Below are 114,110 nucleotides of genomic sequence, written 5' to 3'. Positions count from 1 at the left end.
TGTCCGGCGAATATTGCCCGCGTTTGGTGGCGTCCAGGCGAAGGAATTGGCCCAGTGGCAGCAGGTTGAAGTCCCCACCGATCAGCCAGGGCGTGCCACGGCCTTCAAATTTATCCAGCAATTTGACCGTGGTCTGGACCTGCTCCATCACCGCGCTGCGGCCAGGGGCATCACCGTCCATGCGAGTGTTGAGCACCGCGAGTTGTCCGCCGTCGCTCAGGGGCAGGTAGGTCAACAGCAAGGCAGGCTTGGGTTGAAACTGGCGACTCAGGATGTTGGCCTCGGGCGCCGGCAGCTGCAGGCGTTCGGCGTGTTCGATCTGGTAACGGCTGAGGGTCGCCAGTTTGCGGCCCACGCTGCCGAAGATGTGCAGGTTTGGCACGAAGTCGGCTTTCCAGTCGAAGGCCTGGGCGCTGCACGGGTAGAGATCGACCAGGCGCTCTTGCAGCAGGGCCAGTTGGTCCTGGTAGTGGGACGGCTTGGCGTTTTCGTCGAGCTCCTGCAGCAGCAGGATGTCGGGCTGTTCGTCGCGGATGACCCGCGCCACTTCGTCGAGGCTGGCGGCCATGTCTTCTACGGTGGGGCGGTCGTCGGGGCCGCTGCCGTCGAAGGTGTCGTACCAGAACACATAATTTTTGCCGGCCAGGTATTGCACGTTCCAGGTCATGACCTTGAGCGCTTGCCCCGGCAACAGCGTGGGCGCACGCGGCGCGACGCAGCTCACCGGCAGGGTTTCCTTCGCCTCGGGGCGCCAGGTCAGGCTGTAGATCAGGGCGGTCAGCAGGCCTGCGATGATCAGCAGGCCCAGCAAGGTGATGCGCAATAAACGGGTCATTGGCTCGGCTTATAGCGTTTCAGAGGTGGCACGGAGCATATCACCGCGCGTCGGCATCGCCACCGATCAACATGAATAAACGGAACAGCACCACGCTGGTAAACAGCTGCAGAAAGCTGTGGGCGCTGTCCAGTAGCAGCCCCAGCAGCGGCGCAGGCGTTGGATAGGCCGCAACGCTGGCGCCTTTGAGCAACCACAGTGGCGTCATCACGCACAGCAGGCACACCAGGATCAGCCAGAAATGCCCACGGCTCAGACGGAAACTTTCCTTCATCGCCTCCAACGCCGGCATGCCACGCAGCACCAGCAGGTATTCGGCAAATGCCAGCACCACCATCAGCCACAGCCCCGGCAGGAAATACAGCGACAGCCCCAGCAGAATCAGCAGCGTGCTCATCGCGGTCAGCAGGGCAAAGCGCGGCCACAGAGTAAGGGCCATGGCCCAGACATCTTTAGTGCCCGGCGACTCGCCACGGGTGCGAGCATCCAGAAACAGGATCAATGCGCCGGTGTACAGCGGGTACACCAGCAACCCCACCACCACGCTGTAGCCGGGAAACGCATCCGGGCCGACGACATGGTTGAGCACCTGTTGCAGCAGGGCTTCGAAAATCACCAATGGCAGACACAGCTGGACGATGGCGCCCAGGTTGCGTTGGGTGAAACGGAAGGAGTCGCGCAGCACGTCTAACGGATTCATCAAGTTCATCGCAGGCCTGAAAGCAAGGGCAACACTTTAACCGATCATTACCGGAGGTAAGCAAACGTAAACCTTGAGTAAAGACCATTGAAACAACTCGTAACATCCCCATAACTAGGTCGGCGCCTGAATAAAGGCGAGACCACGATTTTTACCGGCAATCTAACGAGGTCGCCATGAACAGCGAAGAGCAAACCCTGATCGATGGACTGTTTTCACGGTTGCAACAAGCCGAAACGGACTCAGCCCCCCGCGACGCCCAGGCCGAAGCGCGGATCAAGGAACACATGACGCGCCAACCGGCGGCCGGGTACTACATGACCCAGTCGATCCTGGTGCAGGAACATGCGCTCAAGAGCCTCGACGCGCAGAATAAGCAGCAAGCGCAACAGATCCAGCAATTGCAGGACGAGCTGCAACGGGCCAAGTCCGCGCAGCCAGCCCCGGCGAGCAGCGGCGGATTCCTGTCGAGCATCTTTGGTGGTGGCGGTTCCCGTGAGCCGCAACCGGCCCAAAGCGCGCCGGCGTCTTCCGGTGGCGGCTGGCGCGAACCGGCGCGGCCAGGGTTCAGCCAGCCTGCGCCGCAGCAGAACTATCAACAACCTGCTCCAGCCGCTCCGGTGGGCAGCGGTTTTCTTGGCGGCGCGATGAAGACCGCCGCCGGCGTGGCCGGTGGTGTGTTGCTGGCCGAAGGCATCAGCAGCCTGTTCCATCACAACCAGCAACCGCAGGTGGTGGAGGAAATCATCGAGCAACCGGCACCGGCCAGTGATCAAGGCGGCTGGGGCAATGACGACCAGAAGTACGCCGGCAATGACAGCTGGGGTGGCAACAATTCGGACAGCTTTGCCGACAGCGATTATTCCGACGACTCTTCCTCCTTTGGCGACGATGATTCCTTCGTCTGACTCACCTTGGCCCGGGGCGAGCGTCGCCCCGGTCTGATTTTTCCCGGAAACCTTCTCGCGGCTGGCATACTGGCACCCTTTCCGGGCCCTGGCGCCTGGCTGTCATGAGGAAGTACGGTGAAAAAAATTGCAGTGTTCGCCGATGTGCAAAACCTCTATTACACCGTCCGCCAGGCCTATGGTTGTCACTTCAACTACGCCGCGCTGTGGGCTGACATCAGCTCGCGCGGGCAGATCGTCGAGGCATACGCTTATGCCATCGACCGTGGTGACAGCAAACAGCAACAGTTCCAGCAGATCCTGCGCAACCTGGGTTTCACGGTGAAACTCAAACCCTACATCCAGCGCAGCGACGGCTCGGCCAAGGGCGACTGGGACGTGGGCATCACCCTCGACATCATGGACGCCGCCGACCACGTCGACGAAATCGTCCTGGCCTCCGGTGACGGTGATTTCGACATGCTGCTTGACCGGGTTATCCACAAGCATGGCGTCGAAGCCGTGGCCTACGGCGTGCCGGGGCTGACGGCCAACTCATTGATCCGCGCCGCCAGCCGTTATGTGCCGATCGAAGGCGCGTTGCTGCTTAAATAGATTCTTTCACGGAGTTGGAACAGGTTTGGAACGTATAGCGGTCATCGACTTTGAAACCACCGGCATCACCCCGAGCAGCCACTGCCGGGCCACGGAAATCGCGGTGGTCATCCTTGAGCGTGGCCAGATCGTGGACCGCTATCAGAGCCTGATGAAAACCGGCGTGCATGTGCCCGCTTTCATCGAACAACTCACCGGCATCAGCAACGCCATGCTGCGCAGCGCGCCGCCGGCCGAGCGGGTAATGAACGAGGTCAACGAGTTCGTCGGCACCACGCCGCTGATGGCGCACAACGCCGCGTTCGACCAGAAGTTCTGGGACTACGAGCTGAGCCTGATCCGCCGCACCCGCCTGCAGAAATTCGCCTGCTCCCTGCTGCTTGCCCGCCGCCTCATGCCGGCTGCGCCCAACCACAAGCTCGGCACCCTCAACGCCTACGCCCAACTGCCCCACACCGGCCAGGCTCACCGAGCGCTGGCGGATGCGGAAATGGCGGCCAACCTCACGGCCCACCTGGCCCAGGAACTGCGGCGTACCCACGGCTTGCGTGAACTGTCCCACGACCTGCTGTGCACCTTGCAGAAAGTGCCAGCGGCGAAGATCAATGAGCATCTGAAGAAACATCGCGGGTTCTAAACCCGCCGCAATCCCAAAACAACCGAAGATCCAATGGTGGGAGCGGGCTTGCTCGCGAAAGCGGAGTGTCAGTCAGCACCTGTATTGACTGATCCACCGCTTTCACGAGCAAGCCCGCTCCCTCATTAGCTAGGCGGCGGTCATCGAGGGGCAGTCTTTGCGCAGATCAGCGAAAAGGTCATTCAGCTATTCGTCGACATCATCGGCTTCATCGACCGCAGCCAAGTGACAGAGCAAACGGATTTCATCCATGACTTCAAGATCATTGATGACGATTTGACCTGCTTCGTCATGCAGATCAAGTGGCAGTTCAAGCTGCAAGCCACTCAGGCAGATTGGGATGACATCACCACGATCAGGCAGATTATCGATTGGATTGTTGAACGCTCAAATGTGCATTGATGCAACTTACGTCATCGCAGGCAAGCCTGCTCCCACAGTTGGAATGCATTTCAAAGGTGGGAGCCGGGCTTGCCCGCGATGGCGGTGGGTCAGCCACCACTCTTCCCGATCCCCTCCAACTGCCCCAACGGCACCCGCCGCTCTATCGCGCTCGACAAAATGATCGAGGTCTTGCTAAAGCCGAATTTCGCTACGCGATTGATCAAGTTCTCCAACTCCGGCATAGACCCCACTGCCGCCTGCATGATCACGCACGGATCACCTGTCACCCGATGGCATTCGGTCAACTCGGGGATCTGCGCCAGGGCGTCGTAGGTCTTTTGGCTGCCATGGTTAGTCAGCCGCAGTTCCATCACGCATTGAATCGGCAAACCGACTTTGGACAGGTCCACCTTGGCCTGATACCCGGTGATCACGCCACTGGCCTCCAGCTTCGCCACGCGTTCGGCCACGGCAGGGGCAGAGAGGTTCACCGTGCGGGCCAATTGCGCGTAGGAAGCGCGGCCGTCTTCGAGCAGGGCGCTGAGGAGCAGGCGGTCGTATTTGTCCATGATAAGGCTCCGGTTGCGCGTGACTTTCGAAAGCACGGTTTATAGCCTTCACAACCATGCTTTGAAAAGTGTATTGGCGTTTTAAACAGGTTTTGTAACTTATGTTTAGCGACCTGCCTTTTTAGAATAAGCCTCCCATCTCCTGCCATAGAGCCGCCCAATGCCTGGCCCACGTCGCTTTCCCTTACCGTTGATCGCCGCCTTTTTTGCGTTGTATGTGATTTGGGGGTCTACCTACCTGGTGATTCGCATCGGTGTGGAGTACTGGCCGCCGTTGTTGCTGGCGGGGATTCGGTTCTGCACGGCGGGGGCATTGATGTACGGCTTCCTGCGCTGGCGAGGGGTGCCGGCACCGACTTGGCCGCAGTGGAAGGCGGCCGGGATGATCGGTCTTTTGTTGCTCACCGTGGGCAATGGTGGGGTCAGTGTGGCGGAACACATGGGGGTGTCGTCCGGCGTGGCGGCGTTGGCCGTGGCGACCGTGCCGTTGTTCACCTTGCTATGTGGGTATTTCTGGGGCGCGCGTAACACCCGTCTGGAATGGGCTGGGGTGATCCTGGGGATCATCGGCATTGCCATGCTCAACATGGGCAGTACGTTGCAATCGAGTCCGATGGGGGCTGTGTTGCTGTTGGTGGCGGCGGCATCCTGGGCGTTTGGTTCGGTGTGGAGCCGACAGTTGCCGTTGCCCCAAGGCGCCATGGCCAGTGCTGCGGAAATGCTGGTCGCCGGTGTGGCGTTGCTGATGGTCAGCGCGCTGTCCGGTGAACGCCTGCAGGCTGTGCCACCGCTGGAAGGTTGGCTGGCCCTGGCGTATCTGACCGTGTTCGGCTCGATCATCGCCTTCAATGCCTACATGTACCTGCTCAAGCATGTCCGCCCGGCGGCCGCGACCAGCTATGCCTATGTGAACCCGGCGGTGGCGGTGTTGCTGGGGATTGTGTTCGTGGGCGAGACCATTGGTCTGGAAGAAGCCCTGGCCATGTTGGTGATTATCAGCGCGGTGCTGTTGATCAGCCTGCCCCAGTGGCGCAAGCCGAAGCCGGAAATAAGGTAAACTGCCGCGCATTACGCCCTTGCGCTGAATTTTTCCTACGGTATCTACATGACTTTCGCCACCCTTGGCCTGATCGAACCCTTGCTGCGCGCCCTTGAGACGCTTGGCTACCAGACCCCGACGCCGGTGCAGGCGCAAGCCATTCCGGCGGTGCTGGCCGGTCGCGACCTGATGGCCGCGGCCCAGACCGGCACCGGCAAGACCGCCGGTTTCGCCGTGCCGTTGTTGCAACTGTTGACGATGGAAGGGCCGAAAGTCGCCGCCAACTCGGCCCGTGCGCTGATCCTGTGCCCGACCCGCGAGCTCGCCGAACAGGTGCACGCCAGCGTCGCCGAATACGCGCAAAACCTGCCGCTGACCACTTACGCGGTGTACGGCGGCGTGAGCATCAACCCGCAGATGATGAAGTTGCGCAAAGGTGTCGACATCCTGGTCGCCACCCCTGGCCGCCTGATTGACCTGTTCCGCCAAAACGCGCTGAAACTCAACCAGCTGCAAACCCTGGTGCTGGACGAAGCCGACCGCATGCTCGACCTGGGCTTCTCCGAAGAGCTGGCGAACATCTACCGCATGCTGCCGAAAAAGCGCCAGACGCTTCTGTTCTCCGCGACCTTCTCCGATGACATCCGCCTGCTGGCCGGGCAGATGCTCAACGATCCGCTGAGCATCGAAGTCAGCCCGCGCAACGTCGCTGCCAACACGGTCAAGCAGTGGGTCGTGCCGGTGGACAAGAAGCGCAAGCCGGAGCTGTTTGTGCACCTGATGCGCAAAGGTCGCTGGAAGCAGGTGCTGGTGTTCGCCAAGACCCGTAACGGTGTGGATGCGCTGGTGGATAAGTTGCAGGGCCTGGGCATCAATGCCGACGGCATCCATGGCGACAAGCCTCAGGCTACCCGCCAACGCGCACTGGACCGCTTCAAGTCCAGTGAAGTGCAGATCCTGGTAGCCACCGATGTGGCGGCCCGTGGCCTGGATATCGAAGACCTGCCGCTGGTGGTCAACTTCGACCTGCCGATCGTGGCCGAGGACTACATCCACCGTATCGGCCGTACCGGCCGTGCGGGCAACACCGGTGAGGCGATTTCCCTGGTGTGTGCCGATGAAGTGAACATGCTGTCGGCCATCGAGATGCTGACCCGTCAGACCCTGACCCGTCACATGGAACAGGATTTCGAACCGGAGCACCGCGTGCCGGACACCGATGCCAGCGGGCAGGTGGTGAAGAAGCCGAAAAAACCGAAGAAACCTAAAAGCTCTGGTGGCGGCGGTAAGCGCAACCTGGGCAAGTGGGTGGACAGCGGGGAAGTGGCGCCGGCAGAGCCGTCGATCAAACCGGTGCGCAAGGTGCCTGTTTTTAACACTGGGCCGCGCAAGAAGAAGTGATTTTTCGGCGTTGCTGATGGCCCCATCGCGAGCAAGCCCGCTCCCACATTTTGAATGTATTCACAGATCAAAAATGTGGGAGCGGGCTTGCTTGCGAAAGCGACTTTGAATTCACCACCAGTCTCAGCGCTTAAGCCACTCCAACATGCCGCGCCCAGCCGCCCGTCCGCTGGCAAAGCATCCTGTGAGTAGATAGCCCCCCGTCGGCGCTTCCCAGTCGAGCATCTCCCCTGCACAAAACACCCCCGGCAACGGCTTGAGCATCAACCGCTCATCCAACGCCTCAAACGGCATGCCGCCGGCTGTGCTGATCGCCTCATCCATTGGCCGGGTCTTCACCAGGGTCAACGGCAGCGCCTTGATATCCACCGCCAATTGCGCCGGATCGTTGAAGTGGTCAGCCGGTGCCAACTCGCGCAGCAGTGCCGCTTTCACCCCGTCCAGCCCCAACTGACTGTGCAAATGCTTGCTCATCGAGCGTGAGCCACGTGGTTTGGCCAGCGCGGCCTGAACCTTGTCCAGCGGCTTGCTCGGCAACAGGTCGATATGCACGGTGGCCGAGCCGTCGCGGTTGATCACTTCCCGGATCGGTGCCGACAACGCGTAGATCAAGCTGCCTTCGATACCCATCGCCGTGACCACACATTCGCCCAGGCGAGGCTTGTCATCTCCCAGCCCGATGGCGACGTTTTTCAACGGCGCGCCAGCGAATTTACTGACCATCAGTTCGCTCCAGGCCGACACCTCGAAACCGCAATTGCTGGGTTGCAGCGGGGCGTAGGGTACGCCTTTGTCCTCCAGCAACTTGAGCCAGGCACCGTCAGAGCCCAGCCGCGACCAGCTGCCGCCGCCAAGGGCCAGCAGCACGGCGTCGCTGTGGACAGTTTTTTCGCCGTCAGGGCTGTGGATAAGTAAGTCGCCCTCGGCATTCCAGCCCACCCAGCGATGGCGGGTGTGGATAACCACGCCCTGGTCGCGCAGGCGCTTGAGCCAGGCACGCAGCAGCGGTGCAGCTTTCATGTCGGTAGGAAACACCCGGCCCGAGGTGCCGACAAAGGTCTCGATCCCCAAGCCGTGGATCCATTCGCACAACGCCTCGGCCCCAAATGCGCGCAGCAAGGGCGCCATGTGTGGCGCACGTTCGGCGTAGCGCGACAGAAACGCCGGGTACGCCTCGGAATGCGTGATGTTCATGCCGCCCACGCCGGCCAGCAGGAACTTGCGCCCCACGGACGGCATGCCGTCGTACAGGTCCACCCGCACGCCCGCCTGGCTCAGGACTTCGGCGGCCATCAGCCCGGCAGGGCCGCCGCCGATAATGGCAACATGAGGAGGAGGGGTCTGAGGCATGGGTCGGGCTACGGTCGCTGAATAGGCCGAGCATTCTACCCGAGGACGGCACAACTGCCTGATCAAAAAATGTACAACTTCCTACAGGCCAGACTGCTTCTGGCTTTCAGGTGCTTACGCTCAAGTTATCCACAGGTGGTTCCACAGGCATTGTGGGTAACGCCCACGGTTCAATGACAACCTGATGACGTCCACACCCGTTGCGCACTGTGGTGCAGGATGCCGTGGCGGCGGGCGAGGGCCGGGCGGTCCTTGCTGTAGCCGCCACCGATCACGCCCATGACCGGAATGTCGCGGCCCAGGCAGTGGCGCATCACGCTTTCATCGCGGGCGGCGACGCCTTCGTCTGTCAGCTTGAGGTAACCGAGGGCGTCGTCCTTGTGTACATCAACGCCGGCGTCGTACAGCACCAGATCGGGTTGGTAGAGCGGCAGCAGGTAGTTGAGGGCGTCATCCACCACCTTGAGGTAGTCGGCGTCGCCCATGCCCATGGGCAGTGGAATGTCCCAGTCACTCTGGGCTTTGCGCGCCGGGAAGTTCTTTTCACAGTGCAGCGACACGGTGATGGCGTCCGGCGTGTCGTGGAGGATGCGCGCGGTGCCGTCGCCCTGGTGCACGTCGCAATCGAAGATCAGCACACGATTGACCCGGCCGCTGGCCAGCAGGTAATGGCTGATCACCGCCAGGTCATTGAAGATGCAGAAACCTGCCGGGTAATCGTAGTGGGCGTGGTGGGTGCCGCCGGCCAGGTGGCAGGCCAGGCCGTGGTCAAGGGCTTGCTCCGCCGCGAGAATCGAGCCGCCGACTGCACGTACGGTACGGCGGGCGAGGGCTTCGTTCCAAGGCAAGCCGAGGCGGCGCTGGTCTTCGCGTGACAGCTCGCCGCCCATGTAGCGTTCGATATACCCAGCGTCATGGGCCAGGGCCAGAATCTCCGGTGGGCACAACTGCGGGCGCAGCAGTTGGCTGTCCTCGGTCAGGCCGCTGTCCACCAGGTGGTCGCGCAGCAGGCGGAACTTGTCCATGGGGAACCGGTGGTCCGCCGGGAACTCGGGACTGTAGTCATCGTGGTAGATCAATGGCAAAGGCATGGGATTTTCTGACGGGAACCTGCGACGGATCTTAACAGCGCTGTACACTCACGCACATGGCAAGGGAGGGGACCCATGGAGCCGATACTGGAATTGGAAAGTGCACGCCTGGTGCTGCGCCAATGGCGCGACGCTGACTTGCCGGAGTTTGCGCGCATGTGCGCCGACCCGCAGGTGATGCGTTATTTCCCGGCCACACTGAGCCACCTGGAAAGCGCCGCGTTGATCGGCCGCATTCGTGGGCACTTCGCCGAATACGGCTTTGGCCTGTGGGCGTTGCAGCGCAAGGACACCGGTGAGTTCATCGGTCTCACCGGGTTGCTGAATGTCAGCTTTGAGGCGGACTTTGCCCCGGCGGTGGAGATCGGCTGGCGCCTGGCTCGCGAACACTGGGGCCTGGGGTACGCCAGCGAGGCTGCGTGGACCGCGTTGCGCTGTGGATTTGATCGCTTGAGCCTGGACGAGATTGTCGCCTTCACCACGCAAGCCAATCTGCCATCACAAAAAGTCATGCAGGCCATCGGTATGCATTACGATCCGCAGGCAGATTTTGAACACCCCAAGGTCGCAGCCGATGACCCGCTGCGCCATCATGTTTTGTATCGCATCACCCGCGCCCAATGGTTGGACACGCTGCATGGATAGGCAGCCCGGAATGCCCCATAGATTTTAGGAGTTGCTCTATGAGCCAAGTATTGGAAGATCTGGTGGACTTGCTGACCCTGGAACCGATCGAGGAAAACCTCTTTCGCGGCCGCAGCCAGGACCTGGGTTTTCGCCAACTGTTCGGCGGCCAGGTGCTCGGCCAGTCGCTGTCGGCCGCCAGCCAGACCGTAGAAGAAGCGCGGCACGTGCATTCCCTGCATGGTTATTTCCTGCGTCCCGGCGATGCAGCGTTGCCGGTGGTGTATTCGGTGGACCGTGTGCGTGATGGCGGCAGTTTCAGCACGCGCCGCGTGACCGCGATCCAGAAGGGCCACCCGATCTTCACCTGCACCACCTCGTTCCAGTACGACGAACAAGGCTTCGATCACCAGACCACCATGCCGGTGGTGGTGGGGCCGGAAAACCTGCCGTCGGAGCTGGAACTGACCCAGCAACGTGCGCACCTGATCCCCGAGCACATGCGCGACAAGCTGCTGTGCCCCAAGCCTATTGAAGTGCGCCCGGTCACCGAAAAAGACCCGTTCAACCCGCAGCCGTCCGACCCGGTCAAATACGTGTGGTTCCGCGCCGACGGCGCCCTGGCTGATGCGCCGGCGCTGCACAAATACCTGCTGGCCTATGCCTCGGACTTTGGCCTGCTGACCACCTCCTTGCTGCCCCATGGCAAGACGGTGTGGCAGAAAGATATGCAGGTCGCCAGCCTCGACCACGCGCTGTGGTTCCACGCCGACCTGCGCGCCGACGACTGGTTGCTGTACGCCATGGACAGCCCATGGGCCGGCAATTCCCGTGGGTTCTCCCGTGGCAGCGTGTACAACCGCGCAGGGCAACTGGTGGCCTCGGTGACCCAGGAAGGCCTGATCCGCCATCGCAAGGATTGGGCATGAGCCTGTCGGACGTAAAGCACTGGGTGTTCGATATGGACGGCACCCTCACGGTGGCCGTGCATGACTTTGCGGCCATTCGCGTGGCCCTGGAGATCCCACCCGAGGACGACATCCTCACACACTTGGCGGCATTGCCCGCGGATGTCGCGGCGGCCAAGCATGCCTGGTTGCTGGCGCATGAGCGTGAGTTGGCATTGGGTTCAGTCGCGGCCGAAGGCGCGGTTGAGTTGGTGCGCGAGCTGGCTGGACGCGGTTACCGTTTGGGCATCCTGACCCGTAATGCGCGGGAGTTGGCGCATGTCACGCTGGAGGCGATTGGCCTGGCGGACTGCTTTGCCATTGAGGACGTGCTGGGGCGTGACGATGCGCAACCGAAGCCCGATCCGGATGGCTTGCTGAAACTGGCAGCTGCTTGGGAGGTGGCGCCGAGCAAAATGGTGATGGTCGGTGATTACCGCTTCGACCTGGATTGTGGCCGGGCGGCGGGAACGCGGACGGTGTTGGTTAACCTGCCGGAAAACCCCTGGCCGGAGTTGGCGGATTGGCATGCCGAGGATTGCGCGGTGCTGCGCCGGATGATCTAGCCCAGACAATAGCGCTCCCACATGTTGATTGGGTTTCTTCAGGGGGGGTTATTGGAAAAGTACTTTCTGGCCCTCTGGTGACGTAAACATCCCATCGCCGTTATGCCCCACCCCCGGCACTTCCACCAACGTGTGGCTCAACTGCGGATGCCGTTGCTTGAGGTAGTCAAAATAGTTGTGCCCACGAATCAGGCGATACGCGCCCTGGGTTTCAGCGGCGCAGCTTTTGTCCAGTGCCGGGTGGTTCGGGTCGGTGTCTTGCTGGCCCAGCAGGTAGGTGATGTTGCGTGACACATAGGCTTGCTCAAGCTGCTCGGCGCTCTGGCCCTTGGCGTAGGCCGGCAGGTGTTGCAGGCCATATTTCCAGTCGTTGAAGCCTGGGCAACTGGCCGTGTCGAACTGCACCGGGCGCTGTGCGGTGAAGTAGGCGTAGGACGACGGGTTGGCCACCACATAACGCAGGCGGATGCCTTCGGTTCGCAAGGTTGGGTGATCGTGGCCGGTGAGGGCGAAACGCTGCACCACCTGGCCGCCGCCGGAGTGACCGGCCACCACGATTTCCTTGAGCGCCGGGAATAGCGTGCGGTTGCCCAGGTGCTTGATGATCTGATCGAGGGCACCGTAGGCGCTGATTTGCCCTGGCGCGGTGGAGGGGGCGCCGGCCATCCAGTCATTGCCCTTCCAACGCAGCACCTGGTTGTCCAGGTGGTTGCGCTTTACGTCGGACGCATTGAGAAACTGCGGCGCAATCACCAGTGTGTTGGCGGCTTGGCCCGCATGCGCAGCGGCGTCTTCAGCGCTTTGAAGGTAAGTCTGCGCATTGCGCAGGCGGCCATGCACGATGACCAAGGCGCGGGTGACCTGGGGCAGCGGTTTGCGCCAGTCCTGGCTTAATCCGAGACTGAGGTCGCCGGCCTCCAGGTGAAAACGATCGGGACTGACTTCTTTTACGCCATGTTCGGCGGCCAAGGCGGAACAGGTGACTAACAAACCCAGCAGCAATCCCAATCGTTTATTCATCTAGAGACTCTTGGCGGTAAACGTGTCGCATTGAGTGATCTGGCCCTGGGCGAAGCCGGTCTTGAACCAGCGAACCCGCTGTGCCGAGGTGCCATGGGTAAACGAGTCCGGCACGACGCGCCCTTGACCCTGTTGCTGCAAACGGTCATCGCCGATGGCGTTGGCTGCATTCAGTGCTTCTTCAATATCGCCAGGCTCCAGCCAGTTCAGACGCTTTTGCGCACGGTTGGCCCACACGCCGGCGAAGCAATCGGCTTGCAGTTCCTGGCGGACCAGCAACCCGCCGTCGCCCTGCATCTGCCGGCCCTGCTGGCGCGCCGCCTGGATCTTCGACGAGATACCCAGCAGCGTCTGCACGTGGTGCCCGACTTCGTGGGCGATCACGTAGGCTTGGGCAAAGTCGCCGGCGGCCTGGAAGCGCTGCGACATTTCCCGGAAGAAATCCAGGTCCAGGTACACCTGCTGGTCAGCCGGGCAATAAAACGGACCGCTGGCCGAGGTGGCGCCACCGCAGGCGGAATTCACCCGGCCGCGGAACAGAATCAGTTTCGGGTTCTTATAGGCCAACCCGTTTTCCTTGAACACCTGGCCCCAGGTGTCTTCGGTATCGCCCAGTACCGCACGGACAAAATCCGCTTGCTCATCGTTGGCCGGCGGCGCCTGGCGTGACTGCGTGCTTACCGACGGCGCCTGTTCCATCTGGCCAGTCAGTTGGCCGAGGATCTGCAACGGGTCCTGGCCGGTCATCCAGCCGATGCCGACGATCAGCACAATGGCCGTGAGGCTCAGGCCTTTGCCGCCACCAAAGCGCATGCCACCACCACCGCCGCCACTGTCATCGCGGGCATCCACCACGTTGTCACTGCGTCGGCCTTTTTTCCATAGCATTGGGGCAATCCTCTCGATGAACCCTGTGTAGGCGCGAGCAAGCTCGCGCCTACAGTAATAGTGATAGTGACTGAGTATGGACCTTAATTTCGGCAGTAACCTTCGCCGGTATCCACCACCAGGCAATCCTTTTTATCCGCCAGCCATTTCATCCCGGTGGCAGCACCGTCGCCGGCGCGCAGCAGTTGCGGGCCATCCGGACGGGTGAAGGCGATGCCGCCTTCGGCCGCTTCCCCCTTGAACGTGCCCGAGTCATCGGCGTCGAGGCCGTATTGCATGGTCAGGATGTAATGACCGCGACCGATACTCTCGTCCTTGGCGATGGTCAGGTGGAGGCCTTCGACGCCGATCCATTTGCCGACCCATTTATCGGTGGGTGGGGTTTGCGGTACCAGGGTGGCTTGCACGGAAGCGGGCGCAGGTTTGGGCGCTTCCTGGGTTTCCTGCTTGCAGGCGGTGAGCAGGGCAAGGGCGGAAAGAGCAAAGAGGATTTTCTTCATAGCAGCAAGGCCTTGGTTAAAAAATGTGCAACTGGAAGGACGATGTGCAGCGTTGGACTCGAAACCCGTGATTTAGTGCGCTGTTCGCACGGTGTTTGGTTATGCTCTTGGGGCAGGCTCCAGCCCGGCTGCTAGATTACTGGGTTGAGCCCGATCGCGCGCCACACAAGAGAATCCGATGACCGTCAGTACCCCTTTATCCGGCGTCAACCATCCCTTCAAGGGCATTTTGCTGATCGTCCTGGCGACGTTTCTGTTTTCCAGCCACGACGCCCTGTCCAAATACCTGGCCGGGTTCTACCCGATCGTGATGGTGGTGTGGGCGCGTTACCTGGTGCACACCTTGTTGATGGCCGGGATTTTCCTGCCGCAATCGGGCTTGCGCGTGCTGCGCAGCAAGCGTCCGGGGATGCAGGTAGTACGGGCGCTCTGCCTGTTGGGCACCAGCCTGTTTTTCACGACGGCGCTGCACTACATCCCACTGGCGGAAGCCACGGCGGTGAACTTTCTCGCGCCGATCCTGGTGACGGCGCTCTCGGTGCCGTTGCTTGGTGAACACGTGACCCGAGGGCAATGGCTGGCGGTGATCTGTGGGTTTGTCGGCGTGCTGATCATCATCCACCCCGGCGGTGAATTGTTCACCCCCGCGGTGTTGCTGCCGCTGTGTTCGGCGCTGTTCTTCTGCTTCTACCAACTGCTCACGCGCATCCTCAGCCAGTACGACACACCCACCACCAGCAACTTCTTTGCCGGCCTGTGCAATACCCTGGTGATGAGTGCAATGGTGCCGTTTTTCTGGCAGGTTCCGACGCTGTGGCATGGCGCGTTGATGCTGGCGCTGGGCACTTGCGGCATGACCGCGCACTTGATGCTGACCCAGGCGTTCCGCTTTGCGGCGCCGGCCTTGCTGGCGCCGTTCGGCTATTGCCAGATCGTGTTCGCGGGGTTGTTGGGCTGGCTGGTGTTCAACCATACCCCCGATGTGACCACAGTGGTCGGCATCGGGGTGATCTGCATGAGCGGGCTGGCCGCTGCCTGGCAGCAGCGGCGCCGATAGCTCAGACGTCGACGGTAGGAATCTTGCGCGGCGCCATGAAGTACATCCAGGTCAGCGCAATGAAGTACATCGCCGGGATCAACGTGAACAACACCGTGTAGTTGTTGTTGGTCACGGTGAGGATATGGCCGACGATCTGGGTCATGAACATGCCGCCGATGGCCGCGCACATGCCGCCGAAACCGAACACCGTGCTCATCATGTGCTTGGGCGTGTAGTCCATCACCAGGCTCCAGATGTTCGCGGTCCAGGCCTGATGCGCGCCGATCGCCAGGGAGATGGCAAACACCGCGACCCACAGTTGGCTGGAACCGGCCGCCATGATCACGCCGACGATGCAGCACGCAAACAGCAGCATCGACAGCAGCCGCGCCTTGATCGAGTTCATGCCGCGACCGATCAGGAACGATGACAGAATCCCTCCGCCCACGCTGCCGAAATCCGCAGTCAGGTAGATGATGATCAGCGGGATACCCATCTGGGTCACGTTGATGCCCAGGTTGTATTGCTGATTCAGGAACGGCGGCAGCCAGTACAGGTAGAACCAGAACACGGGGGCGGTCATCGAGTAGGCGAGGGCGAAGGCCCAGGTGCCGCGCATGCGCAGGATGCGGGTGAACGGCACGCGCGGTTGTTCCGGTTCGGCTTCCTGCAGCACGTAGTCCAATTCGGATTGTTTGATGCTGGGATGGTCTTCCGGGTTGAAGTACTTCAGGCCCCAGAACACCAACCAGATCCCGCCGAGTGCCGACATGCACAGGAACGCAGCCTGCCAGCCCCATACATGCAGGATCAACGGCAGCAGCATTGGCGTCATCATCGCGCCGACGTTGGTGCCGGCGTTGAAGATACCGGTAGCCACCGCACGCTCACCAGCCGGGAACCACAAGCGCGTGGTCTTGACGCACGCCGGGTAGTTGGCGGCCTCGGTCAACCCGAGGATAAAGCGGCACACCATGAAGCCAACGGCTGAGGTGGCCAGGCCGTGGGCGCCGGTGGCCAGGCTCCACAACAGCACGGCGCAGAAGAACACACGTTTGACGCCCACCCGATCGATCAGGCGGCCCTGCAGCACAAAACCGATGGCGTAGCCGACCTGGAACCAGAAGTTGATGTTGGCGTAATCCATCGCCGTCCAGCTCATCTCTTTGGCGAGGATCGGCTGCATGACGCCCAGCGCGGCGCGGTCGATGTAGTTGAGGGTGGTGGCGAAAAACACCAGGGCCAACATGCCCCAGCGCGTTTTACCCACAGCCAGGGCGCCGCGGATCTTGTCGCCGATGCCGGCGTGCGGGGTGCCGTGGCGCGCGGCCAGGGCGGAGTTTTGCAGAGGCATGAGGTCGTACCCGTTTTTTTGAAATTTTTATGGTGTGTTCTGGGTCTTGTTACTGAATCGATGGTGCGCAGCGGCTAAAAAATCGTCAATTCGCCAAAGGGGCATAGTGTTCGATAATCGCACCAAAAACTAACCGGTTCGTACATTTTAATTGCTGTGAACAGTTTAGCGGCCAATAATTTGCCGTAAATAAGACCAGCCTCAAACGCCGGGAGTCGCCCATGCAACGCTCTATTGCCACCGTTTCCTTGAGCGGAACCCTGCCGGAAAAACTCGAAGCCATCGCGGCCGCCGGGTTCGACGGTGTAGAAATCTTCGAAAACGATCTGTTGTATTACGACGGCAGCCCCCGCGAAGTTAGGCAGATGTGCGCCGATCTGGGCATCGCCATCACCTTGTTCCAGCCGTTCCGCGACTTTGAAGGCTGCCGCCGTGACCGCCTGGCACGCAACCTGGAACGCGCCGAACGCAAATTCGACTTGATGCAGGAACTGGGCACCGACCTGGTGCTGGTGTGCAGCAATGCCTCGGCCGACTGCGTGGGTGACGAGCGTATCTTGCTCGATGACCTGAGCCTGCTCGCCGAACACGCTGGCCGTCGTGGCCTGCGCATTGGCTATGAAGCGTTGGCCTGGGGCAAGCATGTGAATACCTGGCAACAGGTGTGGAACCTGGTGCGTCAGGTTGATCACCCCAACCTCGGCGTATTGCTCGACAGCTTCCACACCCTCTCCCTTAAAGGCGACCCAAGTGCTATCGCCGAGATTCCCGGCGACAAGATTTTCTTCGTGCAAATGGCCGACGCGCCAATCCTGGCCATGGACGTGCTGGAGTGGAGCCGACATTTCCGCTGCTTCCCCGGCCAAGGTGAGTTCGACCTGGCAGGGTTCCTCGCGCCGATCATCAAGAGCGGTTACACCGGGCCGCTGTCCCTGGAAATTTTCAACGACGGCTTCCGCGCTGCGCCGACCCGTGCGAATGCGGCGGATGGCTTGCGCTCCTTGCTGTACCTGGAAGAGAAAACCCGCGAGCGCCTGCAGCAGGAGGCTCCTGCGCAACCGCTCGATATCCTGTTCGACACCCCGGCGGCCAGTGAATACGACGGCATCGAGTTCCTCGAATTTGCCGTGGACGAAAGCCTCGGCGCCAAGCTCACCTACTGGCTGGAACGCCTGGGTTTCGTCAAGGCCGGGCAGCATCGCTCCAAGAGCGTGAGCCTGTTGCGCCAGGGCGATATCAACCTGATCCTCAACTGCGAGCCCTATTCGTTTGCCCACAACTTTTTTGAGGCCCACGGGCCGTCGTTGTGCGCCACCGCGATTCGGGTCAAGGACAGCGCCAAGGCCCTGGAGCGCGCGATGGCGTACAAAGGCCAGCCGTATCGCGGCCTGGTCGGGCCTAACGAGCTGGAGCTGGCGGCGGTGCGCGCGCCGGATGGCAGCCTGATTTACCTGGTGGATCCGAGCGAACGCGGGTTGTACGACACCGACTTCAACCTGCAGCCCGCCGCATCATCCAGCGGCGGCTTGCTGCGCATCGACCACATGGCCATGGCCTTGCCGGCCGACAGCCTCGACAGTTGGGTGCTGTTCTACAAGAGCCTGCTGGACTTTGAAGCCGACGACGAAGTGGTGCTGCCCGACCCGTATGGTTTGGTGAAAAGCCGTGCGCTGCGTAGCCGTTGCAGCTCGATCCGCCTGCCGCTGAACATCTCCGAAAACCGCAACACCGCGATTTCCCATGCGCTGTCGAGCTATCGTGGCTCGGGCGTGCACCACATTGCCTTCGACTGCGCGGATATTTTCGCCGAAGTGCGCCGCGCCAAAGAGGCGGGTGTGCCGCTGCTGGATATCCCGCTCAACTACTATGACGACCTGGCGGCGCGTTTCGATTTCGACGACGAGTTCCTCAGCGAGTTGGCGTACTACAACGTGTTGTACGACCGCGACGCTCAGGGGGGCGAGTTGTTTCATGTGTACACCGAACCCTTTGAAGGGCGGTTTTTCTTCGAGATCATCCAGCGCAAGAACGGCTATGCCGGCTATGGCGCGGCCAATGTGGCGGTGCGCCTGGCCGCGATGGCCAAATCCCGCAGCGGCGCGGTACGCCAGGCGCGTTTATAACGCTGGGTCAGGTGCTTTCTTTCAGGCAGCATCGCGGCCCATAATCACGGCCTGCATAACACTGGCCGTGAGCGCACCATGACCACCGAGGCACCCCGCAAGAGTCGTAAGAACAATCCGGAAAAGACCCGCGAAAACATACTCCAGGAAGCCATCGTCGAGTTTGTCCAGCAGGGCCTTTCCGGCGCTCGGGTGGACGCGATCGCCGAGCGCATCCACACCTCCAAGCGCATGATCTATTACTACTTCGGCAGCAAGGAGCAGCTGTACGTCGAGGTGCTGGAGAAGCTCTACGGCGACATTCGCACGACCGAAACCCGCATGAACCTCACCGCGCTGGAACCCCGTGAGGCGATCCGGCGGCTGGTGGAATTCACGTTTGATCACCACGACCAGAACGTGGATTTCGTGCGCATTGTCAGCATCGAAAATATCCACAATGCCGAGTACGTGAAGCGTTCGGATTCGATCAAGGCGATGAACAGCAACATCCTGGAAGCGCTGGGTGCGACGTTGCGCCGTGGGGCTGAGCTGGGGTTGTTTCGCGAGGGGCTGGAGCCGCTGGACGTGCACCTGCTGATCAACTCGTTCAGCTTTTACCGCGTGTCCAACCGCCATACGTTCAGTGAGATCTTTCAGATCGAGCTGTCGGACGAGGCGGTTAAACAGCGGCATCGGGACATGATTTGTGATTCGGTGATGCGTTACTTGCAGGCCTGAGTACGCAGGGCGCAGCGCAGTCCCTGTGGGAGCGGGCTTGCTCGCGAATGCGGTGGGTCAGTCAACTGAATCGTGACTGACCCACCGCATTCGCGAGCAAGCCCGCTCCCACATTTGGGTTTGGTTTCTTCTGTCAGGTATTCATGCTTTGGAAGTGCGCCAGCATCCGCTGCGCATCCGGCACTTCCCCACTGAATAACTCAAACGCCTTCACCGCCTGAAACACCGCCATGTTGCCGCCATCCAGCGTACGGCAACCCAAGGCACGGGCATCACGCAGCAGTTCGGTTTCCAGTGGGAAATACACGATTTCCGCCACCCACAATTCTGTGCGTAGCAAGGTGGCCGGAACCGGTGTGCCCGGCAACTTGGCCATGCCCATCGGTGTGGTGTTCACCAGGCCATCGGCCTCGGCCATGGCATTTTCCAGTTGGCTGCCCACTTGAGCGCGACCCGTGCCGAAACGCTGCGCGAGGTTATCCACAAGGTCGCGGGCGCGGCTGATGTCCACGTCGAAAATACTCAACTGCTGCACACCTTCGCCCAGCAGCGCATGCGCCACCGCCGCGCCCGCACCGCCGGCGCCCATCTGCACCACGCGCTGGCGTGCCACATCCTTCAAGTTGCGCCGAAAGCCTTCGGCAAACCCCAGGCAGTCGGTGTTGTGACCGATGCGCTTGCCGTCCTTGAACACCACGGTGTTGACCGCGCCAATGCCGCGAGCCTCGTCAGACAGTTCATCGAGCAACGGCAGGATGGCCTGCTTGCACGGGTAGGTAATGTTCAGGCCGGTGAAGTGCATCAACTCGGCCGCGTCCAGCAGGTGGGGCAGGGCGTTGGTGTCCAGGTGCAGCGGCTCAAGGTCTATCAGGCGATACAGGTAGCGCAGGCCCCGGGCATCACCTTCCTGTTCGTGCAGGGCGGGGGTGCGGGAGGCCTGGATGCCGGCGCCGATCAGGCCGGCGAGAATGCGCGGTTTCATCGGGCCGACCCTTTTAACAGCTGGCTGAAGTGTTCAAGTGCCAGGTGGTAGCCATGGCTACCGAAGCCTGCGAGGACGGCCTTGGCGATGGGCGACACAAACGAGTGATGCCGGAACGCTTCGCGGGCATGCACGTTGGACAGATGCACTTCGATCACCGGCACTTCGCTGGCGACCAGCGCGTCACGAATCGCCACCGAGGTGTGGGTCCAGGCGGCCGGGTTGATCACGATACCGGCGCAGCGGGCGCGGGCGCCGTGGATCCAGTCGAGCAGTTCGCCTTCGTGGTTGGTCTGGCGAAATTCGATTTTCAGCCCGAGCTGTTCGGCACTGCGGCCACACAGCGCGGCGACATCGGCCAGGGTTTCATGGCCGTAGGTGGCGGGCTCGCGGGTACCGAGCAGGTTGAGGTTGGGGCCGTTGAGCACCAGCACGATAGGCGGCATTAGGGGGTCTCCACAGTTATTGTTCGTTGTGGAGGTAAAATGTACCGGATGGTTAATTTGGTCAATCGGTGGCGGTGGATGTGTTCGATTATCGAACTGTTAATCAGGCCTTTCATACGGGCGGATCAGATTAGATATCAATTGAAAATCATTCTCGACAACGCTTAAGATGCCCGCCTGTTTCCTTAACATTCCAGGGAGTCGGTTTGTCGGACGTGGATCTCAAAGGCCTGTTTCTCAAGCATGCCGATACCCTGCGCGGGTATCTGGCGCGCAAGGTACGGGACCCGCAGTTGGCCGCAGACCTGGTACAGGAGAGTTTCCTGCGCCTGGCGGAAAAGCCGGCCGGCGAGCGCATCGACAACTCCCAGGGCTATCTCTATCGGACGGCGAGCAATCTGCTGATCGACCATATTCGTCAGGAAGCGCGGCGCAAGACAGACCCCGTGCCCCATGAGGCGCTGGCCGAGATTGAAGATGAAGTGGCCGGGTTGGAGGCTCAGGCAATGGCGCAGCAACAGCGACAGGCATTGAAGCAGGCACTGGCGGAGTTGCCGGAACGCACCCAGCAGATTTTCCGCCTCAACCGTATCGAAGGCATGACCCACGCCCAGGTCGCCCGGCACTTGGACATCTCTGACAGCTCCGTACAAAAGCACCTGGCCAAGGCGTTGGCTTACGTGATGCAGCGCTTGCAGGACGGCGAGGTGGCGCCATCCGACGAATGAATTACCGAAAAACGCCAGGTCAGTCGTCACAGCGTTACATAATGAAAAATTCGAGATTCACACGTGAATAGCCAGGGTCCGCAACAGCACAGCATTACCGAGGCGGCCGCCGAGTGGGCGGTGCGCTTGCACGCCGGTGCCCTGACCGACCAGGAACAGGCCGAGCTGCAGCATTGGATCGCCTGCGACAGCCGCCATGAAGCGGCATTGCGCTTTGCCGAACAAACGTGGGCGGCGTTGGGCGACGTGTACAAGGAAGAACCGGTGCACCGTCAACGTCCGTCGGCGGCGGCCCTGCCTGCGCGGCGCTCCAAACGGCGAAGGCCGTGGCAACGTGTGGCGGCCATTGCATTGGTCGTGGTGGTGGCCGGCGTCGGCTGGGTGCGTGGGCCGGACGTGTTGCTGCGTATGCAAGCCGACTACATGACCGAAAAAGGCGAGGTGCGCACCGTCCACCTGGCCGATGGCAGCAAGGTGGAATTGGACTCCGGCAGTGCCATCCGCCTGGACTACGACGGTGTGCAGCGTCGTATCAGCCTGCTCCAGGGCTCGGCGATCTTTGATGTGGCGCCGATGGTGGGCGAAGAAACCCGGCCGTTCGTGGTGCAGAGCGCCGGGGGGCAGACCCGGGCGCTGGGCACGCGGTTTGTGGTGGAACGCGAAGGCGATAGCCAGGCGTGGGTCGGCGTACTCGAACACAGTGTCGAGGTTTCCCTGCAGGCCATCCCGAAAAAGGGCCCGGCCGACCGGGTGCTCAAGGACGGCCTGGCCGCGCGCTACAACCTCCAGGAAGGCATCGTGCCCCTGGAACAGCTCGATGTAGAACGCGCCACCAGTTGGCGACGCGGTGTGCTGATCTTTGATCGCCAGCCCTTGACCAAAGTCATCGAGCAACTCAACCGTTACCGCCCCGGACGCGTGGTGCTCACCGATTCGGCACTGGGCGATCGCGAAGTCAGTGGCGTTTTTCGACTCGACATGCTCGACACCGCCCTCGGTACCCTCACCCAGGAACTGCAAGTGCAACGCTTGGACCTGGCAGGCCTCAGCCTGATCTATTGACCCTCCTACAGGTTTGTTTGCCTGCAGAAAAAAACTTTCGAAAAAGTCTTACTGACTTCCTGCGCGTCGCACGTCTTGCTAGGTGAGAAGCATTCGCATAAACAAAAAACGCTTAGCGCAGGGAACCTCAGAAATGTCAGCACTCAACAAGGGGCGTATCACCGTTAGCCGGTTAGCCCTGGCCATCCACGTGGGGCTGTTCGCTGCGGCGGCCCCGGTGTACGCCGCGCAACCTGCGGTGAAGGCTACGCAACCTGCCGTGCTGATGCTTGATATCCCTGCGCAGTCCCTGGGCAGCGCCGTACTGGCGTTTGCCGATCAGGCGGGCCTGCAAGTGCTGTTCGACAGCCAGCGGCTCGCAGGTTTGCAGAGTACGACGGTGAACGGTCAGTACAGCGTGCAGGAAGGGTTGGCGCGGTTGCTGGGCAATGCACCGGTGGAGTATCGCTTCAACGGCGAGCGTCAAGTCACCCTGACCCGCGTCGAGCAGAGTGGCGCTGCGCTGGCGTTGGCCACCACCACGATCACCGGCCTGCACCCCAACGACTGGGTGTATTCAACGCCACGTTCGGTGAGTGTGGTCGGGCGCGAGCAACTGGATCGCAACCCACCGCGGCATGCCGCTGAAATGCTGGAGGAGGCGCCGGGCGTCTACTCGGCGGTCAGCCAGCAAGACCCTGGCTTGTCGGTGAATATTCGCGGCATCCAGGACTACGGCCGGGTCAACATGTCAGTGGACGGCATGCGTCAGAACTATCAACAAAGCGGCCACCAGCAACGCAATGGCACGTTGTATGTCGACTCGGAGTTGCTGTCTGAGGTGGTGATAGAGAAGGGCGCCACCTCCACGATGGGCGGCGCTGGGGTGATCGGCGGGGTGGCGAATTTTCGCACCGTGGAAGCTGCCGATCTGCTCAAGGACGGCAAGGAAATCGGCGGACGCATCCGCGTGACCACTGGGCTGGGCGGGCGCAGCAACGGTACGCACTTTATCGGCAGCTCGGCGTTTGCCGTGGGCACCGACGTTTGGGACATGCTGCTGGCCGCCAGTGAGCGTCACCTCGGCGATTACAACCCTGGCACCAAAGGCAGTATCGGCGATCTGCGCACCGGCACGTCCTTCCTGCCGAACAGTCAGGAACGGATCAAGAACACCACCGTCGCCTATTCGGGCTCGGTGATGCGCTCCCGCCTGCTAAAGCTCGGTATCAACTTGCCCGTGGACCAGCGTTTGCAACTGAGCTACCTGACGACCGCAGTCGGCTACGACGACGTGAACATGATGAGCGCCGAAAAAGCCCAGTTATGGGAGAAGCTCGGCAGCAGCGATGTCACGGCGCAGAACGTCGCATTGGACTACAGCTACACGCCGGACAATCCGCTGATCGATTTCAAGGCCAAGCTCTATTACGTCGATACCCGCAACGATCAATCCACGCTGACCCGTGGCAGCAGCAAGGGTTACGAGGTCACGTACCAGACCAACACCTATGGTTTCCAGGCACAGAACATGTCGACCTTTGCCTTGAGTGAACTGTCCGTGATCAAGGCCAACTATGGCCTGGAGTTTTTCTACGACAAGGTCCGCCCGGACTCGAACCAGATGGTCGCCAGCGATTCAGCGGTGACGGCCTCGGCGGCAGAGAGCGTCACGCCCAAAGGTGATCGGGCGATGGGCAGCCTGTTCACGCGCCTGGATTACGACTATGACAATTGGCTGAACCTCAACGCTGGGTTGCGCTACGACCGCTATCGGCTGCGGGGCGAGACGGGCTTGAACACCCGGACGTTTATTATTGGTACTACCCGTCAAGTCGGCTTGCCCATGACTTATGACGTGGATCGGGAAGAGGGGCATTTCTCGCCGACCTTCGGCCTGTCGATCAAGCCAGGCGTGGATTGGTTGCAACTCTTCGCCACCTACGGCAAGGGCTGGCGCCCGCCGGCCGTCACCGAAACCCTGGTGAGCGGCAGGCCCCATGGCGGGGGCTCGGAGTCGATTTTCCCCAACCCGTTTTTGAAGCCGGAGACGTCCACCGCCTGGGAGGTGGGCTTCAATGTGCTGAAGGAAGACCTGTTGTTCGCCGATGATCGCGCGGGCATGAAGGTGTCGTATTTCAACACCCGCGTGGATGACTTCTCCTATATGGCGCTGGGCGTGCAGCCGCCCGGTTATGGCATCGCCAATATCGGCAATGCGGCGTATGTGAACAACCTGGAGACCACGCGTTTTCGCGGCCTCGAGTACCAACTGGATTACGACGCCGGCTTTGCCTATGGCCAGTTCAATTACACGCGGATGCTCGGCAGCAACAGGTTCTGCAGCAAGACCGCGTGGCTGGGGGGTGTCACCAAGATCCAGAAAGGGCCGGGTAGCCGGGCGCCAGTCACGGCGATGGTGCCGGACGACGTGGCCAATGCGGGGCAGGGCTGCAGTGCAATCCTGGGCTCCTCCGAGCACATGCCGATGGACCGTGGCACCGCGACGCTGGGGGCACGCTTCTTCGAGCGAAAACTGGACGTAGGCGTTCGCGCCCGCTACAGCGGCGGTTACTACGTAAAAGGTGGCGTCGGCGTGACCACTTCGCAGACCGGCGTTTATCCGGCCGACTGGAAGCCCTACACGGTCTATGACCTTTACAGCAGCTACCGCGCCACTGACCAGTTGACCCTGCGCTTGGCCATGGAAAACGTCACCGACCGTGCCTATCTGGTGCCGCTGGGCGACGTGTTGGCCTTTACCCTGGGGCGTGGGCGCACGTTGCAGGGCACTGTCGAATATCAATTCTGACCGATTTTGCCCAGTGACGGGCAAAACCACAGCAGGCACTGGCCTGCTGTGGAGTTACCACCCCATGACTTGGAGTTTTGCATGAGCATTTCTATTTCATACAGCACGACCTACGCCGCTAGCACCGTTGCCGAGTACCTGAGCGACTGGTCGGCTTACTTTGGTGACCTGAACCACCGTGAAGGTTCGGTCAAAGAGGGTTCGAACACCGGTGGTTTCAATCCTGGCCCGTTCGACGGCACCCAATACGGTGTGTCGAGCACTGTCAGCAACGCAGCAGTGGTCGCTAACGGTGACCTGCATTACACCTTGTTCAATCCGCCGTCGCACACCTTGTGGGGTTCGATCGACTCCCTGGACCTGGGCACTGTCCTGACGGGCGGCGCTGCCGGCGGTAGCTACGCCCTCGGCGAGCAGGAAGTCAGCTTCGCCAACCTGGGCCTGTCGAGCCTGCAGTCCGAAGGCCGTGACGGCCAGGTACACAAAATCGTGTACGGCCTGATGAGCGGCGACAGCTCGGCACTGGCTTCGGCGATCGACTCCCTGCTCAAGGACATCGATCCAAACCTGTCGATCAACTCGACGTTCGACCAACTGGCTGCCGCCGGTGTGGCCCATGTGGACTCGGCTTCGGTCGCGGCTTCCGACGTGGCGCTCGTGGGCGTGCAAGACGTGCCTCAGGACTTCGCCCTGGCCGCCTGACGCGAAGAAAAAAGCGAATGGAAGATCGCTCTCCCATTCGCCGCATTACACCGCCGTCGCCCAAGCCTTCTACTTCTTCAGCGACGGCGGTGCCGAATTCTGCGCAGCGCCGTTTTACCTGTCAACGCGGCGCTGCCCGCTCAACCCCATGAGAATCTCCAGATGCGCCACGCCGGCAACGAAACCCTGGCCGCCCTCAAGGCCTATAAAAGTGGCTTCTTCAACATCGGCCTGTTCTCGGCGGTGATTAACCTGCTGATGCTCGCTCCGGCGCTGTACATGCTGCAGGTGTACGACCGGGTGCTGGCCTCGGGCAACCAGATGACCCTGTTGATGCTGACGCTGATGATCCTCGGCCTGTTCGGCCTGATGGGCGCGTTGGAATGGGTGCGCAGCCAGGTGGTGATTCGACTCGGTACGCAGATGGACATGCGCTTGAACCAGCGGGTGTACGACGCCGCGTTCGAAGCGCAACTCAAGGGCGGCACCCAGGCGGCGGGCCAGGCGCTGCATGACCTGACCACGCTGCGCCAGTTCGCCACCGGCCAGGCGTTGTTCGCGTTCTTCGATGCGCCGTGGTTTCCGGTGTACCTGCTGGTGATTTTCCTGTTCCATCCCTGGCTGGGTCTGCTGGCCCTGGTCGGGGCGGTGTTGTTGATCGTGCTGGCGTGGGTCAACCATCACGTCAGCCAGGCGCCGATGGCCCTGGCCAGCCAACTGTCCATCAACGCCAGCCAGCAAGCCACGGCCAACCTGCGCAATGCCGACACCATCGAAGCCATGGGCATGCTTGCCACCTTGCGTGCCCGATGGTTCGGTCAGCATCAGGCGTTTTTGGCGCAGCAGAACCTGGCCAGTGAAAAGACGGCGACCGTCACCGCTTGGTCCAAGGGTGTGCGCTTGGCGTTGCAATCCCTGGTGCTGGGCCTGGGCGCCTTGCTGGCAGTGCAGGGCGATATCACGCCCGGGATGATGATTGCCGGTTCGATCCTGATGGGCCGTGTGCTGAGCCCTATCGACCAATTGATCGGCGTGTGGAAACAATGGGGCTCGGCACGCCTGGCCTTCGATCGGTTGTCGCAGATGCTGGAGGCTAATCCCGCGCGCCCTGAGCGCATGACGCTGCCGGTGCCCAAAGGCCAACTGAGCGTCGAACAGATCAGCGCCTGTGCCCCTGGCAGCCGTCGGCCGGCGTTGGCTAATCTGGGCTTCAACCTGGCAGCAGGCGAAGTCCTGGGCGTGATCGGGCCGTCTGGCTGCGGCAAGTCCACCCTGGCTCGGATACTGGTGGGCGCCTGGGGCCCCCTGGCCGGCAAGGTGCGGCTGGACGGTGCCGACTTGGCGCTGTGGGACAAACAGCAGTTGGGCCCGCACATCGGTTACCTGCCGCAAGACATCCAGTTGTTCGCCGGCAGCATCGCGCAGAACATCGCGCGCTTTGCTGAAGTCGACGCCGACAAAGTCTTTGCTGCCGCGCAACTGGCCGGCGTACATGAGCTGATCCTGCAACTGCCCCAGGGCTACGACACGCACTTGGGGGAGGGCGGCGCCGGGCTGTCCGGCGGCCAGAAACAACGCGTCGCCCTGGCCCGTGCGCTGTACGGCTTGCCTGCGCTGATCGTGCTGGATGAGCCCAATGCCAACCTTGATGAAGTCGGTGAACACGCCCTGCTCCGGGCCATCGCCCAGCTCAAGCAGCAGCGTCGTACGATCATCCTGATCACCCACAAACCCAACGTGCTAAGCCTGACGGACCAGCTGCTGATCCTCAAGGACGGCCAGATGCAAGCCTTCGGGCCGACGGCGCGCGTGCTGGAGGCACGGCAGAAACCGGCAGCGGCCAAGCCGGTATCGACCATGAGCATGAGCTACCGCCTCGGTGAAGGAAAACAGGCATGAACCAGAGCAAACCCGTGTTGGTCAGCGAAGCGCCTAACAACGTCCTGGCGCTGGATGACAAACAGTACTCACGCCTGGGCTGGTTGTTGGTGCTCGGTGGTTTTGCCGGGTTCCTTGGTTGGGCCGCGCTGGCGCCGTTGGACAAGGGCGTGGCGGTGCCGGGTAAGGTCATGGTCTCGGGTCATCGCAAGACCGTGCAGCATCCTGCCGGTGGCATCGTCGAGCGTATCGACGTGCGCGACGGTGACGTGGTCAGCGCCGGCCAGGTGTTACTGCGCTTGAAGGAAACCCCGTTGCGCGCGCAGATGCAGTCCCTGCGCAGCCAGTACCTGGCGTCCCTGGCCAGCGAAGCGCGCTTGAGTGCGGAAAGTGAAGGGTTGTCGGCGATCCGTTTCGGCCCTGAGTTGCTCAACGACCCGGAGGCAGCGGGCACGCTGAGCCTGCAACGGCAGCTGTTCAATAGCCGCGCCCAGGCATTGGCCACCGAGCAACAAGGCCTGCGCGAAACCATCGCCGGGGCCGAGGCGCAACTGCGGGGCACGCGGGATTCGCAAGCGAGCAAAGTCCAGCAACGCGCCGCGTTGAATGAGCAGTTGCAGGGCCTGCGCGAGCTGGCGCGTGAGGGTTACATCCCACGCAATCGCCTGCTCGACAGCGAACGGTTGTACTCACAAATAGACGGCGCCATCGCCGAGGACTACGGCCGCATCGGCCAACTGCAACGCCAGGTGATGGAACTGCGCCTGCGCATCCGACAGCTCGGCGAAGACTTTCAGAAGGACCTGCGTGGCCAGTTGGCCGAGACCCGCACCCGCAGCGACGACCTGCGTAATCGCCTGGCGTCGGCCGAGTTCGAACTGGCTAACAGCCTGGTGCGCGCCCCCGCATCTGGCGTGGTGGTGGGATTGGATGTGTACACCGAAGGCGGCGTGATCAAGCCCGGCCAGGCGTTGATGGACATCGTGCCCCAGGGCGAACCCTTGCTGGTGGAGGCGCGGGTGCCGGTGCAGATGGTCGACAAGGTGCACCCCGGCCTGCCGGTGGAACTGATGTTTTCGGCGTTCAACCAATCCACCACACCACGGGTGGCCGGCGAGGTGACGTTGGTGTCGGCGGACCGCCAGGTCGATGAACGCTCCGACGAGCCGTATTACACGCTGCGTGCCCAAGTCAGCGCGGCCGGCATGCAGCAACTGGGCGGTGTGCAGATCCGTCCGGGCATGCCAGTGGAAACCTTCGTCAAGACTGGCGAGCGCTCGATGCTCAACTACCTGTTTAAACCTTTGATGGATCGCACCCATATGGCCCTGGTGGAAGAATGAAGGCGCTGTTGTTTACCGTGTGTTTTGGTTGTTCCTCGGCGGTGCAGGCCTTGGGTTTGCTGGATGCCTACGACTTGGCCCTACGCAATGATCCGACATTTCAGGCCGCTATCCAGGAGCGTGAAGGCGGTGAAGAAAACCGCGCGATCGGCCGTGCGGCGTTACTACCGAATTTGTCGTGGAGCTATAACAACTCGCGCAACGCATCCGAAGTGACGGCGGGTGATGTGACCAGTGAGCGTGATTACCGCAGCTATGCGTCGACCCTGACCTTGCAGCAACCGCTGCTGGATTACGAAGCCTACGCGCGTTTTCGCCAGGGCACCGCCCAGGCGCTCATGGCCGACGAGCGCTTTCGCGGCAAGAGCCAGGAGCTGGCGGTGCGGGTGCTCAACGCTTACAGCCAGGCGTTGCTGGCCCAGGAACGCATCGAGCTGAGCCGCGCTCAGAAGCGCGCGTATGCCGAGCGCTTGCAACTCAATGATCGCCTCTTAAAAGGTGGTGAAGGCACACGCACCGATGTGCTGGAAACCCAGGCGCGCTTGAGCTTGGCGCTGGCTGAAGAAATCGAATCCCAGGACGCTCAGGACAGCGCATTGCGTGAGCTGGAAGCCATCATTGGCCAACCGCTGCAGATCGAAGAGCTGGCGCCGCTGACGCGTCAATTCGAGATACCGCCCTTGGAGCCCAATCGTTTCGAAACCTGGCGCGAGATGGCCATGGCCAACAACCCGGAACTTAAATCCCAGCACCATGCCCTGGATGTGGCGTCCTATGAAGTGGAGCGCAAACGCGCAGGACACCTGCCCAAGGTCAGCCTGTATGCCACCAGCCGCCAGACCAACTCCGACTCGGAAAGCAGCTACAACCAGAAGTACGACACCAATACCGTCGGCATTCAGGTCAGCCTGCCGCTGTTTGCCGGCGGCGGCGTATCGGCGTCCACCCGCCAGGCGGCGAACCAGCTGTCCCAGGCCCAATACGAGCTTGACGCGCAAACCTCGGCCACCCTGGTGGAGTTGCGCAAACAGTTCAACCTCAACACCAGCGGCGCGGCGAAAGTGCGTGCCTATGAGATGGCGGTCAGCTCCGCCACAGCGTTGGTCGCTGCGACGAAAAAGAGTGTGGCCGGCGGTGAACGAGTCAACCTCGACGTGCTCGACGCCGAGCAACAACTCTTCACCGCCCGTCGCGATTTGGCGAACGCGCGGCATGCCTATTTGTTGGCGAGGATTCAGTTGAAGTATTACGCGGGGTTGCTGAGCGAGCAGGACTTGCGGGCATTGGCGGGGTATTTCCAGCCCTCGGCGTAAGTGGTTATAACCCGGCATTCGCCGGGCTTTAGCCGCCGCCCGCGCCAATGGCAAGAAGGGCGGACGGCCGAGCAAGAAGGCACCGGAGGCGTTTGAGTTACCGCCGAGTCAATAACACCCCGGACTCCATATGGTGCGTCCACGGGAACTGGTCAAACATCGCGCATTGGGTAATCTTGTGCGTGTCATGCAGTTGCGCAATGTTCGCCGCCAGCGTCTCCGGGTTGCAGGAGATGTACAGGATGTTATCGAAGCGCCGGGTCAGCTCGCAGGTGTCCGGGTCCATACCTGCGCGAGGCGGGTCGACGAAGACGCTGCCGAATTCGTAGCTTTTCAGGTCGATGCCGTGCAAGCGGCGGAACGGACGCACTTCATTCAGTGCCTCGGTGAGTTCTTCGGCGGAGAGGCGCACCAGGGTGACGTTATCCACCGCGTTTTCATCGAGGTTGCTCAGGGCCGCATTCACCGACGTCTTGCTGATTTCGGTGGCCAGCACTTTGCGTACACGCGTAGCCAGGGGCAGGGTGAAGTTGCCGTTGCCGCAATACAGCTCCAGCAAGTCATCCGGACGATCACCCAAGGCTTCATAGGCCCAGTTGAGCATCTTCTGGTTCACCGTGCCGTTGGGCTGAGTGAAGGCGCCTTCGGGTTGGCGGTAGCTGAACGTGCGGCCGCCGACGTCGAGCTTCTCCACCACGTAGTCGTGGCCGATCACATCGCGCTTGCCCTTGGAGCGGCCGATGATGCTGACATTCAAGTCGGCCGCCAGTTGGCGTGCGGCGGTGTGCCAGTGCTCATCCAGCGGGCGGTGATAACACAGGGTGATCATCGCGTCGCCGGCCAGGGTGGTCAGGAACTCCACCTGGAACAGCTTGTGGCTCAGGGCGGCGCTGGCTTGCCAGGCGGCCTTGAGTTGCGGCATCAACTGGTTGATGCGTGTGCTTGCGATGGGGAACGCTTCGATCAGGATCGGCGTGCGCTTGTCGTCCTGGGAGAACATCGCGTAGTGGCGCTCACCGCCCTCGCGCCACAGGCGGAACTCGGCGCGCAGGCGGAAGTTCTGCAGCGGCGAGTCGAAGACCTGCGGTTCTGGCGCGTCGAACGGGGCCAGCAGGTCACGCAAGCGCGTGACCTTGTCTTGCAGTTGAGCGGTGTAGCGTGCGGCGTCAAAAGTCATGCGTTGAACCAGCCCAGCTTGATCACAAACAGAATCGACAGAATCACCAGCGCTGGGTTCAGCTCACGGTAGCGGCCCGAAAGCAGCTTGATGGCGGTCCAGGCGATGAAACCGAAGGCGATGCCGTTGGCAATGGAGTAGGTGAAAGGCATCGCCAGGGCGGTGATGACCACCGGCGCTGCAACTGTGATGTCGTCCCAGTCGATTTCGGCCAGGCCCTGGGTCATCAGCACCGCCACGAACAGCAGTGCCGGCGCAGTGGCGAAGGCCGGTACGCTGGCGGCCAGTGGCGAGAAGAACAACGCCAGCAGGAACAAAATCGCGACCACTATGGCGGTCAAACCGGTACGGCCACCGGCGCTCACGCCAGCCGCTGATTCAATGTAGCTGGTGGTGGTCGATGTGCCCAGCAGCGAGCCGGCCATGGCGGCAGTACTGTCGGCAATCAACGCACGACCCATTTTCGGCATGTGGCCGTCCTTGCCCATCAGGCCGGCACGCTTGGCCACGCCGATCAGGGTGCCGGAGTTGTCGAACAGGTCGACGAACAGGAAGGCGAAGATCACGCTGACCAGGCCGATATCCAGCGCGCCTTTGATATCCAGCTGCAGGAAGGTCGGAGCCAGGGACGGTGGCATCGAGGTCACGCCGCCGAAGGCGGTGACGCCAAGCAGGATCGACACGATGGTCACCGCCAGGATACCGATCAGCACCGCGCCGCGCACGGCCAGGGCTTCCAGTGCAACGATCAGCACGAAACCGAGGGTGGCGAGGATCGGCGCGGGTTGTTTCAAGTCGCCCATGCCGACCATGGTGGCCGGGTTGCTGACCACGATGCCGGCGTTATGCAGGGCGATCAACGCCAGGAACAGACCGATACCGGCGGCAATCGCCGAGCGCAGCGGCAGGGGGATGGCGTTGATGATCCATTCACGAATACGGAAGATCGACAGCAGAAAGAACAGCACCGCCGAGATAAACACCGCACCCAGCGCAACCTGCCAGGTATGGCCCATGTGCAGGACGACGGTGTAGGTAAAGAAGGCGTTGAGGCCCATGCCCGGCGCGAGGGCGATCGGGTAGTTGGCGATCAGGCCCATCACGGTCGAACCGATGGCCGCCGCCAGGCAGGTCGCGACAAACACCGCGCCCTTGTCCATGCCGGTCTCACCGAGGATGCTCGGGTTCACGAACAGGATGTAGGCCATGGCCAGGAATGTCGTGATGCCCGCGAGAATCTCGGTGCGCACGTTGGTGTTGTGTGCCTTGAGTTGAAACAGCTTTTCCAGCATGCCTGCTCCCTGTGACGCTCTGTGGCGTCGTGATTTGTTGACCTCTAAGTCAAAGCACAAACTGCGCCAAGCGCCTGTGGTTTCAGAGAGGATCGGAAAAAGCGGCGCATCATACCAGCAGCCGAGGCCTTGAGGCATACTGCGCCGACGTTTAAACGAAGGTCACTTGCAGCATGAAAATCGCCAGCCCGTGGAGTCTAGCCCTGATCCCCTGTCTCAGCCTGTTGCTCGGCGCAGCACCGGCGTGGGGCGCGGCTGCACCGCCCTTGAGTGAGGTGCGCGTGTTCAAGGTCGAATCGGCGGCTTGCACCGAAACCATTCCCGAGCGCGCGCAGAGTACGCAGATGTGCACGCACCGCGGTCCCACCAAGGTTTCTGTGATGGAAGTCGGCTTGGGCAATAACCCCATGGGCCGCTTCGATGGTGCCGAATTGAATGGGCAGCGCACGCCGGTCTGCCAGGTCGGCAACATCAGCGAAGTGTGCAACGGCGCAGGCACGCTGATGGGCTACATCTATGTGTTTGACCTGAATGTCGACGCCCAGGGCTGGTTCCAGTACAGCAATTCCTCGATCAACCCCCCGCAAAACACCCTGACCACGCAGCTCAATATCCGCTGATCAATCAGCTTGAACGCTCAATACCCCGGGAAGTCGTACCCCTGAGACGGCGATTTTCCTGAACGCCGCGGATGTAGACCAACCCGTGAGGTGTTTATGAGCGCGACCCCTAATGGCGCGGCGGCCCAACCGTTCGCCAGCCACTCCATACGCCTGAGCCTCAACGGCCAGGAACGCCAGCTGGATGTGTTGCCCTGGACCACGCTGCTCGACCTGTTGCGCGAGCAACTCGATCTGGTCGGCAGCAAAAAAGGCTGCGACCACGGCCAATGCGGTGCCTGCACAGTGTTGCGCGACGGCAAGCGAATCAATGCCTGCCTGACCCTGGCGGTGATGTGCGATGGCGCCGAGCTGACCACCATCGAAGGTCTGGCCAACGGCGACCAGTTGCACCCGATGCAGCAGGCGTTCATCAAGCACGACGCCTTCCAGTGCGGTTACTGCACCCCCGGCCAGATCTGTTCCGCCGTGGGCCTGGCCAATGAAGGCCGTGCCCACGACACCGCGCAAATCCAAGAACTGATGAGCGGCAACCTGTGCCGCTGTGGCGCCTACAACAATATTCGCGATGCCATCGTGGACGTTGTGGGAGGTGAGCAGTGAACCCCTTCCATTACAGCAAACCCGTCGATGTACAGGAGGCCGTGCACCTGAGCACGGGCGCCTCGCGCTTTATTGCCGGTGGCACCAACCTGCTGGACCTGATGAAAGAAAACATCAGCCGCCCCGAGCACCTCATCGATATCACCGGCCTGCCGTTGCATGACATTCAGGAGACGAGCGACGGAGGGCTGTTGATCGGCGCCCTGGTGAGCAATGCCGACCTGGCCTGGCACCCGCTGATCGAACAGCGCTACCCACTGCTGTCGCAGGCCATCCTTGCCGGCGCCTCGCCGCAATTGCGCAACATGGCCAGTACCGGCGGCAACCTGTTGCAGCGCACCCGTTGCTACTACTTCTATGACGCCACCGTGCCCTGCAACAAGCGCGAGCCTGGCACCGGCTGCCCGGCGCGAACGGGCTTGAACCGCATCCACGCGATCCTCGGCGCCAGTGAGCAGTGCGTCGCCACCCATCCTTCCGATATGTGCGTTGCCTTGGCGGCGCTGGAGGCGCGGGTGCATGTCGAAGGGCGCGGCGGTGCGCGGATCATCGAGTTTGCCGATTTCCATCGCCTGCCCGGTGATGCGCCGCAACGGGACAACCAGCTGGCTGACGATGAGCTGATCACCGCCATCGAGCTGCCCGCCGACAACCTGGCGAGCCATAGCAACTATTTGAAAATCCGCGACCGCGCGTCTTATGCCTTTGCCCTGGTGTCGGTTGCCGCAGCGCTTGAACTGGACGGTGAAACTGTCGTCGATGCGCGTCTGGCCCTTGGCGGCGTGGCCCACAAGCCCTGGCGTGATCGCGCCGTGGAAGCCGCGCTGATCGGCCAGGTCGTCAGCCGCGAAACCTTCAGCCACGCCGCCGACGCTCTGCTGCAAGACGCAGAACCGCTGGAACACAACGGCTTCAAGATCAGGCTGGCACGCCGTGGGATTATTCGCGCCCTGAGTGATGCAGCAGTCGCAGGAGAACGCCCATGACCGCTATCGGCAAACCCTTGGACCGGGTTGACGGTCTGCTCAAGGTCACTGGCCAGGCGCGCTACGCCGGTGAGTTTCCCGAGGACGGCTTGCTGCATGGCAGCGTGGTGTCCAGTACCGTCGCCAAGGGCCGTGTGCTGCGCATCGATGCTTCCAAAGCGCTGGCCCTGCCGGGCGTGGTGGACGTGATCCATCACCTCAATCGCCCCAAAATCGCCAGTTACGACGATGCTTTCCAGGACGCCGACGCCGCCGACGGCTCGCCGTTTCGGCCGCTCTACAACGACCGGGTGCTGTACAGCGGCCAGCCCCTGGCCCTGGTCATCGCCGACAACCTTGAGCTGGCGCGGCATGCCGGTTCATTGGTGCAGGTCGAGTACGAGACCGAAGCCTTCGAAACCGACTTGCTGGCCATGCAGGACCAGGCCCACGCCTCGCCGCAGACCCCGCCCAAGCCGCGTGGCAACTTCCAGGCCGAATGGACCGGCGCCGTCGTCAGCCTGGACGTGCACTACAGCACGCCTATCGAACACCATAATCCGATGGAGCCCCACGCCAGCACCGTGCTGTATCAGCCGGACGGCACCCTGCATATCCATGACAAGACCCAAGGCCCGCAGAACTGCCAGGCCTATGTGCAAGAAGTCTTCGGCCTGGATAAAAGCCAGGTGCGTATCTTCGCCGCGTTTGTCGGCGGTGCGTTTGGTTCCGGCCTGCGTCCGCAGTACCAATTGCCGCTTGCAGTGATGGCCTCTTTGGCACTCAAGCGTTCGGTGCGGGTCACGCTGACGCGCCAGCAGATGTTCACGTTCGGTTACCGCCCGCGCACCTTGCAGCGCCTGCAACTGGGCGCCGCCGCCAATGGGCGCCTGCTGGCGCTGGGGCACACCGCAATCGGCCAGACCTCGCGCTTCGAAGACTTCAGCGAACACGTCGTGGAATGGAGCGGCATGCTCTACCACTGCGACAACGTGCAACTGACCTACAAACTGGTGCCCCTGGACGTGTTCACGCCGCTGGACATGCGCGCACCTGGCGCCGCCCTCGGCGTGATCGGCCTGGAATGCGCCATGGATGAACTGGCCAGCGCCTTAGGGTTGGACCCGGTGCAACTGCGGCTGATCAATTACGCCGAGCGTAACCAGAACGAAGACAAACCCTGGTCCAGCAAAGCCCTGCGCGAATGTTACAGCGAAGGCGCCGAGCGTTTTGGCTGGAACCAGCGCAACCCGGAGCCGCGCAGCATGCGCGACGGTCGCCAGTTGATCGGCTGGGGCATGGCCGGCGGGGTATGGGAAGCCATGCAGATGAAGGCCAGTGCCAAGGCGCGAATCGACGCGCAGGGCAAGCTGACCGTCAGCAGCGCCACCACTGATATCGGCACCGGGACTTACACGGTGATGACCCAGATCGCGGCGCAGGCCAGCGGTGTGGCGGTCGAAGACGTGACGTTTGTGTTGGGGGATTCATCATTGCCCACCGCGCCGTTGCAGGGCGGGTCGTTTACCGTGTCCTCCGTCGGCACCGCTGTGCAGCAAGCCTGCGAAGCGTTGACCGGCAAACTGTTGAGCATTGCCCGGCAGACGTATCCGGTGTTCAAGGATGCCGAGTCCGTGCGCTTCGAAGATGGCCATCTGCATACCGGTGACGTGAGTGTGTCGCTGGCACAGTTGGTCAAGGACAGCGGCGAAGACGCGCTGCAAGTGCAGGTCGACAGTGAGCCCGACAAGAAACGCGAGGGCTACAGCACCGCCACCCACTCGGCGGTCTTCGTCGAGGTGCAGGTGGATGAAGACCTGGGCACCATCAAGGTGCGTCGGGTGGTGAGCGCGATTGCTGCCGGGCGGGTGGTCAACCCTAAGATGGCCCGAAGTCAGATCCTGGGGGGTGTGGTGTGGGGCATTGGCATGGCGCTGCATGAAGAAACCCAGATCGACCATCAGCTGGGGCGCTACATGAACCACAGTCTGGCGGAGTACCACATTCCGGTAAACGCCGATATCGGCGACATTGACGTGGTGTTTGTCGAAGAGCACGACGAGATCGTCAATGCCCTGGGGTCCAAGGGCGTCGGGGAAATCGGTATCGTCGGGGTGGCGGCGGCGGTGGCCAATGCGATTTATCACGCCACCGGCAAGCGGGTGCGGGAGTTCCCCATTACCCTGGACAAGGTGCTCTAGCCCCAATCTTCAACCCACCGAAGATCCAAAATGTGGGAGCGGGCTTGCTCGCGAATGCGGCGGGACAGTCACCTGATGGGCTGGCTGATTCACCGCATTCGCTAGCAAGCCCGCGCCCACACTTAGTGCATTCCAGCATCAGGGGAGGTGGCGGGGCTTAAACCTTGGCGTCTTCCACTGGCACATGCATCCGATCCCGGTTGGCCAACGTCGGGAACAACTTGATCCAGACCCCGGTCACGACCAGCGTACCGATCCCGCCCATGACCACGGCGGGCACGGTGCCGAACCAGTGGGCGGTAATGCCGGACTCAAACTCGCCCAACTGATTGGACGCACCGATAAACAGGCCGTTGACGGCACTGACCCGCCCGCGCATTTCATCCGGCGTTTCCAACTGCACGAAGGAGGCGCGGATCACCATGCTGATCATGTCCGCCGCGCCCAGCACCACCAGCACCGCCAGGGAGAACCAGAACGAGGTGGACAGCCCGAACGCAATGGTCGCCACACCGAACACGCCGACGGCGGTAAACATCACACGACCCACGTGGCGGTCCACCGAAAACCGCGCCAGCCACAGTGACATCAACAACGCCCCCACTGCCGGCGCCGAACGCAGCAGGCCCAGGCCCCAGGCGCCCGTCAGCAGGATGTCTTTGGCGAACACCGGCAGCAACGCGGTGGCACCCCCCAGCAGCACGGCGAACAGGTCGAGGGAGATGGCACCGAGAATGTCCGGGCGGCTGCGAATGAAGCGGATGCCGGCGAGCAGAGAATCCAGGGTGGCCTTGCCTTTGTTGAGTGGCGTCTGGCGCGCGGGCAGGTTGAGGGTCAGCACGCAGGCGATAAGGTACAGCGCCACCGTTGGACCATAGACCCAGACGCTGCCAAACGCGTAAAGCAAACCGCCGAGGGCTGGGGCGACGATGGTTGCCAACTGCTGGGCCGACTGCGACGAGGCCACGGCTCGCGGAAACAAGGTGCTGGGGACGATGCTCGGCAGCATCGCCTGAGTGGTCGGCATTTCAAACGAACGTGCGGCGCCAAGCAGGAAGGCGAGGATAAAAATCATCTCGCGGGTCACGTTGCCGGTCAGCCCGCCGATGGCCAGGCTCAGGGCAATCAGCGCCTGCACGGTCTGGCAGATGGCGGCGACCTTGCGCCGTTCATAACGATCGGCCACATGCCCGGTGTGCAACATGAAGAGTACGCGCGGCACAAACTCCACCAGGCCGACCAACCCCAGGTCCAGCACATTGCCGGTCAGTTGGTAGAGGTTCCAGCCGATGGCCACGGTGAGCATCTGGAAACCGCTGGCGGTAAAGATGCGCGCCAGCCAGAAGGCAATGAAAGGGCGGTGATGACGCAACAGCAACGCGGGTTCACTAGGCATCGGGAGTTCAGGTCAGAGCCGGAGGGAGCGCCGAGATTATCACTAAGTTGTAACAGATAGTTGCAACAACTGAGCTGAGGCAGTCTGTCACGCGGCAAAAGACCACGCCGTCCTACATCGAAAATGGGACTACTCTTTTAGCAATGCTTGATCCAGATCAATGTCCGCCCGGGCATCGACCTGGCGGCCGCAAGGCCAGATTCCCGACGGGGTGGGTTAAAAAAAGAAACGAATTGAAATTCGCCAGACTCCATATCCGTGGGGGCAGTGGGTGCAGGCTCCCGCCAGCAGCCGGTATTACCTGACAGAGGAAGACTTATGTTCGGTTTGGAGGCGCTAGATCTCGCCCGAATTCAATTTGCGTTCACCATCTCTTTCCACATCCTGTTCCCGGCGATCACCATCGGCCTGGCCAGTTACCTTGCGGTGCTGGAAGGCTTGTGGCTCAAGACCCACAACGACACCTACCGTGACCTCTATCATTTCTGGTCGAAGATCTTTGCCGTCAACTTCGGTATGGGTGTGGTCTCCGGTTTGGTCATGGCCTACCAGTTCGGCACCAACTGGAGCCGCTTCTCGGACTTCGCGGGCGCCGTCACCGGGCCGCTCCTGACCTACGAAGTGCTCACGGCCTTCTTCCTCGAAGCCGGTTTCCTTGGCGTGATGCTGTTCGGCTGGAACAAGGTCGGGCGCAACCTGCACTTCTTCTCCACCGTAATGGTGGCCGTCGGCACGTTGATTTCCACGTTCTGGATCCTCTCGTCCAATAGCTGGATGCAGACGCCTCAGGGCTTTGAAATCATTGATGGCCGCGTGATCCCGACCGATTGGTTCGCCGTGGTCTTCAACCCGTCTTTCCCGTATCGCCTGGCGCACATGGCCACGGCAGCCTTCGTGGCCACCGCGTTCTTCGTCGGTTCCTCGGCGGCCTGGCACCTGCTGCGCGGCAAGGACAACCCGGCGATCCGCAAAATGCTCTCGATGGCCATGTGGATGGCCCTGATCGTCGCGCCTATTCAGGCGGTGATCGGCGACTTCCATGGTCTCAACACCTTGAAGCACCAGCCGGCAAAAATTGCCGCGATCGAAGGCCACTGGGAAAACATCGGCAACGAGCCGACGCCGCTGATCCTGTTTGGCTGGCCCGACATGAAGGCCGAGAAAACCAAGTACGCGGTGGAAATCCCGTACCTGGGCAGCTTGATCCTGACTCACTCACTGGATAAGCAGGTTCCGGCGCTCAAGGAATTCCCGCCCGAGGACCGCCCTAACTCGACCATCGTGTTCTGGTCGTTCCGGGTCATGGTCGGCCTGGGCTTCCTGATGATCTTCACCGGTTTGTTCAGCCTCTGGCTGCGCCGGGGCGACAAGATGTACACGTCCAAACCGTTCCTGTACCTGGCGTTGTGGATGGGCCCGTCCGGCCTGATCGCGATTCTCGCCGGCTGGTTCACCACCGAGATCGGTCGTCAGCCGTGGGTGGTCTACGGCTTGATGCGCACGGCGGATGCTTCCTCCGGGCATAGCCTGGCGCAGATGACGATCACCCTGGTGTTGTTCGTGGTGGTGTACTTCGCGCTGTTCGGCGCGGGCCTGGGCTACATGATGCGCCTGGTACGCAAAGGACCTCAGACCCACGAGGGCAGTGAACCTACCCACGGTGGCCCTGGCCAGAAACGCACACCGGCCCGTCCGTTGTCGGCTGCCGATGATGGCAGCGACGACGACCACGTCGACATCCAGCACAAGGGGAATTGAGATGGGTATTGATCTTCCGCTGATCTGGGCCGTGATCATCATCTTCGGCATCATGATGTATGTGGTCATGGACGGTTTCGACCTGGGCATCGGCATCCTGTTTCCGTTTATCCCGGGCAAGACCGACCGTGACGTCATGATGAACACCGTGGCCCCGGTCTGGGACGGCAATGAAACCTGGTTAGTCCTGGGCGGCGCAGCGTTGTTCGGCGCGTTCCCGCTGGCCTATTCGGTGGTGTTGTCGGCGCTGTACCTGCCGCTGATCCTGATGCTGATCGGGCTGATCTTCCGTGGCGTGGCGTTCGAGTTCCGCTTCAAGGCCAAGGACCACAAGCGTCACCTGTGGGACAAAGCGTTTATCGGTGGCTCATTGGCGGCGACGTTCTTCCAGGGCGTGGCGCTGGGGGCGTTTATCGACGGCATTCCAGTAGTGGATCGCCAGTTCGCCGGCGGCTCACTGGACTGGGCCACACCGTTCACGATGTTCTGCGGCGTCGCGTTGATCGTGGCCTATGCGTTGCTCGGCTGCACTTGGCTGATCATGAAGACCGAAGGCCCGCTGCAGGAAAAGATGCACAACCTGGCACGGCCATTGGCCTTTGTGGTGCTGGCGGTGATCGGCATTGTGAGCATCTGGACGCCATTGACGCACCCGGAAATCGCCTCGCGCTGGTTCACCCTGCCGAACCTGTTCTGGTTCCTGCCGGTGCCGATCCTGGTGTTGGTGACGATGTATGGACTGTTCCGCGCGGTGGCACGTCATGCGCACTACACGCCGTTCCTGCTGACCTTGGTGCTGATCTTCCTGGGGTACAGTGGTTTGGGCATCAGCCTGTGGCCGAATATCATTCCGCCCTCCGTGTCGATCTGGGATGCCGCGGCGCCGCCGCAAAGCCAGGGCTTCATGCTGGTGGGCACCTTGTTCATCATCCCGTTCATCTTGGGCTACACCTTCTGGAGCTACTACGTATTCCGCGGCAAGGTCACCCACGAAGACGGTTATCACTAGGAGGGTCGTTCCATGTCCGGCAAACCTTCGTTGCACGAGATCGAACAGGCCGAGAAACAGCCGTTGTGGCGGCGCCTGGGGTGGCTGGCGATGATCTGGACCGGCAGCGTGCTGGCCTTGTTTGTCGTGGCGAGCCTGATGCGCATGTTCATGAATGCGGCGGGCCTGACCACCCACTGACATCCCGATCCGGGCTTTGCAGCCCGGCTTTTCAACCCTGCCCCTCGCGAGATCGGCAGGGTTTTTTTATTTGCGCGCTTTGAGGATCACGAATTTTGGCGTGGTGGCGACTTGCTCGACACCTCGGAACAAGCGCGCCAGTTTGGTGTGATAACCCAGGTGGCGGTTGCCGACTATATAGAGGGCGCCACCGACCACCAGCGCTTCCCGCGCCTGTTGGAACATGCGCCAGGCGAGGAAGTCGCCCACCACCTGCTGCTGGTGAAACGGCGGATTGCACAGCACCACGTCCAGCGATTGCGGCTCTTGCCCGGCCAGACCGTCGGCGGCGCGCACGACGACATCGCGTTCGCCAAGTGCGGCGTGCCAGTTCTCGGCTGCCGACTGCACGGCCATGTAGGACTCATCTACCAAGGTGTAGTGCGCTTCGGGATTTTGCAGGGCGCTGGCAATCGCCAGCACACCGTTGCCGCACCCCAGGTCTGCCACGCGGGCACTGCCCAGGTTTTTCGGCAAGTGGGGCAGGAACGCGCGGGTGCCGATGTCCAGGCTTTCGCGGCAGAACACGTTGGCGTGGTTCAGCAGTTCGATAGCCGGCGTGTCCAGGGTGTAGCGGGTCGGGTAGGGCGAGACTGCAGCAGGACGGTCTTCGGGAGTGGCAATCAGCAAACGCGCCTTTTTCACTGCCAGCGACGCCTGCATCGGGCCGATGTAACGCTCCAGCAACTCGCCTGCCGCCCGTGGCAGATGCTTGATCATTGCCCCGGCGATGACTTGAGCTCCCGGCGCGAGTTGACCTTGCAAGCGGATCAGTTGTTCTTCCAGCAAGGCCAGGGTTTTCGGTACGCGGATCAACACACAGTCGTACGGCCCTGTCGGAACCTGGCTGGCGGGGATGAATGCCACCGCATCAAAAGCCTTGCCGTTGCGCACCAGGTTCTTTTCCAGGCCCTGGGCGGCCAGGAACGAATCACCACTGGAGGTTACCTGCACCTGGCCTTGAAGGCTGGCCGCCAGGGCGCCGAAGCTGTCATTGAGCACCAGCACGCGCGTCGTCACCGTCGGCTGTTGCTCGGCCAGGTGATTGAGCAGGTACTCGTCGGCGGCATCGAAGGCTTGCAGCGGATCGTTATGTTGCTCTGGCTGGCGGATCAGATCGAGCTGGGCGAAGGGGCTTTCGAGCAGGGGCATGGCGGGGGAGGCTCTGGGTAAACGATGGGTGTTCGGCAGTCGCCGACCAAACCGTCTGAGTGAACAACGGGCGGCCCAGGGGGCTGCTCAACACTCAGAATTGGCCGTAAATGTTACGTTTTTTTCAGCGGGAATACATGCGGTGTTTCTTTGCCGGTCAAATAATCCCGCTGCGGGCGGCGCAGAGCACGGCGGCAATCTTGTTATTGACCCCCAGCTTTTTGAAACAGCTGCAAATATGATAGCCAATCGTTCGTTCGGACAAGCACAGGATGGCGGCTATGTCCGCTGCGGTCTTGCCCATGGCGGACCACTTGAGGACCTCCCTTTCTCGCGCGGTGAGTGTGCTGGCAGCTATGACGTCGGGGGAGGCCGCATACTTCTGCGCCACGACGGCGTGCATTGCGTGACACAGCCACAATACCTGGCCGGCCTTTTCGTACAGCTCTTCCGGGCTGACTTCGTGTCTGCTACGCGCCAGGGTCAGCATGCTGAACACGCCCCGGAAGTCATGCACGGCTTGCGTCCATCCCACGTTCACACCCAGTGTCTGCGCCAGGGACCACAGGTTGGGCGAGTCCCGAAAGGTCTTCTCCTCCCAGACAACCGGCAGCACTGAGGTCTTGCAGTGTTGGACGACGGGGTCTATGTCGAAAAAGTGTGCTTGGTCATACAGCGTGGACCACTCGCTTGGATAGTTGTTGATATCGATCGGTTTTGCTTTGTTTTTGGGTATTTGAGAACTCATCTTGAAGGAACAGTATTGAAAGCCGAGCTCATACGTTTTGTTGGTAAGCATTTCAAACACACTGGTGATCTCGTCCTCGCCTTCCAGCTTGGGGAGTTTTGTATTGCGCCAGTTGATCATCGGTAAATCTCCATGGATTAAGCTATTTGGGTACGTCCTGAACCCCAAAGCTGCAGAAAAGAAGTTTAGGACAGGGACTACGCGGCGGTAGGAAAAATTTGATCTTGTAAGCACGTGTTTAATAATTTTCTGCAAGGCTGCTCATGAACTTTGCAAGGGGCACATGAGAAAATTGCGGTTTATTAGAGGGTTGTAATGATCAACTAACAGCGCGTTGTTGAATCCACTGGAAAGGCTAATAGCGAATTGATTGGCGGTGATATTACGTAGCCACTGCTCCATGAGCTCAAGAAGCCATTACCAACCGTAGGTGTTCCCACGCGCGACTTTGAGGGACACTAGGGCACCTGTAGAACGGAGCCCCCCATGACGGCCAGTGCTGAGAAATTTACCCGCCAGACCTTGCTCGATGTGCAATCGCTGACCCCCAGCCTGTTTACCCTGCGCACCACCCGCGATCCGGGCTTTCGTTTCACGGCGGGGCAGTTCGTGCGCGTGGGGGTGACCAAGGCGGACGGCAGCACCGTGTGGCGCGCCTATTCCCTGGTGTCCTCACCGTTTGACGAGCATCTGGACTTCTTCTCGATCGTTGTCCCAGGGGGGGAGTTCACCAGTGAGCTGAGCCGCCTGCGTGTGGGCGATACCTTGATGGTGGAGCGCCAGGCCACGGGCTTCCTGACCTTGAACCGTTTCGTCGATGGCCGCGACTTGTGGATGCTGGGGACGGGCACCGGGGTAGCACCTTTCCTGTCGATCCTGCAGGATTTTGAAGTCTGGGAGAAGTTCGAACGCATCATCCTCGTGTACAGCGCACGGGAAGCCAAAGAACTGGCCTATCAGGCACTGATCAAGGAACTGGGCGAGCGTGAGTATCTCGCCGAATACGCGCACAAGCTTATCTACATTCCCACAGTCACCCGTGAGCAACACCCGGGCGCGTTGAATGGACGCATCACCACACTGATCGAAAATGGCGAGCTTGAGCGCGCAGCCGGCGTTGAGTTGACACCGGAACATTCCCGCGTGCTGATCTGCGGCAACCCGCAGATGGTCGATGACACGCGGCAGTTGCTCAAGCAGCGTGACATGAACCTGAGCTTGAGCCGCCGCCCAGGCCAAGTGGCGGTGGAAAACTATTGGTAATAAAAAAGGCGCCTCAAGCAGGCGCCTTTTTTCTCAAACCGTTCGTTACAGGCGCGGCTTGTCGTTCTGTGCCTTGAGCAGATCCCGGATCTCACCCAGCAACACTTCTTCCTTGGTCGGCGTCGGCGGCAGGCTTGGCGCCACGGCCTCTTCCCGCTTCAGGCGGTTGATCGCCTTCACACCCATGAAGATCGCAAACGCGACGATCACAAAGTCGATGACGCTCTGGATGAACTTGCCATAGGCCAGCACCACCGCAGGCACATCGCCCTGTGCCGCCTTGAGCGTAATCGCCAAGTCACCGAAGTCCACACCACCGATCAACAGACCGATTGGGGGCATCACCACGTCGCCTACAAACGAGGAAACAATCTTGCCGAAGGCGGCACCGATGATAATACCGACGGCCATGTCGACCACATTACCTTTGACCGCGAAGGCCTTGAACTCACTGATCACGCCCATAGGTTATTCCTTGTTACAGATGAGAAGGGTGGGACTCAGTGTAATTCAGTCATAGCGGGCTTGCCCGACACAACCGTTTACACTGTTAATTTTTATCGACACATTAAAACGCAAATAGTTTGCAAAGTGCCACCAGTCGCGCGCGAAATACGCCTGATATCAGTGACTTAACAGATTATTTTATTAATCGGGTCGTTGTGGCTTTTCTATTTATCTTCTGACGCTTGGGTCACTAGCCTCTGGCAAGCACAACTGAATGTGCACTAAAAAAACCAGAGGAAACCTCGATGAAGACCCCAATGAGCCGCGGGCCGGTTTCAGCGCGATACGCGCTGGTACTGGCGACCGCCAGCCTGCTTTCCCTGTCCGTACACGCCGCCAACCTGACCCGCGACAACGGTGCTGCGGTTGGCGACAACCAGAACTCGCAGACCGCCGGCGCCAATGGTCCGGTGCTGCTGCAAGACGTGCAGTTGATCCAGAAACTGCAGCGCTTCGATCGCGAGCGCATCCCCGAGCGCGTGGTACACGCCCGCGGTACCGGCGCCCACGGCATCTTCACCGTCACGGACAACCTCAGCGACCTGACCAAGGCCAAGGTGTTCGCGGCCGGTGAAGCCACGCCGGTGTTCGTTCGCTTCTCCGCCGTTGTCCACGGTAACCACTCCCCGGAAACCCTGCGCGACCCGCGTGGTTTCGCCACCAAGTTCTACACCGCCGACGGTAACTGGGACCTGGTGGGCAACAACTTCCCGACGTTCTTCATCCGCGATGCGATCAAGTTCCCGGACATGGTCCACGCCTTCAAGCCAGACCCGCGCACCAACCTGGATGACGATTCCCGTCGCTTCGACTTCTTCTCCCACGTGCCCGAGTCCACGCGCACGCTGACCGAGCTGTACTCCGATTCCGGCACCCCGGCCAGCTACCGGGAAATGGACGGCAATGGCGTGCACGCCTACAAACTGATCAACGCCAAGGGCGAAGTGCACTACGTCAAGTTCCACTGGAAGAGCCTGCAAGGCATCAAGAACCTCGATCCCAAGCAGGTCACCGAAGTGCAGGGCCGCGACTACAGCCACATGACCAACGACCTGGTCACCCATATCAACAAGGGCGATTTCCCCAAGTGGGACCTGTACGTGCAGGTGCTCAAGCCTGAAGACCTGGCCAAGTTCGACTTCGACCCGCTGGATGCCACCAAGATCTGGCCGAATGTACCCGAACGCAAAGTCGGGCAGATGGTGCTGAACCGCAACCCCGCCAATGTGTTCCAGGAAACCGAGCAAGTGGCCATGGCCCCGGCCAACCTGGTGCCAGGCATCGAGCCGTCCGAGGACCGCCTGCTGCAAGGTCGGGTGTTCTCCTATGCCGACACCCAGATGTACCGCCTGGGCGCCAATGCCCTGCAACTGCCGATCAACGCTCCACGGGTGACTGTCAACAACGGTAACCAGGACGGCGCGATGAACGTCGGCAAGACCACCACCGGCGTGAACTACCAGCCAAGCCGCCTGCTGCCACGGGACGAGCCGCAAACCGCGCGCTACAGCCAGTCGAACCTGGTGGGCAGCACCCAGCAGGCGAAGATCCAGCGTGAGCAGAACTTCAAGCAGGCCGGTGATCTGTACCGCTCTTTCACCAAGAAAGAGCGCCAGGACTTGATCGAAAACTTTGGCAGCTCGCTGGCGACCACCGATGACGAGAGCAAGCACATCATCCTGTCGTTCCTCTACAAGGCCGACCCGGAATATGGCACCGGCGTGGCCAAGGTTGCCAAGGGGGACCTGGCGCGCGTGAAGGCGCTGGCGGAAAAACTGACTGACTGATCCGTTGGTTCTGGTCGGCGCCCAATGACGGGCGTCGACCCTTGGCAGGAGAACACCCATGCGAGTTTCTATCGGATTGCTGATGGCCATGCTGGCCTTTGTCGCCCATGCCGAGTCTCCCGAGCCGGTCGCGCTCAAGGCCCAGCTGCAGGACTACTATTTCGACGCCGCCCGCCGTGGCGACCTCGACATGCTCAACACCTTCATCGACTCCGGCTACAGCCTCAACACCCAGGACGACAAGGGTTACACCGCGCTGATCCTCGCCGCTTACCACGGTCAGGGCCCGTTCGTGGAGCGCTTGCTCGATGCCGGTGCCGACGCCTGTGTGCAGGACAGGCGCGGTAACACCGCGCTGATGGGCGCGATCTTCAAGGGTGAGCTGAAAATCGCCCAACGCCTGCTGGCGACTGACTGCAACCCCGACCAACGCAACGGCGCCGGGCAGACAGCGGCCATGTACGCCGGGCTGTTCAAGCGTGTCGAGTTGCTGGAAGCGTTGAAGGCCAAGGGCGCGGACCTCAACGCCGAAGACCCGATCGGCAACAGTGCTTCACGATTGGCCAGTGGTGAAATCCGGACCCCGGCGCCGCGCTGAGCTATCATCGCGGTTTTTCGGTTGGAGGTTCTCAAATGGCAAAGGCCAAGCGCATGTACGGCTGCACGGAGTGCGGCGCGACCTTTCCCAAGTGGGCCGGCCAATGTACCGAATGCGGTGCGTGGAACACCCTGACTGAAACCATGATCGAGAGCGGTGGCGCTGCGGCCCCCACTGGCCGTGCCGGCTGGACCGGGCAACAGGCGCAGATCAAGACGTTGGCCGAAGTCAGTGTCGAAGAGATCCCGCGTTTCTCCACGGCCTCCGGTGAATTGGACCGGGTGCTGGGCGGCGGCCTGGTGGACGGTTCGGTGGTGCTGATTGGTGGCGATCCGGGCATCGGCAAATCGACGATCCTGCTACAAACCTTGTGCAGCATCGCCAGCCGCATGCCGGCGCTGTATGTCACCGGTGAAGAGTCGCAGCAGCAAGTGGCCATGCGCGCCCGTCGCCTGGGGTTGCCCCAGGATCAGTTGCGAGTGATGACCGAGACCTGCATTGAAAGCATCATTGCCACGGCGCGTATCGAAAAGCCCAAGGTCATGGTGATCGACTCGATCCAGACGATTTTCACCGAACAACTGCAGTCGGCGCCGGGGGGTGTGTCCCAGGTGCGTGAGAGTGCGGCGCTGCTGGTGCGCTATGCCAAGCAGAGCGGTACAGCGATCTTCCTGGTGGGGCATGTGACCAAAGAGGGCGCACTGGCCGGGCCACGGGTGTTGGAGCACATGGTAGACACCGTGCTGTATTTCGAAGGTGAGTCCGACGGTCGTCTGCGCTTGCTGCGGGCGGTGAAGAACCGTTTCGGCGCGGTCAACGAATTGGGCGTGTTCGCCATGACTGACCGGGGGCTGAAAGAAGTCTCCAACCCTTCAGCGATTTTTCTCACGCGCGCCCAAGAAGAAGTCCCAGGCAGTGTGGTGATGGCAACCTGGGAAGGCACCCGTCCTATGCTGGTGGAAGTGCAGGCCCTGGTGGATGACAGTCACTTAGCCAACCCCCGCCGCGTGACGTTGGGCCTGGATCAGAACCGCCTGGCGATGCTGTTGGCGGTATTGCATCGCCACGGTGGCATCCCGACCCACGATCAGGACGTGTTCCTCAACGTGGTCGGCGGGGTCAAGGTGCTGGAAACGGCATCCGACCTGGCGTTGATGGCGGCGGTGATGTCCAGCCTGCGTAACCGGCCGTTGCCCCATGACTTGCTGGTGTTTGGTGAAGTCGGTTTGTCCGGTGAAGTGCGCCCGGTGCCCAGCGGCCAGGAGCGCCTCAAGGAAGCGGCCAAGCACGGCTTCAAGCGCGCCATCGTGCCCAAGGGCAATGCGCCGAAGGAATCACCGCCGGGGATCACGATTATTGGCGTGACGCGGTTGGAACAGGCGTTGGATGCGTTGTTCGAGTAACCGGCAACACCGCAAACCCATGTGGGCTGTTAAACCTCTAGCAAGGCGCCCAACTCGCGCTCCAACTCTTCCTCGTCACCCAGGTTCAACTCGATCAGCCGCCGCAAATGGCTGATCGAGTCCAGGTCGATGTGCTGGCACACAAAGCCCAATTGCCCATGATCCTCATGAGCCAGCCGCACTTGCATCTTTATATGGGCCTTTGGGTCCAGGCGTATGTCCACGTCGAACGGCAGCGCCTTGTTGCCCTTCCAGTCTTCAGGCTTTTGTATCAACAAGCCTTTTAACGACAAATCCACTAGTTGCGCCGGCCATTCGCGGCCGTTTTGCCGAAATTCAGTCTTGGCGTCAAAAGCGATACGACGGAAACGGCGGCGGTCAGACGGTTGTTCGGTCATGGTGAAACCCTCTGGAGATACGGGGATTGTAGCCCTGCGCCATCATTGGCCCGGTATTTCTGCTTTTTTTGCGCGCAGAAGGCTCTAGACCAACGTAGGGGGGTGGCCTTTAAGGCCAACAGCGCTAAACTCGGCATGGCTGTCCTTTCTGTCCACCCTGGCTGGAATATAAAAATGAAAAATAATAATAGCCTGCTACGCCACCTACCCTGGCTGGTGCTGGCAATCGTAGGAGCGTGCGCCCTGGGCGTAGTGGCCTTGCGCCGCGGCGAGGCAATCAACGCCTTGTGGATTGTGGTCGCTGCTGTGGCCATCTATCTGGTTGCGTACCGTTACTACAGTCTGTTCATCGCTAACAACGTGATGCAACTCGATCCACGGCGGGCCACCCCCGCAGTGCTCAATAATGACGGTCTGGACTATGTGCCGACCAACAAACACATCCTTTTCGGTCACCACTTTGCGGCGATTGCCGGTGCAGGCCCGTTGGTCGGCCCGGTGCTGGCGGCGCAAATGGGCTACCTGCCTGGAACGCTCTGGCTGATTGCCGGCGTGGTGCTGGCCGGTGCGGTTCAGGACTTCATGATCCTGTTCCTGTCCACCCGTCGTAACGGCCGTTCCCTGGGGGACATGGTGCGCGAAGAGATGGGCCGTATCCCAGGCACCATCGCGCTGTTCGGCTGCTTCCTGATCATGATCATCATCCTCGCGGTGCTGGCGCTGATCGTGGTCAAAGCGTTGGCCGAGAGCCCGTGGGGCATCTTCACGGTGATGGCGACCATCCCGATCGCGATGTTCATGGGCATCTACATGCGCTACATCCGCCCGGGCCGCATTGGCGAAATCTCGATCATCGGGGTGCTGTTGCTGCTGGGCTCGATCTGGCTGGGCGGGCAGATCGCTGCTGACCCGGTCTGGGCCAAGGCTTTCACCTTCACCGGGATCCAGATCACCTGGATGCTGATCGGCTACGGCTTCGTGGCCGCGGTACTGCCGGTGTGGCTGATCCTGGCGCCGCGTGACTACCTCTCCACTTTCCTGAAAATCGGCACCATCATTGCGCTGGCAATCGGCATTCTGGTGACCATGCCCGACCTCAAAATGCCGGCACTGACCCAATTCATCGACGGCACCGGCCCAGTGTGGAAGGGCGGCCTGTTCCCGTTCCTGTTCATCACCATCGCCTGTGGCGCGGTCTCGGGGTTCCACGCGCTGATTTCTTCCGGCACCACGCCAAAGTTGCTGGCTAATGAAAGCCATGCCCGCTACATCGGTTATGGCGGCATGTTGATGGAGTCCTTCGTGGCCATCATGGCGATGGTTGCCGCGTCGGTGATCGAGCCGGGTGTGTACTTCGCCATGAACAGCCCGGCCGCGATTGTCGGCACCGACGTGGTCACCGTGGCGCAGACCGTCAGCAGCTGGGGCTTTGCGATCACGCCTGAGGCGCTGTCCGCGGTGGCCCATGACATCGGTGAAACCACTATCCTGGCCCGTGCCGGTGGCGCACCGACGTTGGCAGTGGGTATCGCGCAGATCCTGCACAGTGTGCTGCCAGGTGAAAACACCATGGCGTTCTGGTACCACTTTGCGATCCTGTTCGAAGCGCTGTTCATCCTGACGGCAGTGGATGCGGGCACCCGTGCCGGTCGCTTCATGTTGCAGGATTTGCTCGGCTCTTTCGTACCGGCGCTCAAACGCACCGAGTCGTGGACCGCCAACCTGATCGCGACCGCCGGTTGTGTGGCCATGTGGGGTTACCTGCTGTACCAAGGCGTGATCGACCCACTGGGCGGCATCAACACCTTGTGGCCGCTGTTCGGTATCTCCAACCAGATGCTGGCAGGTATTGCGCTGATGCTGGCCACCGTTGTGCTGATCAAAATGAAACGCCAGCGCTATATCTGGGTGACCATGCTGCCGGCCGTCTGGCTGCTGATCTGCACCACCACCGCAGGCTTCATCAAGCTGTTCGACGCCAACCCGGCGATTGGCTTCCTGTCGCTGGCGAAGAAGTACAGTGATGCATTGGCCAATGGCCAGATCCTCGCCCCGGCGAAGAACATCGACCAGATGCAACACGTGATCTGGAACGCCTACACCAACGCAACGCTGACGGCGCTGTTCCTGTTCGTGGTCTTCAGCATCCTGTTCTATGCGCTCAAGGTTGGCGTCGCCGCCTGGGGCAACAAAGAACGTACGGATAAAGAAGCGCCGTTCCAGGCAGTACCGGACGCATAACCGAGGATTGCAACCATGTTCAATGACATCAGTCGCCTCGGTAAATACCTCGGTCAGGCCGCGCGCCTGATGGTCGGCATGCCCGACTACGATACGTACGTCGAGCATATGCAAACCAAACACCCGGACAAGCCGGTGATGGACTACAAGGCGTTCTTCCGGGAACGCCAGGAAGCCCGTTACGGCGGCAAGGGTGGGCCTAAGTGCTGCTAACCCGGCACTCGGGCTTGCGGTGATCCACTGTGGGAGCGGGCTTGCTCGCGAATGCGGTCTGTCAGTTGATGTATGTGCTGACTGATACACCGCATTCGCGAGCAAGCCCGCTCCCACATTTGTTTTGTGTTCCTTCAGTTATAAGGAGAACTGCTTTTGTCCTCTCCCATTCCAGTGACCGTCCTCAGTGGCTTCCTAGGGGCCGGCAAGACCACCTTGCTGCGCCACCTGCTCAAAGCCGAGCACGGCCTGAAGATCGCCGTGATCGAAAACGAATTCAGTGACGCCGGTATCGACACCCAGCTGCTGGGCGCCGAGCCGGTGCAAGTCATGACCCTGTCCAACGGTTGCGTGTGCTGCACCATCCACACCGACCTGACCAAGGCCCTGTACCTGCTGCTCGAACGCCTGGACAGCGGCGAGATCGCCTTCGATCGTCTGGTGATCGAGTGCACCGGCCTGGCCGACCCGGCCCCCGTGGCCCAGACCTTTTTCATCGACGAGGAATTGCGCGAGCGCTACATCCTCGACGGCATCATCACCCTGGTGGATGCGGCCCACGCCGAGCACCACCTGACCCAAACCATCGCCCAGGCCCAGATCGGCTTTGCCGACCGCCTGCTGGTGAGCAAGCGCGACCTGGTGGATGACGCCACCTTCGATGCGCTAAGCGAGCGTCTCACCCGCATCAACCGCCGAGCGCCGATCCGCGTGGTGGACCATGGCAACATCGACCTGGCTGAATTGCTCGACGTACGTGGCTTCAATCTCAACGCCGGCATGACCCTACGCCCGGTCAGCGCCGCGCCGTCCATCGACCGTATCTCAAGCCTGGTGCTGCGCACCGATCAGCCGCTGGATATCGACCGCCTCAGCGAGTTCATGAACGAACTGCTGGAGGACCACGGCAAGCAGCTGTTGCGCTACAAGGGCGTACTGAACATTGCCGGGGAGGACCGGCGCATGGTGTTTCAGGGCGTGTTGAAGCTCTACGGTTTCGATTGGGATACCGAGTGGGCCGAAGGCGAGGCGCGGGAGAGTGTGATTGTGTTTATTGCCGATGAATTGCCGGAAGACAAGATTCGCGAGGGCTTTGCGAAGGTCCACCAACGCTGATCAAAAATGTGGGAGGGGGCAACCCCCTCCCACATTTGATCGCACTTCAAGTTGGAACAGGCATAAAAAAAGCCCGGCTCAAGAGCCGGGCTTCTTAGTCAAGCAACTGCTATCAAGCGCCGTACACCGGCAGCTTTTTGCAGATGGCCTTGACCTTCTCACGCACCGCGTCGATCACGGCTTCGTTGTTCAGGTCAGCCAGGATGTCGCAGATCCAGCCAGCCAGTTCCTTGCACTCAGCTTCCTTGAAGCCACGAGTGGTCACAGCCGGGGTGCCGAAACGCAGGCCCGAGGTGACGAACGGCGAACGTGGGTCGTTCGGCACGGAGTTTTTGTTCACGGTGATGAAGGCTTTGCCCAGGGCAGCATCAGCATCTTTACCGGAAATGTCCTGCTTGATCAGGGACAGCAGGAACAGGTGGTTCTCGGTACCGCCGGACACGACGTCAAAGCCGCGCTCGATGAACACGCTCGCCATGGTCTGGGCGTTCTTGACCACTTGTTGCTGGTAGGTCTTGAACTCAGGCTGCAGGGCTTCCTTGAAGCAGATCGCTTTGGCGGCGATCACGTGCTCCAGTGGGCCGCCCTGGGCGCCTGGGAATACGGCCGAGTTCAGCTTCTTCTCGATGTCGGCGTTGGCGCGCGCCAGGATCAGGCCGCCACGTGGACCGCGCAGGGTCTTGTGGGTGGTGGTGGTGACCACGTCAGCGAACGGCACCGGGTTCGGGTAGACGCCAGCGGCGACCAGACCGGCCACGTGGGCCATGTCCACGAACAGGTAAGCACCGACTTTGTCGGCAATGGCGCGGAAACGTGGGAAGTCCAGGATCTGCGAGTAGGCAGAGAAACCGGCCACGATCATTTTTGGCTTGTGTTCAACCGCCAGGCGCTCGACTTCGTCGTAGTCGATCAGGCCGTTGGCATCGATGCCGTATTGAACGGCGTTGTACAGCTTGCCGGAAGAAGAGACGCTGGCGCCGTGGGTCAGGTGACCGCCGTGGGCCAGGCTCATGCCCAGGATGGTGTCGCCGCCTTGCAGCAGGGCCAGGTACACGGCGCTGTTGGCTTGGGAACCGGCGTGCGGCTGGACGTTGGCGTAATCGGCGCCGAACAGCTCTTTGGCACGGTCGATGGCCAGTTGCTCAACCACGTCGACGTACTCGCAACCACCGTAGTAGCGCTTGCCTGGGTAACCTTCGGCGTACTTGTTGGTCAAGACCGAACCTTGAGCCTCCATCACCGCTGGGCTGGTGTAGTTTTCCGAAGCGATCAGCTCAATGTGCTCTTCCTGGCGCACGGCTTCTTGCTCCATGGCGGCGAAGAGATCGGCGTCGTACTTGGCAATAGTCAAATCACGGCTGAACATGGCGGTCCTCAAGGATCGGGGGCAGAAAAGGAGGGCATTCTAACCCAATGGGTTTTAGATGGCATATGAAAGGACATCATGTCGCGGACAAGTGGGGCTCATCTGCGGATAGGCGGTGTCTTTGCTGCCGCCTTCGCGAGCAAGCCCGCTCCCATATTTCAATCGAGTTCCCTTAGGGGTATGCGGTCGAAATGTGGGAGCGGGCTTGCCCGCGAAGAGGCCATTTGCCCCACCGCAGAACGTCAGTCGAACATGAACAGCGCATCATTGCTGAACTGCGCCTCGAACCTATTTGCCGGCATCGGCCGCCCGAACAGATAACCCTGCACTTCGTCGCAGCCATGCTCACGCAGGAAGTCCAGTTGCTCATGGGTTTCCACGCCCTCGGCGATCACCGCCAGGTTCAGGCTATGGGCCATGGCAATGATAGCGCGGGCGATCTGTGCGTCCTGCTCGCCGGATGGCAGGCCGTCGACGAACGTCCGGTCGATCTTCAGCACGTCGATCGGGAATTGCTTGAGGTAGTTGAGCGAGGAATAACCGGTACCAAAGTCGTCAACCGCAATGCTCAAGCCCAGGTTTTTCAAACTGTCGAGGATCTGCATGGCCTCGTTGACTTCACGCATCAGGATACTTTCGGTGAGTTCCAGCTCCAGGCACGCCGGCGGCAAACCGGTGTCCTTGAGAATGGTGGCGATGCGAGTGCCCAACTGGCCGTCGGAGAACTGCCGCGCGGAGATATTCACCGAGACCTTTGGCACGCGCACCTTGTTCTGGTGCCAGGTCTTGAGCTGGCGACAGGCTTCGCTGATCACCCAGTCGCCCACGTCTACCACCAGGCCCAACTCTTCCAGCACCGGGATGAAGTCCCCTGGCGGTACCAGGCCACGTCGTGGGTGACGCCAGCGCAGCAGGGCTTCGGCGCCGGTCAGGCGCTTGCCGTCGCCACTGAACTGCGGTTGGTAATAGAGCACGAATTCGTTCTGCTCCAAGGCGTGGCGCAGGTCGCTTTCCAGCTCCAGGCGCTCCAGGGCGCTGGCATTCATATCGGCCTGGTAGAACTGGAAGTTGTTCTTGCCACGCTCCTTGGCGTGATACATCGCCGTGTCGGCGTTTTTCATCAATTGGCTCAGCTCGTTGCCGTCCTGAGGGCTCAGGGCGATACCGATACTGGCGGTCACAAAGAACTCGCGGCCTTCCAGCACGAAGGGCTTCACCAGGCTGGCGAGGATCTGCTCGGCCACATGTATCGCGCGGTTCAGCGCCATTTCGCGATTGACCCGTGGCTGCAGGAGCAAGGTGAACTCGTCGCCCCCCATGCGTGCCACGGTATCGTCTTCGGCCACGCAACCCAGCAGGCGTGTGGCCATTTCCTTGAGCATACGGTCGCCGGCGGCGTGGCCCAGGGAGTCGTTGATGGGTTTGAAGCGGTCGAGGTCAAGGAACATCAGCACCACCCACGACTTTTGCCGTTCAGCGGCCTGCAGCGCGGTGTGCAGACGGTCCTGGAACAGTGTGCGGTTGGGCAGGTGGGTGAGGGCGTCGTAGTAGGCCAGGCGGTGGATGCGTTGCTCGCTGGCCTTGCGCTCACTGATGTCACTGAAGAAGCACACATAGCTGGCCAGGTCGCCTTCATCGTCGAACACGGCGGTAATGCCGACCCATGCCGGGTAATGCTCGCCGTTGCGGCGCTTGAGCCACACTTCGCCTTCCCAGGTGCTGTGCTGATGCAGCTGCTTGAGCACGTAGCGCAGGTGGGCTTCCTGTTGTTCGTCGACGGTGAGCATGTTCGGCAACTGGTCGAGCACATCGCTGACCGCGTAGCCGCTGACCCGGCTGAACGCCTCGTTGGCCTGCACGATATAACCGGCGGGATCAGTGATCAGGATCGCCGAGGTCGAATGTTCGAAGACCGTGGCCGCCATGCGCAGGTCTTTCTCGGCGCGGCGTTGCTGGCTGATATCACGGCCTACACCGAGGATGCCCTCAAAGGCGCCGTGTTCGTCCCACACCAGCACCATGCGCAGTTCGATCGGCACTTTGCGACCGTCTGCGCGCAGGCAGTCGAACAGGAACAGCTGGGTCTGGATCTCATCACGCAGCTTGTTCAGCGCCTCAGGATCGCCCAGCGCGCGGCTGACCTCTTCCATCAGGCTGTAAATGCCGGTCAATTGCTGCGGGTTGGCGATGATCGACTGCCAGCCGTTCTTGAACACCCAGTCCACGTCATAACCGAGCACGGCGTTGACCGAAGGGCTGATGTAGTTGAGGGCCAATTGGCTGTCGGTGGAGCAGATCACGTCGCTGATGCTTTCGGCCAGCATGCGATAGCGCTGTTCGCTGTCACGCAGGGATTCGCTGGCTTCGATCTGGTCGGTGATGTCCTTGGCCACGCCGATGATGCGGCTGATTTGTGTCGTCTTGTCGCGGGCCAAGGCTTGCTCGCGGATGTCAAAACGCCGCCATTGGTTGTTGCGGTGACGAAAGCGCAGCTGGCATTGCAATTGGGTGGTGTAGCCGATCTGGCGCTGCTGCTGGCGCAAATCGTGGTAATGCTCGGCGTCTTCGGGGTGCAGCAGGATTTCCCAGAAATATTCGCCCATTTGCTGCAGTTCGGCCTTGTTGTAGCCAAGGGTGTGGCCCAAATGATGGTTGCTGAAAATCATGCGCTGGCTGATCACGTCCTGCACATACAGATGGTCGGGCACGGTGCGTACCACGTCCGACCAGAAGCTCTCGCGCTCCACCAGCGACAGCTCGATCAGCTTGCGGCTGGTGATATCGCTGATGCTGAGGATCACTGCCTTGAAATCGTCCTGCTGCTCCGGCAGGCGCATCACTAGCCACAGGTACTGCTCGTTGCCGGCCACGTCCTTGAGCTGGATTTCCAGTTCCAGCTGGTGCTGTTGGGTCAGCACCGCCTCAAGAATCTGGTGGCCGATAGACGTGACATTTCGCGGGCAGTCATCGATCAGACGTTCCCAGGCTTCTTCGCAGGAGCCCACGTTCAACAGACGCACCGCCACCTGGTTGACCTCGGTGATGCGCAGTTCCTTGAGCAGTTGCTGGCGCTCGTTGGGGTGGTCCTGCAGCCAGGTGTGCAGTTGCTCGCGGGTCTCCAGCCGGGTCTTGTCGAAGAATGCGTTCAGGCCCATCAGGTCGAGCACGCACAGGGCGACGCCGGTGCCTTCGAAAATGTCTTGGTAGCGTCGGCGGCCTTCATGCACCTGGCGCTGGCGGCGGCGCATGTTCAGCAGCACGATCACCGGGATCAGCGAGAACGCCAGGCCCAACAGGCATTTGCCGATGAAAGCCGGCAGCAGTTGCTCCAGCACCGCAGTACGGTCGAACAGCCCGCGCAGTTGCCAGTCGCTTTTGCTCAGGGGCGTGACCAACACGCTTTTATTCAGCTCGTCCGGGGTGAGCGCGGACGCCCACTGCGCCGGCATGCCGCTGTCCCGGCTGACAACACGGTGGTTGATGCGATTCTCGATGACCCACAGCGGTCGCTGGCCCTGGATGTCTTGGCGGGTGAGGTTGGCGAGGTAGTTGGGGGCCAGGCGCAGCGCCCAATACATCCGGGAGCCTCCGCTGGGCTGGTGCAGCAAGAGATAGATGATGGTGCCGTCGTTGCTGTTGCTCAGGTAATAGGACTGGGCACGGCTGCGTTGCACCAGCTCTGCCAGCCAGGCAGCGTCCTGGCTGTCGGCGGCGCTGTCACTGATCATCGCGCCGCTGGGGGCGAGCAGGGCGATGCTGCGCAACTCCGGCAGCGAGCGTTGCAAGGTGCGCATCAAGGCCTGTTGCTGTTCGCTGTCACGCGGCGGCTCGACCATCGGCAGCAGGTTCAGGGCGATTTTCGCGCTGAGGGCCATGTTCAAGCTGATCTGTTCAGCCAGGTCGGCGCTGTAGTCGATGGTGTACTGCTGCTGGTTCTTCTGGTTTTGCTGCAACTGGTCCAGCAACTGCCAGAACAATAACGCGAGCAGCATAAGGACAAGCGTCGCCAATGCGCCTTTGAGGGTGCCGTGCAGGGGCGCTCTCGGCGCTATATGAGCGGCGCGCAGGGGAGTTGGCGGCGTGACTTTGGACAAGCTGTGATCCTGCGGTTTGGCTGGACTGGCGCGCGACGTGCACTATAAGCCGGACGCCCGGAGGGCGGCTAGCATGCCTTGACTTGTGGCAAAGTGCCAGCCCCGCCTGGCGGGCATTAAAGAGCGCCGCCGAGGTGGATCAGGCTGTCCGCCAGCCGTGTCAGGATCGCCAGGGTGAACAGGCTGATAACCACAGACGCCGTGCGGTTGATGGTGTGCGGCGTCAGCCACGCGTATCCGCCTCGTTTGATGCGGGCACCCAGCAGCACCCAGGCGCAGCCCACAGGTATCACCACGGCAGTGAATTGTGCGACGAAAGGCAGGTACAGGGTCAAGTCGATAAACGTCTGCATCGGCACGATGAACGAGACGATCAGCAACCCCTTGGGATTGATCAGCGTCAGCAGGAAGAAATGCCGCTTGGACACCCGTGCCTCGGGCTCGGTGTGGAGTGTTTCGTCGGGATGGCGCCACAACAGGTAGCACGTCCTGATCAAATAGCAGACCGAGGCGAACTGCACGAGCTTCAGGCCCCAGGGCGCGTTGTCGCCGATATGGCTGAGCAGGTAGCCCCAAAAGGAGATCTGCGTCAGATAGGCCAGGCATTCCAGCAGGCTCAGTGGCCAGGCGCGCCTGAATCCCGTGAGTAATCCCGAGCGCAGTAGCAGCGTGTTGGTAGGCCCCGGCATTAACAGCAGTAGCCCGAGTGCGGATAGGACGCCAAGCATGAAGGTTTCTCCTGGAGCCCCTGAGGGCTTTGGCCGGCTAATCTAACAGATAGGCTTCGATACGCTCGGTCACTTAGGTTAACCTTGAGGATTCGCAACACTATGTACAGCGCCATGACGCTACGTAGGCCTGTTCTTACTTTTATGAGGTCCACATTTTGGCTCAATACGTCTTCACCATGCATCGGCTGGGCAAAGTTGTCCCGCCGAAGCGGGAAATCCTGAAAAACATTTCGCTGTCCTTCTTCCCCGGCGCCAAGATCGGCGTGCTCGGCCTCAACGGTTCGGGTAAATCCACACTGTTGAAAATCATGGCTGGCGTCGACACCGAGTTCGAAGGCGAAGCCCGCCCGATGCCGGACCTGAATATCGGCTACCTGCCGCAAGAGCCGATCCTGGACCCGACCAAGACCGTGCGTGAAGTGGTTGAAGAAGCCGTCAGTGTGATCAAGAACGCCCAGGCGCGCCTGGACGAGGTCTACGCGGCTTACGCTGAAGAAGACGCCGATTTCGACAAACTGGCCGCCGAACAGGCCAAGCTCGAAGCCATCCTGCAAGCCGGCGACGGCCACAACCTGGAGCGCCAGCTGGAAGTCGCCGCCGACGCGCTGCGCCTTCCGGCGTGGGACGCCAAGGTCGAGCACCTGTCCGGTGGTGAGAAACGTCGTGTGGCCCTGTGCCGCCTGCTGCTGTCGGCTCCCGACATGCTGCTGCTCGACGAACCGACCAACCACTTGGACGCCGATTCCGTCGCTTGGCTGGAACACTTCCTGCACGATTTCCCGGGCACCGTGGTAGCGATCACGCACGACCGTTACTTCCTGGACAATGTGGCCGGCTGGATCCTTGAGCTCGACCGTGGCGCCGGTATCCCTTACGAGGGCAACTATTCCGGTTGGCTGGAAGCCAAGTCCGACCGACTGGCCGCCGAATCCAAGCAGCAATCGGCCCATGAAAAAGCCATGAAGGAAGAACTGGAGTGGGTGCGCAAAGGCGCCAAGGCCCGCCAGTCCAAATCCAAGGCACGTCTGCAACGCTTTGAAGAAATGCAGTCCCAGGAATTCCAGAAGCGCAGCGAAACCAACGAGATCTACATCCCGGCCGGTCCGCGCCTGGGTGACAAGGTCATCGAGTTCAAGAACGTTTCCAAAGGCTATGGCGACCGCGTGCTGATCGACAACCTGTCGTTCTCCATGCCAAAAGGCGCGATCGTCGGCGTAATCGGTGGTAACGGCGCGGGTAAATCCACGCTGTTCCGCATGCTGATGGGTAAGGAAACACCGGATTCGGGCACCATCGAAGTCGGCGAAACCGTGCAACTGGCCTGTGTGGACCAGAGCCGTGAAGACTTGGATGGCAGCAAAACCGTGTTCCAGCAGATTTCCGACGGCTCCGACCAGATCCGTATCGGCAACTATGAGATCCCGTCGCGTACCTATGTAGGCCGTTTCAATTTCAAGGGCGGCGACCAACAGAAGTTCGTCAAGGACCTGTCCGGTGGTGAGCGCGGTCGCTTGCACCTGGCCCTGACCCTGAAAGAGGGCGGCAACGTCCTGCTGCTCGACGAACCGTCCAACGACCTTGACGTTGAAACCCTGCGTTCCCTGGAAGAAGCCCTGCTGGACTTCCCGGGCGCCGCCATTGTGATCTCTCACGATCGGTGGTTCCTTGACCGCGTCGCGACCCACATCCTGGCGTACGAAGACGACTCGCAAGCGGTGTTCTTCGAAGGTAACTACACCGAGTACGAAGCGGACCGTAAAAAGCGTCTGGGCGATGCAGCTGCCCAGCCGCACCGTGTACGGCACAAAAAACTGGCCTGATTCGGGTTGGTTTAAAAAAAGCGGAGCCTTCGGGCTCCGTTTTTTTTGGGCGCTATTCAGGTGGACCGAGGCGACTTCATCGCAGGCAAGCCAGCTCCCACATTGGACCGTGTCGTAGCAGAGGTACTCGATCTAATGTCGGAGCTGGCTTGCCTGCGATAGCGGTTTAACTATTGGTGCATAGCTCGGGTTGAAATCCCTGTTAAGGGGCAAAAAAACGGGGCAATTTATATCCAATGCACCATTTAAATTCACAAAGGCGACATTTTGCCCTGTCGCGGTGCGATATGAATTGCTAAAGTCCGGCTCAATCTCATTTAAAAACAATCAATTTGCCGAGACTTTTCATGATCGAATCCGTCGAATCCTTCCTTGCCCGCCTCAAGAAACGCGACCCCGACCAGCCAGAATTCCACCAGGCCGTAGAAGAAGTCCTACGCAGTCTATGGCCGTTTCTTGAAGCCAACCCCCACTACCTGACCTCAGGCATCCTGGAGCGCATCTGCGAGCCGGAACGCGCGATTACCTTCCGGGTATCGTGGGTGGATGATCACGGCAAGGTCCAGGTCAATCGCGGTTTCCGTATCCAGATGAATAGCGCGATTGGCCCCTACAAAGGCGGCCTGCGCTTCCACCCTTCGGTGAACCTGGGCGTGTTGAAGTTCCTCGCCTTCGAACAGACCTTCAAGAACTCCCTCACCTCGTTGCCCATGGGCGGCGGCAAGGGCGGCTCGGACTTCGATCCCAAGGGCAAGAGCGACGCCGAAGTCATGCGCTTCTGCCAGGCGTTCATGAGCGAGCTGTACCGCCACATTGGCGCGGACGTAGACGTGCCGGCCGGCGACATCGGCGTGGGCGCCCGTGAGATCGGCTTTTTGTTCGGTCAGTACAAGCGCCTGAGCAACCAGTTCACGTCGGTGCTGACCGGCAAGGGCATGACCTATGGCGGCAGCCTGATCCGTCCTGAAGCCACCGGTTTCGGCTGCGTGTACTTCGCCGAAGAAATGCTCAAGCGCAACAATCAGCGGGTTGAAGGCAAGCGCGTGGCGGTGTCTGGCTCCGGTAACGTGGCGCAATACGCTGCGCGCAAGGTCATGGACCTGGGCGGCAAGGTGATCTCCCTGTCCGATTCCGAAGGCACCCTATACGCCGAAAGCGGTTTGACCGAAGAACAATGGTCGGCCCTGCTGGAGCTGAAAAACGTACAACGCGGCCGCATCAGCGAACTGGCCGAACGTTTTGGCCTGGAATTCCGCAAAGGCCAGGCCCCATGGGAACTGGCCTGCGACATCGCGCTGCCCTGCGCGACCCAGAACGAACTGGATGCCGACGCCGCCCGCACGTTGCTGCGCAATGGCTGTATCTGCGTCGCCGAAGGCGCCAACATGCCGACCACGCTGGAGGCTGTGGATATCTTTATCGAGGCGGGCATCCTGTTCGCACCGGGCAAAGCGTCCAATGCCGGTGGCGTGGCCGTGAGTGGCCTGGAAATGTCGCAGAACGCCATGCGCCTGCTGTGGACCGCTGGTGAAGTGGACAGCAAGCTGCACAACATCATGCAGTCCATTCACCATGCCTGCGTGCATTACGGCGAAGAAAACGGTCGGATCAACTACGTGAAAGGCGCGAACATCGCCGGCTTCGTCAAGGTCGCCGACGCGATGCTGGCCCAAGGCATCGTCTAAGCCTCGGGTTCGATCCGCAGCACTTCGATCAACTGATCGCCGACGGGGCGCTGCCACACCACCTCGTCACCCACCTGGGCGCCCAGCAAGGCGCGGCCCAGGGGCGAGCCCCAGTTGATCAGGCCTGCGCTCGCATCGGCCTGGTCTTCTCCGACCAACTGGATACGCTGCTGTTCGTCCTGCTCATTGGCGAAGGTCACCCAACTGCCGATCTGTACCTTGTCGGTGGAGGTGGCCGGCGCCACGACCTGGGCGCTTTGCACTCGCTGGTTGAAGTAACGCAAATCCCGTTCAAGGTCGGCCTGGCGCTGTTTATCGGCGTGCTCGCCCTTTAGCGATTCGGCGCTGTATGCCTGCTGCAACTGCGCAACCTTGGCCTGCAACTGCGCCAAACCCTGCGCGGTGAGGCGGTTGGGCTGCTCGCTGACGTGGCGCTCCACCGGCTGGTCGGCCTGGGCAGCAGCGTTGTCTTCGTTAACAAAAGCTCGGCTCATGACATTCTCCCTCTATGGAGTTTGGGCCATGGTCGCCGCACTTTAGTTTCGATGGATGTCTGAAAGCGACCTAGTGCGAGCGATAGGTCCGGGCTGCGTCGCGGTCTTTCTCCTGTTGCCATTCGCGATCCCGGTCGTCCCAGTGCCGCTCCTTGTAATCGCGCAACTCATCGTTTTCGCGCATGGCCTTGCACTGGCGAAAGCCATCCTCCCAACCCTCGGCGTATTGCCGGTCCTTCAGATACCGAGGCACGTTCTTGCGAAACGCCCCGGTAATCACCCCCGCCGCCTGGCGGCCACTGCTGCAGCCATCGTCAAAACCGTCGGCAAACGCCGGTGGATAACCCTTGGCCAGCAACTCCTGATGGGTCGACTGGCAACCCGCCAACCCCAGCACCGCACACAGCATTACCGCAGACCGCCACATGGCGTACTCCCTGGCCGTTTCACGGCTGATAGGGAGAGTCTAGAAGGAGATTTGTCGGGGCGGTGTGAAAGGAGGGTCAGATATGTGTTGAGTTAAAGGGCTATCAACGACGATTCCCTTTAATTTGCAGGACGTTTCCTAGAGAATCTCTTGCCTATTGTGCCTTAGGGTTCAGGTGCCTAGTCTCCTGGCTTCGCTGCGAAAGCCGCGACCGGGTTTAGCGACCCGAATCACTAAGACTCATCCTCTTTACACACATGGCAGGCAGTTTTTGCGCCTGTCGATATCGTGTTATGGCGGCTGTGCGCGGGAGATCTTCGGATCTGCCGGGTGTCTAGGTGACCGGTTCGCTAACCCGCGTACAGCTGCCACCCCTTTATGTTTAGCGACGTACCGTGGTGGTCCTTTATCTCACTTAGTAGGTACACCATGTCTAAAGTCGTCCCCGACCCATCCCTATCCTCAATCACCACCCTCGGTGTCGTCACATTTGGTGACTACGGGGAAAACGAGAAGCCACTGTTCCGCGTCAATTCCGGCATGCCGCTTGATCAAGCGCTGCAGCACGCGTCCACCCTGCTTTTTTACTCCAAGAAACTAGCCATGGACGCCGCCATGGATGTGCGTGGCGAGCAATACGCCTGGGCTGCGCACTATCTGTGCGAGATGGGCAAGGCAGTCGTGGATGACCTGACCCAAGCGATGACGTCAGCAACCTAATATACCAGCACTGCCTTTGTGGTGAGCAGGCTTGCCCTGCGCAGCGCAAGCTTGTTCACCACAAGGTTTCTCGATGATTCCGGCCATCCAGACGCGCTGTCAGTCGTAATAACCCACAGTCTTTTTCAATTGATCCGCGTATTCGTAAATCTCATCTATAGACGAAATCGCATGCCGGGTTTCGTTTTTTTCCTCGTCGAATATCCCGAGGTACTTCTGACTGCGATTGAAGTGAAGCCGACAGATGGGCTTGCGGTTGTTGTCGTCCAGCAGTATTCCAAAATAGCTTTGGGTATCTCGCTGGACGATCCGCTTTGCATCCACGACGGATCGGACGAGGGCGCGAACGATGTGATAACCCTCTAGCTCTTCTAACGTTGTCAGGATCTTGTCTTCTGACTCGTCTCTATCCTGTACATCCGCATTCGCGCTGCTAGCGACGGGGATTGATGCCATCGTCGGTTGGATGACGCCGCTCATGGCAGACTTGAGCCGATCATTGATCTGGTCGTTCAGAAACTGTGCTAAAGCTTTCCGGGTCAGTTCGAAAAACTGCTCACGCACTTTTTGCGTGATCACGCCCTCGTAAACACGTGATGCAAAGAATTTCACGAAGTCATCTTCTGGCTTACTGACCTGAGCACCGATGAGTTTTTTGAGTTGGCTGACGTATTTCAGCTCTCCGGCCGCATTGATGATGGAGTCAACATCGAAAGCCGATTTGGTGAGTTTGATCAACTCAGGTACGGCGTATTCATCAATGTCCAGCAGGTCCAACTCTAGAAATGGTTTTTCGTCCATTTTATTAGGAGCGTCCAAATCGGTAAAAAAACGGTAGACCTGGCCGTTGGTAAGAATTGAAATCCTTGCGCTCGTAACGTGAAAATATCGAAAAAGCTGCGAAGCATGGTTGATGCTCAATGACTCACCAATTTTTTTGCATTCGATGAGTATTTGGACTTCACCCTCTTTCATGATTGCGTAGTCGATTTTTTCACCTTTCTTCGTCCCTACGTCACAGACAAATTCTGGCGTTACTTCCTGTGGGTCAAATACGTCGTAGCCCAATACGGTGTTGATGAAAGGCATTACGAAAGCATTTTTTGTCGCTTCTTCTGTTTGAATGGCGGGGCCTTGTAACCGAACTTTTGCTGCCAGGCTGGTTAGCTTTTCGAAGAAATCCATAATGAGCCTCGTACCTATTCAGATCCGTGTATAGATGGGATGGCAATTTGATTGCTATCCGATACTAGTTCAAAACCCCATAAAGCGAATGAAGTAGGAGGCACTTTGGCTTGACTGAAAAAAGCTAAAAAAATGTCAGAAATTTCCTGCTTATTTTTCAATAGGTTAGAAGCAGTCTACGAGTTTGTGCTTGCAGGTGTTGGTTTTTCAGAGGCTGTTAGAACGGCATGTTCAACCAATTCCTGCTGGATAAACGCCGCAATCATCGCGCGATACACCTGCTCCGTGACGTCGGGGTTGGCGCCCGCCGCGTCGGACAACCCCCGCACTTTGGCAATCACCTGTTCAACTCGTTGTGGCGCCTTGACGCCATCAGCATCTTTCTTGAAGCGCGCCGCCTGTGACACGTAACGGCCGCGCTCTGCCAGCAGGGTGACGATTTGTTGGTCGAGGCGGTCGATGTTTTCTCGGACGTGTTCAAGGGTGGTGCAGTTAACGACCATGTTGGTTGAGCTCCTGGTTGGATAGGCAATGCGATGTAGTTGAATACAGGGTGATCCATGTGGGAGCGGGCTTGCTCGCGATTGCGGTGTATCAGCCCACGTTTTCAGTGACTGACACTCCGCAATCGCGAGCAAGCCCGCTCCCACATGTTGATCGTCGCCAGGTTTCGATCAGTAGTGATACCACTTCACTTCCAGCATCACTTCATTCACGGGCGTCGACAAATGGCTGTACTCGCGCTGTGCGCTCAGGCGCAGGCCAAGGTTGCGCGACAATTCCCACTGCTGGTTGAGGCTGATGCTGCGGCGTACTTCGCCGTTGGTGAAAAAGTCACCCTTGGCTTCCAGGCTCAGGTTGCCCAGCGGGTTTTTCCACAGCACGCCTGTATTGAAGCCGGCGGCAGGGGAGATGGCTTCGTTGAAGTCGTTGTTGTGCTCCACGCGCACGGTGCCGAGGGCGAAGCCGAGCATGTCGTCGCTCAACTGCCAGGTGCCGCCGGCGCCGCCGTTGACGTGGGCGACCAGGGTTTCGTCGTCGTGTTTGCCCGGTACACGTTCAAGGCCGCCGGTGACTTGCCATGACCACGGTTGCAACAGGGCGTTGCGCGGGGTCAGGGAGCGGATGGTGGCCAGGTCCAGTTGCTGCAGTTGCCAGTGGTTGCCTTCGTATTGGCGCAGTTTCATCTGCAGGATTTCGATCTGCGCGCCCAGGGGGAAACCTTCGGCGTTGTCATTGAGGTCGTGGTAGGCCATGCGCAGGCCGTATTCACCGAAAGCCTTATCGCCACGGGTGCCGATGCCGGCTTGCCAGGTGCGGGATTCATGGCCGTTTTCCGGTAGGCCGGGCGGTGTGATTTTCAGGTCGGGCGCCGGGTTCTGGTTGATCGCACGCAGCAGCTCGAAGCTGCGCTGGGAGCGGGCGGTGTCACGTTCCAGGCCGTTGGCGCGGTAGCGGCCAAGGCGGTAGGCGGCGTCGATGATCAGGGCCTGACGCTCGCGGGGCAGGGCTTTGAAGGCGGGCTCCTGCAATTGCTTCTGGTCGTCGCTGATCTTTAATACCCAGCGCTGTTCGTCGCTATCGAGCGGCTTGGCGCGTTCCAGCAATTCGCGTTCACGGGAGGGGCGATAGTCGATTTTTTCTACCAGGCCTGCGTCTTTTACGGCCTTGACCGTGTCGGTCGGGATGGCGGTCAGCGGGAACTGTTCGGTCAGACGCAGCCCGGGGCGGGCCACTTGCAGCAGTTCCAGCAGGCGATACGAGCAGTTTTCGTCGAAGAAAAAGTAGTCGAACTGGATCTGCTTGAGCTCCCACACGTGCTCGACCATGCGCTCGGTCTCGACTTGCGTCAGGTTAAGCCGATATTCCCACAGGTCGCGGTTCTCAAGGCTACGGTACTCCGACAGCTTCTCCTGATAAGGCACCAGGGCGAACAGACCGGGATAGCCGCCCATCAGGCCTTTCCAGGCGTAGAGAATGCTGTTGTCGGAGCCCTCGATATAGGCGCCGAAGTTGATCGCGTAGCTGAGCAGGGCGGTGTTGTTGCTTTGCACGTCGGCCTGGTCGATGCGCAGCAGGGTGTGGCCGAACATGGACGACGGGCTGTTGAGGTAGGCCGCCGGGAAGATCATCACCGCGCTATGGGGGGAGACGTCCTTGAACCATTGCTTGAATTCTGTGCAGTCCACGGCAGGCAGGTCAGTGAGGTGCAACTGATCCTTGAGCCAGCGGGTCCGTGCGGGGTAAACGCATTGGGCGTGTTTTTCACCCAGGCTGGCCGGCGCGTAGAGCGCGTCAACGGTGGCCTTGAGCTCGGCATCCGGGTGGTGGGCACCGTCGGCTGCGAGGAAGAACTTCTTGTCGCTGACATAGCTGCGCCAGCCACTGACCTTCCCGGCTTCGTAATGGCCGAGGGACAGCCAAAACGGATCATTGGCCAATTGCTGCAAACGTTGATCATCAAGGTGCGGGGCCGCGTACAGCGGGGCGCAGGCGAAGAGTGCCATCCAGGCAAAGCGTTTGAGCATAGGGGCAACTTAAGTCGGAAATAAAAGAGACCCAAAGGGGAGGCGGGTCCAAAATAAAACCCGCGCCTTGGTAGGCGCGGGCTGGTCGAGCTTAAGCCTGGGTCGCGTATTTCGCCAGACGGGCATCACTTTTCAGTACAGCAATGGTGTTGTTGTGCACGTCATCAGCGGTCACGTCAGCCTTGCTGAAGATCTGCTGGAAGTGCTCGTGGGTCACAGCCGCGAAGTGCTCGCGATCTTCCGGTGCAACGCCCAGTACCACGGCGTAGGTGGTCAGCGCCTCGCCGTTGCCCTTGGCCATGTCTTCGGACAGCTCGTTCATCATGCCATTCATGGCAATCCAGGACTTGCCGCCGTAGGACAGGGCGCTGTTGGTGCTGCAACCGTTGGTGCCTGAGGTCATGCCGAAGGTGGCGTTACCCGAAGTACCGTTAGTGGTGGAAGCCAGGAAGTGAGCTGGAGTGCCGCGCTGGCCTTCGAACAACATGTTGCCCCAACCGCAGTTCGGGCCGCCTGGTGCTTCTGCCATTGCATTGAGGGAGACGACGGTGAAGAGAGTACCGAGAAGGATCCGTTTCATAGCTTTGTTCTCTTTGTGTGCAAACCAATGGACAAGGGTTCAGGCGCATCGCAGCGCCCTAGGGGCCAGTTATTAGTCCAACCCGCGCAATTTGGAGTTTAGGCACGTTCCAAGGGTTCCGTGCATTTTTATAAAACAATTGGCGATGTCGCGATATTTCTGCAGGTCGCATCCCACGTCTACGCTTTCCCGAAAGCGCGCCTTGCCAGAGCGCGCAACCGAGAGCCAGAATGCCGTCATCTGCCCCGCCTGATGTAAGGAAGCCCGATGCCTGATCCTGTTGCTGCCAGCTTGCGTCTAGCGCCCGAAGCGCTGACTCGCCCTTTCTCCGCTGAACAGTTCAGCTTCTCGACCACCAATGATTTGGAGCCCTTTCGCGGTGTGCTTGGCCAGGAACGTGCGGTTGAAGCCTTGCAGTTCGGTGTGGCCATGCCACGCCCCGGTTACAACGTGTTTGTCATGGGCGAGCCCGGTACTGGCCGCTTTTCGTTCGTCAAACGCTACCTGAAAGCCGAAGGCAAGCGCCTGCAGACCCCGGCGGATTGGGTCTATGTGAATAATTTCGATGAACCCCGCGAACCCCGTGCCCTGGAGTTGCCAGGCGGCGCTGCGGCGGCGTTCATCAATGACATCAACGGTTTGGTCGACAACCTCGTTGCCACCTTCCCGGCCGTCTTCGAACACCCGACGTATCAACAGCGCAAAAGCGCCATCGACCGTGCCTTCAACCAGCGTTACGACAAGGCCCTGGACGTGATCGAACGCCTGGCCCTGGAAAAAGACGTGGCGCTGTACCGCGACAGCACCAATATCGCCTTCACCCCGATGCTCGACGGCAAGGCGCTGGACGAGGCCGAGTTTTCGCAGTTGCCGGAAGCCGATCGCGAACGTTTCCACACGGACATTTCCGAGCTGGAAGAACGCCTCAACGAAGAATTGGCCAGCCTGCCGCAGTGGAAGCGTGAGTCGAACAATCAACTGCGCCAGTTCAACGAAGAAACCATCACCCTGGCCCTGCAACCATTGCTTGCACCGTTGTCGGAAAAGTACGCGGAAAACGCCGCGGTCTGCGGTTACCTGCAAGCCATGCAGGTGTACCTGCTCAAGACCGTGGTCGAGCAATTGGTGGACGACGCCAAGACCGACGCCCAGGCGCGCAAGCTGCTGGAAGAACAGTACTGCCCGAGCCTGGTGGTGGGCCATCCGGTCAACGGTGGCGCCCCCGTGGTGTTTGAGCCGCACCCGACCTACGACAACCTGTTCGGTCGGATCGAATACAGCACCGACCAGGGCGCGCTCTACACCACTTATCGCCAGTTGCGTCCGGGCGCGTTGCACCGTGCCAACGGTGGTTTCCTGATCCTGGAAGCCGAGAAAATGCTCAGCGAGCCGTTTGTCTGGGACGCTCTTAAACGCTCCCTGCAATCGCGCAAGCTGAAAATGGAATCGCCCCTGGGCGAGCTGGGTCGCCTGGCCACCGTGACCCTCAACCCGCAGATGATTCCGTTGCAGGTCAAAGTGATCATCATCGGTTCGCGCCAGCTGTACTACGCGCTGCAGGACGCCGATCCGGATTTCCAGGAGATGTTCCGCGTACTGGTGGACTTCGACGAAGACATCCCGATGGTGGACGAAAGCCTGGAGCAGTTCGCCCAGTTGCTCAAAACCCGCACGTCGGAAGAAGGCATGGCGCCGCTGACGTCGGACGCGGTGGCGCGGCTGGCCACTTACAGCGCACGGTTGGCGGAGCATCAGGGGCGTTTGTCGGCGCGAATTGGCGACTTGTTCCAACTGGTCAGTGAGGCGGACTTCATTCGTCACCTGGCGGGCGACGAGATGACCGATGCGGGCCATATCGAGCGCGCCCTCAAGGCCAAGGCCACGCGCACCGGGCGGGTGTCGGCGCGGATCCTCGACGACATGCTCGCCGGAGTCATCCTCATCGACACCGCGGGTGCGGCGGTAGGCAAGTGCAACGGGCTGACGGTGCTGGAGGTCGGTGACTCGGCCTTCGGCGTGCCGGCGCGGATTTCCGCCACGGTGTACCCGGGCGGCAGCGGCATTGTCGACATCGAGCGCGAGGTCAACCTCGGCCAGCCGATCCACTCCAAGGGGGTGATGATCCTCACGGGTTACCTGGGCAGCCGCTATGCCCAGGAATTCCCGCTGGCGATCTCGGCGAGCATCGCGCTGGAGCAGTCTTACGGCTACGTGGACGGCGACAGTGCGTCCTTGGGCGAGGCGTGCACCTTGATCTCGGCGTTGTCGAAGACGCCGCTCAAGCAGTGCTTTGCCATCACCGGCTCCATCAACCAGTTTGGTGAAGTGCAGGCAGTGGGTGGGGTCAACGAGAAGATCGAAGGCTTCTTCCGGCTGTGTGAAGCACGCGGTTTGACCGGTGAGCAGGGCGCAATCATTCCCCAGGCCAACGTCGCCACGTTGATGCTCGATGAGAAGGTGCTGCAGGCCGTGCGCGCCGCGCAGTTCCACATCTATGCGGTGCGCCAGGCCGACGAGGCGCTGAGCCTGCTAGTGGGCGAGGATGCCGGTGAGCCGGATGCCGAGGGGCAGTTCCCGGAAGGCACGGTGAACGCGCGCGTGGTAGAGCGGTTGCGCGCGATTGCCGAGATGATCAGCGAGGAAGACCTCAAGGAAGCGGAGAAGGAGTTGGCACAGCAGGCGCTGGCCGAAGCCAAACCGACCTGAGGGCTGACTCGTCATTAAATTGACTTGGGTTGGGGGCCAACGCCCGTTGGTCCCTACAACCTTGGTTTGTCGTGGTTTTCTTCTATTCTTTGCTCAAGGGATATCCACAGGAGTCGCGGGATAGAAACAGCCTCGCCCCAGGCGCAGGTTGAACACCGATCTACCGAGGGTCGCCGCCATGCCGCGCAACCTTTGCCTTACCCGCCAGTGCTTTGGCCTGGTCACCCGTATCGAATGTTCCATTCGCCCTCTCGCGGGGGATAACGGGATGTGGACCTTGTTGTTTGCCGCCGGAATGACCGGTGAACAGCCCTCCACCATCAAGTCCCAAGGCCCGTTCCCTGGGCCCTTCGTTGCGGAAAATATTCTGGAGTCCATCGTGGACAGCCTGACCCAGCACGGCTACGAGCAGGCGGGTGACCCGCAGATCTGGTGCCTGCACATGCAGGCCCATCTGCGACAGCTCAATGGTGAGACCCAGCACTGACCGCTATTTGCTCTCGGGTTTGTCCAACTTGACCTCGAAGCCATATTGCACGGTGCTCAGGTCGGTGCGCTGGTAGCTTTCCAGGGTGGTTGGCTGGCCGTAGAAGTAATGCACGTCAAACATCGCCGTGCCGTATTCCTCGGCGCGGTGGCTGACGCCGAGGATTTCCTTGAGGTAGTTGCCACTGGCGTCTTTGGCGTAGAAACGCCAGCTGTCGGCGGGGAATGCCTTCTGGTCGACGATCAGCGCGTTGTCTTTGAGTTCAAGCCCTTTGGGCAGCGTGTTCGCGTCAATCTCGTGTTTATCGATGGTTGCCAGGAACAGCGGAATCGAGCCCACCACAAAGGCCGGGTTTTCCGGGAACAGGGTGAGATCATAGGTCAGGGTGCCGCGTGCCGGGTTCAGCTCAAAGGCCTCGGTCGGCAACTCGATCGGCTCGCCGCGCTCGCCTTTTTCGTCGGCGGTGAAGAAGGTCACCGGTGAATCGCTGCTGTTGCGCTCGCTGCCCACCAAATCGTCATTGAAGGTAAACGGGTGGTCGAACACGATGTGCGCCGCGCTGGCGTCTTCGACTGACTGGCTGATGGTGACGCTGTTTTTCAACTGGTCCTCGGTCATGCTTGCGTCTTTGAGCCAATTGGCGGCGCCGTCGTCGTACACGGTGACCGGCATCGGCAGGGCCTGCACGGTTTTCTGCAAGCTGTTCCTGTCGAAACGCAGCACCGGCAGATCGAGGTCTTTACGGGTGCGCGTGGCGGTGGAGAAATCCAGCACGTTGACTTGCAGGTTGTCGATCACGCCATTGAAGTACACCTTGGCGTAGTGGCCGCTCTGCTTGTGTTCGAAGGCTTTCTGCTCATCGATCAACTGCTTTTCGAACGCCTCGGACCAGGTCTTCTGTTTTTGCATCTCGGCCAGTTGTTTCTCATAAAACGCAACCTGGACGCTGCTTTCATTGATCGAGCCCGAGCGTGTGAGGAACTGCCCGGTGCTGTCGCGCGCCTGGACCAGCAGCGGGTTGGGCGATTCGTCGCCGACTTCCGGGGCCAGTGGCTGGCTGTTGGTCAGCTCGATCTCGGCGTAGTTTTTTTCCAGCAGGATCAGGTTGAGGGTGATGTTGCCTTCGGTGCGCTTGTGGCCGACGTCCTGTTTCGACAGGTCAAAGGTCAGCACCTTGCCTGGCGCGACCACTTCAACCGTGCCCTTGAGGCTGACGGGCTGTGGCTGGCTCTTGTTTTCCGTCTCGATGCCGTCGATGAACGGGTAGGTCACCGTCAAATCGTCAGGGTTGGTCAGGTTGGAGCTGCTGGGGCTCAGTTGGATGCCCGGATCGGTTTCCGACCACTCTGGCTGGAAGGGGATGACCTTGTTGTTGCTCAAGGTCACCGACTGCCATTCCAGCCCGTGGGGGAAGGGAAATTGGTCGGGGATGTTGAAGTTGAAGGGAAACACCGGCTGCAAGTCGGTCAGGTAGTCGGAATGGGAGTTCTTGCGCAGCACGAACAGGCCATTGATGTAGGTGTCCACCAGCGCCTGGGGGGTGGGGTAGTGCTTGAGCAGGGCCAGTGTGTCGTCACCGTATTCGGCTTCGATGGGCTTGGTGGCGAGTTTGACCCGCGCCCGTTCCAGTAACAGCAGCGAACCGCCCAGGTCGGCGACGGCGTCGCGCAGCTTGGGGTCCTGGATGCTGTCGAGGGATTGTTCGAATTTGGCGGTTTTCTCTTCGAGGGTGGTCTGCTTCTGCTCGTCGCTGGGGGAGCAGCCGCCAGCCAGCAGCAATGCCGCGCACAGGCCGATACTGGCCAAAGGGGATCGCACATCCATCATCTGAGTTTTTTCCTGTCCGACGTCATCGAGCCGAGTTGTTATTGGGCTCGACACTAGCAGAAAAATTCTCTTACAGATGCCGCACAGGTCAGTTTTCTCGTGATGACAGGTGTCTTGTAGCGGCTGGTATACTCGCCGCCATTTCTAGCCAAGCTGTGTGAGATCCAATGGAACGCTTTATCGAAAATGCTATGTACGCCTCGCGCTGGCTGCTGGCGCCGATTTATTTCGGCTTGTCCCTCGGGTTGCTGGCGCTGGCGCTGAAATTCTTCCAGGAAGTGATTCACTTGCTGCCGAGCGTGTTCTCGATGGCCGAGTCCGAGCTGATCCTGGTGCTGCTGTCGTTGATCGACATGGCCCTGGTCGGCGGCTTGCTGGTCATGGTGATGATCTCCGGCTACGAGAACTTCGTCTCGCAGCTGGATATCGATGACAACAAAGAGAAACTCAACTGGCTGGGCACCATGGACTCTTCGTCCCTGAAGATGAAAGTGGCGGCCTCCATCGTGGCGATTTCGTCGATCCACTTGCTGCGCATCTTCATGGACGCCAAGAACGTCGATCCACAGCACCTGATGTGGTACGTGATCATCCACATGACCTTCGTGGTCTCGGCATTTGCCATGGGCTACCTGGACAAAGTCACCAAGCACTGATGCCCCGCGCCGGCCTTACTGCTCCACGAAGTAGTAAGGCTGGCGATTGATCGACATCCGCTTGATCTCCTTCACCGGACGGGTCAAGTCATCGGTGTGGTCCAGCAGCGCAACGTTGCCGGGCTTGGCGCCGAGATAGCTGTGCAGCTCGGCCTCGGTTTGCAGGATCGGTAAATAGGCCTGCAGGTAAAACACGCTGGCTCCGGCGATACGCTCGTTGGGCCGGTACAGTACCACCTCCCGGCCTAAGTCTTTCAACGCCTGAACCTGGCTGATCACCGGTACGAAGGACTGGCGCACATCCGCTTTGGGCGCGAACCAGAAGGCGGCGATCAGGTAGCAACTCACGGCCAGGGTGAACACGCCGCCCACTATGGTTCTGTGATGCTTGTAGAGCGCGGGCTTGTGGGTTTTCAGCCAGTCCAGCAGCACCCTTGCATATTCCGCGGCCAGGACGGCGGCGGCCGGTGCGAGCGCCATCAGGTAAACGGTGCGTTTGCTCGACGCCAGGGTCAGCAGGGTGAACTGTGCCACCAGCCAGACGCTGAAGAACAAGTGGTAGCGGTTGCGCACCAGGCTTTTGCGAAAGTGCCACAGGCCCAGGTACACCAGGATGTTCCAAGGCAGGAACGCCTCGGGCAGCTTGGCAATGTAGTAGTAGAACGGCTCGTAATGCCCGGCTTCGACAAACGAGCCGCTGAAGCGGCCGACGCTGTTGGTCAGCAAGACCTCGGCAACGGCCTGCATACCCCCGCGTTGGAACAGGAAGCCTAGCCAGATCACCAGTGGCACCAGCGCCAATAAGGTAAACAGTGCCGGCTTGAGCCAGTTGCCAATCTGCAGCCGTTTGTCCATCAGGCTGGTGCTGGCCAGGTACACAAAAATCACAATGCCCGGCATCGCCAGGCCCAGCACGCCTTTGCTGAGGGTGGCGATCACCATCCCGGCGGTAAACAGTGCCCATGCGCCCACGCTGGAGCCTTGGCGATCGGGCCGCACTGCCTGGTAGAACGCCAACAGCGCAGTGGTCACGCCGAGGGTGAGCAGCGAATCCTCACCGACGCCGCGCGCATTGCTCCAATAGCTGGCCATGGTCGCCAAGATCAAGGCCGCGCTGAACGCCAGCGTCTGCGGTCGCCCGAACCGGCGCAGCATGGTGTAAAGGAGCATCACGCTGAACAATCCAGCAAACGCCGAGGCCAGGCGCACGGCCCAGGTGGTGCCGCCGAACAGGCGAATCGCCCCGGCGTCGATCCACAGGCTCAGGGGCGGTTTTTCCAGAAAGGGCTCTCGAAACAACTGGGGCACTACCCAGTTATTGTCCAGGTGCATGGCCATGGCGATCCCGGCGACGCGGGCTTCGGTGGAGCCTTGCAGCTCATGGTTGCCCAGGGCAAAGAAGAACAACAGACCAGCAAGCAGGAGCAGCAGGGAAGCAGGACGCGTCATGGAGTGTGGCTACCAGGGCAGGAGGACCGTCCGGGGGAACGGTCATTGCAATGGGCTAGTATCCGTTGGCGTTTCTGAATATTTCGTGAACGAGTGTTGGATTTTTGTAAGGCTGATTAGGCCGTTATGGCGCTTTCAAGCTGGGTATCGCTGCTTTGCCTTGGGCTGTCAGCACCGGCTCCAATTGCTCCCACGTAAAGCTCAGTTCGTTATCACAGCCATCGCCCTGGGCGGGTGTCGAAAGTTGCAGACCCTGGGTGTTGAAGCTCAAGTCGAAGGTGGAATAGCTGGTCACGGCCGGGCAGCCTTCGTCGACGGTGGTTTGCTTGGAAAGCCATGCGCTGAACGCTGCGGGCAGTTTGACCTGGCCGGAATAGGGGCCGTCCCATTGCTCCTCGCCTCCCAGCCACGTCCAGGGATCGACCTTTTTACCGGTTTGCAGGTTCCAACTGTGCAGGCCCCAACTGATGCCTCCGCGTCCGTAGCCTGCCGACCAGCGATAGAAACGCACGGTGATCCACTGTGATGACCAGTAGACCGGTTCCACCGTAATCTCGCTGGTCGTGGTGCTGCCGCCCTGGTCCAGTGAGTTGCGCCGCTCTCTATAGAAATCGGTCTGTCCGTCCGGGTTGATGGCCATCCGTGCGAGATCCCGGTTGATCTTATCGATGGCCTCCGTGTCGCCTTCAAGTTTGAGGATGACCTGCCCACCTTGGGTTTTCACCTGGTAGGCATGTTCGGCGAACGTCTTCCTCTCAACCTTCACCGCCGGTGGCGTGGCCTCAAGCGGGTTGTTGTAAGTGTCGCTGGCGCACCCGTCCGTGTCCGCGCGTTTCAGCATCAGCGCCAAGCTTTTGCCACCCAAGGCTTTGCTCCAGGTGCCGGTCAATAGGTCGTCCTGTGGGTCGTCCAACTGCCAGAAACCGGTTTGCCCTTCTTCCACCCAAGGCTCGCTGGCGTTGGCTTGGGTCAGCTGAATGGGGGTGAGGATCCGTTGGTAGTAATAACTGCCATTGGCGCCGTGGGGCCCGTTGAAACAGACAGTAATCGCCGATTTCCCCAGAGTGCCTGTCCAGACACCGGCCAGGTCGGCGGCGGTTGCAAGCAGAGGGGTGCAGGCGAGAGCGAGAGCGGCGAGTGGCTTGAACACGGGTATCGGACTTCCGGTTGTCTGATAGAGGGGATCAGGGTAATGGGAAGTGCGGTGGGATTCCAGAGAGGGACTCCCACCCGAAGCATTACCTGCCGGAACGCGTGGATTTCGTTCTCAATACGTTGGCAAGAAATCGTGCCGATCGGCGTGTATTTGGCGACGTTCACATGATGATCCTCGCCAGCATATCTTCGCCGTCTGCATCCATGCCAACCTCGATAAAGCCAAAACTGGAATAAAATCCTTTGGCGACGACGTTGTTGGGGTTGTAGCAAATCTCAATTTCTTTCAACTCTTCGATCTGTCTTATTTCATGCAGGGCGAGACCCAGCGCTGCTCTACCGATGGATTTCTGCTGATGTTTTTTGTCCACCATAAAGCGCCAGATAGAGACTTTTCCTTTTGATTCCTGCACCCACATTAAAAAGCCTACGACCTCTTCATCCGCAATGATGGCGCGTGTGAAGTAGCCCGGGTTGTACGCGGCTTCAACGAGCGACCAAGTATTACTAGCCACGTAGTCCTCTTGTTCTTCAGTGACCTCCAGTTCACAAATGGCCTCATAGTTTTGTTGCGTTATCTGGGTGAGTGAGATTTCCATCGCGTCGCCTGAATGAGGGTGATGATCGAGCTGAATTAATGTTTTATGGGTGTGTACCGCACCTGAATGGCAACGGTGTATCAAGGGAGGCCAGTTCTTCGTACAACCCCAGGTAAGGTTCTAGTCCCTCTTCGGTTTGTGCTCTTACACTTTCGAATATTCCAGCCATTCCTGGTAGGTGATCCGGCTAATGTGCTCTGTGCGATAGTCTTGGAGGAACTGGTTGTATTTGTTTTCTTCCGTGTGATGAAAGCGAAACCCACACTTCGATTGGGCAGCATGGGATTGGATGTTGTCGGCGAAGTAACCACACCACAGTGCTTTGAGGTTCAGGTTTTCAAAAGCGTGTCGCATCACTTCACGCACGGCTTCCGGAATCAGACCTTTGCCCCAGTACGGCACGCCGATCCAGTAGGCTATTTCCCCTTCCTGCTCACTGATTTCAAAATTGCTGTTGCTGCCTATGAGAATGCCCACACAACCAACAGCACGGCGATTTTCCTTCAATTCGACCGCATACACCTCTGGGTGATTGAAGACTGTGCGGATGATGTCGGCACTGTTCTCCACACTGGTGTGCGGGGGCCAGCCAGCGATGGGACCGACTCGGGCGTCTTTGGCATATTCGTATAGATCGGCGGCGTCTGTGTCCTGCCAGGGGCGCAGCAAGAGTCGTTCTGTTTTAAGTGTCATATCCCGTACTCGGAGTGGATGGGTGCGTTCGGGATAGAGTATTGGCAGACAGGCCATCGGTACACGCCAGTACCTCGGCTTCTTCGGTACTTTTCGCAACAACCGCGCCAAGCGCTGATACGATGATGGCTATTGTTTGTTATAGCGCTGGGGCACTATGCATCACATTCCGAAACTTTCCGTTCCTGACGATTCGATGCGGATGGGAGAAACCACGCTAGCGCAAGGGCAAGGTTTACCGCTCTCTTTCGGTCATGCTTACTTGACGTTGCTGGTATGCCTCTCCGGTAGTGCCCACTTCACTCTAAACTTCAAAGAGCATGCGGTCAGGCGCGGAGGAGTGATGTTGCTGGCTGAGGACACCATTGCCTTGCTCAAACGTCGCTCGCGCCGCTTCAAGGTTTTTTTCTGCCTTATGCCGAAAGATTTTGCAGCGGAGGTTGCCTACCCGCTGCCAAATAGTTTGTTCGTCTTTCTGCATGACCATCCCCATTGCGTTCCATCCAACGACGACATGCCACTGATAGACGGGTGGGTGACGCAGATGCGGAATATTGCGCAGACCTGTCCCTCTTACCAACGCATCATGTTGCGCAATCAGCTGCAGAACCTCTTTTTGAAAATAGCCGAGCAACTTCCAGCCAACCAAATAGAAAACCGTGGATTCAGCCGGAAGGAAATGCTCAGTTGGCGCTTCTGGGAATTGATAGGTAAACACTGCATCCGCAACCGGGATGTGAAGTTCTACGCTGACGCACTGAATATCACGCCGTTCTACCTGTCGCAGTTGACCAAAGCGTTTTTCAATGACACTCCCAAGGGCCTGATCGATCGGCAGGTAACCTTGGAAATCAAGGCGCTCCTTTCATACAGTGACTTGGCTATTGGCCGTGTGGCCGACGAACTGAACTTCGCCGACGCCTCTTACTTGTGTCGCTACTTCAAGCGCCAAACGGGGATTTCACTTTCCCATTATCGTAAGCACAAGAGGGAGAAGGAGAGCCATGAGTGACCTGCGGTGGTGAATCGGGCGCTGGATCGGTTGGACCTCCGACGTATCCCGACACCGGGCGGCGAGGGCATGAGTGCCCTTGCCACGGGGCTCATGAGCTATCGATCTGGTACCTGAACCCCTCGGCCGCCGCGCGGGAAATTCGGTATTCGAGCGGGGGAGATCAGGTTAAGCAAAGGCTCGGCGCGCCGGATCAAAAACATGATGACGACCTTGTTTCTCAGCGCCGATGGCAAGCCAATGTCTGCTGCGCAGTTTCTAGAAAGCCTGTTTGGCGTCCTTCCAGATTTCTTCAAAGACGAAGACGAACTGCGCTCCATTTGGGGTGGGCCAGACACGGAGCGGAGCGTCTTCGTTTACCGCGTCGGGCATCAGTTGCTAAGCGCAGAGAATCTTAGTGGGCGAGCGATTACAGCAGAGTTGCCGCGAAGGGCCGCTTTGGCACGGACAGCAGCCATTTCAAGCATCTGAGGGTCAGCTGCATAGACAGCATCAACCTGGCGGTCACGTAAGCTGCTTTTAAGGCCCATCATTTCCGCAAGGCTAAGGTCTTTTGAATGCTTGTGGCCGTTGATCATGGCGAAAGTACCCATAAGGGTGAAAATAGACTTGGATCTGAGGTTAACACCTCGCTCGGTCGGCTATAGGCGAAAGGCTGTGATTGCAAGGTATTGAGCGACGAAATGCATGGTTCTTCACGCTGCTCAGGTGTGCAATTCAGACTGGCTGAGCCGATCGGTAAATGATCGCCTACGGAGGCTAAAAGGCAAATAAGCCTATGAGCTTACTGAGTTACAGGTACAAAAAAGACGTCCTTGGACGTCTTTTTTCGTTGAAGTGCCGGGGTAATTTGAACGGAGCGGGTAAGGCATTGATCAGTAATACTATTTCCAGTAATCATTTTGTGCTGGAATACTGATTGGAATGCCGAGGGTATAGCTTTCCTACTCGATTAACCGCTGAGTCAAATTTATTCCAGCTGTATGAAATGATGCGCAGCACGCTAATTAATCTTGAATGCTAGTGAATTGCCTCATCGGATATACCTGCTGCATGCACGATGCGACTGCGTGTCCGCTATGGCCCGGTACACGAACGGTGCTCTCCAGTGTGGCTTCGGCCATCTTAGGGGGGATAAAGCTACGTGGTAATCAAAAAATAGCAGAACATATTTTCAGATATATATGGATTTAAGCGGGCTTAGATAAAAAGGTAAAAGCAGTAGCTCTCCACTTTTACCTTTCTTCTTTATTTAAAGGGCAAGATAGCCATCTTTGATTAGTTCTCCACGTAGCTTCCAAAGTTCGATGCATTGGCGTTCTGTAGGGAGCTTGTGTGGTATTTGTGCGGCGATTTTTAATAGATTTATCTGTCGAGGAGAAAGCTTTTCTTTTTTAACTCCCCAGTTTAATAGTCGAGTCCATTCAGCGCCAGGTAAGTCAACGACCATGATCTGAACTTGAATGCTGTCATCAGTCTTTTGTGTCGATTTGGATTTTTTACCTTCCTCGACAGATTGGCGCACTTCTTGGAGGAATTCATCGGCGTTTGAAACTAAGCTTATTTTTGTATCCTTCACCTGCTCCCAGCACGCCTGCATTTTTGCCCATTCAGTAACGTTGTCTTTAGGCCTGTCAGGATCGGTTAGCACATGGAAGACTTTTTCTGAAATTATGCACAATTGTTCGCATAGCGATTGTGGGACAGCTTGTGAGTCCCAAATTGTCCTAAAGTTAAGCTGTTTGCCAAGTGCATCTTCAGATATTAAGTTGTGCAGCTTAGCGATTGAGTACGTGACAATGTTCGCTCGGTACCCTCCTTGGTACCACGGCTGCTGACTGACCAAGGCTTCTGTTTTTCTGAAGATTATAGCTAAAGCAACTATCTTACGGAAATATTCTTCATTATAGATCTTGCCATCCGATGTCCATGACTTGGAGATGGTGTCGGCGAAGAATATGAAGTTTTTTTGAGCACCCATGCTTACTCTATGAGGCTGCTCCCGCCAGCTGTTCTCATATTTTGCAACATCAGTCTTTGTGAAGAGCTGACTTTTTGGATTTTGCATTAAGAAATGATTTTTTTGGGCAGTCGATAGTTTTGCTTGCTCATTTAGATATTGGCCGCGAGCTCTCTCATAGAACCAGTGTGTACCATACTGAGCACCGCCGCTTGGTGAGGTAAACAGCCTACGGGAAAACTCTTGAAGTCGAATGTGGAACGGATGGTTGGAGAAAAAGTCTGCGTCGCTTACCTTGTTTTGGCTATTCGCGTAACGTGCGATTTCTGGCGTTAACTCACCTGCTTTTTCTGGAGGCAAAACCGAAAGCTTCATTTGCACCATAACTTTCGAGAGGTCCAAGCATTCTTTGCGGGCAGCACCGCCTCTCTTCGCAAACGCTAATGATGCAGTGGTTTGTCCACCATTCACGATTTGCAGGTTAACGGCGCTTCGAATGCGCACCCCGCCCGCATCTTCTTCAAGTTCGACATTTTCAGCAGTAGCTGCAATTCCATTGTTGAAGGCGAAGAACATCTCAGGCTGATTGCGTATAGTGTTTTGAATAGCTGCGTTAACTTTCCCTTTAGTGCTGAGAAAGGTTCGAACGTTCCCTTCAAGCAATCTGCTGCCGTACATGTCGTAAATGTCTGCCAAGGTGTCCCCGGGAATCATACAGAGATAGGCGCTATAGTCCCCATGGGACTCGGCTGCAGCAAGACATTTCAGTCCACTGCTTCCAATTGAGGAGAAATCAACCACAAGATCATCCCGTCCTGTAGCTGATATATAAGCTGAATGGAATCTTCCGATATCCCAGATATGAAACTCGACTGGGGTTCCTCTCACTTGCTCTTCAGGCCAGCCTTTTTGGCGAGTTTTCAGCATGGCGTCGCTGACGAAATAGAAGCGATATTTAGTTATCTTTGAATGCCAATCCATTAGGTCACATGCAAAACCATGGCCTGGTTGGCTTTCGTCCACGCTACCGTCAGTCAAATTCCCGTCCAATGCTTCCTCTAGGAAGGCTCGCAAATCACCAATTGCAGCCTTGACATCGGAAGTAACGAATGAGGCAACTTCATCTTCATTGAAGAAATCAGCGACTAGTAGCGCCATTGAATTGTCTGCTTCATCAAATGCGTAGCCGTCGATGCGCAGCTTTTTGCGTTTTCCGTTAACACCTTCAAATCTACAAACTTCAAAGGAAAGAAGCTCTTCAGCCTCTATGAGTCTATCTCCGCAGTCCTCTACAAAAGCAGTGCGGATAAAATCACGTGAAGACTCCGCTTTTGAGCGAACGGCCTCTATAAAATCTTTATGGAAAGTATCAAGATCCATATGAACTGACCCGTGCGCTAGATTTGAAAGGCTGTGCAGTTATTAAGGTTTAGCTTGTATTTTACACTACTAAGACCTGGCGACAAATCTTGCGGTCGGATGCAAGGGAAGCCAGTAACTACTTTATAACGGGAGGTGCTATACAATATCATCACTTGGTTGTCATATTCCGGGTGTGTGGAGTACCCACATCTCAATAGGCAGTTTTCAAAGGCTGAGTAAGTTTCGAAGTCTGACTTAAGTGATTTTCGGATATCGTCAACCAGCTGATTCAGCGTAAAGCCATTAGCTGTGCTTTCTGCTCCGCTTCCCAGCTGAACAACAACAAGCTGCAATTCGCGGTAGGTATAATCGAGCTGTCTTTCAGATGCAATCGTCACCTCGTTTACTGATGGCCAGACAGTTTTTACTTCCCAAGCCAGCTTCTCAAATTGGAAATCTTGATCAGCCCGATCAGGCCCCTTCCAGCTCTGAATAGCTGCAGGCGCGCTGATCATCTCAATAAGTGATTTGAGGTGAAGAAGTTCGCCGCTCAACCCCCGGACTTGAGATTCGTTCAAGGTTTCTAGGTTGCCTCTTTCGAACAGCAGGCGCCAGCTAACTAGACGCGCTAAAACGAACGGAAGGCCATTAGACTTGTCGGAGCATTGGCGTGAAGATGCAATCAAATCTTCACAGAACAATCGAAATAGCTCAAAAAGATCTGGTTTTTCCAGAATGAATAGTAGAGACCATCGGCCATCTTCCCGGAGTACAGTGTGTATTTTCACTGATTGAAGTTCTAAGTCGACGCCGGGATTTTCTTGCGTAATCAACAATAGAGTGAATCGACCCAATGAATCCACACCTGCGTAGAAATCAAGGATGTGTTCCACGTCAACCCTGCGAAATCCTGATCCGACCGCTTCTGCTTTCACTGTGTCCCAAATAAGTTTGATTTTATTCGTCATCATCGTCTTCCTCATCATCGTTGTCATCAATTGAGGAGCTATCCCCGGACAACATATTTCGGAGTTCGACAAGGTTAATGCGATAAGCTACACGATGACTGCTGATATCAAGGGATGGAAAGCTTAGGCCTATGGCTACAAGCGCTTCGCAATCGGACGGCAGTTGAAACTTACTTTCTTTTCCCTCTTCGTTTCTGGGCTCAATCAAGTGGATTAGCAATAGCGGTGCCTGTCTGACGGCAGTGTATGCTTTGCCCGGAATTGTTTGGATACTCTTTTTGGCTTCGCTTCTATACCTAATCTCTGCTGCCTCGATTTCAGGCTTTGACAATCCTGCCTTCTCATCGGCCGCTGATCCCACCCGCAGTTTAGTCCCGTTAACAAGCAAGGCTTTTATATTGTCATCAATAGATATCTTGCGGACCCTTCTTTTTACCTCTAACTCTTCTGCGAATTTAATCGAGCTGCCGCTGCCCGTGGGTAAAGCCACATCCCAAAAATCAAGCTTATGGTCGGTGGATTTTTCAATAAAATCAGCCAGGCTAGATGTTTGCAGCTTTACGCTAAGAGGATGATTGATGAAGGCCTTCAGGAATTTTACGACCAGTTGCTTCGGTACGGACCGCCATACGGGGAAGGCGCCATCTTCCATCTTTTTAGAATCAGGACTGGTTGTTACTGATCGTATAAAGCTCTGCGCCTCCTTGTAGTTTGAGGAAACTATCGAGGGGTCTTTCAGTAAGCGGGGCGACTCCAAGCTTTCTTCAGTAATAGATATTATCTGGACGATTTCATCTGAGTCCCTCATTTTGTTTCTGGCGGTAATGAGTAAAGACTCAGGGTGAGATCTCACGCGAAGTCCAAAATCGATTGGTTTGAGGCGAGAGTTCTGCATTCGACGCACTTCGTTACGAAGCTCGTCAGTTGCCTCTGAAATATGTGCATACCAATCTGCTGTTTCTTCAGTCATCCAGATTTTACATAGATCTTCGTAACCGGATCGATAGCCGAACCACCTTCCCATTTGAAGTAAAGCATCATACATTTGAGTTGTTCTGTAGAAGTAACTAATACACAACCCTTCGAGCGTCAAACCACGCGCTAGGCTGTTGCCACCAACTGCTACTACCCTCAAGCCGTGTTCCTTGTAGGCAGTATAATCTAAGCTGGCCGGCCCGCTTTTTTGGTTTACTGCAGTAGTCTGAATCGGCATCGTAGAAGCTGAAAGTTGGGCTTGAACCTGCTGCCACGTTATTTCTAGGTTGGAGAAGTTTCTCTGAAATGCGTTGTATAGAGATTTAATGGAGTTATTACGTATGGCTTCATCGAAAGGTAGGGAAGCGTAATTTCGAATGTCTCCCTGCATCAGCCGGACTTCATGATCGAGGATGTCTCGGACTTGATTTTGTATCAAGGTGAAGTGACTAACGTTTACTAGCATGGATCTATGCTTTGGCATTCCAACACGAATGTCCATTAGCGTGTTAACTAAGAAGAAGCATGTGATCGCATCTTTAAGCGATGGCGGGACGCCCTCCACCACGCTGTCAGAGGCCTGTCCGCGCGGAAAGTAATCCTCGGCATCATCGATAACGTTTAAGCACTTTAGGTCGGAGTTTTCGCCAAAAATCCGGCTTGCCCCAACATAATTTGTAGGCGCGTCTAATGTGTAAATAAAATCGCGAGGGAATAGATCGTCACCCTCGACATTATTCGTTGTTTCAGGGTTGATGAATACGTTGGCAAACGGAGTTGCGGTAAACCCTACATAACTGGATCTCGGGAAAACTTTCAGCAGTCCACGGATCCCCGCATTTATAGCAGTTGCCTTTTTGGGGTTTGTATTGATAGAGGCATTGTCCGCCTCGTCATCAATAAGCAGAAGGGGGATGTCTATGTTTCCGCCGGAGCCAGCATTATAATTAACCAGCCACTCCACCAGGTTTTCGAGGATTCGCTTGTTTTTCTTAACTACAAGAAGAACAGGCTCTCTGTAGTCGTTTAACCTAAATCCAAGTTGGTTTACCATTGCCGCCCGGAAATCTACTACTGTAGATGTAAAGACACCCGCTGAGCGTGCACCATTGATTAATCCAACGCCAATTTCTTTGCGATGGCGCTTTCGATTGTTTACGACGCCCGAGCTATCCAGTCCTACAAACCCAGAGTCTAAACGTTCCTGAGTTTGTCTTCTCAAACTTTCTAGCGTCCCTGTCAACAGAATTACTAATTTGTACCCCGCATCTGCCGCCTTGCAAATCAAACCTGTATAGTTAGAGGTTTTCCCCGACTGCACGTCGCCCATTACTAAACCTCGGCGCGGCCATCCTGTGCGACCTGATGGATCTCCCATCAAATCTAGGATCTCATCCGTTACCTTATCTAGCGAGTTAACAACTTTGGGTCCCCAACCCTGCTTCAAAAGATCGGTTTGGTAGCGACTCCAATAAAATGGTTCGATTGCAGCTTTTTTAGCTCTCAGCCAAGGATTGTGTTCATCATAAACACAGTCCCCTAATCCCATGTCAACTGTGAGCGCTTCATGAAGCTTCTTAATAACTACTTCGAACTCGTCGTCCGTGACAGTGTAGGGCGGTATACTCCTTAGAGTGGACGCCAAGTCAAAGATGGCCCCTTCGGTTGGAACTCCATCAACTGTTAGGGCTGTGATAACTCCCAATTCCAAGCGACGAGCATTCGCTGACAGTACCATCCTTGACGTCTCACTCACGAGTTATATTCCTCAACAATTTTCTTTGTTAGTTCTGGATATAGATTAAATGGTTCTATTAAATGAAGCGACATTAGCAGTTGCCTTCTAGCCGGCGAATCTGCTGGCATATTTACTATAATTGTCGAAATCATATCGTTGATATTTTCGACCGCACTGTCACTTGCGAAATCAGGTCGGACGTCGCTTGCCATACGGTTGTATAAGGCGTCCGCAGGGAATGAGCTCTCAATAACCCCTAAAACTAGGTTGAATCGTGCTCTTCCTTCTTTGTCAAGAGATTTTGAGAACTCTGAAATTAGTGGGTGGTTTCGATTTACATCGAATCTAACACCTGATCTATCGAGAACTTCGTTCCAGCCAGGGGCGACATCAGAGTCAGAGATTTTGCGACCCTTAAAAGCGATCGTTCTGCCGCTGACGGATCTGATTCTGTCCACTGTGCGTTTTAAGTTTTGCCGAACCAACTCAGGCGGATGAGCGGCCGATTTTTTTATATCTAAAGTCCAAAGGTGATCAAGTGTGTTGGGGATATCCACCCGTACTCGCGCAAGCTTACTTAGCTCGTCTTTTCTTGCTAGGCGAAACCAAGTTCCCCAAATTATCAGTCTTCTATTTCTATATATATAGAATCCCTGCTGGCTTCGAAAGCCTTCGCTCCCGCCGATTAGCTGTACATCATTGCTACTAAGTTTGCTCATATGCGGCAAAATAAAAGGTTTGACTACGACCCTTTTGCCTTCGACGGAAAACTTCTCCTCGTCCAGAGGCTGAGTAGCTTTATGATTGGCCAAGAAAGGGTCAAACGGAACAACTGCAGAACCGTTGAGAGCCATTGATATTTTTGGCTTGCTCCCTTCTTTTGTTAGGAAACGATGGAAAACAAGTGATAGATGCTCGCGGGCCGCAAGCATTTTTGTTCCCAATGCGTTTTCTGGATCTGCTTCCCCAACAAGCAATTTGTCGAGTTCTTGCCACAGTACCATCGTTCCTGATTTTTTACTTTCTAGCTGACTAAAGTGAGGTAAGGCTTGGCAGTCTGAAAGTTCAAGCTGAAGCATGACCCAAGCGCCTTTTTCGATAACGACATCGAGATCCCAACAAAATGCGTTGATATCATCATCTTGTTTGGAAATGACAGTCATCCGGCGACATTGTGATATGGAGGCTGTCTTGAGCCCTAAGCCATACCGACCCATATCGTCTTCCCCCCTCTCTAAAAGAGGGTTTTTGCTGCCGTGTCGCATTGCGCTCTGCAATACCTCATGCGACATTCCTTTTCCGTCATCTATTATCGCGATGTAAGGGTTGTCAGTAGGGCGGAACTCGATGTGGATCTCTTTGGCATGGGCGGAAATACTATTATCAATTAAGTCCGCCAACGCCGAATCCAAGGTGTAGCCAATTGACCGCATTGATTCGAGCAGTGACGCTGCGTGGGGAGGGTGCTGAACCTCTATCATCGCACCAGTCTCCTAGTACAAAAGGTAACCAAGACTCTCTCCAACAACATTCCTACCCCCCAAGGGCTCGCGTTGATTTCCTACAGTCCCTCTACCGTGGGGCACAAGCCGCAGGCGGCAGGGCGTGACATCTATTGGCCACTATTCGTCGCATAAAACTGGTTATGATGCAAGCCTCATTTTCAGCCTCCACTGCTTTGGACCTGCCTAGTCATCACTTAGATGATCATCGAATCCACTACTCCAGCATGCTCCGGACTTATAGCCCCGCCCTTAATTATACGCTCTACTAGTTCGGCAATTTTACTTGCAAGAAGAGGTGGGACAGCATTCCCAACTTGATGGTATTGCTGCGTGCGATTGCCTAGGAAAAAATAATTATCTGGGAAAGTTTGCAATCTAGCTGCTTCCCTAACAGTCAGGCTGCGACATTGATTAGGGTCATAATGGATGAAGTAATGGCCATCTTTCGATATATGGCTTGTTATCGTTGAGGAGTACTGGTTGTTAAGTTGTACTCTAAAACGATCGCTAAATTTACCGCTTTCCCAGTTTTTATGGTCAGGAGCCAATCCGGGAAGATTGAATTCTTGATGGCCCTTTGGAGAGACATGGTGAGCCTGTGCGAAGACGGAGGCATATACATATCGCTTGAGATCTGCACTCATGTGGCTTCGAGCTTCATGGTTGAGCCAGACGTTTAACCTGTCGTCTGTAAACCACGAATCCAAATCGCCCGATTTTGTTTTGCCACTCCAAGAGGTTGTCTTTCTTACTCTCAATCCGCCATTATTCAACCGGCCTCCCGAAAATGAATCTCGGAAGATTTTAAGGTTCATCTCTAAGTTTGGATCCTGCTTCCCAGAGGAAATCAGGTCTGCATATAATGTGTCTAGGTGATTTAAAACTTCACTGCACCACTTGTCTGGAGTGTCGCTTCCCCTCGACAGCGTACTTCGTAGAGGCGGAAGGTTTCCGATTACGTCTCCAACTGTAACTGGTTCGGCAGTTTCAAGCTTGTGCTCGTTTACCTCGCCAATGTAATCTTGTGAAACACCGATCAAAATGACCCGGTGGCGACCTTGTGGAATGCCATATTCTTCAGCGCGTATTACAAAGTTGCTAAAGTCAATTGAATCTGGCGACATTCCTGATTCGTATATGTCATCAGAGACCAAGGAGCAGATTTTATATTTCGTACCACATCCGCCTTTGATACCTAATGCGGCATCAGGGTCAGCTAAGTCTTGGAGTATTTGTGGGAATATTTGAGTGCCGCTAACCTTCGAGGAAAGAATCCCTTTGACATTTTCCATCACAAATACTGCAGGACGCTTGCTCTGAATTATCCGAAGATACTCCCGGTAGAGGAAGTGGCGGTGGTCATCTTCCGCTTTGTATTCTGCATTTCCCTTGTTGCGTGCTCGTCCAACTATTGAATAAGCTTGGCAAGGGGGGCCACCAATTAATACCCAAGGTTTACTGGTATCTAGTCTCGCTTCTAGGATGCGGTCTAGCTCGGCATTCCCCTCCGCACTCCCTAGTTTAATTTGGCGGGCCTCTTTATCGGCATGCTGCCATTCTTTGGCGCTGTTCGAAGTCCAAGGTTGTGATGCCCCACCCGTCTCGCAGTAGTAATAGTAGTCGTCAAGGGCTGCTGGATTGTTTTTTTTCAGCGCTCGATAAAATGCACGGAGTCTTAGCGTAGATCGAGCGAACGGGTCCATTTCTGCTGAGACTAATACATCAAAGCTTCTGCCCTCATTGAGTGAAGAGAAACCTTCACCAAGGCCGCCAGGGCCAGCGAAGAGATCCACGACCTGTAAAGGGTTGTTACAATTCATGAGCTACATCTGCCAAAGGTAAACGAAAGTGGATGTTGTAGATAAAGCGACCAGATCTCGGATGATGGCTGCGATAACCGGCAAAAATACACAGCCTGAGCTCGCACTGCGCCGTTTCCTTCATGCTTTGGGCTATCGTTTTCGCCTGCACCGCAAGGACCTCCCTGGCAAGCCTGACATTGTAATGCCCAAGCTCCGGACCTGTATATTTGTACACGGATGTTTTTGGCATCGACATGCTGGATGTCAGTACGCTACTACACCTAAGACTCGGAGCGAATTCTGGGCGGCAAAATTTTCAAGGAACGTTGAGAGAGACCTCGAAAATGTACAGGCGCTGGAAGCCAAAGGCTGGACGGTCATGGTTGTGTGGGAGTGCGAGATCAAGCAAGGCGGTGGGCGCTTGTCTGATCTACATGAGGCCCTACAAGTGAAGGAGTTGTCCGCTGCCTCAGTGAGGCCTCGTTGTAGGTAATGTTGGCGCCGACTGGACAGGTTGATCGTGACTTCTACGGCCGTCGACGGCAGGAGCGCTTGCCACTTGATCGATCTGTCAGCAACCGCGCAGTCCCTAGCCGCTTACTGATTAGTAAAGCGGTGAGTTTGTAGTAGTACTGGCTTGCGCTTGAGTGGTCCTTCAGAAAGTGAGTCAAAAACCAGCGCATATGCTTTCGCTGCCAAGTCCAAGGGGTGTTTCGTTGCCAGCGCTCGTGGATCGCCGCTTGCATGATTTGAGCTTGTCGGAGGTGCCTTTGCTGCGTGCTCTTCGAGCCGCACTGAACGCCGATCAAGAACAACGTCATATCAAAGGATTTGCTCATGACCGGCCACCGATGTAGGCCGAAACCACATCGAGCCGGTTATGTCCGAGCTCAAGACTGATTTGTAGGCGTGCCTGTTGATCAAGGTCGGGGTCGATTCGATAGCAATGGCCGCCATTGACTGGGGCTGCATAGCCTGTGAAATGCTCGTAGCGTTTGCAAGCGTAGGCGGCGCGCAATTCATGAAACCCCTTTAGCTTGTGCCTATGCAGAATTTTGCGGGCGGGGCGCACCGTCATTTGCAGGAACGCGGCGTAGCTTTCTTCTGGGGCCAGCAGGTTACGGCTGCCCCTCGGTGATGCATTTCTTGCGAAAAGGATTGCCTCGTTTACCTCATTGTTGGCAGCAATCCACCGCGGCGCTGATGCCCCAGAGCGGCCGCCTTTGGTGCCGTCTTGGATATTGATACGACCCAAGTGCTTGGCCTCATGGTGCAAGCGTGGCAGGTCCGCTAGGATCGCTTCGCGCAGGCGCATGCCGGTTGCTCGGGCCAACAGGGCAATCGCGGCCACTCGCTCGTACTGCTGTTCATGCAATACCTGCAGCACGCGCTGTACCTGTTGATGGTCTTGGCCAGCTGGAGCTTGGGAGCGTACGTTGGAGCGCTGCTGCCCTAATGCCTGGCTCGGGCTGATGACTCTCACTTCATGATCACCGCGCAGCGCGGCAAGGGTGCGGTTGACGCTGCTCAGGCGATTTTGCGCGGTAGCGATGCATAATTCGCCTTGCTGGATCTGCTGACGCAGGTATGCGACGTAGTCCTGGAGCGTCTGTTGATCAATTTGGCGCGCGTCGTTGTAACCGGGGCCGCCCTCTGACCGGCACCAGTCTACGAATGCTTGCCAGCGATCGCTATGCGCTTTGACCGTGGCGAAGTGGCCGCCGGCGAACATGTCCCCTAGTGCCTGCCGACCGGCATAGCTCAATTGGCGACCATAGCCAAAGTTGCGACCATCACGCCGACCGACCAGCGCCATTGTCTTCACCTTGATCGTTGGTTTGTAGGTGCAGCAGCAGGGCTTTCCAGTGGGCGCTGACGCTGTCCAACTGTCCCCAGTGTGCTGGGCGGATGAGAAGGGCGTTTTCGCTGTGTTGCAGCAAGGCCCCGTCTTCTTGCAACTGCTCGATGAGCCGAGCGAGGTCGATTGACTCAGATGTTGGAGCGGCGACAACGGCGACACTGGCGACAACCCCCGCCGCATCTGGATTGGCACGTGGCGACAAAGTGGTGGCAGTGGCGGCGACACGTCGTAACTCGGTCGGCGAGCAATGTTGCGCCCGATAGCGGCGCACGGCGTCATTGAGGCGGAACATGGCGCACCTCGAATATGTCCCCGTCATTGTCCAGCCAGTTATGGGCAACCAGCTGCAGCAATAACTCGAAAGTGTGCCGCGTGCTTTTACGGGCAAAGCGAGGGCCGTTGCGCGTGAGATCGCGGAGGCGAAACGGTGGCCATTTCTTCTTTATCAACCAGCGCAGCAGGCAATCAGCCTCTGCGCGAAGCTTATTCAGTGGTTCCTGTTCAGTCAGGCGTTGGCTCTCGGCCAGGTAGTAGTCCATCAGCGTGGAGGCGCGCTGAATGTGCCTGTCTTCCAATACAGTCGATTCCTCAACCACCGCCATGACACCAGCCATGCGTAGTACGTTCGCGGCGGCTTTGCTCGCCGCGGCTTGGACGTTGACCAGCTCGCCGAACTCCCCTGACTCGCATTCAATGGTGTCGTGAATGGCAATCCATGCATCACGGGCGCGTGGGCTCAACTCTATGACCGCAGGTGTGAGGCCACCATCTGTATGCCGTGACCAAGGCTTCTGCATGAGCGCGGCAATGCGCTGCTGGTATAGGTGCACCTTTGGATCTCGGGTCAGGTCGATGGCTTTGTACAGTCGTTGTCCAACCAGACGCTCTGGCCAACTGATCAGACAGCGTCCCAGGATGCCCTGGTCTTTGATATCAGCGTCCTGCAGCAAGCGGTCTGCCAGGCGGGGTTGAAGCATCAAGTGCATGCTGAGGCGGCGATCATAGGCACGCAGACTTTCTCCAGTCATCGCGCGCGACCGATCAACCGGGCTACCGTCCCACAGCGTCGACAAGTGAGTGATCGCCTTGATCATGTTGTCCTTGCTCATGGTGCTGCCGCCCAAAAACTGCCCGCCCTCATCGCTGAACAGCCCCATGCTGGGCAAACCGTGGCACAGACTTTTGACCAGGCCCTCAATGGTCGGCTCAGCAGTGAGCAGTCTTGGTTGGACAGGTTCAGGTTGGGCGTCCAGCGCTAGCTGTGCTGACTTTTTCGAGGTCGTTGACTTCGCGGTGAGGCTCATTGCAGCTCGGTGCGCCTTGAGCTGTTCGCCATAGGCGATCCACTGCTCTCTTTCCCAGTCGCGTACGGCCTGCAGTGCAATATGGTCCACCGCGCTTTTGCGATCACCCGAGCAAGCCACCGTCAGCAAGTACAGCGACAACGGATAGATTCGTCCGTCGAGATGAACATTGGCGTGCGCCTGGCTCGCCAAAGCTGCCGTGGCTAGAACAGATTGCGCGGCCATGGCGCAGGGCACGCCGATCACATCGGCCATGCGCTCTACGGCCGGCCGCAAAAGATCGCCCAGCGCCGCGACCGGGTAGGGTAGGGGCGTAATCTGCTGTTCCAACAAGGGGCGTGGTGGCCCTTGGACTTCACGCAGTTGCATAGCCTTCCTCCATAAATTACTGATCTATCCCTCACGTCATCCCGCCAAGAATGTTGAGTGTTATCAGGGATCAAGGCCCCTGCGACCTGTGAGGGTGTCCACTGACGTGGGACGGCGGCTCCTTACGACCAGGAGCAAGGGCATCTCATGATCTGGCCTCCTGAACACCGTTACCGGTGGGCGGGTGGAGGCTGCATTGGCTGACGAGACCAGTGCCGCGAGATCCTGAGCCAGCTGCAAGCAGCACTGCGATGACCGGGGCATGCCTGACTGTCAGTCAGGTGCAGTCCATTCCCTGGTCTGCGGCACCATCATCTACAGCGCTGTTGCTGGTGACATCGGCGTTTGTCACGCTGATTGTCACGAGGGGAATTGCCGCAAAGCCCTGTGCGATGAGGGCTGCAGCAGTGGCAGGAGCGCCCGTCTCTTTTCTGGAAAAAGAGACGGGCGAACGGTTGGCGCAAAACGTCGGCCGAGCAGGTTCGTTGCTGCAGGGCTAAAGGGTTAGCGGGCAGCCGCACTAGGCGGATTGTTTAGAGGGCGTCCATCATTCTGGCGAATGACCGTGCGAGCCTCCGGGCGCGAATCGCACTTTGGGATGAACCACCGGGTTAGCGGCATGACCTTGAAGGCTCTGGTCATCTGGGGTGCTGCCTAAGGCAGCGCTTTGAATCTTCGTTCTATCGGTCACCGCGGCACGGGTCAATTGGTGAAGGGCACATGGAAATGCGCCAGATTCCTCCTCTGGCGTGCTTTGGAAGTCGGTGGGTGTCAGTGGCAAAGTGGCCGTTTGTCGCTTTTCTAGTGTTAGCCCGTGAGCGTGGGGATGCGAAGCCTCCCCACGCTCACGGGCTTAGCCGGAGAAGCCAAAATCTAGGCGAGTTGGCGACTGTCGCCATCCGCTCAGACGGCAAGGATGTAGATTGCACGCGGTCTGTCGCCAGTGTCGCCGTTGTCGCCGCCCTATCGGATGGGTACTACGTTCCGATCCCTGGCCACATTCATCGCGCTGGCCGAGAGATTGCCCGTCGACGCCTTCAGAATGTACTCGCTCCACCAGGCCATCATCGGCCGCCGTCGCTCGATGTAGTCGGCTCGGTTGTAGGCACTGCGCACCTCATCCTTGTCGACGTGGGCCAACGCCACTTCGATGAGCTCCGGGTCCCACCCATGTTCATTCAATATGGTGCTGGCCATCGAGCGCATGCCGTGGCTGACCAGGCGGTCTTGGAAGCCCATGCGTTTCAATGCCATGTTGGCGGTCTGGCTATTGGCATGAGTACGAGGGTTTCGGTCTGCCGGGAAGACGTATTCCCGATGACCACTGTGAGACTTCAGTATCTCCAGCAATGACATGGCTTGATCGCTCAGCGGGATGCTGTGCGGGCGGCGCTTCTTCATCCGCTCCGGCGGGATGGTCCAGACACGCCTTTCAAAGTCGATGTCTGCCCAGCGAGTAGTCGCCGCCTCGGCGGGGCGAGTCATGGTGTGCAACTGCCATTCGATCAGGCAGCGGGTCGTGCGCTTGATGCTGGCGTTCGCTATTTCCAGCATGAGTTCAGGAAGCTCCTCGGGTGGTAGCGCCGCCATGTTTTCTTTCTTCGGTTTCTTGAATACCGCCCGAATCCCGCTGAGCGGGTTCGCGAAAATCATTCCCGAATTGACCCCGTAGGTCATGATCTCGTTGAGGCGCTGGCTAAGCCGCTTCACGGTTTCCAAGCTGCCTTTGGCTTCGATGGGCCGAAGAACTTTTATCACCATCGGTGCGCTGACTTCCGAGATCGGAGTCGATTTCATGCTCGGGAAAATGTGCAGCGTGAGTGAGCGCCAGATGTCCTCGGCATAAGCCGGCGTGACCGAGTCCTTTTTCAGCTCGAACCAGGCGGTAGCTACCTTCTCGAACGTATGTTCCGTCTCGGCTAGCTTGGCCTGCGCGAGCTCATTGCGCTGAGCTTTTGGGTCGATCCCCTGCGCAAGTACTTCCCTAGCCTCAACCGCTTTTCGCCGAGCTTGCGCCAGAGAGACCTCAGGGTAGGAGCCGAGCGCCATGTTGATTCGATTCTTGGTGACCGGATGCCTGTAGTTGAAATTCCACTGCATCGAGCGGTTGACCCGGACTCGGAGCTGGAGGCCGTCGCCATCCGTGAGGACATAGTCCTTGTCTTTGGGCTTGACCGCCTTGAGCTGGCGGTCGGAGAGACGAGCTGTTTGAGCGCACATGGGAGAAGCTCCATGACACCTTTTGGTATTCCCAAGATTAGCCCCAGGTAGGCTGGAATACCACGGGGAATACCGGGATGGCTGGAACTCAAAAAACCGTTGCGGCCCTCAAAAGAGCAGTAAACCCTTGATTTCACTGACTTCCAGGCCCAAAAAAAGACGTCCGTGGACGTCTTTGATTGATCATTTGGTGGAGCCGGGGGGATTTGAACCCCCGTCCGCCAGTACTCCGCTGTCGGTACTACATGCGTAGCCGTTTCTATTAAGTTAACCCTCAGCGACCCGAAGGGCAGGGTGCTTTGGGCGAGTTGTGTAAGTTTTAGCCGCTTCGTCCACAACGTACTGCACGGCGATTCTGTTCTATATGACAATCACTTTGGGTTTACAGACATCCCCTGGTGATTGCTGGACCCGAAGGTACCAGAAGCTCAGGGCTAAGGCTGCTTACGCAGCGAGAGCGAATTCCTGGCCGTAGTTTTCGTCATTGGCAACTATAAGAAGTTGCAACAGTGGATTTACGAGTTCTGTTACCAACTCGGCATGCACCTAAAGTTTCGCAACCGGCGTCGAATCCTAAACGGCCCCGTGCTTGTAACTCGTTGTTTCATAGTGAGTGACAAGCCTGTGCAGTGTACGCCAAACCGTCACGGAAGGCCAACCCGAAGGTTTGCCTTCCGTGACTGAGCGGCCTATTGGCCGCCTTTTTCGCTGTTCTGCAGGTCTTGCAGCGCCTTCGAGGTGATCTCGATGCACTTTTTGTCATCGCCGGCGGCGTGGGCCGCTTTGGCTTGGGAGACGGCAGTGTCTATTTCGCCGCTTTTGCCGCTGGTGTCAGTGGCGAGCAGCGCTTTACCGTTGTTGATTTTGTCCAGATTGATTTTGCACAGATCGGGCTCGCCCGCAGCGAACACAGGGGAAGCCAGCATCGCAGCGGTAATGAACAAGCCAGCAAGAGCGGAACGCTTCATAGGGTATCTCCTTGCGCAAAAGGGCTCGACGCTGCTGGCGTTCAGGGGCTGCCAGCGACATCACTGATGAGCCTCGTTTGTCGAGGCCTATGCAGATGACTACGCCGGCACGCAGGGGTTCTGTTTTTTTTGCAGGATCATTTCTTCAGGATCAGTGGGCGCGGGCCTGGGTGACACGGTCCACCAAGTAGACCAGCCCGTGATAATCGATGCCGCCATGCTGGCTCAGGCCGATCTCGCAAGTGCGGCTGGTGGAGATGCCTTCGCTGCAATATTGCACCGCGTCCTTGAGGGTGCGCAGTGAGTGGGCGTTGAGTTCCGGCGTGGTGAAGCCTTTGTCACCGGCAAACCCGCAGCAATGAATGCCTTCGGGGATGACCACGGTGTTGGAGCAGCGCCGTGCCAGGTCGATCAGGGCCTGGCTTTCGCCCAGGTGCTGCGTGCTGCAGGTGACGTGAACGGCGATGGGGGCTTCCTGGGGCGTGAAGTCGAGGCGGTCCATCAGGTGCGTGCGGATGAAACGCACGGGGTCATACAGGTCTAGGCGCGTATCGCCTAGGTCCTGCACCAGGCGCAGGGTGCAAGGGCTGGTGTCGCAGTAGATCGGGTCGAGCCCGCCACGGCTGGCGTGGAGCAGGGCGCCAATCAGCTCCTGGCGCTTGTGTTCGGCTTGTTCGGCGTAGCCTTTGGAGGCGAAGGGCTGGCCACAGCACAGGCTGTCCTGATTGTCGGGGAACACGACTTGGTAACCGGCTTTTTCCAACAGGCTGCGGGTTTTATCGTACAGCGACATCTGTTCCTTATCCCCCGCTGCCGGCCCCATGGCGCGTGAGACGCAGGCGGCCAGGTAGACCACTCGCGGCCGCTCGTCCGTTACCGCCGGGCTGAAACGAATGGCTTTTTCTGGCTGGGGCATGGCGGCGGTCCACTGCGGGATTTGCCCCTTGGACAGCTTGGTCATGCTGGCCGACAGCTTCGCCAGGCGTGGTGCGCCCAGCAGCATGCGTGCGCCGTTGGCCACGTGCAGGGTGAAGCGCGCGCCTTGGAGTGCGGTGGAGAAATGGGTGGCGAGCCATTCGGCGGTTTTCGTACGGTCAGCGTCGCGGCTGCGTAGTTTTTTCACCAGATCGCCGGTATTGATTCCTACCGGGCAGCGCTGAGCGCAGAGGCCGGTGGCAGCGCAGGTGTCGATGCCTTGATAGTGATAAGCCGCCTCCAACTCAGTGGTGTCGACACCGGCACGTTTTTTCGCCTGGATGTCGCGCCAGATCACGATGCGTTGGCGCGGGCTCAAAGTCAGGCCTTTCGACGGGCACACCGGTTCACAGAAGCCGCACTCGATGCACTTATCCACAAGCTCATCAGCGGCGGGTAGCGGCTTGAGGTGCTTGAGGTGGATTTGCGGGTCCTGGCTGAGCACCACGTCCGGGTTGAGAATGCCGTTGGGGTCAAGCAGGCGCTTGAGTTGCCACATCAATTGATAGGCGTCGCTGCCCCATTCCAGCTCCACGAACGGCGCCATATTGCGTCCGGTGCCGTGTTCGGCTTTTAGCGAGCCACCAAACTCCACGGCCACCAATTGCGCCACGTCGTCCATGAACGCCTGATAGCGTGTGACTTCTTCCGCACTGTTGAAGCCTTGGGTGAAGACGAAGTGCAGATTGCCTTCCAGCGCGTGTCCGAAAAGTATCGCTTCGTCGTAGTGATGTTTGTCGAACAATTCGATCAAGCGATTGACGCCGATTGCCAGTTGCTCCACCGGGAAGGTCACGTCTTCGATGATCACGGTGGTACCGGTTTTGCGCACGGCGCCGACAGCTGGGAAGGTGTCCTTGCGGATTGCCCACAGGCGGGCGTTCTCTGTGGGGTCTTCGGTGAAGTCGACCTGTTTTTCCACCGGGAATTGGGCCAGGGAGGCCATGATGAGCGCCAACTGCTCATGCAGTAAGGACGACGACGCTGCACGGGATTCGATCAACAGGGCGCAGGCATTTTCCGAGAGTTGCTGTACGAAAGCGGGCATGCCTGGCTTGTTCTGTACCGAGCGCATGCTGCGTCGGTCCAACAGCTCGACGGCCGAGACCGGCTGGGTTTTGAGGATGGTGACTGCGTTGCAGCAGGTTTCGACATCTGGAAACACAATCAACGCCGACGCTTTATTCGGGTGATCTACCACCGTGTCGTAGGTGACCGCGCTGATAAAGCCCAGGGTGCCCTCGGAACCCACCAGCAGATGGCTAAGGATATCCAGCGGCTCATCGAAGTCCACCAGGGCATTCAGCGACAGTCCGGTGGTGTTTTTCAGACGGTATTTGTGACGAATTTTCGCGGCTAATTCGGCATTTGCCCGTGTCTCGCGACCCAATGTTGCCAGCCGCTCAAGCAGCGCACCGTGTTGTTCACGGAACGCCTTAACGCTGGTGGCGTCTTCGGTATCCAGGCGGCTGCCGTCAGCCAATACCAAGCGTATGCCGGCCAGGGTGTGGTAAGTGTTCTGCGCCGTGCCGCAGCACATGCCGCTGGCATTGTTGGCGACGATGCCGCCGATCTTGCAGGCGTTTATCGACGCTGGGTCCGGCCCGATCTTGCGCCCGAACGGCGCCAGCCACGCATTGGCCTGGGCGCCGATCACGCCGGGCTGCAGACGGATTTGCGTGCCTTGCCCGCGAATCTCGCGGCCATTCCAGTTGTCCCCCAGCACGATCAGCACCGAGTCGCTGATGGCCTGCCCGGACAGGCTGGTGCCGGCGGCGCGGAAGGTCACGGCTACGTGGTCGCGCTGAGCCCATTGCAACAAGGCAACGACTTCGTCTTCTGACTCCACGCGGATCACCAGCTGTGGGATCAATCGGTAAAAGCTGGCGTCAGTGCCGAAAGCGAGGGTGGAAAGTGGGTCGTCGAAACGTCGATCTTTAGGGATCAGTTGTGCGACGTCGCTCAGGAAAGCAGCAGGCAGGCTCATCGGTCCTCCAGAAATAGCTGACGCCGGAATCGTGTCCGGCGTCGATTCTTACCCTATTACGTGCAGGTTTTAGTGCACCAGCATACCGGTGAACCAGTAAGCCTGGGCCAGGGTGATCAGCCCGACGATGGTGGCAAAGAACAGGCTGTGCTTGAGAGTAAAGCGGAACAGGTCGGATTCTTTGCCCACTAGGCCGGTAGCGGCGCACGCCACCGCGATGGACTGCGGCGAGATCATCTTGCCGGTAACGCCGCCGCTGGTGTTGGCAGCGACCAACAAGGTGTCGTTGACGCCGATCTGATGCGCGGTGGTGGCTTGCAGGGAGCTGAACAAGGCGTTGGACGAGGTGTCGGAGCCTGTCAGGAAAACACCCAGCCAGCCAAGGAAAGGCGAGAAGAACGGGAAGGCTGCGCCCGTGCCGGCCAGTACCAGCGCCATGGTCGAAGACATGCCGGAGTAGTTGGTAACGAATGCGAATGCCAACACCATCCCAATCGACAGGATCGGCCAGCGCAGTTCGTAGAAGGTCTCTTTTAAAGTGGTAAGACCAGTCTTGATGTCAATTTTCAGTACCAGCATCGAGATCAACGCCGAGAAGAAAATCGCAGTGCCGGTCGCTGAAATCGGGTCCAGTTTGAACACGGCCGGGATCGCAGTGGGGTTGGTTACGATCGGCGCGACTTTGATCACCAGTTGGTCCAGGTGCGGGATAGCGAAGTTGAACACCCAGCTGTACATCGAGCCCCCGGCAGCAAACATCGCTTTGAACGGCTTGAGGGTCCAGATAGTGACCAGCACGGTAAGAATCAGGAACGGCGACCAGGCCTTGAAAATCTGGCCGAGGCTGTAGGGCGAAACGATTGTGTTGCGCGGCAGACCGAAACCGCCTGCGCTGGCGGTGACGGCGGCGCTGGAGGTGGCGCCGGCAATCTGGGCACCTGCGGTGCGTTTGGGTTGCCAGACTTTCAGGAACAGCGTCAGGGAAATCAGGCTGGCCAGGGCCGAGGTGATGTCCGGCAGTTCCGGGCCGATGAAGTTGGAGGTGAAGTACTGGGTGATGGCAAAGCTCAAGCCGGCGACCAGTGCCGCTGGCCAGGTTTCACGCACGCCGCGCACGCCGTCCATCATGAACACCAACCAGAACGGTACGAACAACGACAGCAGCGGCAGTTGGCGACCAGTCATGGCGCCGATCTTGAATGCGTCAATGCCGGTCACCTGACCTGCAACGATGATCGGGATGCCCAGCGCCCCAAAGGCCACGGGGGCGGTGTTTGCAATCAGGCACAGGCCGGCGGCGTACAGCGGGTTGAAGCCCAGGCCGACCAGCAGTGCAGCGGTAATTGCCACGGGGGCGCCGAAACCGGCCGCACCTTCCAGGAAGGCGCCGAAGCAGAAGCCGATCAATAGCACTTGCAGGCGCTGGTCGTCAGTGATCGACAGGACCGAGCTGCGGATGATTTCGAACTGGCCGCTTTTGACCGTGAGTTTGTAGAGGAACACCGCCGCGACGATGATCCACGCGATGGGCCACAGACCGTAGGCAAAGCCATAACCGGCGGCGGCCAATGCCATGTCTACCGGCATCTGGAAGGCGAAGATCGCGACCAGGATCGACAGCGCCAAGGTAATGCTGCCCGCCACGTGGCCTTTGAGGCGAAACACGGCCAGGGCCAGGAAGAAGAATACGATCGGAATAACGGCCGCCATTGCGGACAGGCCGAGGCTGCCGAGCGGGCTGTAGAGCTGTTGCCAGGTTTGCATGATGGGGTGGCCCCTGATTGTTGTTGTTTGGTCAGCTTGGGTAATTGGTAATACCAATTTACAGTCGCTGTTGGCTAGAGTAAAAGCCTTGGTTGGGGCGTGTCAATTTGCCGCTTACGAAACTTTGGTCGTAGGTGGGTGGCAAGGGTGCGCTGATCAGTGGAAATGAGGGCGCTCTGATAGGTGCTGCATTCGTTGTGATCGGCGAGAATAGAGGGCCCGGCGAGTGGTCGGGATGGTGGAGAGTGAGTGATGGGGTTTGATCAGGTGCGTCAGCGCCGTTTGTCTGATGACATCGTCGAGCAGCTTGAGGGCATGATCCTTGAGGGCACGCTGAAGTCGGGCGAGCGCTTGCCGGCCGAACGCGCGTTGGCTGAACAATTCGGGGTGTCGCGACCTTCTTTGCGAGAGGCGATCCAGAAGCTGGCAGCCAAAGGTTTGCTCGTCAGCCGCCAGGGTGGTGGTAACTACGTGGCTGAATCTTTGGGTTCCACGTTCAGTGACCCGCTGTTGCTCCTGTTGGAGAACAACCCCGAGGCTCAGCGGGATCTGCTGGAGTTTCGTCAGACCCTTGAGGCCTCGTGTGCTTATTACGCCGCGTTGCGCGCGACAGAGGTGGATCGCGAGCGTCTCACGGCTGCGTTCGAAGCGCTTCAGGATTGCTACACCCGTTCCGATGAGGTGAGCCGGGTCGAAGAGGGGGCGGCGGATGCGCGGTTTCACTTGGCTATCGCCGAGGCGAGCCACAACGCTGTGTTGCTGCACACGATTCGCGGCCTGTTCGACCTGCTCAAGCGTAACGTGGTGACCAACATTGGCGGCATGTATCAACAGCGTACGGAAACCCGCGACATGCTGATCAGTCAGCACCGGGATCTGTACCTGGCGATTATCGAGGGGCGTGCCGAGCAGGCGCGGGAAGTTTCAACACGTCACCTGCTGTATGTGCAGGAAGTGTTGGAAGAAGTGCGTCAGGAAGTTCAGCGTGTGGCGCGTGCGGAGCGGCGCAAGGGGACGTAGCCGAGGGAAGCTCCCGCGGCTGCATCACTGCAAGGATCAGTCTTCCTTGCCCTTGTTGCGTACGGCACGATGAAGCTCGCGATTGGAATCGCGTTCGCGCTCGGTATCGCGCTTGTCGTATTCCTTCTTGCCCTTGCCCAAGGCGATCTCGCACTTGACCAGGTGCTTGCTCCAGTACCAGGACAGGCAGACGCAGGCATAGCCCTTCTGCTGTACGGCAGCAGCGAGCTTTTCCAGTTCGCGGGCATTGAGCAGCAGCTTGCGCGTGCGTACCGGATCGGCAATCACGTGGGTGCTCGCAGTGGTCAGCGGGGTGATATGACTGCCGAGCAGCCATGCCTCGCCATCCTTGAGCAGCACATAACTGTCGACCAGCTGCAGCTTGCTGGCACGCAGACTCTTTACTTCCCAGCCGGCCAGGACCAGACCAGCCTCGAACCGATGTTCGATGAAGTAATCGTGTCGCGCCTTTTTATTTTGCGCGATGGTCCCTGTGGGGTGTTTCTTTTGTTTAGCCATAGGGGCGGCATTATAGGGAGTTGCGAGCCTGTCGGCTACGGTCAACCTGCGTGCTTGAGCGTGTTGGACGAATCCCGGACAATGCAGGCAGTTCTCTGGTTTTTTTCTTTCGCGGATCGGGCTGTTCTTCCGCGATGTTTGCCGCTCAGCTGTGGAAATAACGCACACATGACGACGCATATTCAACGTTCAGCGCTGCTGCCCTATCCGGCACAGGCGCTCTATGACCTGGTCAACGACGTGGCGCGTTACCCGGAATTCCTGCCGTGGTGCTCAACCGCCGAGGTGCTGGAAAACAGTGATGAGTACATGGTCGCCAGTGTCGGGGTCGCGAAGGGCGGTCTTAGCCAGCACTTTGTGACGCGTAATGTGCTGGTGCCTGGGAAATCCATCGAAATGAATTTGCAGGAAGGGCCGTTTACTCAGTTGCATGGGGTGTGGGTATTCAAGGCGCTGACGGACAAGGCCTGCAAAATCAGCCTGGATCTTTCCTTTGATTACGCTGGGCCTATCGTGCGCGCGACCTTGGGGCCTTTGTTCAATCAGGCGGCAAATACCCTGGTGGACGCATTTTGCCAGCGGGCCAAGCAACTGCATGGTTGAGATTGAAGTGGTGTATGCCGCAGTGGATCACCAGGTGCTGCTGGCGGTGACGGTGCCGGCCGGCACCAGCCTGCGCGCGGCGGTGCAGGCGTCAGGCATTGCAGCGCAATTCCCCGGGCTGGATCTGGCTGATTGCCCTTTGGGTATTTTCGGCAAGGTAGTCGCGGACGCTGAGGTGCGCAGTGTGCAGGCGGGTGATCGTATCGAGATTTACCGTCCACTGCTGGCAGACCCTAAAGAAGTGCGCAGGTTGCGCGCAGCCAAAGCGGCGCTGGCCAAGCAACAGAACTCATAGGTCAGCCAAATGGCGAGCAGCAAAAAGCCCGGCATGCCGGGCTTTTTGTTGAGCGACGCACATTTACTGCGGACTGGTATCCAGAGGTTGTGGCGTCGGCACAGGCACCGTTTCCACGCCGTCGACGTCTTTCTGGATCTTGTCGAGCAGCGAGCCTGGCTTGGCCGGTACTTCGGACTTCGGCTTCTCGCCTTCCTGCGCAGGCGCAGTGACATTGGTGCCGTTGTCCTTGCCGAGCAAGGCTTCATCACGACTCACGCCGGGCATGAAGTCGCCGGACAGGCTGACAAGCTGGTCATTGCCATTGAAGATGACGCTGACGCGCTCCTGCTGGCGTTCACCGCCGCCTGGCTGAAGGCTGTAGAGATAATCCCAGCGATCGGCATGGAAAGTGTCGGTCAGCAGGGGGTTACCCATGATAAACCGTACTTGCCGTCGGGTCATTCCGGGGCGTAACTGGTCTATCATGTCCTGCGTGACGACATTGCCCTGCTGGATGTCGATTTTGTAAACCCCGGGGAATGAACAACCGGCGAGTGCGAGCAGTCCCACAAAGGTGAAACTGGTTAGCAAGAGCTTGGTGTTTTGCATCGGTGGGCGACTTCCACTATCTTGGCTGGGACAACGTAAACGCCGATCATACCCGTATTAAGAGAAGCTGCGAAGCAGCATCCGCGAGAAAGCTAACCATGGTTGAAAATAGCGAACTACGCAAAGCCGGTCTCAAAGTGACTCTGCCACGAGTCAAGATTCTACAAATGCTCGATTCTGCTGAGCAGCGCCACATGAGTGCCGAGGATGTTTACAAGGCACTGATGGAGTCTAACGAGGACGTCGGCCTGGCCACGGTTTACCGTGTGCTGACCCAGTTTGAAGCCGCAGGGCTGGTGGTTCGTCATAATTTCGACGGCGGTCATGCGGTGTTCGAACTGGCTGACGGTGGTCATCACGATCACATGGTTGACCTGGATACCAATGAGGTTATCGAGTTCACCAGTCCGGAAATCGAAGCGCTGCAGCACAAGATTGCTGAGGAGCATGGCTTCGATCTGGTTGACCACAATCTGGTCCTGTACATCCGTAAGAAAAAGTAACAAGCGTTGCAGATTCTCTCTGCAAAACGATCGAAGGCGACCTTAGGGTCGCCTTCGTGCTTTCTATAAGAGAGAAAATAGTTCGGTTAGGCCTTTGCCGCTACGACCATTTTCTTCGCGTGCGCCAAAGACTCCTTGGTTAGATCGATGCCGCCAAGCATGCGTGCGACTTCTTCCACACGTTCCGACTTGTTCAGCTTGGACACGGCTGTGTGTGTTGCATCGCTGCCGCGTACCTTGTGCACAAAGAGGTGTTGATGTCCCTGGGCCGCGACTTGTGGCAAGTGAGTTACCGTCAGTACCTGGCCTCTATCTCCAAGGCGTCGCAACAACTGGCCAACAATTTCTGCTGTCGGCCCACCAATTCCCACATCGACTTCATCGAACACCAGTGTCGGCACCCGAGAGGTTTGCGCAGTAATCACCTGGATTGCCAGGCTGATCCGCGACAGCTCGCCGCCGGAGGCTACTTTCGCCAGCGCTTTGAGCGGTTGTCCGGGGTTGGCGCTGACCAGTAGCTCGACCTGCTCCAGCCCGTGGGGTTGTAGTTCGTTGCTGGCGCTGGTGCGCAATTCGATGGTGAAACGACCGCCAGGCATGCCCAGACGCTGGATCTCCAGCTCCACTGCGCTGGCCAGGCCCGTCGCTGCTTGCTGGCGCAGGTCGCTGAGCTCGCGCGCTTTCTCTTGGTAATGACGAGCGAAAGAGGCGAGCTCACCGCTCAGGCGCTCGATAGATTCATCGTTGGCGTTCAGGGTCTCGATTTCATCCAGCAGCTTTTGCTGCATCGTCGCCACTTCAGTGGGCTGGATGCGATGTTTGCGTGCCAGCGTGTAGATGGTATCCAGGCGTTCTTCTATTTCCTGCAGGCGTGCTGGGTCGGCATCGAAGTGATCCAGGAACCGATTCAGTTCGCCGACGGCTTCCTCTACCTGGATCTGTGCGCTGGTAAGCAGGGTCGTCGCCTCGCTCAACGAGCCGGAGCCGCTGTTCACGCTCGATAGGCGATTGAGGCTGGCAGTCAGTGCATTGAGCACGTTCCCGGAGTCGCTCTCACTGCACTGCTCCACCACCTGGCGGCAAATGCCCAGCAGGGTTTCCGCGTTGGTGAGGTTCTTGTGTTCCTGCTCAAGCTGCTCCAGTTCGGTCTCGCCCAGGCCCAGGCTTTCCAGTTCTTCGAGTTGATAGCTGAGCAATTGATGGCGAGCACGTTGCTCATCGCCGGAGTTGGAGAGTCGCTCCAGTTCCTGGCGAGTCTGGCGCCAGCGCTGGGCGGCAAGCTGCACCTGGCGGGCAAGGTCTGTGGCACCAGCGTACTCATCGAGCAGGCGACGATGGGTGTCGGTTTTCAGCAGGGACTGGTGTTCATGCTGGCTGTGGATGTCGATCAGCAACTCGCCCAAGGCTTTAAGGTCGCCAAGCGGGCAGGGTGTGCCGTTGATGTAGCCACGGGAGCGACCTTCCGCCGTGATGACCCGTCGCAGGATGCACGGACCTTCATTATTAAGGTCGCGCTCGGACAGCCAGGCTTCTGCCTCGGGAATGTCCGCCAGGTCGAAGGTGGCCAGGATGTCGGCCTTGTCTGCCCCAGGTCGCACCACGCCGCTGTCGGCGCGATCACCCAGGGTCAGGCCCAAGGCGTCGAGCATGATCGACTTGCCGGCGCCGGTTTCGCCTGTGATTACGCTCATACCGCGATCCAGTTCGAGATCCAGGTGTTCAACGATGGCGTAGTTATGTACGGACAAGTGCACGAGCATGACGGCCGCTCCCAGGCTTTATGTCTGGTTATTTATACAGTGTTTTGTTCGAGGCTGACAATCCTGGCGCTTAGCTCGATTTGCTTGAATGAGCGAATTTTTTAGCGCAACGAGGAATGGAAGCGCAGGAATTGATCCACATCACTGGAAAGACTTTTGGTAACGCCTGCACCCTTGAACCTGGAAATTGTGGCCCCATATACCGGAACAGAAGCGCGAGCTGAGTTCGCGCATGATTTTGAAAGGAGAAAACTATGGCTGACGAACAGACGCAGGATACGCAAACTCCAGACGCCAATTCGGCTGTCGGCGATGAGCTGGCGACTCGTGTGCAAGTGCTCGAAGAGCAACTGGCCGCTGCGCAGGACCAGTCTTTGCGTGTTGCCGCTGATCTGCAGAACGTCCGCCGCCGTGCCGAGCAGGATGTAGAAAAGGCTCACAAGTTCGCACTGGAAAAATTTGCCGGTGACTTGCTGCCGATCATCGACAGCCTGGAGCGTGGTCTTGAGTTGTCCAACCCGGACGACGAAAACATCCGCCCAATGCGCGAAGGGATCGAGCTGACCCTGAAAATGTTTCAGGACACCCTGAAGCGTTATCAGTTGGAAGCCATCGATCCAGCAGGCGGTGAGCCGTTCAACGCTGAGCACCACCAAGCCATGGCCATGCAGGAAAGCCATGACCTGGAGCCTAACAGCGTGTTGAAAGTGTTCCAGAAAGGTTACCAGCTCAATGGTCGCCTGCTGCGCCCGGCGATGGTTGTGGTGAGCAAGGCCCCTGCACCGGTTTCACCTTCTATTGATGAGCAGGCTTGAAATACGCTGAAAAGCCCTCATCTATAAGTCAAGCGTTTAAGTGCTACCGCAGTTAGCCACCACTGCTGCGGCAACCAAATTCAAGTTTCGGGAGAGTAAATAATGGGCAAAATTATCGGTATCGACCTGGGGACCACCAACTCCTGTGTCTCCGTCATGGAAAACGGCAAAGCCAAAGTCATCGAAAACGCCGAAGGTGCGCGTACCACGCCGTCGATCATTGCATACGCAAATGATGGCGAGATCCTGGTAGGTCAGTCGGCCAAGCGCCAGGCTGTCACCAACCCGCACAACACCCTGTACGCGGTAAAGCGTCTGATCGGTCGTAAGTTCGACGAAGAAGTCGTACAGAAAGACATCAAGATGGTGCCTTACAAAATCGCCAAAGCTGACAACGGTGACGCCTGGGTTGAAGTAAATGGCAACAAGATGTCTGCCCCGCAGATCTCGGCTGAAGTCTTGAAAAAGATGAAGAAGACTGCCGAAGACTACCTGGGTGAAACCGTGACCGAAGCGGTGATCACTGTTCCGGCCTACTTCAACGACAGTCAGCGTCAGGCGACCAAAGACGCCGGCCGCATCGCGGGTCTGGACGTAAAACGTATCATCAACGAACCAACCGCAGCCGCTCTGGCTTACGGTATGGACAAGGCCAAAGGCGACCACACCGTGATCGTTTATGACTTGGGCGGTGGTACTTTCGACGTCTCCGTCATCGAGATCGCTGAAGTTGACGGCGAGCACCAGTTCGAAGTGTTGGCCACCAACGGTGACACCTTCCTCGGCGGTGAAGACTTTGATATTCGTCTGATCGACTACCTCGTTGACGAATTCAAGAAAGAAAGCGGCATGAACCTTAAGGGCGACCCGCTGGCCATGCAGCGCCTGAAAGAAGCTGCCGAAAAAGCCAAGATCGAGCTGTCCTCGAGCATGTCGACCGACGTGAACCTGCCGTACATCACTGCAGACGCCACTGGTCCTAAGCACTTGAACGTGAAGATTTCTCGCGCCAAGTTGGAAGCGCTGGTTGAAGACCTGGTTCAGCGCACCATCGAACCTTGCCGCATCGCGCTGAAAGACGCCGGTATCGACGTTGGTTCCATCAACGACGTGATCCTGGTGGGCGGTCAGACCCGTATGCCACTGGTTCAGCAGAAGGTCACCGAGTTCTTCGGTAAAGAAGCCCGTAAAGACGTGAACCCGGACGAAGCGGTTGCCATGGGTGCTGCCATCCAGGGCGCGGTATTGGCCGGCGACGTGAAAGACGTGCTGCTGCTGGACGTCAGCCCGCTGACCCTGGGTATCGAAACCATGGGCGGCGTGATGACTGCGCTGATCGAGAAAAACACCACGATTCCTACCAAGAAATCCCAAGTGTTCTCGACTGCCGATGACAACCAGGGCGCTGTGACCATTCACGTGCTGCAAGGTGAGCGTAAGCAGGCTGCTCAGAACAAGTCCCTGGGCAAGTTCGACCTGTCCGAGATTCCACCAGCACCACGTGGCGTGCCACAAATCGAAGTGACCTTCGACATCGACGCCAACGGCATCCTGCACGTCGGCGCGAAAGACAAGGCTACCGGCAAAGAGCAGAAGATCACGATCAAGGCCAACTCCGGTCTGTCTGATGAAGAAATTCAACAGATGATTCGTGATGCTGAAGCCAACGCTGATGCGGATGCCAAGTTTGCTGAACTGGCTGGCGCCCGTAACCAGGGTGATGCACTGGTTCACTCGACGCGCAAAATGGTCGCTGATGCTGGCGATAAAGTGACTGCTGAAGAGAAGACTGCAATCGAAGCTGCTGTGGTTGCCCTGGAAGCCGCCGTCAAAGGCGACGACAAGGCTGCTATCGAAGCCAAGATCGAAGAGCTGTCGAAAGTCTCTGCGCCGGTTGCTCAGAAAATGTACGCCGAACAAGGTCAGCCAGCTGACGGTGCTGCGCAACAGGCAGAGCCTGAAGCCAAGCACGACGACGTTGTCGATGCCGAGTTCGAAGAAGTCAAAGAAGACCAGAAGAAGTAACTTGGTCGCCCGGTTGACCGCTATCAAGCGGTGACTGGTAGGATGTCGCCGCGCGGGAGCTTGCTCCCGCGTTGGCGTGTCTGGGGTATGCGAATTTTTACAGTATGCGACAGCGTTCGGATGCTGGCGGTGTGATCGGGAATGCTCCTGCTTTCCGAATGGCATTCACCGCGTTTTTGGCCGGGTCCCTGGCTGAAAGCAGTTATGACCAGGATCGTTGAATTGACGTGAGTTGGGTCCGGGCCTGTATTGGGGCTCAACGAGTTTAGTCGGGCTCAGGAGGGTCTGGCTGAACGTCCTTAAGAGTGCAAAGACTTATGGCAAAGCGTGACTATTACGAAGTATTGGGTGTGGAGCGCGGCTCCAGCGAGGCGGACCTGAAGAAGGCCTACCGTCGCCTGGCGATGAAGCATCACCCGGACCGTAATCCGGATAACAAAGAATCCGAAGAGATGTTCAAAGAGGCCAATGAGGCCTACGAATGCCTGTGTGATCCCAATAAGCGTGCGGCCTACGACCAGTATGGCCATGCCGGTGTCGACCCAAGCATGGGTGGCGGCGGTGCCGGGTTTGGCGGTCAGAACTTCTCCGATATTTTCGGCGACGTATTCAGCGACTTCTTCGGCGGTGGTCGAGGTGGTCAGCGTGGTGGCGCCCAGCGTGGTAGTGATTTGCGCTACACCCTGGAATTGAACCTGGAAGAAGCCGTGCGCGGCACCAGCGTCAACATCCGTGTGCCGACGCTGGTCAACTGCAAGCCGTGCGATGGTTCGGGTGCCAAGAAAGGCTCTTCGCCGATCACCTGCCCAACGTGTGGCGGTATTGGTCAAGTTCGCATGCAGCAGGGCTTCTTCTCTGTGCAGCAGACCTGCCCGCGCTGCCATGGCCAGGGCAAGATCATTTCCGATCCGTGCGATTCCTGCCACGGCGAAGGTCGTGTCGAAGAGTACAAAACCCTGGCGGTGAAAGTGCCGGCGGGCGTGGACACCGGAGACCGTATTCGCCTGTCGGGTGAGGGCGAGGCTGGTACTCAGGGTGGTCCGACGGGCGACCTGTACGTAGTGATCAACGTGCGCGAGCACTCGATCTTCCAGCGCGACGGCAAGCACCTGTTCTGTGAAGTGCCGATCAGCTTTGTCGATGCAGCCTTGGGCGGCGAGCTCGAAATTCCTACCCTTGATGGTCGGGTCAAGCTCAAGATTCCTGAAGGCACTCAGACCGGCAAGCAGTTCCGTATCCGTGGCAAAGGCGTTGCGCCGGTGCGCGGTGGCGGTGCTGGGGACTTGATGTGTCGTGTGGCGGTAGAGACGCCGGTCAACCTGAATCGCCGTCAGCGCGAACTGCTTGAAGAATTCCGCAGCTCGATGGAGGGTGATGACTCTCACTCGCCGAAAACTGCAGGCTTTTTCGATGGCGTGAAGCGCTTCTTCGGCGACCTGTAAGGAATTGAGTATGCGACGTATAGCCGTAATGGGCGCTGCCGGGCGCATGGGCAAGACGCTGGTCGAAGCGGTGCAGCAGCGCTCGCCGGCTTCCGGCCTGACTGCGGCGATCGTTCGTCCGGGCAGCACGTTGATTGGTGCGGACGCGGGCGAGTTGGCCTCGTTGGGGCGAATCGGTGTGTCGTTGTCCGGCAGCCTGGAGCAGGTAGCGGATGAGTTCGATGTGTTGATCGATTTCACCCTGCCGGACGTGATGCTGAAAAACCTGGCGTTCTGCCGTAAGGCGGGCAAGGCAATGGTGATCGGTACCACGGGTTTGACTGCTCAGCAGAAGCAATTGTTGGAGGAGGCGGGCAAGGATATTCCTATCGTCTTCGCCGCCAACTTCAGCGTCGGTGTGAATCTGTCGCTCAAGCTGTTGGACCTGGCGGCGCGCGTGCTGGGTGATGAAGCGGATATCGAAATCATCGAGACTCACCATCGCCACAAGATCGACGCGCCTTCGGGCACCGCGCTGCGCATGGGTGAAGCGATTGCCGATGCACTGGGTCGCGACCTGTCGAAAGTCGCGGTGTACGGTCGCGAAGGCCACACCGGCGCGCGTGCACGCGACACCATTGGTTTTGCGACCGTGCGCGGCGGTGACGTGGTGGGTGATCACACCGTATTGTTCGCCACTGAAGGTGAGCGTCTGGAAATCACGCATAAGGCCTCCAGCCGCATGACCTTTGCCAAGGGAGCGGTACGTGCTGCGCTCTGGTTGGAGGGGCGCGAGCCGGGTCTGTACGACATGCGCGATGTGCTGGATCTGCACTAATCAGTAGCTAAAACAGGGCCTCAAGCTTATGCTTAGGCCCCGTTTTTACCCGCTAAGCGACGTCCTGTCGCATTCCCCTGCCTTTAAGGCTCATTAGCGGTGGACCAAAAAAGCCTTTTTCTGTAAGCTACAGCTTTAGTGTGTCCACTAAAAGCGCGCAGAATAATTCAGTGAAGAAGCGGGGTGACGTGTCCATACGTCACTCCGCTTTTTTACAACCTGCGATCGCCCTTTCAGGCTTTATTTACGGGAGGTCTTCTTGACTAAGCCAGCCATACTCGCCCTTGCTGATGGCAGCATTTTTCGCGGCGAAGCCATTGGAGCCGACGGTCAGACCGTTGGAGAGGTAGTGTTTAACACTGCCATGACCGGCTATCAGGAAATCCTTACCGATCCTTCCTACGCCCAACAGATCGTTACCCTGACCTATCCGCACATCGGCAACACCGGTACTACACCGGAAGATGTCGAGTCTGATCGTGTCTGGTCGGCCGGTCTGGTGATTCGTGACCTGCCACTGGTTGCGAGCAACTGGCGTAACACGATGTCGCTGTCCGATTACCTGAAAGCCAACAACGTTGTGGCGATCGCCGGTATCGATACGCGCCGCCTCACGCGCATCCTGCGTGAAAAAGGCTCGCAGAATGGCTGCATCATGGTCGGTGACAATATCTCCGAAGAGGCGGCGATTGCCGCGGCGCAAGGTTTCCCAGGCCTGAAAGGCATGGACCTGGCGAAAGTCGTCAGCGTTAAAGAGAAGTACGAGTGGCGCTCCACTGTCTGGGACTTGAAGACCGACAGCCATGCAACCATCGACGCCGCTGACCTGCCCTACCACGTAGTCGCCTACGACTACGGCGTTAAATACAACATCCTGCGCATGCTGGTCGAGCGAGGCTGCCGCGTGACCGTGGTGCCGGCGCAAACCCCGGCCAGCGACGTGCTCGCCCTGCAACCGGACGGTGTATTCCTGTCCAACGGCCCAGGTGACCCTGAGCCATGCGACTACGCCATCCAGGCGATCAAGGACGTACTGGAAACCGAGATTCCGGTCTTCGGTATCTGCCTTGGTCACCAGCTGCTGGCCCTGGCCTCCGGCGCCAAGACCCTGAAAATGGGTCACGGCCACCACGGTGCCAACCACCCGGTTCAAGACCTGGACACTGGCGTTGTGATGATCACCAGCCAGAACCACGGTTTTGCGGTAGATGAAGCAACCCTGCCGAGCAACGTGCGCGCCATTCACAAGTCGCTGTTCGACGGTTCCCTGCAGGGCATCGAGCGCACCGACAAGAGCGCGTTCAGCTTCCAGGGCCACCCTGAAGCGAGCCCGGGCCCGAACGACGTAGCGCCGCTGTTCGACCGTTTCATCAATGAGATGGCCAAGCGACGCTGACTGAGCGGCCTGCGGGCGGCCCCGGACACCGGTGGCCCCCGCAGGCTCATCAAAGATTGTTCAAGACGGCTTGCCGACTGACCTGCGGATTTGAGTGACAAACCCATGCCAAAACGTACAGACATAAAAAGCATCCTGATTCTCGGCGCTGGCCCGATCGTGATCGGCCAGGCCTGCGAATTCGACTACTCCGGCGCCCAGGCCTGTAAAGCCCTGCGCGAAGAGGGCTACCGCGTCATTCTGGTGAACTCCAACCCGGCCACCATCATGACCGACCCGGCCATGGCCGACGCCACCTACATCGAACCGATCAAGTGGCAGACTGTTGCCAAGATCATCGAGAAAGAGCGTCCAGATGCGCTGCTGCCAACCATGGGCGGCCAGACTGCACTGAACTGCGCCCTGGACCTGGAGCGCGAAGGCGTCCTGGAAAAATTCGGCGTAGAAATGATCGGCGCCAATGCCGACACCATCGACAAGGCTGAAGACCGTTCGCGTTTCGACAAGGCCATGAAGTCCATCGGCCTGGCCTGCCCGCGTTCCGGTATCGCCCACAGCATGGAAGAAGCCAACGCGGTCCTTGAGACCCTGGGCTTCCCGTGCATCATCCGTCCGTCCTTCACCATGGGCGGCACCGGTGGCGGTATCGCTTACAACCGTGAAGAGTTCGAAGAAATCTGCGCCCGTGGCCTGGACCTGTCGCCGACCAAAGAGCTGCTGATCGACGAATCCCTGATCGGCTGGAAAGAATATGAGATGGAGGTTGTCCGCGATAAGAAGGACAACTGCATCATCGTCTGCTCCATCGAAAACTTTGACCCGATGGGTGTGCACACCGGTGACTCGATCACTGTTGCTCCTGCACAGACCCTGACCGACAAGGAATACCAGATCCTGCGTAACGCCTCCCTGGCGGTACTGCGCGAGATTGGCGTGGAAACCGGCGGTTCCAACGTTCAGTTCGGCATCTGCCCGAACACCGGCCGCATGGTCGTGATCGAAATGAACCCACGCGTTTCCCGTTCGTCGGCCCTGGCTTCGAAAGCCACCGGCTTCCCGATCGCCAAGGTCGCGGCCAAGCTGGCAGTGGGTTACACCCTGGACGAATTGTCGAACGACATCACCGGCGGCAAGACCCCGGCGTCCTTCGAG

Annotated in this window: 100 protein-coding genes and 1 other RNA gene (2 of these 101 cut by a window edge); 52 read left to right on the top strand and 49 right to left on the bottom strand. The window is 58.7% G+C overall.

The annotated features are described in order from the left end of the window. Window positions 1-835, bottom strand: partial view of an endonuclease/exonuclease/phosphatase family protein gene (locus tag AC4PS7_RS24915; RefSeq protein ID WP_021492960.1) — the 5' portion only. The gene continues 254 nt to the left of window position 1, outside the view; the window shows 835 of its 1,089 coding nt (coding positions 1-835); its start codon is at window positions 833-835; its stop codon lies off the left edge, out of view. Window positions 836-875: 40 nt separating this feature from the next. Next, window positions 876-1,535, bottom strand: a complete 660-nt coding sequence (locus AC4PS7_RS24910; RefSeq protein ID WP_010206746.1) for a YciC family protein — start codon at window positions 1,533-1,535, stop codon at window positions 876-878. A gap of 176 nt (window positions 1,536-1,711) precedes the next feature. On the opposite strand from AC4PS7_RS24910, the gene AC4PS7_RS24905 reads away from it, so the two are divergent. The 4 genes from AC4PS7_RS24905 to AC4PS7_RS24890 all read left to right on the top strand — a co-directional run bounded on the left by AC4PS7_RS24905 (window position 1,712) and on the right by AC4PS7_RS24890 (window position 4,076). Further along, window positions 1,712-2,443, top strand: a complete 732-nt coding sequence (locus AC4PS7_RS24905; RefSeq protein WP_021492958.1) for a DUF2076 domain-containing protein — start codon at window positions 1,712-1,714, stop codon at window positions 2,441-2,443. A gap of 117 nt (window positions 2,444-2,560) precedes the next feature. Then, window positions 2,561-3,037, top strand: a complete 477-nt coding sequence (locus AC4PS7_RS24900) for a LabA-like NYN domain-containing protein (RefSeq protein ID WP_010206743.1) — start codon at window positions 2,561-2,563, stop codon at window positions 3,035-3,037. 25 nt (window positions 3,038-3,062) lie between these two features. Next, on the top strand, window positions 3,063-3,674 hold the full coding sequence (locus AC4PS7_RS24895) for a 3'-5' exonuclease (RefSeq protein ID WP_042571613.1): 612 nt from the start codon (window positions 3,063-3,065) through the stop codon (window positions 3,672-3,674). A gap of 165 nt (window positions 3,675-3,839) precedes the next feature. After that, complete coding sequence (locus tag AC4PS7_RS24890; protein WP_029529010.1) at window positions 3,840-4,076, top strand: acyl carrier protein; 237 nt, start codon at window positions 3,840-3,842, stop codon at window positions 4,074-4,076. Window positions 4,077-4,165: 89 nt separating this feature from the next. Here the strand turns inward: AC4PS7_RS24890 and AC4PS7_RS24885 are convergent, their stop codons facing one another. After that, window positions 4,166-4,627, bottom strand: a complete 462-nt coding sequence (locus AC4PS7_RS24885) for an Lrp/AsnC family transcriptional regulator (protein ID WP_042570861.1) — start codon at window positions 4,625-4,627, stop codon at window positions 4,166-4,168. 160 nt (window positions 4,628-4,787) lie between these two features. On the opposite strand from AC4PS7_RS24885, the gene yedA reads away from it, so the two are divergent. Both yedA and rhlE1 read left to right on the top strand, forming a co-directional pair. Continuing rightward, a complete protein-coding gene (gene yedA, locus AC4PS7_RS24880; RefSeq protein WP_010206736.1) occupies window positions 4,788-5,684 on the top strand; it encodes a drug/metabolite exporter YedA in 897 nt (298 codons plus the stop codon). Window positions 5,685-5,732: 48 nt separating this feature from the next. Continuing rightward, window positions 5,733-7,067: an RNA helicase RhlE1 gene (rhlE1, locus tag AC4PS7_RS24875; protein WP_010206735.1), complete on the top strand. Its 1,335-nt coding sequence runs from the start codon at window positions 5,733-5,735 to the stop codon at window positions 7,065-7,067. Window positions 7,068-7,190: 123 nt separating this feature from the next. Here rhlE1 and AC4PS7_RS24870 read toward each other — a convergent pair whose 3' ends face one another. Together AC4PS7_RS24870 and AC4PS7_RS24865 are read right to left on the bottom strand one after the other, a co-directional pair. Further along, window positions 7,191-8,417: a TIGR03862 family flavoprotein gene (locus AC4PS7_RS24870; RefSeq protein WP_492179813.1), complete on the bottom strand. Its 1,227-nt coding sequence runs from the start codon at window positions 8,415-8,417 to the stop codon at window positions 7,191-7,193. A gap of 170 nt (window positions 8,418-8,587) precedes the next feature. Next, window positions 8,588-9,508: a histone deacetylase family protein gene (locus AC4PS7_RS24865; RefSeq protein ID WP_010206733.1), complete on the bottom strand. Its 921-nt coding sequence runs from the start codon at window positions 9,506-9,508 to the stop codon at window positions 8,588-8,590. 75 nt (window positions 9,509-9,583) lie between these two features. Here AC4PS7_RS24865 and AC4PS7_RS24860 point away from each other — a divergent pair, with 75 nt between their 5' ends. From AC4PS7_RS24860 to AC4PS7_RS24850, 3 genes are read left to right on the top strand one after another with little or no spacing between them, the layout of a single operon-like run. Continuing rightward, complete coding sequence (locus tag AC4PS7_RS24860; RefSeq protein ID WP_010206731.1) at window positions 9,584-10,153, top strand: GNAT family N-acetyltransferase; 570 nt, start codon at window positions 9,584-9,586, stop codon at window positions 10,151-10,153. A 38-nt stretch (window positions 10,154-10,191) separates the two neighbouring features. After that, window positions 10,192-11,061, top strand: coding sequence for an acyl-CoA thioesterase II (gene tesB / locus AC4PS7_RS24855; protein ID WP_010206730.1), 870 nt, complete (start codon window positions 10,192-10,194; stop codon window positions 11,059-11,061). Continuing rightward, window positions 11,058-11,645 (top strand): HAD family hydrolase, encoded by a 588-nt coding sequence (locus tag AC4PS7_RS24850; RefSeq protein WP_010206729.1) that lies wholly within the window; start codon window positions 11,058-11,060, stop codon window positions 11,643-11,645. Before tesB ends, AC4PS7_RS24850 begins: the two co-directional genes overlap by 4 nt. A 48-nt stretch (window positions 11,646-11,693) precedes the next feature. Here AC4PS7_RS24850 and AC4PS7_RS24845 read toward each other — a convergent pair whose 3' ends face one another. From AC4PS7_RS24845 to AC4PS7_RS24835, 3 genes are all read right to left on the bottom strand, one after another. Next, window positions 11,694-12,665, bottom strand: a complete 972-nt coding sequence (locus AC4PS7_RS24845) for a hypothetical protein (RefSeq protein ID WP_010206728.1) — start codon at window positions 12,663-12,665, stop codon at window positions 11,694-11,696. After that, window positions 12,666-13,553, bottom strand: coding sequence for a KPN_02809 family neutral zinc metallopeptidase (gene ypfJ, locus AC4PS7_RS24840; RefSeq protein ID WP_010206727.1), 888 nt, complete (start codon window positions 13,551-13,553; stop codon window positions 12,666-12,668). 83 nt (window positions 13,554-13,636) lie between these two features. Continuing rightward, the gene (locus AC4PS7_RS24835; RefSeq protein WP_010206726.1) at window positions 13,637-14,053 is read right to left on the bottom strand and encodes a lipoprotein; all 417 of its coding nucleotides are present in this window, start codon (window positions 14,051-14,053) and stop codon (window positions 13,637-13,639) included. Window positions 14,054-14,231: 178 nt separating this feature from the next. Here AC4PS7_RS24835 and AC4PS7_RS24830 point away from each other — a divergent pair, with 178 nt between their 5' ends. Next, the gene (locus AC4PS7_RS24830) at window positions 14,232-15,110 is read left to right on the top strand and encodes a DMT family transporter (RefSeq protein ID WP_010206725.1); all 879 of its coding nucleotides are present in this window, start codon (window positions 14,232-14,234) and stop codon (window positions 15,108-15,110) included. 1 nt (window position 15,111) lies between these two features. On the opposite strand, the gene AC4PS7_RS24825 is transcribed toward AC4PS7_RS24830, so the two are convergent. Continuing rightward, window positions 15,112-16,446: an MFS transporter gene (locus AC4PS7_RS24825; RefSeq protein ID WP_252959661.1), complete on the bottom strand. Its 1,335-nt coding sequence runs from the start codon at window positions 16,444-16,446 to the stop codon at window positions 15,112-15,114. A 221-nt stretch (window positions 16,447-16,667) separates the two neighbouring features. Between AC4PS7_RS24825 and quiC the strand changes: the two genes are divergently transcribed. Next, window positions 16,668-18,569, top strand: coding sequence for a 3-dehydroshikimate dehydratase QuiC (quiC, locus tag AC4PS7_RS24820; RefSeq protein ID WP_106119757.1), 1,902 nt, complete (start codon window positions 16,668-16,670; stop codon window positions 18,567-18,569). A 78-nt stretch (window positions 18,570-18,647) separates the two neighbouring features. Continuing rightward, window positions 18,648-19,289, top strand: a complete 642-nt coding sequence (locus AC4PS7_RS24815; protein WP_010206720.1) for a TetR/AcrR family transcriptional regulator — start codon at window positions 18,648-18,650, stop codon at window positions 19,287-19,289. A 133-nt stretch (window positions 19,290-19,422) separates the two neighbouring features. On the opposite strand, the gene AC4PS7_RS24810 is transcribed toward AC4PS7_RS24815, so the two are convergent. Both AC4PS7_RS24810 and aroQ read right to left on the bottom strand, forming a co-directional pair. Continuing rightward, window positions 19,423-20,271 carry a shikimate dehydrogenase gene (locus AC4PS7_RS24810; RefSeq protein WP_069673134.1) on the bottom strand — a complete coding sequence of 283 codons (849 nt, stop codon included), beginning with the start codon at window positions 20,269-20,271 and terminating at the stop codon, window positions 19,423-19,425. Next, window positions 20,268-20,717, bottom strand: coding sequence for a type II 3-dehydroquinate dehydratase (gene aroQ / locus AC4PS7_RS24805; RefSeq protein ID WP_010206717.1), 450 nt, complete (start codon window positions 20,715-20,717; stop codon window positions 20,268-20,270). Before aroQ ends, AC4PS7_RS24810 begins: the two co-directional genes overlap by 4 nt. A 206-nt stretch (window positions 20,718-20,923) precedes the next feature. Here aroQ and AC4PS7_RS24800 point away from each other — a divergent pair, with 206 nt between their 5' ends. The 7 genes from AC4PS7_RS24800 to AC4PS7_RS24770 all read left to right on the top strand — a co-directional run bounded on the left by AC4PS7_RS24800 (window position 20,924) and on the right by AC4PS7_RS24770 (window position 30,534). Beyond that, window positions 20,924-21,445: an RNA polymerase sigma factor gene (locus tag AC4PS7_RS24800; protein ID WP_021492949.1), complete on the top strand. Its 522-nt coding sequence runs from the start codon at window positions 20,924-20,926 to the stop codon at window positions 21,443-21,445. 63 nt (window positions 21,446-21,508) lie between these two features. Then, entirely contained in the window at window positions 21,509-22,507 is a 999-nt protein-coding gene (locus tag AC4PS7_RS24795; protein WP_069673135.1) for a FecR family protein, read from the top strand. 133 nt (window positions 22,508-22,640) lie between these two features. Beyond that, a complete protein-coding gene (locus AC4PS7_RS24790) occupies window positions 22,641-25,298 on the top strand; it encodes a TonB-dependent receptor (protein WP_252959660.1) in 2,658 nt (885 codons plus the stop codon). Window positions 25,299-25,379: 81 nt separating this feature from the next. Then, a complete protein-coding gene (locus AC4PS7_RS24785; RefSeq protein ID WP_021492947.1) occupies window positions 25,380-26,000 on the top strand; it encodes a heme acquisition protein HasA in 621 nt (206 codons plus the stop codon). A 162-nt stretch (window positions 26,001-26,162) separates the two neighbouring features. Beyond that, window positions 26,163-27,899 (top strand): type I secretion system permease/ATPase, encoded by a 1,737-nt coding sequence (locus AC4PS7_RS24780; RefSeq protein WP_042570858.1) that lies wholly within the window; start codon window positions 26,163-26,165, stop codon window positions 27,897-27,899. After that, window positions 27,896-29,221, top strand: a complete 1,326-nt coding sequence (locus AC4PS7_RS24775; protein ID WP_044287927.1) for an HlyD family type I secretion periplasmic adaptor subunit — start codon at window positions 27,896-27,898, stop codon at window positions 29,219-29,221. Before AC4PS7_RS24780 ends, AC4PS7_RS24775 begins: the two co-directional genes overlap by 4 nt. Continuing rightward, window positions 29,218-30,534 (top strand): TolC family outer membrane protein, encoded by a 1,317-nt coding sequence (locus AC4PS7_RS24770; protein ID WP_176332303.1) that lies wholly within the window; start codon window positions 29,218-29,220, stop codon window positions 30,532-30,534. The genes AC4PS7_RS24775 and AC4PS7_RS24770 overlap by 4 nt, the downstream gene beginning before the upstream one ends. Before the next feature lie 97 nt (window positions 30,535-30,631). Here the strand turns inward: AC4PS7_RS24770 and trmA are convergent, their stop codons facing one another. Continuing rightward, the gene (gene trmA, locus AC4PS7_RS24765; RefSeq protein WP_010206703.1) at window positions 30,632-31,711 is read right to left on the bottom strand and encodes a tRNA (uridine(54)-C5)-methyltransferase TrmA; all 1,080 of its coding nucleotides are present in this window, start codon (window positions 31,709-31,711) and stop codon (window positions 30,632-30,634) included. Beyond that, entirely contained in the window at window positions 31,708-33,003 is a 1,296-nt protein-coding gene (locus AC4PS7_RS24760) for an NCS2 family permease (protein WP_021492943.1), read from the bottom strand. The genes trmA and AC4PS7_RS24760 overlap by 4 nt, the downstream gene beginning before the upstream one ends. 173 nt (window positions 33,004-33,176) lie before the next feature. Here AC4PS7_RS24760 and AC4PS7_RS24755 point away from each other — a divergent pair, with 173 nt between their 5' ends. The 4 genes from AC4PS7_RS24755 (at window position 33,177) to AC4PS7_RS24740 (ending at window position 37,392) form a co-directional block, all read left to right on the top strand. Then, the gene (locus AC4PS7_RS24755; protein WP_021492942.1) at window positions 33,177-33,623 is read left to right on the top strand and encodes a DUF4879 domain-containing protein; all 447 of its coding nucleotides are present in this window, start codon (window positions 33,177-33,179) and stop codon (window positions 33,621-33,623) included. Between the two features lie 96 nt (window positions 33,624-33,719). Beyond that, entirely contained in the window at window positions 33,720-34,226 is a 507-nt protein-coding gene (locus AC4PS7_RS24750) for a (2Fe-2S)-binding protein (RefSeq protein WP_021492941.1), read from the top strand. After that, a complete protein-coding gene (locus AC4PS7_RS24745) occupies window positions 34,223-35,212 on the top strand; it encodes an FAD binding domain-containing protein (protein ID WP_021492940.1) in 990 nt (329 codons plus the stop codon). Before AC4PS7_RS24750 ends, AC4PS7_RS24745 begins: the two co-directional genes overlap by 4 nt. Next, window positions 35,209-37,392, top strand: coding sequence for a xanthine dehydrogenase family protein molybdopterin-binding subunit (locus AC4PS7_RS24740; protein WP_021492939.1), 2,184 nt, complete (start codon window positions 35,209-35,211; stop codon window positions 37,390-37,392). The genes AC4PS7_RS24745 and AC4PS7_RS24740 overlap by 4 nt, the downstream gene beginning before the upstream one ends. 157 nt (window positions 37,393-37,549) lie before the next feature. On the opposite strand, the gene AC4PS7_RS24735 is transcribed toward AC4PS7_RS24740, so the two are convergent. Continuing rightward, the gene (locus AC4PS7_RS24735; RefSeq protein ID WP_021492938.1) at window positions 37,550-38,788 is read right to left on the bottom strand and encodes an MFS transporter; all 1,239 of its coding nucleotides are present in this window, start codon (window positions 38,786-38,788) and stop codon (window positions 37,550-37,552) included. A gap of 318 nt (window positions 38,789-39,106) precedes the next feature. On the opposite strand from AC4PS7_RS24735, the gene AC4PS7_RS24730 reads away from it, so the two are divergent. The 3 genes from AC4PS7_RS24730 to AC4PS7_RS24720 are packed head-to-tail and all read left to right on the top strand — an operon-like array spanning window position 39,107 to window position 41,735. Beyond that, window positions 39,107-40,546 carry a cytochrome ubiquinol oxidase subunit I gene (locus AC4PS7_RS24730; RefSeq protein WP_010206693.1) on the top strand — a complete coding sequence of 480 codons (1,440 nt, stop codon included), beginning with the start codon at window positions 39,107-39,109 and terminating at the stop codon, window positions 40,544-40,546. A 1-nt stretch (window position 40,547) separates the two neighbouring features. Further along, a complete protein-coding gene (gene cydB, locus AC4PS7_RS24725; RefSeq protein ID WP_010206692.1) occupies window positions 40,548-41,555 on the top strand; it encodes a cytochrome d ubiquinol oxidase subunit II in 1,008 nt (335 codons plus the stop codon). Between the two features lie 12 nt (window positions 41,556-41,567). Continuing rightward, window positions 41,568-41,735, top strand: coding sequence for a DUF2474 domain-containing protein (locus AC4PS7_RS24720; RefSeq protein ID WP_010206690.1), 168 nt, complete (start codon window positions 41,568-41,570; stop codon window positions 41,733-41,735). A gap of 66 nt (window positions 41,736-41,801) precedes the next feature. On the opposite strand, the gene AC4PS7_RS24715 is transcribed toward AC4PS7_RS24720, so the two are convergent. Beyond that, on the bottom strand, window positions 41,802-42,926 hold the full coding sequence (locus AC4PS7_RS24715; protein ID WP_042570852.1) for a methyltransferase: 1,125 nt from the start codon (window positions 42,924-42,926) through the stop codon (window positions 41,802-41,804). Between the two features lie 157 nt (window positions 42,927-43,083). Continuing rightward, window positions 43,084-43,794, bottom strand: coding sequence for a helix-turn-helix transcriptional regulator (locus AC4PS7_RS24710; RefSeq protein WP_021492936.1), 711 nt, complete (start codon window positions 43,792-43,794; stop codon window positions 43,084-43,086). Window positions 43,795-44,160: 366 nt separating this feature from the next. Here AC4PS7_RS24710 and AC4PS7_RS24705 point away from each other — a divergent pair, with 366 nt between their 5' ends. Beyond that, window positions 44,161-44,937 carry a ferredoxin--NADP reductase gene (locus AC4PS7_RS24705; RefSeq protein ID WP_010206686.1) on the top strand — a complete coding sequence of 259 codons (777 nt, stop codon included), beginning with the start codon at window positions 44,161-44,163 and terminating at the stop codon, window positions 44,935-44,937. A gap of 45 nt (window positions 44,938-44,982) precedes the next feature. Here the strand turns inward: AC4PS7_RS24705 and mscL are convergent, their stop codons facing one another. Next, window positions 44,983-45,402, bottom strand: coding sequence for a large-conductance mechanosensitive channel protein MscL (mscL, locus tag AC4PS7_RS24700; RefSeq protein ID WP_010206685.1), 420 nt, complete (start codon window positions 45,400-45,402; stop codon window positions 44,983-44,985). A gap of 287 nt (window positions 45,403-45,689) precedes the next feature. Between mscL and katB the strand changes: the two genes are divergently transcribed. From katB to radA, 3 genes are read left to right on the top strand one after another with little or no spacing between them, the layout of a single operon-like run. Beyond that, window positions 45,690-47,231, top strand: a complete 1,542-nt coding sequence (gene katB / locus AC4PS7_RS24695) for a catalase KatB (protein ID WP_492179812.1) — start codon at window positions 45,690-45,692, stop codon at window positions 47,229-47,231. Between the two features lie 58 nt (window positions 47,232-47,289). Beyond that, window positions 47,290-47,829: an ankyrin repeat domain-containing protein gene (locus AC4PS7_RS24690; RefSeq protein WP_010206683.1), complete on the top strand. Its 540-nt coding sequence runs from the start codon at window positions 47,290-47,292 to the stop codon at window positions 47,827-47,829. Between the two features lie 35 nt (window positions 47,830-47,864). Beyond that, entirely contained in the window at window positions 47,865-49,232 is a 1,368-nt protein-coding gene (gene radA / locus AC4PS7_RS24685) for a DNA repair protein RadA (protein WP_038453821.1), read from the top strand. A gap of 29 nt (window positions 49,233-49,261) precedes the next feature. Here radA and AC4PS7_RS24680 read toward each other — a convergent pair whose 3' ends face one another. After that, window positions 49,262-49,630 (bottom strand): PilZ domain-containing protein, encoded by a 369-nt coding sequence (locus tag AC4PS7_RS24680; RefSeq protein WP_021492933.1) that lies wholly within the window; start codon window positions 49,628-49,630, stop codon window positions 49,262-49,264. 174 nt (window positions 49,631-49,804) lie between these two features. Here AC4PS7_RS24680 and AC4PS7_RS24675 point away from each other — a divergent pair, with 174 nt between their 5' ends. The 3 genes from AC4PS7_RS24675 (at window position 49,805) to yjiA (ending at window position 53,200) form a co-directional block, all read left to right on the top strand. After that, entirely contained in the window at window positions 49,805-51,871 is a 2,067-nt protein-coding gene (locus AC4PS7_RS24675) for a carbon starvation CstA family protein (protein ID WP_010206680.1), read from the top strand. Between the two features lie 15 nt (window positions 51,872-51,886). After that, a complete protein-coding gene (locus AC4PS7_RS24670) occupies window positions 51,887-52,084 on the top strand; it encodes a YbdD/YjiX family protein (protein ID WP_003194308.1) in 198 nt (65 codons plus the stop codon). 156 nt (window positions 52,085-52,240) lie between these two features. Continuing rightward, entirely contained in the window at window positions 52,241-53,200 is a 960-nt protein-coding gene (gene yjiA, locus AC4PS7_RS24665; RefSeq protein ID WP_010206678.1) for a GTPase, read from the top strand. A gap of 112 nt (window positions 53,201-53,312) precedes the next feature. Here the strand turns inward: yjiA and glyA are convergent, their stop codons facing one another. The 3 genes from glyA to AC4PS7_RS24650 form a co-directional block, all read right to left on the bottom strand. Then, window positions 53,313-54,566, bottom strand: coding sequence for a serine hydroxymethyltransferase (gene glyA / locus AC4PS7_RS24660; RefSeq protein WP_010206677.1), 1,254 nt, complete (start codon window positions 54,564-54,566; stop codon window positions 53,313-53,315). A gap of 242 nt (window positions 54,567-54,808) precedes the next feature. Continuing rightward, a complete protein-coding gene (locus AC4PS7_RS24655; protein WP_021492932.1) occupies window positions 54,809-58,660 on the bottom strand; it encodes a bifunctional diguanylate cyclase/phosphodiesterase in 3,852 nt (1,283 codons plus the stop codon). Between the two features lie 116 nt (window positions 58,661-58,776). Further along, window positions 58,777-59,388 carry a LysE family translocator gene (locus AC4PS7_RS24650; RefSeq protein WP_010206674.1) on the bottom strand — a complete coding sequence of 204 codons (612 nt, stop codon included), beginning with the start codon at window positions 59,386-59,388 and terminating at the stop codon, window positions 58,777-58,779. A gap of 158 nt (window positions 59,389-59,546) precedes the next feature. Between AC4PS7_RS24650 and ettA the strand changes: the two genes are divergently transcribed. Further along, window positions 59,547-61,211 carry an energy-dependent translational throttle protein EttA gene (gene ettA, locus AC4PS7_RS24645; RefSeq protein ID WP_010206673.1) on the top strand — a complete coding sequence of 555 codons (1,665 nt, stop codon included), beginning with the start codon at window positions 59,547-59,549 and terminating at the stop codon, window positions 61,209-61,211. 347 nt (window positions 61,212-61,558) lie between these two features. After that, window positions 61,559-62,896 (top strand): NADP-specific glutamate dehydrogenase, encoded by a 1,338-nt coding sequence (gene gdhA / locus AC4PS7_RS24640; RefSeq protein WP_021492931.1) that lies wholly within the window; start codon window positions 61,559-61,561, stop codon window positions 62,894-62,896. Here gdhA and AC4PS7_RS24635 read toward each other — a convergent pair. Both AC4PS7_RS24635 and AC4PS7_RS24630 read right to left on the bottom strand, forming a co-directional pair. Further along, window positions 62,893-63,390 carry a GreA/GreB family elongation factor gene (locus tag AC4PS7_RS24635; protein WP_021492930.1) on the bottom strand — a complete coding sequence of 166 codons (498 nt, stop codon included), beginning with the start codon at window positions 63,388-63,390 and terminating at the stop codon, window positions 62,893-62,895. The genes gdhA and AC4PS7_RS24635 overlap by 4 nt on opposite strands. A 70-nt stretch (window positions 63,391-63,460) precedes the next feature. Continuing rightward, on the bottom strand, window positions 63,461-63,817 hold the full coding sequence (locus AC4PS7_RS24630; RefSeq protein WP_044287918.1) for a hypothetical protein: 357 nt from the start codon (window positions 63,815-63,817) through the stop codon (window positions 63,461-63,463). A 429-nt stretch (window positions 63,818-64,246) separates the two neighbouring features. Here AC4PS7_RS24630 and AC4PS7_RS24625 point away from each other — a divergent pair, with 429 nt between their 5' ends. Then, window positions 64,247-64,537, top strand: a complete 291-nt coding sequence (locus tag AC4PS7_RS24625) for a DUF3077 domain-containing protein (RefSeq protein ID WP_045791612.1) — start codon at window positions 64,247-64,249, stop codon at window positions 64,535-64,537. 99 nt (window positions 64,538-64,636) lie between these two features. On the opposite strand, the gene AC4PS7_RS24620 is transcribed toward AC4PS7_RS24625, so the two are convergent. The 4 genes from AC4PS7_RS24620 to AC4PS7_RS24605 all read right to left on the bottom strand — a co-directional run bounded on the left by AC4PS7_RS24620 (window position 64,637) and on the right by AC4PS7_RS24605 (window position 68,830). After that, a complete protein-coding gene (locus AC4PS7_RS24620) occupies window positions 64,637-65,722 on the bottom strand; it encodes a type I restriction endonuclease (RefSeq protein ID WP_045791613.1) in 1,086 nt (361 codons plus the stop codon). 176 nt (window positions 65,723-65,898) lie between these two features. Then, the gene (locus AC4PS7_RS24615; protein WP_047543395.1) at window positions 65,899-66,225 is read right to left on the bottom strand and encodes a chorismate mutase; all 327 of its coding nucleotides are present in this window, start codon (window positions 66,223-66,225) and stop codon (window positions 65,899-65,901) included. Between the two features lie 171 nt (window positions 66,226-66,396). After that, a complete protein-coding gene (locus AC4PS7_RS24610) occupies window positions 66,397-68,250 on the bottom strand; it encodes an Lnb N-terminal periplasmic domain-containing protein (protein ID WP_154847188.1) in 1,854 nt (617 codons plus the stop codon). Between the two features lie 91 nt (window positions 68,251-68,341). Beyond that, window positions 68,342-68,830, bottom strand: a complete 489-nt coding sequence (locus tag AC4PS7_RS24605) for a DUF3015 domain-containing protein (protein ID WP_010206666.1) — start codon at window positions 68,828-68,830, stop codon at window positions 68,342-68,344. A 267-nt stretch (window positions 68,831-69,097) separates the two neighbouring features. On the opposite strand from AC4PS7_RS24605, the gene AC4PS7_RS24600 reads away from it, so the two are divergent. After that, complete coding sequence (locus AC4PS7_RS24600) at window positions 69,098-71,536, top strand: Lon protease family protein (protein WP_492179811.1); 2,439 nt, start codon at window positions 69,098-69,100, stop codon at window positions 71,534-71,536. Between the two features lie 178 nt (window positions 71,537-71,714). Then, the gene (locus AC4PS7_RS24595) at window positions 71,715-72,023 is read left to right on the top strand and encodes a PA4575 family protein (protein WP_010206664.1); all 309 of its coding nucleotides are present in this window, start codon (window positions 71,715-71,717) and stop codon (window positions 72,021-72,023) included. Window positions 72,024-72,026: 3 nt separating this feature from the next. On the opposite strand, the gene AC4PS7_RS24590 is transcribed toward AC4PS7_RS24595, so the two are convergent. Then, window positions 72,027-73,850, bottom strand: a complete 1,824-nt coding sequence (locus AC4PS7_RS24590; protein ID WP_010206663.1) for a hypothetical protein — start codon at window positions 73,848-73,850, stop codon at window positions 72,027-72,029. Between the two features lie 167 nt (window positions 73,851-74,017). Between AC4PS7_RS24590 and AC4PS7_RS24585 the strand changes: the two genes are divergently transcribed. After that, window positions 74,018-74,506: a TIGR00645 family protein gene (locus AC4PS7_RS24585; RefSeq protein ID WP_010206662.1), complete on the top strand. Its 489-nt coding sequence runs from the start codon at window positions 74,018-74,020 to the stop codon at window positions 74,504-74,506. Between the two features lie 15 nt (window positions 74,507-74,521). Here AC4PS7_RS24585 and AC4PS7_RS24580 read toward each other — a convergent pair whose 3' ends face one another. The 4 genes from AC4PS7_RS24580 to AC4PS7_RS24565 all read right to left on the bottom strand — a co-directional run bounded on the left by AC4PS7_RS24580 (window position 74,522) and on the right by AC4PS7_RS24565 (window position 78,402). After that, the gene (locus AC4PS7_RS24580) at window positions 74,522-75,955 is read right to left on the bottom strand and encodes an ArnT family glycosyltransferase (protein ID WP_010206660.1); all 1,434 of its coding nucleotides are present in this window, start codon (window positions 75,953-75,955) and stop codon (window positions 74,522-74,524) included. 124 nt (window positions 75,956-76,079) lie between these two features. Beyond that, the gene (locus AC4PS7_RS24575) at window positions 76,080-77,105 is read right to left on the bottom strand and encodes a hypothetical protein (protein ID WP_044287915.1); all 1,026 of its coding nucleotides are present in this window, start codon (window positions 77,103-77,105) and stop codon (window positions 76,080-76,082) included. 166 nt (window positions 77,106-77,271) lie between these two features. Next, the gene (locus AC4PS7_RS24570) at window positions 77,272-77,709 is read right to left on the bottom strand and encodes a GNAT family N-acetyltransferase (RefSeq protein WP_492179810.1); all 438 of its coding nucleotides are present in this window, start codon (window positions 77,707-77,709) and stop codon (window positions 77,272-77,274) included. A 144-nt stretch (window positions 77,710-77,853) separates the two neighbouring features. Further along, a complete protein-coding gene (locus AC4PS7_RS24565; RefSeq protein ID WP_021492923.1) occupies window positions 77,854-78,402 on the bottom strand; it encodes a GNAT family N-acetyltransferase in 549 nt (182 codons plus the stop codon). A gap of 157 nt (window positions 78,403-78,559) precedes the next feature. Between AC4PS7_RS24565 and AC4PS7_RS24560 the strand changes: the two genes are divergently transcribed. Further along, window positions 78,560-79,414 (top strand): helix-turn-helix domain-containing protein, encoded by an 855-nt coding sequence (locus AC4PS7_RS24560; protein ID WP_492179809.1) that lies wholly within the window; start codon window positions 78,560-78,562, stop codon window positions 79,412-79,414. Between the two features lie 201 nt (window positions 79,415-79,615). Further along, complete coding sequence (locus AC4PS7_RS24555; RefSeq protein ID WP_492179808.1) at window positions 79,616-79,885, top strand: hypothetical protein; 270 nt, start codon at window positions 79,616-79,618, stop codon at window positions 79,883-79,885. 781 nt (window positions 79,886-80,666) lie between these two features. Here AC4PS7_RS24555 and AC4PS7_RS24550 read toward each other — a convergent pair. The 5 genes from AC4PS7_RS24550 to AC4PS7_RS24530 form a co-directional block, all read right to left on the bottom strand. Then, a complete protein-coding gene (locus AC4PS7_RS24550) occupies window positions 80,667-82,754 on the bottom strand; it encodes an AIPR family protein (RefSeq protein ID WP_492179807.1) in 2,088 nt (695 codons plus the stop codon). A gap of 17 nt (window positions 82,755-82,771) precedes the next feature. After that, window positions 82,772-83,704, bottom strand: a complete 933-nt coding sequence (locus AC4PS7_RS24545; protein ID WP_282396337.1) for a PD-(D/E)XK motif protein — start codon at window positions 83,702-83,704, stop codon at window positions 82,772-82,774. Continuing rightward, a complete protein-coding gene (locus tag AC4PS7_RS24540) occupies window positions 83,694-86,435 on the bottom strand; it encodes a Z1 domain-containing protein (protein WP_492179806.1) in 2,742 nt (913 codons plus the stop codon). Before AC4PS7_RS24540 ends, AC4PS7_RS24545 begins: the two co-directional genes overlap by 11 nt. Then, a complete protein-coding gene (locus AC4PS7_RS24535) occupies window positions 86,432-87,898 on the bottom strand; it encodes an ATP-binding protein (RefSeq protein WP_492179805.1) in 1,467 nt (488 codons plus the stop codon). The genes AC4PS7_RS24540 and AC4PS7_RS24535 overlap by 4 nt, the downstream gene beginning before the upstream one ends. A 218-nt stretch (window positions 87,899-88,116) precedes the next feature. Next, the gene (locus AC4PS7_RS24530; RefSeq protein WP_492179803.1) at window positions 88,117-89,742 is read right to left on the bottom strand and encodes a DNA cytosine methyltransferase; all 1,626 of its coding nucleotides are present in this window, start codon (window positions 89,740-89,742) and stop codon (window positions 88,117-88,119) included. Window positions 89,743-89,770: 28 nt separating this feature from the next. Here AC4PS7_RS24530 and AC4PS7_RS24525 point away from each other — a divergent pair, with 28 nt between their 5' ends. Continuing rightward, window positions 89,771-90,217 (top strand): very short patch repair endonuclease, encoded by a 447-nt coding sequence (locus AC4PS7_RS24525; RefSeq protein WP_492179802.1) that lies wholly within the window; start codon window positions 89,771-89,773, stop codon window positions 90,215-90,217. Between the two features lie 34 nt (window positions 90,218-90,251). Here AC4PS7_RS24525 and AC4PS7_RS24520 read toward each other — a convergent pair whose 3' ends face one another. The 9 genes from AC4PS7_RS24520 to AC4PS7_RS24480 all read right to left on the bottom strand — a co-directional run bounded on the left by AC4PS7_RS24520 (window position 90,252) and on the right by AC4PS7_RS24480 (window position 101,172). After that, entirely contained in the window at window positions 90,252-90,563 is a 312-nt protein-coding gene (locus tag AC4PS7_RS24520; RefSeq protein ID WP_492179800.1) for a hypothetical protein, read from the bottom strand. Next, the gene (locus tag AC4PS7_RS24515; protein WP_492179798.1) at window positions 90,560-91,540 is read right to left on the bottom strand and encodes an integrase domain-containing protein; all 981 of its coding nucleotides are present in this window, start codon (window positions 91,538-91,540) and stop codon (window positions 90,560-90,562) included. The genes AC4PS7_RS24520 and AC4PS7_RS24515 overlap by 4 nt, the downstream gene beginning before the upstream one ends. Then, window positions 91,518-91,877 (bottom strand): hypothetical protein, encoded by a 360-nt coding sequence (locus tag AC4PS7_RS24510; protein ID WP_492179796.1) that lies wholly within the window; start codon window positions 91,875-91,877, stop codon window positions 91,518-91,520. Before AC4PS7_RS24510 ends, AC4PS7_RS24515 begins: the two co-directional genes overlap by 23 nt. Then, window positions 91,861-93,258 (bottom strand): YfjI family protein, encoded by a 1,398-nt coding sequence (locus tag AC4PS7_RS24505; RefSeq protein WP_492179795.1) that lies wholly within the window; start codon window positions 93,256-93,258, stop codon window positions 91,861-91,863. The genes AC4PS7_RS24510 and AC4PS7_RS24505 overlap by 17 nt, the downstream gene beginning before the upstream one ends. Window positions 93,259-94,221: 963 nt before the next feature. Further along, window positions 94,222-95,478 carry an integrase domain-containing protein gene (locus AC4PS7_RS24500; protein WP_492179794.1) on the bottom strand — a complete coding sequence of 419 codons (1,257 nt, stop codon included), beginning with the start codon at window positions 95,476-95,478 and terminating at the stop codon, window positions 94,222-94,224. A 188-nt stretch (window positions 95,479-95,666) separates the two neighbouring features. After that, window positions 95,667-96,063, bottom strand: a transfer-messenger RNA (tmRNA) gene (ssrA, locus tag AC4PS7_RS24495). A 104-nt stretch (window positions 96,064-96,167) separates the two neighbouring features. Next, entirely contained in the window at window positions 96,168-96,446 is a 279-nt protein-coding gene (locus tag AC4PS7_RS24490) for a PA2433 domain-containing protein (RefSeq protein ID WP_010206635.1), read from the bottom strand. A gap of 151 nt (window positions 96,447-96,597) precedes the next feature. Further along, window positions 96,598-99,408, bottom strand: a complete 2,811-nt coding sequence (locus AC4PS7_RS24485) for an FAD-binding and (Fe-S)-binding domain-containing protein (protein ID WP_069673164.1) — start codon at window positions 99,406-99,408, stop codon at window positions 96,598-96,600. Window positions 99,409-99,477: 69 nt separating this feature from the next. Beyond that, window positions 99,478-101,172, bottom strand: coding sequence for a lactate permease LctP family transporter (locus AC4PS7_RS24480; protein WP_010206633.1), 1,695 nt, complete (start codon window positions 101,170-101,172; stop codon window positions 99,478-99,480). A 252-nt stretch (window positions 101,173-101,424) separates the two neighbouring features. On the opposite strand from AC4PS7_RS24480, the gene AC4PS7_RS24475 reads away from it, so the two are divergent. After that, a complete protein-coding gene (locus AC4PS7_RS24475; protein WP_010206631.1) occupies window positions 101,425-102,192 on the top strand; it encodes an FCD domain-containing protein in 768 nt (255 codons plus the stop codon). Between the two features lie 36 nt (window positions 102,193-102,228). Here AC4PS7_RS24475 and smpB read toward each other — a convergent pair whose 3' ends face one another. Then, window positions 102,229-102,711: an SsrA-binding protein SmpB gene (gene smpB / locus AC4PS7_RS24470; protein ID WP_005791513.1), complete on the bottom strand. Its 483-nt coding sequence runs from the start codon at window positions 102,709-102,711 to the stop codon at window positions 102,229-102,231. Window positions 102,712-102,879: 168 nt separating this feature from the next. Between smpB and AC4PS7_RS24465 the strand changes: the two genes are divergently transcribed. Together AC4PS7_RS24465 and AC4PS7_RS24460 are read left to right on the top strand one after the other, a co-directional pair. After that, window positions 102,880-103,314: a type II toxin-antitoxin system RatA family toxin gene (locus AC4PS7_RS24465; RefSeq protein ID WP_492179792.1), complete on the top strand. Its 435-nt coding sequence runs from the start codon at window positions 102,880-102,882 to the stop codon at window positions 103,312-103,314. After that, complete coding sequence (locus AC4PS7_RS24460; protein WP_010206629.1) at window positions 103,307-103,609, top strand: RnfH family protein; 303 nt, start codon at window positions 103,307-103,309, stop codon at window positions 103,607-103,609. The genes AC4PS7_RS24465 and AC4PS7_RS24460 overlap by 8 nt, the downstream gene beginning before the upstream one ends. Before the next feature lie 63 nt (window positions 103,610-103,672). Here AC4PS7_RS24460 and AC4PS7_RS24455 read toward each other — a convergent pair whose 3' ends face one another. Further along, a complete protein-coding gene (locus AC4PS7_RS24455; RefSeq protein WP_016976810.1) occupies window positions 103,673-104,200 on the bottom strand; it encodes an outer membrane protein assembly factor BamE in 528 nt (175 codons plus the stop codon). A 98-nt stretch (window positions 104,201-104,298) separates the two neighbouring features. On the opposite strand from AC4PS7_RS24455, the gene fur reads away from it, so the two are divergent. Continuing rightward, window positions 104,299-104,703, top strand: coding sequence for a ferric iron uptake transcriptional regulator (fur, locus tag AC4PS7_RS24450; protein WP_003194220.1), 405 nt, complete (start codon window positions 104,299-104,301; stop codon window positions 104,701-104,703). An 86-nt stretch (window positions 104,704-104,789) separates the two neighbouring features. Here the strand turns inward: fur and recN are convergent, their stop codons facing one another. Further along, window positions 104,790-106,463, bottom strand: a complete 1,674-nt coding sequence (gene recN, locus AC4PS7_RS24445) for a DNA repair protein RecN (RefSeq protein WP_010206622.1) — start codon at window positions 106,461-106,463, stop codon at window positions 104,790-104,792. A gap of 254 nt (window positions 106,464-106,717) precedes the next feature. Between recN and grpE the strand changes: the two genes are divergently transcribed. The 6 genes from grpE to carB all read left to right on the top strand — a co-directional run. After that, window positions 106,718-107,278, top strand: a complete 561-nt coding sequence (gene grpE, locus AC4PS7_RS24440; protein ID WP_021492893.1) for a nucleotide exchange factor GrpE — start codon at window positions 106,718-106,720, stop codon at window positions 107,276-107,278. 102 nt (window positions 107,279-107,380) lie between these two features. Then, complete coding sequence (gene dnaK, locus AC4PS7_RS24435) at window positions 107,381-109,303, top strand: molecular chaperone DnaK (protein WP_010206617.1); 1,923 nt, start codon at window positions 107,381-107,383, stop codon at window positions 109,301-109,303. A gap of 317 nt (window positions 109,304-109,620) precedes the next feature. Next, entirely contained in the window at window positions 109,621-110,745 is a 1,125-nt protein-coding gene (gene dnaJ / locus AC4PS7_RS24430; RefSeq protein WP_010206615.1) for a molecular chaperone DnaJ, read from the top strand. Window positions 110,746-110,755: 10 nt separating this feature from the next. Further along, the gene (gene dapB, locus AC4PS7_RS24425) at window positions 110,756-111,562 is read left to right on the top strand and encodes a 4-hydroxy-tetrahydrodipicolinate reductase (RefSeq protein WP_010206614.1); all 807 of its coding nucleotides are present in this window, start codon (window positions 110,756-110,758) and stop codon (window positions 111,560-111,562) included. A gap of 259 nt (window positions 111,563-111,821) precedes the next feature. Next, the gene (carA, locus tag AC4PS7_RS24420; RefSeq protein ID WP_010206613.1) at window positions 111,822-112,958 is read left to right on the top strand and encodes a glutamine-hydrolyzing carbamoyl-phosphate synthase small subunit; all 1,137 of its coding nucleotides are present in this window, start codon (window positions 111,822-111,824) and stop codon (window positions 112,956-112,958) included. A 105-nt stretch (window positions 112,959-113,063) separates the two neighbouring features. Then, window positions 113,064-114,110, top strand: partial view of a carbamoyl-phosphate synthase large subunit gene (carB, locus tag AC4PS7_RS24415; RefSeq protein WP_010206612.1) — the start only. The gene runs 2,175 nt beyond the window's last position; 1,047 of the gene's 3,222 nt are visible here — the first part of the coding sequence; it begins with the start codon at window positions 113,064-113,066; its stop codon lies off the right edge, out of view.

It is taken from the genome of Pseudomonas sp. DW-iso3, from assembly GCF_058725305.1.
The sequence above is the reverse complement of the archived record's forward strand: the minus strand, read 5'-3'. Positions and strand labels throughout refer to the sequence as shown.

What these genes read in the sequence shown, in the direction of transcription:
- AC4PS7_RS24620 (WP_045791613.1), bottom strand. Translation starts at nt 65,722, where the DNA reads ATGGATTTCTTCGAAAAGCTAACCAGCCTGGCAGCAAAAGTTCGGTTA.
- AC4PS7_RS24570 (WP_492179810.1), bottom strand. Translation starts at nt 77,709, where the DNA reads ATGGAAATCTCACTCACCCAGATAACGCAACAAAACTATGAGGCCATT.
- AC4PS7_RS24455 (WP_016976810.1), bottom strand. Translation starts at nt 104,200, where the DNA reads ATGCAAAACACCAAGCTCTTGCTAACCAGTTTCACCTTTGTGGGACTG.
- AC4PS7_RS24690 (WP_010206683.1), top strand. Translation starts at nt 47,290, where the DNA reads ATGCGAGTTTCTATCGGATTGCTGATGGCCATGCTGGCCTTTGTCGCC.
- AC4PS7_RS24545 (WP_282396337.1), bottom strand. Translation starts at nt 83,704, where the DNA reads ATGACGAATAAAATCAAACTTATTTGGGACACAGTGAAAGCAGAAGCG.
- quiC (WP_106119757.1), top strand. Translation starts at nt 16,668, where the DNA reads ATGCAACGCTCTATTGCCACCGTTTCCTTGAGCGGAACCCTGCCGGAA.
- mscL (WP_010206685.1), bottom strand. Translation starts at nt 45,402, where the DNA reads ATGGGCGTGATCAGTGAGTTCAAGGCCTTCGCGGTCAAAGGTAATGTG.
- radA (WP_038453821.1), top strand. Translation starts at nt 47,865, where the DNA reads ATGGCAAAGGCCAAGCGCATGTACGGCTGCACGGAGTGCGGCGCGACC.
- AC4PS7_RS24630 (WP_044287918.1), bottom strand. Translation starts at nt 63,817, where the DNA reads ATGTGGCGGTCTGCGGTAATGCTGTGTGCGGTGCTGGGGTTGGCGGGT.
- AC4PS7_RS24815 (WP_010206720.1), top strand. Translation starts at nt 18,648, where the DNA reads ATGACCACCGAGGCACCCCGCAAGAGTCGTAAGAACAATCCGGAAAAG.
- grpE (WP_021492893.1), top strand. Translation starts at nt 106,718, where the DNA reads ATGGCTGACGAACAGACGCAGGATACGCAAACTCCAGACGCCAATTCG.
- AC4PS7_RS24500 (WP_492179794.1), bottom strand. Translation starts at nt 95,478, where the DNA reads ATGTGCGCTCAAACAGCTCGTCTCTCCGACCGCCAGCTCAAGGCGGTC.
- AC4PS7_RS24715 (WP_042570852.1), bottom strand. Translation starts at nt 42,926, where the DNA reads ATGCCCCTGCTCGAAAGCCCCTTCGCCCAGCTCGATCTGATCCGCCAG.
- AC4PS7_RS24480 (WP_010206633.1), bottom strand. Translation starts at nt 101,172, where the DNA reads ATGCAAACCTGGCAACAGCTCTACAGCCCGCTCGGCAGCCTCGGCCTG.
- AC4PS7_RS24580 (WP_010206660.1), bottom strand. Translation starts at nt 75,955, where the DNA reads ATGACGCGTCCTGCTTCCCTGCTGCTCCTGCTTGCTGGTCTGTTGTTC.
- gdhA (WP_021492931.1), top strand. Translation starts at nt 61,559, where the DNA reads ATGATCGAATCCGTCGAATCCTTCCTTGCCCGCCTCAAGAAACGCGAC.
- AC4PS7_RS24550 (WP_492179807.1), bottom strand. Translation starts at nt 82,754, where the DNA reads ATGGATCTTGATACTTTCCATAAAGATTTTATAGAGGCCGTTCGCTCA.
- AC4PS7_RS24755 (WP_021492942.1), top strand. Translation starts at nt 33,177, where the DNA reads ATGAAAATCGCCAGCCCGTGGAGTCTAGCCCTGATCCCCTGTCTCAGC.
- aroQ (WP_010206717.1), bottom strand. Translation starts at nt 20,717, where the DNA reads ATGCCGCCTATCGTGCTGGTGCTCAACGGCCCCAACCTCAACCTGCTC.
- recN (WP_010206622.1), bottom strand. Translation starts at nt 106,463, where the DNA reads ATGCTCGTGCACTTGTCCGTACATAACTACGCCATCGTTGAACACCTG.
- AC4PS7_RS24515 (WP_492179798.1), bottom strand. Translation starts at nt 91,540, where the DNA reads ATGGCGCTGGTCGGTCGGCGTGATGGTCGCAACTTTGGCTATGGTCGC.
- AC4PS7_RS24740 (WP_021492939.1), top strand. Translation starts at nt 35,209, where the DNA reads ATGACCGCTATCGGCAAACCCTTGGACCGGGTTGACGGTCTGCTCAAG.
- AC4PS7_RS24710 (WP_021492936.1), bottom strand. Translation starts at nt 43,794, where the DNA reads ATGATCAACTGGCGCAATACAAAACTCCCCAAGCTGGAAGGCGAGGAC.
- katB (WP_492179812.1), top strand. Translation starts at nt 45,690, where the DNA reads ATGAAGACCCCAATGAGCCGCGGGCCGGTTTCAGCGCGATACGCGCTG.
- AC4PS7_RS24850 (WP_010206729.1), top strand. Translation starts at nt 11,058, where the DNA reads ATGAGCCTGTCGGACGTAAAGCACTGGGTGTTCGATATGGACGGCACC.
- cydB (WP_010206692.1), top strand. Translation starts at nt 40,548, where the DNA reads ATGGGTATTGATCTTCCGCTGATCTGGGCCGTGATCATCATCTTCGGC.
- smpB (WP_005791513.1), bottom strand. Translation starts at nt 102,711, where the DNA reads ATGGCTAAACAAAAGAAACACCCCACAGGGACCATCGCGCAAAATAAA.
- AC4PS7_RS24860 (WP_010206731.1), top strand. Translation starts at nt 9,584, where the DNA reads ATGGAGCCGATACTGGAATTGGAAAGTGCACGCCTGGTGCTGCGCCAA.
- ypfJ (WP_010206727.1), bottom strand. Translation starts at nt 13,553, where the DNA reads ATGCTATGGAAAAAAGGCCGACGCAGTGACAACGTGGTGGATGCCCGC.
- AC4PS7_RS24790 (WP_252959660.1), top strand. Translation starts at nt 22,641, where the DNA reads ATGTCAGCACTCAACAAGGGGCGTATCACCGTTAGCCGGTTAGCCCTG.
- AC4PS7_RS24615 (WP_047543395.1), bottom strand. Translation starts at nt 66,225, where the DNA reads ATGGTCGTTAACTGCACCACCCTTGAACACGTCCGAGAAAACATCGAC.
- yedA (WP_010206736.1), top strand. Translation starts at nt 4,788, where the DNA reads ATGCCTGGCCCACGTCGCTTTCCCTTACCGTTGATCGCCGCCTTTTTT.
- AC4PS7_RS24885 (WP_042570861.1), bottom strand. Translation starts at nt 4,627, where the DNA reads ATGGACAAATACGACCGCCTGCTCCTCAGCGCCCTGCTCGAAGACGGC.
- AC4PS7_RS24910 (WP_010206746.1), bottom strand. Translation starts at nt 1,535, where the DNA reads ATGAATCCGTTAGACGTGCTGCGCGACTCCTTCCGTTTCACCCAACGC.
- AC4PS7_RS24730 (WP_010206693.1), top strand. Translation starts at nt 39,107, where the DNA reads ATGTTCGGTTTGGAGGCGCTAGATCTCGCCCGAATTCAATTTGCGTTC.
- AC4PS7_RS24485 (WP_069673164.1), bottom strand. Translation starts at nt 99,408, where the DNA reads ATGAGCCTGCCTGCTGCTTTCCTGAGCGACGTCGCACAACTGATCCCT.
- AC4PS7_RS24680 (WP_021492933.1), bottom strand. Translation starts at nt 49,630, where the DNA reads ATGACCGAACAACCGTCTGACCGCCGCCGTTTCCGTCGTATCGCTTTT.
- AC4PS7_RS24460 (WP_010206629.1), top strand. Translation starts at nt 103,307, where the DNA reads ATGGTTGAGATTGAAGTGGTGTATGCCGCAGTGGATCACCAGGTGCTG.
- AC4PS7_RS24465 (WP_492179792.1), top strand. Translation starts at nt 102,880, where the DNA reads ATGACGACGCATATTCAACGTTCAGCGCTGCTGCCCTATCCGGCACAG.
- AC4PS7_RS24835 (WP_010206726.1), bottom strand. Translation starts at nt 14,053, where the DNA reads ATGAAGAAAATCCTCTTTGCTCTTTCCGCCCTTGCCCTGCTCACCGCC.
- AC4PS7_RS24870 (WP_492179813.1), bottom strand. Translation starts at nt 8,417, where the DNA reads ATGCCTCAGACCCCTCCTCCTCATGTTGCCATTATCGGCGGCGGCCCT.
- dnaJ (WP_010206615.1), top strand. Translation starts at nt 109,621, where the DNA reads ATGGCAAAGCGTGACTATTACGAAGTATTGGGTGTGGAGCGCGGCTCC.
- AC4PS7_RS24675 (WP_010206680.1), top strand. Translation starts at nt 49,805, where the DNA reads ATGAAAAATAATAATAGCCTGCTACGCCACCTACCCTGGCTGGTGCTG.
- glyA (WP_010206677.1), bottom strand. Translation starts at nt 54,566, where the DNA reads ATGTTCAGCCGTGATTTGACTATTGCCAAGTACGACGCCGATCTCTTC.
- AC4PS7_RS24510 (WP_492179796.1), bottom strand. Translation starts at nt 91,877, where the DNA reads ATGTTCCGCCTCAATGACGCCGTGCGCCGCTATCGGGCGCAACATTGC.
- AC4PS7_RS24650 (WP_010206674.1), bottom strand. Translation starts at nt 59,388, where the DNA reads ATGCTTGGCGTCCTATCCGCACTCGGGCTACTGCTGTTAATGCCGGGG.
- AC4PS7_RS24845 (WP_010206728.1), bottom strand. Translation starts at nt 12,665, where the DNA reads ATGAATAAACGATTGGGATTGCTGCTGGGTTTGTTAGTCACCTGTTCC.
- AC4PS7_RS24505 (WP_492179795.1), bottom strand. Translation starts at nt 93,258, where the DNA reads ATGCAACTGCGTGAAGTCCAAGGGCCACCACGCCCCTTGTTGGAACAG.
- AC4PS7_RS24560 (WP_492179809.1), top strand. Translation starts at nt 78,560, where the DNA reads ATGCATCACATTCCGAAACTTTCCGTTCCTGACGATTCGATGCGGATG.
- AC4PS7_RS24825 (WP_252959661.1), bottom strand. Translation starts at nt 16,446, where the DNA reads ATGCCTCTGCAAAACTCCGCCCTGGCCGCGCGCCACGGCACCCCGCAC.
- AC4PS7_RS24585 (WP_010206662.1), top strand. Translation starts at nt 74,018, where the DNA reads ATGGAACGCTTTATCGAAAATGCTATGTACGCCTCGCGCTGGCTGCTG.
- AC4PS7_RS24475 (WP_010206631.1), top strand. Translation starts at nt 101,425, where the DNA reads ATGGGGTTTGATCAGGTGCGTCAGCGCCGTTTGTCTGATGACATCGTC.
- AC4PS7_RS24865 (WP_010206733.1), bottom strand. Translation starts at nt 9,508, where the DNA reads ATGCCTTTGCCATTGATCTACCACGATGACTACAGTCCCGAGTTCCCG.
- AC4PS7_RS24605 (WP_010206666.1), bottom strand. Translation starts at nt 68,830, where the DNA reads ATGAAACGGATCCTTCTCGGTACTCTCTTCACCGTCGTCTCCCTCAAT.
- AC4PS7_RS24625 (WP_045791612.1), top strand. Translation starts at nt 64,247, where the DNA reads ATGTCTAAAGTCGTCCCCGACCCATCCCTATCCTCAATCACCACCCTC.
- trmA (WP_010206703.1), bottom strand. Translation starts at nt 31,711, where the DNA reads ATGACTTTTGACGCCGCACGCTACACCGCTCAACTGCAAGACAAGGTC.
- AC4PS7_RS24530 (WP_492179803.1), bottom strand. Translation starts at nt 89,742, where the DNA reads ATGAATTGTAACAACCCTTTACAGGTCGTGGATCTCTTCGCTGGCCCT.
- AC4PS7_RS24735 (WP_021492938.1), bottom strand. Translation starts at nt 38,788, where the DNA reads ATGCCTAGTGAACCCGCGTTGCTGTTGCGTCATCACCGCCCTTTCATT.
- AC4PS7_RS24670 (WP_003194308.1), top strand. Translation starts at nt 51,887, where the DNA reads ATGTTCAATGACATCAGTCGCCTCGGTAAATACCTCGGTCAGGCCGCG.
- AC4PS7_RS24905 (WP_021492958.1), top strand. Translation starts at nt 1,712, where the DNA reads ATGAACAGCGAAGAGCAAACCCTGATCGATGGACTGTTTTCACGGTTG.
- AC4PS7_RS24600 (WP_492179811.1), top strand. Translation starts at nt 69,098, where the DNA reads ATGCCTGATCCTGTTGCTGCCAGCTTGCGTCTAGCGCCCGAAGCGCTG.
- AC4PS7_RS24785 (WP_021492947.1), top strand. Translation starts at nt 25,380, where the DNA reads ATGAGCATTTCTATTTCATACAGCACGACCTACGCCGCTAGCACCGTT.
- fur (WP_003194220.1), top strand. Translation starts at nt 104,299, where the DNA reads ATGGTTGAAAATAGCGAACTACGCAAAGCCGGTCTCAAAGTGACTCTG.
- AC4PS7_RS24810 (WP_069673134.1), bottom strand. Translation starts at nt 20,271, where the DNA reads ATGAAACCGCGCATTCTCGCCGGCCTGATCGGCGCCGGCATCCAGGCC.
- AC4PS7_RS24705 (WP_010206686.1), top strand. Translation starts at nt 44,161, where the DNA reads ATGACGGCCAGTGCTGAGAAATTTACCCGCCAGACCTTGCTCGATGTG.
- AC4PS7_RS24770 (WP_176332303.1), top strand. Translation starts at nt 29,218, where the DNA reads ATGAAGGCGCTGTTGTTTACCGTGTGTTTTGGTTGTTCCTCGGCGGTG.
- AC4PS7_RS24780 (WP_042570858.1), top strand. Translation starts at nt 26,163, where the DNA reads ATGCGCCACGCCGGCAACGAAACCCTGGCCGCCCTCAAGGCCTATAAA.
- AC4PS7_RS24555 (WP_492179808.1), top strand. Translation starts at nt 79,616, where the DNA reads ATGATGACGACCTTGTTTCTCAGCGCCGATGGCAAGCCAATGTCTGCT.
- rhlE1 (WP_010206735.1), top strand. Translation starts at nt 5,733, where the DNA reads ATGACTTTCGCCACCCTTGGCCTGATCGAACCCTTGCTGCGCGCCCTT.
- AC4PS7_RS24565 (WP_021492923.1), bottom strand. Translation starts at nt 78,402, where the DNA reads ATGACACTTAAAACAGAACGACTCTTGCTGCGCCCCTGGCAGGACACA.
- AC4PS7_RS24760 (WP_021492943.1), bottom strand. Translation starts at nt 33,003, where the DNA reads ATGCTGGAAAAGCTGTTTCAACTCAAGGCACACAACACCAACGTGCGC.
- AC4PS7_RS24830 (WP_010206725.1), top strand. Translation starts at nt 14,232, where the DNA reads ATGACCGTCAGTACCCCTTTATCCGGCGTCAACCATCCCTTCAAGGGC.
- AC4PS7_RS24490 (WP_010206635.1), bottom strand. Translation starts at nt 96,446, where the DNA reads ATGAAGCGTTCCGCTCTTGCTGGCTTGTTCATTACCGCTGCGATGCTG.
- dnaK (WP_010206617.1), top strand. Translation starts at nt 107,381, where the DNA reads ATGGGCAAAATTATCGGTATCGACCTGGGGACCACCAACTCCTGTGTC.
- AC4PS7_RS24775 (WP_044287927.1), top strand. Translation starts at nt 27,896, where the DNA reads ATGAACCAGAGCAAACCCGTGTTGGTCAGCGAAGCGCCTAACAACGTC.
- AC4PS7_RS24590 (WP_010206663.1), bottom strand. Translation starts at nt 73,850, where the DNA reads ATGATGGATGTGCGATCCCCTTTGGCCAGTATCGGCCTGTGCGCGGCA.
- AC4PS7_RS24595 (WP_010206664.1), top strand. Translation starts at nt 71,715, where the DNA reads ATGCCGCGCAACCTTTGCCTTACCCGCCAGTGCTTTGGCCTGGTCACC.
- dapB (WP_010206614.1), top strand. Translation starts at nt 110,756, where the DNA reads ATGCGACGTATAGCCGTAATGGGCGCTGCCGGGCGCATGGGCAAGACG.
- AC4PS7_RS24720 (WP_010206690.1), top strand. Translation starts at nt 41,568, where the DNA reads ATGTCCGGCAAACCTTCGTTGCACGAGATCGAACAGGCCGAGAAACAG.
- AC4PS7_RS24520 (WP_492179800.1), bottom strand. Translation starts at nt 90,563, where the DNA reads ATGAGCAAATCCTTTGATATGACGTTGTTCTTGATCGGCGTTCAGTGC.
- AC4PS7_RS24635 (WP_021492930.1), bottom strand. Translation starts at nt 63,390, where the DNA reads ATGAGCCGAGCTTTTGTTAACGAAGACAACGCTGCTGCCCAGGCCGAC.
- AC4PS7_RS24535 (WP_492179805.1), bottom strand. Translation starts at nt 87,898, where the DNA reads ATGATAGAGGTTCAGCACCCTCCCCACGCAGCGTCACTGCTCGAATCA.
- tesB (WP_010206730.1), top strand. Translation starts at nt 10,192, where the DNA reads ATGAGCCAAGTATTGGAAGATCTGGTGGACTTGCTGACCCTGGAACCG.
- AC4PS7_RS24750 (WP_021492941.1), top strand. Translation starts at nt 33,720, where the DNA reads ATGAGCGCGACCCCTAATGGCGCGGCGGCCCAACCGTTCGCCAGCCAC.
- AC4PS7_RS24610 (WP_154847188.1), bottom strand. Translation starts at nt 68,250, where the DNA reads ATGCTCAAACGCTTTGCCTGGATGGCACTCTTCGCCTGCGCCCCGCTG.